Source organism: Jiangella aurantiaca, assembly GCF_004349105.1.
GTDB lineage: Bacteria > Actinomycetota > Actinomycetes > Jiangellales > Jiangellaceae > Jiangella > Jiangella aurantiaca.
Map to the genome: position 1 here is coordinate 1 of NZ_SMLB01000022.1, position 93619 is coordinate 93619.

Annotated in this window: 73 protein-coding genes and 2 pseudogenes; 24 read left to right on the forward strand and 51 right to left on the reverse strand. The window is 72.6% G+C overall.

Annotation, left to right across the window (positions count from 1 at the left end):
* Window positions 1-179: 179 nt before the first annotated feature.
* Genes E1262_RS16375 through E1262_RS16395 form a run of 5 tightly spaced genes read right to left on the reverse strand, consistent with a single transcriptional unit; the run spans window position 180 to window position 5286 of the window.
* Window positions 180-923, reverse strand: a complete 744-nt coding sequence (locus E1262_RS16375; protein ID WP_162605944.1) for a M50 family metallopeptidase — start codon at window positions 921-923, stop codon at window positions 180-182.
* Complete coding sequence (locus E1262_RS16380) at window positions 923-2377, reverse strand: hypothetical protein (protein ID WP_132104220.1); 1455 nt, start codon at window positions 2375-2377, stop codon at window positions 923-925. Before E1262_RS16380 ends, E1262_RS16375 begins: the two co-directional genes overlap by 1 nt.
* Window positions 2378-2387: 10 nt before the next feature.
* The gene (locus E1262_RS16385; RefSeq protein WP_132104221.1) at window positions 2388-3137 is read right to left on the reverse strand and encodes a sugar isomerase domain-containing protein; all 750 of its coding nucleotides are present in this window, start codon (window positions 3135-3137) and stop codon (window positions 2388-2390) included.
* Window positions 3134-4339, reverse strand: coding sequence for a hypothetical protein (locus tag E1262_RS16390; protein WP_132104222.1), 1206 nt, complete (start codon window positions 4337-4339; stop codon window positions 3134-3136). The genes E1262_RS16385 and E1262_RS16390 overlap by 4 nt, the downstream gene beginning before the upstream one ends.
* Window positions 4336-5286, reverse strand: a complete 951-nt coding sequence (locus E1262_RS16395; protein WP_132104223.1) for an N-acetylglucosamine kinase — start codon at window positions 5284-5286, stop codon at window positions 4336-4338. The genes E1262_RS16390 and E1262_RS16395 overlap by 4 nt, the downstream gene beginning before the upstream one ends.
* 112 nt (window positions 5287-5398) lie before the next feature.
* On the opposite strand from E1262_RS16395, the gene E1262_RS16400 reads away from it, so the two are divergent.
* The gene (locus E1262_RS16400; protein ID WP_132104224.1) at window positions 5399-6166 is read left to right on the forward strand and encodes a GntR family transcriptional regulator; all 768 of its coding nucleotides are present in this window, start codon (window positions 5399-5401) and stop codon (window positions 6164-6166) included.
* Window positions 6167-6171: 5 nt separating this feature from the next.
* Here the strand turns inward: E1262_RS16400 and gatB are convergent, their stop codons facing one another.
* From gatB to gatC, 4 genes are read right to left on the reverse strand one after another with little or no spacing between them, the layout of a single operon-like run.
* Window positions 6172-7680, reverse strand: a complete 1509-nt coding sequence (gatB, locus tag E1262_RS16405; RefSeq protein WP_132104225.1) for an Asp-tRNA(Asn)/Glu-tRNA(Gln) amidotransferase subunit GatB — start codon at window positions 7678-7680, stop codon at window positions 6172-6174.
* Window positions 7677-7898, reverse strand: a complete 222-nt coding sequence (locus E1262_RS16410) for a hypothetical protein (protein ID WP_132104226.1) — start codon at window positions 7896-7898, stop codon at window positions 7677-7679. The genes gatB and E1262_RS16410 overlap by 4 nt, the downstream gene beginning before the upstream one ends.
* Window positions 7895-9424 (reverse strand): Asp-tRNA(Asn)/Glu-tRNA(Gln) amidotransferase subunit GatA, encoded by a 1530-nt coding sequence (gatA, locus tag E1262_RS16415; RefSeq protein WP_132104227.1) that lies wholly within the window; start codon window positions 9422-9424, stop codon window positions 7895-7897. Before gatA ends, E1262_RS16410 begins: the two co-directional genes overlap by 4 nt.
* A 5-nt stretch (window positions 9425-9429) precedes the next feature.
* A complete protein-coding gene (gatC, locus tag E1262_RS16420) occupies window positions 9430-9729 on the reverse strand; it encodes an Asp-tRNA(Asn)/Glu-tRNA(Gln) amidotransferase subunit GatC (RefSeq protein ID WP_132104228.1) in 300 nt (99 codons plus the stop codon).
* Between the two features lie 256 nt (window positions 9730-9985).
* On the opposite strand from gatC, the gene E1262_RS16425 reads away from it, so the two are divergent.
* From E1262_RS16425 to E1262_RS16445, 5 genes are all read left to right on the forward strand, one after another.
* Entirely contained in the window at window positions 9986-10546 is a 561-nt protein-coding gene (locus E1262_RS16425) for a superoxide dismutase family protein (RefSeq protein ID WP_132104229.1), read from the forward strand.
* 285 nt (window positions 10547-10831) lie between these two features.
* On the forward strand, window positions 10832-11824 hold the full coding sequence (locus E1262_RS16430; RefSeq protein WP_132104230.1) for a GlxA family transcriptional regulator: 993 nt from the start codon (window positions 10832-10834) through the stop codon (window positions 11822-11824).
* Window positions 11825-11932: 108 nt separating this feature from the next.
* Window positions 11933-12898 (forward strand): hypothetical protein, encoded by a 966-nt coding sequence (locus E1262_RS16435; RefSeq protein WP_132104231.1) that lies wholly within the window; start codon window positions 11933-11935, stop codon window positions 12896-12898.
* A complete protein-coding gene (locus E1262_RS16440; RefSeq protein ID WP_132104232.1) occupies window positions 12895-14193 on the forward strand; it encodes a sensor histidine kinase in 1299 nt (432 codons plus the stop codon). The genes E1262_RS16435 and E1262_RS16440 overlap by 4 nt, the downstream gene beginning before the upstream one ends.
* Entirely contained in the window at window positions 14190-15401 is a 1212-nt protein-coding gene (locus tag E1262_RS16445; RefSeq protein ID WP_132104233.1) for a sensor histidine kinase, read from the forward strand. Before E1262_RS16440 ends, E1262_RS16445 begins: the two co-directional genes overlap by 4 nt.
* A gap of 147 nt (window positions 15402-15548) precedes the next feature.
* Here E1262_RS16445 and E1262_RS16450 read toward each other — a convergent pair whose 3' ends face one another.
* A complete protein-coding gene (locus E1262_RS16450) occupies window positions 15549-16106 on the reverse strand; it encodes a TetR/AcrR family transcriptional regulator (RefSeq protein ID WP_132104234.1) in 558 nt (185 codons plus the stop codon).
* 132 nt (window positions 16107-16238) lie between these two features.
* On the opposite strand from E1262_RS16450, the gene E1262_RS16455 reads away from it, so the two are divergent.
* The gene (locus E1262_RS16455) at window positions 16239-17699 is read left to right on the forward strand and encodes an MFS transporter (RefSeq protein ID WP_238992962.1); all 1461 of its coding nucleotides are present in this window, start codon (window positions 16239-16241) and stop codon (window positions 17697-17699) included.
* A 1-nt stretch (window position 17700) separates the two neighbouring features.
* Here E1262_RS16455 and E1262_RS16460 read toward each other — a convergent pair whose 3' ends face one another.
* From E1262_RS16460 to E1262_RS16475, 4 genes are all read right to left on the reverse strand, one after another.
* A complete protein-coding gene (locus E1262_RS16460) occupies window positions 17701-18819 on the reverse strand; it encodes a lysylphosphatidylglycerol synthase domain-containing protein (RefSeq protein WP_132104235.1) in 1119 nt (372 codons plus the stop codon).
* Window positions 18820-18928: 109 nt separating this feature from the next.
* A complete protein-coding gene (locus E1262_RS16465) occupies window positions 18929-20815 on the reverse strand; it encodes a LamG-like jellyroll fold domain-containing protein (protein WP_132104236.1) in 1887 nt (628 codons plus the stop codon).
* 254 nt (window positions 20816-21069) lie between these two features.
* A complete protein-coding gene (locus E1262_RS16470; protein WP_132104237.1) occupies window positions 21070-23871 on the reverse strand; it encodes an FtsX-like permease family protein in 2802 nt (933 codons plus the stop codon).
* Between the two features lie 2 nt (window positions 23872-23873).
* Window positions 23874-24662 carry an ABC transporter ATP-binding protein gene (locus E1262_RS16475; RefSeq protein ID WP_132104238.1) on the reverse strand — a complete coding sequence of 263 codons (789 nt, stop codon included), beginning with the start codon at window positions 24660-24662 and terminating at the stop codon, window positions 23874-23876.
* A 180-nt stretch (window positions 24663-24842) separates the two neighbouring features.
* Between E1262_RS16475 and E1262_RS16480 the strand changes: the two genes are divergently transcribed.
* From E1262_RS16480 to E1262_RS16490, 3 genes are all read left to right on the forward strand, one after another.
* The gene (locus E1262_RS16480) at window positions 24843-25439 is read left to right on the forward strand and encodes a PadR family transcriptional regulator (RefSeq protein WP_132104239.1); all 597 of its coding nucleotides are present in this window, start codon (window positions 24843-24845) and stop codon (window positions 25437-25439) included.
* A 60-nt stretch (window positions 25440-25499) separates the two neighbouring features.
* On the forward strand, window positions 25500-26147 hold the full coding sequence (locus E1262_RS16485; RefSeq protein ID WP_132104240.1) for a response regulator transcription factor: 648 nt from the start codon (window positions 25500-25502) through the stop codon (window positions 26145-26147).
* A 124-nt stretch (window positions 26148-26271) separates the two neighbouring features.
* Complete coding sequence (locus E1262_RS16490; protein ID WP_132104241.1) at window positions 26272-26961, forward strand: ACT domain-containing protein; 690 nt, start codon at window positions 26272-26274, stop codon at window positions 26959-26961.
* 48 nt (window positions 26962-27009) lie between these two features.
* Here the strand turns inward: E1262_RS16490 and E1262_RS16495 are convergent, their stop codons facing one another.
* From E1262_RS16495 to E1262_RS16520, 6 genes are all read right to left on the reverse strand, one after another.
* A complete protein-coding gene (locus E1262_RS16495; protein ID WP_132104242.1) occupies window positions 27010-29124 on the reverse strand; it encodes a RecQ family ATP-dependent DNA helicase in 2115 nt (704 codons plus the stop codon).
* Window positions 29125-29608: 484 nt separating this feature from the next.
* Complete coding sequence (locus E1262_RS16500; protein ID WP_132104243.1) at window positions 29609-32125, reverse strand: ThuA domain-containing protein; 2517 nt, start codon at window positions 32123-32125, stop codon at window positions 29609-29611.
* A gap of 130 nt (window positions 32126-32255) precedes the next feature.
* Complete coding sequence (locus tag E1262_RS16505; protein WP_132104244.1) at window positions 32256-33362, reverse strand: DUF1611 domain-containing protein; 1107 nt, start codon at window positions 33360-33362, stop codon at window positions 32256-32258.
* A 597-nt stretch (window positions 33363-33959) separates the two neighbouring features.
* Complete coding sequence (ligA, locus tag E1262_RS16510; RefSeq protein WP_203453937.1) at window positions 33960-36209, reverse strand: NAD-dependent DNA ligase LigA; 2250 nt, start codon at window positions 36207-36209, stop codon at window positions 33960-33962.
* Between the two features lie 92 nt (window positions 36210-36301).
* The gene (locus E1262_RS16515) at window positions 36302-37318 is read right to left on the reverse strand and encodes a methionine synthase (RefSeq protein WP_132104246.1); all 1017 of its coding nucleotides are present in this window, start codon (window positions 37316-37318) and stop codon (window positions 36302-36304) included.
* A gap of 12 nt (window positions 37319-37330) precedes the next feature.
* Entirely contained in the window at window positions 37331-37846 is a 516-nt protein-coding gene (locus tag E1262_RS16520; protein WP_132104247.1) for a LysR family substrate-binding domain-containing protein, read from the reverse strand.
* On the opposite strand from E1262_RS16520, the gene E1262_RS16525 reads away from it, so the two are divergent.
* Window positions 37819-38220, forward strand: a complete 402-nt coding sequence (locus E1262_RS16525) for a carbohydrate ABC transporter permease (RefSeq protein WP_162605945.1) — start codon at window positions 37819-37821, stop codon at window positions 38218-38220. The two genes, E1262_RS16520 and E1262_RS16525, sit on opposite strands and share 28 nt — an antisense overlap.
* A 6-nt stretch (window positions 38221-38226) precedes the next feature.
* Here E1262_RS16525 and E1262_RS16530 read toward each other — a convergent pair whose 3' ends face one another.
* Both E1262_RS16530 and E1262_RS16535 read right to left on the reverse strand, forming a co-directional pair.
* The gene (locus E1262_RS16530; protein ID WP_132104249.1) at window positions 38227-38949 is read right to left on the reverse strand and encodes a GAF and ANTAR domain-containing protein; all 723 of its coding nucleotides are present in this window, start codon (window positions 38947-38949) and stop codon (window positions 38227-38229) included.
* Window positions 38946-39749, reverse strand: coding sequence for an ANTAR domain-containing protein (locus E1262_RS16535; RefSeq protein WP_132104250.1), 804 nt, complete (start codon window positions 39747-39749; stop codon window positions 38946-38948). Before E1262_RS16535 ends, E1262_RS16530 begins: the two co-directional genes overlap by 4 nt.
* A 149-nt stretch (window positions 39750-39898) precedes the next feature.
* Between E1262_RS16535 and E1262_RS16540 the strand changes: the two are divergent.
* The 3 genes and pseudogenes from E1262_RS16540 (at window position 39899) to E1262_RS16550 (ending at window position 42183) form a co-directional block, all read left to right on the forward strand.
* Window positions 39899-40620, forward strand: a pseudogene (locus E1262_RS16540) (VIT1/CCC1 transporter family protein).
* A gap of 40 nt (window positions 40621-40660) precedes the next feature.
* The gene (locus E1262_RS16545; RefSeq protein ID WP_132104251.1) at window positions 40661-41266 is read left to right on the forward strand and encodes a TetR/AcrR family transcriptional regulator; all 606 of its coding nucleotides are present in this window, start codon (window positions 40661-40663) and stop codon (window positions 41264-41266) included.
* 35 nt (window positions 41267-41301) lie between these two features.
* Window positions 41302-42183 carry an alpha/beta fold hydrolase gene (locus E1262_RS16550; protein ID WP_132104252.1) on the forward strand — a complete coding sequence of 294 codons (882 nt, stop codon included), beginning with the start codon at window positions 41302-41304 and terminating at the stop codon, window positions 42181-42183.
* Between the two features lie 6 nt (window positions 42184-42189).
* On the opposite strand, the gene E1262_RS16555 is transcribed toward E1262_RS16550, so the two are convergent.
* The 5 genes from E1262_RS16555 to E1262_RS16575 all read right to left on the reverse strand — a co-directional run bounded on the left by E1262_RS16555 (window position 42190) and on the right by E1262_RS16575 (window position 47023).
* Complete coding sequence (locus E1262_RS16555) at window positions 42190-42867, reverse strand: arsenate reductase/protein-tyrosine-phosphatase family protein (protein ID WP_420810535.1); 678 nt, start codon at window positions 42865-42867, stop codon at window positions 42190-42192.
* A 39-nt stretch (window positions 42868-42906) separates the two neighbouring features.
* Complete coding sequence (mnmA, locus tag E1262_RS16560) at window positions 42907-44001, reverse strand: tRNA 2-thiouridine(34) synthase MnmA (protein WP_132104254.1); 1095 nt, start codon at window positions 43999-44001, stop codon at window positions 42907-42909.
* Between the two features lie 2 nt (window positions 44002-44003).
* Window positions 44004-45200, reverse strand: a complete 1197-nt coding sequence (locus tag E1262_RS16565; RefSeq protein ID WP_132104255.1) for a cysteine desulfurase family protein — start codon at window positions 45198-45200, stop codon at window positions 44004-44006.
* 67 nt (window positions 45201-45267) lie between these two features.
* Window positions 45268-46227, reverse strand: coding sequence for an electron transfer flavoprotein subunit alpha/FixB family protein (locus E1262_RS16570; protein WP_132104256.1), 960 nt, complete (start codon window positions 46225-46227; stop codon window positions 45268-45270).
* Between the two features lie 10 nt (window positions 46228-46237).
* A complete protein-coding gene (locus E1262_RS16575; protein WP_132104257.1) occupies window positions 46238-47023 on the reverse strand; it encodes an electron transfer flavoprotein subunit beta/FixA family protein in 786 nt (261 codons plus the stop codon).
* 237 nt (window positions 47024-47260) lie between these two features.
* On the opposite strand from E1262_RS16575, the gene E1262_RS16580 reads away from it, so the two are divergent.
* Entirely contained in the window at window positions 47261-48550 is a 1290-nt protein-coding gene (locus tag E1262_RS16580; RefSeq protein ID WP_132104258.1) for a glycosyltransferase family 4 protein, read from the forward strand.
* A gap of 164 nt (window positions 48551-48714) precedes the next feature.
* Window positions 48715-48759 (forward strand): annotated as a pseudogene (locus E1262_RS32135) (hypothetical protein); the annotation flags it as partial.
* A 549-nt stretch (window positions 48760-49308) separates the two neighbouring features.
* Here E1262_RS32135 and E1262_RS16590 read toward each other — a convergent pair.
* The 7 genes from E1262_RS16590 to E1262_RS16620 all read right to left on the reverse strand — a co-directional run bounded on the left by E1262_RS16590 (window position 49309) and on the right by E1262_RS16620 (window position 58421).
* Window positions 49309-50604, reverse strand: coding sequence for an HTTM domain-containing protein (locus E1262_RS16590; RefSeq protein WP_132104259.1), 1296 nt, complete (start codon window positions 50602-50604; stop codon window positions 49309-49311).
* Complete coding sequence (locus tag E1262_RS16595) at window positions 50601-51383, reverse strand: DUF5819 family protein (RefSeq protein WP_132104260.1); 783 nt, start codon at window positions 51381-51383, stop codon at window positions 50601-50603. Before E1262_RS16595 ends, E1262_RS16590 begins: the two co-directional genes overlap by 4 nt.
* A gap of 10 nt (window positions 51384-51393) precedes the next feature.
* On the reverse strand, window positions 51394-52515 hold the full coding sequence (locus tag E1262_RS16600) for an HTTM domain-containing protein (protein WP_132104261.1): 1122 nt from the start codon (window positions 52513-52515) through the stop codon (window positions 51394-51396).
* Complete coding sequence (locus E1262_RS16605) at window positions 52512-53285, reverse strand: DUF5819 family protein (RefSeq protein ID WP_132104262.1); 774 nt, start codon at window positions 53283-53285, stop codon at window positions 52512-52514. Before E1262_RS16605 ends, E1262_RS16600 begins: the two co-directional genes overlap by 4 nt.
* Window positions 53286-53431: 146 nt before the next feature.
* A complete protein-coding gene (locus tag E1262_RS16610; RefSeq protein ID WP_162605947.1) occupies window positions 53432-54859 on the reverse strand; it encodes a choice-of-anchor G family protein in 1428 nt (475 codons plus the stop codon).
* 718 nt (window positions 54860-55577) lie between these two features.
* Entirely contained in the window at window positions 55578-57524 is a 1947-nt protein-coding gene (locus E1262_RS16615; protein WP_132104264.1) for a choice-of-anchor G family protein, read from the reverse strand.
* Window positions 57525-57749: 225 nt separating this feature from the next.
* A complete protein-coding gene (locus E1262_RS16620) occupies window positions 57750-58421 on the reverse strand; it encodes an acyltransferase (RefSeq protein WP_203453941.1) in 672 nt (223 codons plus the stop codon).
* Window positions 58422-58515: 94 nt separating this feature from the next.
* Between E1262_RS16620 and E1262_RS16625 the strand changes: the two genes are divergently transcribed.
* A complete protein-coding gene (locus E1262_RS16625) occupies window positions 58516-59085 on the forward strand; it encodes a GNAT family N-acetyltransferase (protein WP_132104266.1) in 570 nt (189 codons plus the stop codon).
* Between the two features lie 13 nt (window positions 59086-59098).
* Here the strand turns inward: E1262_RS16625 and E1262_RS16630 are convergent, their stop codons facing one another.
* Together E1262_RS16630 and E1262_RS16635 are read right to left on the reverse strand one after the other, a co-directional pair.
* Window positions 59099-60046, reverse strand: a complete 948-nt coding sequence (locus E1262_RS16630; protein WP_132104267.1) for a class I SAM-dependent methyltransferase — start codon at window positions 60044-60046, stop codon at window positions 59099-59101.
* The gene (locus E1262_RS16635) at window positions 60046-60834 is read right to left on the reverse strand and encodes an enoyl-CoA hydratase/isomerase family protein (protein WP_132104268.1); all 789 of its coding nucleotides are present in this window, start codon (window positions 60832-60834) and stop codon (window positions 60046-60048) included. The genes E1262_RS16630 and E1262_RS16635 overlap by 1 nt, the downstream gene beginning before the upstream one ends.
* Before the next feature lie 67 nt (window positions 60835-60901).
* Here E1262_RS16635 and glgX point away from each other — a divergent pair, with 67 nt between their 5' ends.
* The gene (gene glgX, locus E1262_RS16640) at window positions 60902-63064 is read left to right on the forward strand and encodes a glycogen debranching protein GlgX (RefSeq protein WP_420810533.1); all 2163 of its coding nucleotides are present in this window, start codon (window positions 60902-60904) and stop codon (window positions 63062-63064) included.
* A gap of 225 nt (window positions 63065-63289) precedes the next feature.
* Window positions 63290-64252, forward strand: coding sequence for a hypothetical protein (locus E1262_RS16645; protein WP_132104270.1), 963 nt, complete (start codon window positions 63290-63292; stop codon window positions 64250-64252).
* A 39-nt stretch (window positions 64253-64291) separates the two neighbouring features.
* On the opposite strand, the gene glgP is transcribed toward E1262_RS16645, so the two are convergent.
* Window positions 64292-66841 carry an alpha-glucan family phosphorylase gene (gene glgP, locus E1262_RS16650; protein ID WP_132104271.1) on the reverse strand — a complete coding sequence of 850 codons (2550 nt, stop codon included), beginning with the start codon at window positions 66839-66841 and terminating at the stop codon, window positions 64292-64294.
* Window positions 66842-67064: 223 nt separating this feature from the next.
* A complete protein-coding gene (locus E1262_RS16655; RefSeq protein ID WP_132104272.1) occupies window positions 67065-68585 on the reverse strand; it encodes an LVIVD repeat-containing protein in 1521 nt (506 codons plus the stop codon).
* A gap of 193 nt (window positions 68586-68778) precedes the next feature.
* On the opposite strand from E1262_RS16655, the gene E1262_RS16660 reads away from it, so the two are divergent.
* From E1262_RS16660 to glgB, 4 genes are all read left to right on the forward strand, one after another.
* Complete coding sequence (locus tag E1262_RS16660) at window positions 68779-69444, forward strand: DUF305 domain-containing protein (RefSeq protein WP_132104273.1); 666 nt, start codon at window positions 68779-68781, stop codon at window positions 69442-69444.
* A gap of 461 nt (window positions 69445-69905) precedes the next feature.
* The gene (gene treS, locus E1262_RS16665; RefSeq protein WP_132104274.1) at window positions 69906-71630 is read left to right on the forward strand and encodes a maltose alpha-D-glucosyltransferase; all 1725 of its coding nucleotides are present in this window, start codon (window positions 69906-69908) and stop codon (window positions 71628-71630) included.
* Window positions 71627-73030 (forward strand): maltokinase N-terminal cap-like domain-containing protein, encoded by a 1404-nt coding sequence (locus E1262_RS16670; RefSeq protein ID WP_203453943.1) that lies wholly within the window; start codon window positions 71627-71629, stop codon window positions 73028-73030. The genes treS and E1262_RS16670 overlap by 4 nt, the downstream gene beginning before the upstream one ends.
* A gap of 23 nt (window positions 73031-73053) precedes the next feature.
* Window positions 73054-74931 carry a 1,4-alpha-glucan branching protein GlgB gene (gene glgB, locus E1262_RS16675; RefSeq protein WP_132104275.1) on the forward strand — a complete coding sequence of 626 codons (1878 nt, stop codon included), beginning with the start codon at window positions 73054-73056 and terminating at the stop codon, window positions 74929-74931.
* A 221-nt stretch (window positions 74932-75152) separates the two neighbouring features.
* Here glgB and E1262_RS31725 read toward each other — a convergent pair whose 3' ends face one another.
* Window positions 75153-77882, reverse strand: a complete 2730-nt coding sequence (locus E1262_RS31725) for a S8 family peptidase (protein ID WP_132104276.1) — start codon at window positions 77880-77882, stop codon at window positions 75153-75155.
* A gap of 286 nt (window positions 77883-78168) precedes the next feature.
* Here E1262_RS31725 and E1262_RS16685 point away from each other — a divergent pair, with 286 nt between their 5' ends.
* Window positions 78169-80715, forward strand: coding sequence for a M14 family zinc carboxypeptidase (locus tag E1262_RS16685; protein WP_132104277.1), 2547 nt, complete (start codon window positions 78169-78171; stop codon window positions 80713-80715).
* Between the two features lie 72 nt (window positions 80716-80787).
* On the opposite strand, the gene E1262_RS16690 is transcribed toward E1262_RS16685, so the two are convergent.
* The 12 genes from E1262_RS16690 to E1262_RS16745 form a co-directional block, all read right to left on the reverse strand.
* The gene (locus E1262_RS16690) at window positions 80788-81582 is read right to left on the reverse strand and encodes a putative protein N(5)-glutamine methyltransferase (protein WP_203453944.1); all 795 of its coding nucleotides are present in this window, start codon (window positions 81580-81582) and stop codon (window positions 80788-80790) included.
* A gap of 104 nt (window positions 81583-81686) precedes the next feature.
* Window positions 81687-82544: an HpcH/HpaI aldolase/citrate lyase family protein gene (locus E1262_RS16695; protein WP_132104278.1), complete on the reverse strand. Its 858-nt coding sequence runs from the start codon at window positions 82542-82544 to the stop codon at window positions 81687-81689.
* Window positions 82541-83728, reverse strand: a complete 1188-nt coding sequence (locus tag E1262_RS16700) for a CaiB/BaiF CoA transferase family protein (RefSeq protein WP_132104279.1) — start codon at window positions 83726-83728, stop codon at window positions 82541-82543. Before E1262_RS16700 ends, E1262_RS16695 begins: the two co-directional genes overlap by 4 nt.
* A gap of 118 nt (window positions 83729-83846) precedes the next feature.
* On the reverse strand, window positions 83847-84743 hold the full coding sequence (gene rbsK, locus E1262_RS16705) for a ribokinase (protein WP_132104280.1): 897 nt from the start codon (window positions 84741-84743) through the stop codon (window positions 83847-83849).
* Complete coding sequence (locus tag E1262_RS16710; RefSeq protein ID WP_132104281.1) at window positions 84740-86083, reverse strand: ADP-ribosylglycohydrolase family protein; 1344 nt, start codon at window positions 86081-86083, stop codon at window positions 84740-84742. Before E1262_RS16710 ends, rbsK begins: the two co-directional genes overlap by 4 nt.
* Entirely contained in the window at window positions 86083-87231 is a 1149-nt protein-coding gene (locus E1262_RS16715) for an ADP-ribosylglycohydrolase family protein (protein ID WP_420810534.1), read from the reverse strand. The genes E1262_RS16710 and E1262_RS16715 overlap by 1 nt, the downstream gene beginning before the upstream one ends.
* Window positions 87225-88337, reverse strand: coding sequence for an ADP-ribosylglycohydrolase family protein (locus E1262_RS16720; protein ID WP_132104283.1), 1113 nt, complete (start codon window positions 88335-88337; stop codon window positions 87225-87227). The genes E1262_RS16715 and E1262_RS16720 overlap by 7 nt, the downstream gene beginning before the upstream one ends.
* Window positions 88334-89299, reverse strand: a complete 966-nt coding sequence (locus E1262_RS16725) for an ADP-ribosylglycohydrolase family protein (protein ID WP_132104284.1) — start codon at window positions 89297-89299, stop codon at window positions 88334-88336. The genes E1262_RS16720 and E1262_RS16725 overlap by 4 nt, the downstream gene beginning before the upstream one ends.
* Before the next feature lie 49 nt (window positions 89300-89348).
* The gene (locus E1262_RS16730) at window positions 89349-90608 is read right to left on the reverse strand and encodes an ABC transporter substrate-binding protein (RefSeq protein ID WP_203453945.1); all 1260 of its coding nucleotides are present in this window, start codon (window positions 90606-90608) and stop codon (window positions 89349-89351) included.
* 71 nt (window positions 90609-90679) lie between these two features.
* The gene (locus E1262_RS16735) at window positions 90680-91516 is read right to left on the reverse strand and encodes a carbohydrate ABC transporter permease (protein ID WP_132104285.1); all 837 of its coding nucleotides are present in this window, start codon (window positions 91514-91516) and stop codon (window positions 90680-90682) included.
* A gap of 2 nt (window positions 91517-91518) precedes the next feature.
* Window positions 91519-92460 (reverse strand): carbohydrate ABC transporter permease, encoded by a 942-nt coding sequence (locus tag E1262_RS16740; protein ID WP_132104286.1) that lies wholly within the window; start codon window positions 92458-92460, stop codon window positions 91519-91521.
* Window positions 92457-93473: a LacI family DNA-binding transcriptional regulator gene (locus tag E1262_RS16745; protein ID WP_203453946.1), complete on the reverse strand. Its 1017-nt coding sequence runs from the start codon at window positions 93471-93473 to the stop codon at window positions 92457-92459. The genes E1262_RS16740 and E1262_RS16745 overlap by 4 nt, the downstream gene beginning before the upstream one ends.
* Window positions 93474-93619 lie beyond the last annotated feature (146 nt).

Here is a 93619-nt window from a genome sequence, read left to right on the forward strand (position 1 = left end):
CACATCGACACTTCGGATCAGCCACTTCCCGGACCCGCGAAACCGACGCTACAACCGAGCCCACCCTCCCGGAAGCCCGCAGCCAAGCAATCCCTCAAACGAGCCGGTTGACAACAGAGGGGAGCCGAAATGTCCGAAGAATTCCACGAAAACTCCAAGATCGACTTCGGTGGGCGGGGCTAAGCGAGGGCGTCGAGGACCGAGGCGACGTTGAACCAGGCGCACGCCCCTATGACGGTGGCGAAGGTGAGCAGCCAGACGCCGCCGGGCACGAACGATCGGCGGCCCATGAGGTAGGCGTCGGACTGCTGGACGCCGCGGCCGCTGGTGTGCGCCCGGACGACGGCCCACAGCCCGCGCACCGCGCCCACCGTCAGCAGCCAGGCGAACGCGTACACCACCACCGTGCACAGCCACGCCGACCCGTACCAGCCGACCAGCCCGAACGCGACCCCCGTCGTCAGCACCGCGGCCACCGTGAGCCAGCTGCGCGACAGCAGGAACACCAACGCGAGGCAGACCACCAGGATGCCCAGCGCCAGCCGCGCCCATCCGTGCGTGGCCGCCCACACCAGCGCCCACCCGACGACGGCCGGCGCGGGGTAGCCCCACCACATGGTCCACAACGTGCCCGGCGTGCTGTGCGACCAGAAGTTCGTCGCGCCGGAGAGGTCGCCGCGCACCGTCACGCCGCGCAGCCGGAACCCGGCCGTCAGCGCGGCGACGACGTGGCCCAGCTCGTGCACGATCGTCACCGGGTACCCGGCCAGCCGCCAGGCCGGCCCGTACACCGCCAGCACGACGCCGGCCAGGGCGAACCCCAGGACGACGGACGAGGGCATGGTCGCCAGTGTCTCGTCCACCCGGACGTTCGCGAACCAGTCGCGCACACCGTCAGTGACCCCGCTGCTCGTCTCCGCCATCACCGCCCGACCCTAACCGACCCGACCCCCTGCCAGACGTCGTCGAAGCCGTGGCACAGGTCCGGCCGGAAGGCCAGCAGCGCCGGCCGGAGCTGGTGCGCCGGCATCCGGACCGGCTCCCGCCCGTCGCCCAGCGGCCCGGTCCACAGCGCCCGGCCGCGCGCCTCCAAGTCCCGCCGGTAGGTCAGGCGCAGCCGGATCGCCGGATAGTGCACCACGCGCGCGGTGCCGACGGAGTCCGGCTGCGGGTGCCGGGTCGCCGTCACGTCGGCGCCCACCCCCGGGATCGGCGTCGGCAGCTCCGGGTTCTCGTACAGGTAGAGGTCGACGGATCGGTTCCGCTTGGCGGCCGTGTTGGCGACGTGGAACGCGTCCCGCACGAGGGCGGCCTGTACCCAGTCCCAACTGACGGCGGTCCGCACGAGCGCCCGCGGCCGCCACCGCCGCTTGCGCACGAACACCAGCCCGTCGGCCGAGACGAGGATGCCGACGCCAGCGGTGAACCGCGGCACCAGCCACAGCGTGATCGGCAGCGTCAGGCAGCAGAACAGGAACGGCACCAGCAGCACGAGCGCGATCAGCACGGACGGCACAGCCGGCAGGCCGAACGGGTTGTTCATCAGGTACCCGCCACCGCCCACGACCGCGGCTTGCACCAGGATCGCGGCGAGCACCCGGGGCCACGACTCGCCGTGCGCCAGCCAGACGGGCCCGGCCGGACGGGGCACGACCGGCGGCGGAGGCGCGGCCTCGTCGTCCTGGGCGAGGGGCTCCGGTGGCGGGTCGGCGCGTGCGGTGGCCAGGCGCGGCGGCGTGAACCACTGGTCGACCCGGATGCCTGCGTAGAACAGGTCCGGGCGCCGCTCGGCCACCGCCTCGGCCACCGCGGGAGCGGCGTCCGGATCGGCGAGGCCGCCGATCCGCAGCCGGTGGGCGGGGACGCGGACGCCCTCGATCTCGGTGTCCGCCTCGACCGCCACGTCCGTCGCGGCGAACGCGGGCAGGCCGGGCACCTCGCGGGTGAGGTACAGCTCGAGCAGCTGGCCGGGGCCGGTGCCGCGGGCCGGCGCGTTGACGACCTGGATGCCGTCCCAGCCGATACGCGCCCAGCCGCCCCGGTGCCACCATTTCGGGTGTTCGGTGACGAGCAGCCCGCCGGCATCGACGACGATCTCCCGGCGCGTGGTGTTGCGGGGCAGCCGGACCACGGTGACCACGATGCCGGCCACCAGCGCCAGCCCCAGCACGGTGGCGGCGATCGTCAGCGCCCGGTGGTCCGGGTCCCACAGGGCCTCGCCCAGCGCCACCCCGTCGCGGACGTCCGACCGGACCAGCATGATCAGAGGCGCGCCCATCGTCAGGCAGAAAACGGCCAGCAGCAGGAGCCAGCCGGCCCGGACGACGAGGCTGGGCGCGGTCCCGGCGACGCGCACCGTCCGGGCGGCGTCGCTCATGAAGCTCTCCTCAGGGCTCGATCGGGCGCACCCGCTCGCGGTAGCGCTCCAGGATCATACGGTTGTGCGCGTCGCCCGCCGCCAGGTTGGCCGAGACGTACACCGGCGGCCGCTCCCCCAGCTCCAGCAGCCGGCGGCAGACCAGCTCGGTGAGGATCTGCGCCACCAGCACCCCGGTCAGCGACGACGCCGCACCGATCCGCACGCCGGGCGTCAGCTCGATGGCGGCGTCGCCCTCCGGCGCGCAATTGTCGATGACGACGTCGGCGAGGTCGGCGAGACGCGGCCCCTCGGTGAGCCGGGCTGCGGCCGACCGGGTGTGCGCCAGCGACGTGATCGCGACGAGGCCGTGCCCGCGGTCGCGTGCCAGCTGAGCCATCTCGACGACGGCGGCGTTGATGCCCGAGTTCGACACGATGAGGAAGACGTCCTCCGGACGTGGCCGGGCCAGCGCGTAGATCCGCTCGGCCAGGCCGGACTCGCGCTCGTAGGTCGGGTCGAGGATCGCTGCGGGTTCCTCGCCCCCGAACATCACCAGGTCCTTCACGGCGAGCATGCCGACGGGCACCAGTCCGCCCGCTCGACCGGCCAGCTCGAGTGTGACGATCCGCGAGTGGCCGGTCCCGAACGCCTGCAGCACGCCGCCGCCGGTGATCGACCGCGCCACCAGCTCCGCGGCCTCCCGCATCGCCGGCAGCTGCGTCTCGACGACGTGCTCGACCAGCCCGGCGGCCCGGGCGGCGTACTCGGATGCGATCACGTGCTCTCCTCACCTGTGACGGACCCCGCGACCTGGACGGCGGCGTCGACGACCTGCTCGCCGCTGCCCGGCCGGACGGGGCTGACCAGCGTCTCGTACGTGGGCGGCGTGCTCCGGCTGGGCAGGTAGCCGAGGTATCCGTTGGCGTAGCCGAGCACGATGACCTCCGGGCCGGCGGCCGCGCGGATCGCCTCGCCCAGCTCCAGGAACAGCTCGCCGGGGATCGCCACCAGCGTGACGCCGCCGATCCGTACTGCCTGCACGTCGACGGCGTACGGCTCGCCGCGGCGGCGGGCGGCGAGGTCCCGCGCGATGCGCCGCCCCTGCTCGAACACCTGCCGGCTGCGCTCGTCGGCCGCCTCCGCGGCCGTCGCGCGCGTCGCGGCCGTCACCTCGGCCGCGGTCTTGGGCGCCAGCCGGACGGTCCGGGACCGCGGGAGCCGGACGGCGTCCGGCCCGGGCTCGTGCGACGGCTCCAGGCGCAGGTCGCCGGCCACCAGCGCGGCGAGGCGGTCGAGCTCCGCGGTGCTCCGGCCGCGGCGGGTGTGCCGGGTGCTGATGTCCCCCGCGGCGCCGGTCGCCGCGACTACCCAGCGCCCCGGCGCCGCGAGCGCGCGGCGGATCGCCCCGTTCAGGTCGGCGCTGACGTCGCGGTTGTCCGCCGGCAGCACGGTGGGGTGCACCGGCGACACCGTGACGACGCCGGCGACGCCCAGCGCTGTGGAGACCACGAGGGCGTCGACGGGGATGTCGACGGGGTCCGCGTCGCCGGAGGTGCGCCGACCGGCCAGGCCCGCAACGTCCGCCCGCGTGGTGGTCAGCCACGCATCCTGCTCGTCGACGATCGCCGCCTTCGCCGCCCCGACCGTCGCCGCGAGCAGCCGCCGCGCGACGTCCGCCGGGGTCGGCTCGCCGCCCGGCGTGCAGCCGGCCTCGGGGCTCGCGTGCGTGTGGGTGGCGGCGACCCAGCAGGAGTCGATCCGCAGCTCCCGCAGGGCGGCCCGGATCCGGCCGGCGGCGTCGGTGTTCACGCAGATCAAGTCCGCCACGACCAGCGCGAGCCGGTGCCGGCCGGCGAACGTGACGACGTGGACCTCCAGCGGGTCCAGGACGCCGCCGACGCCGTGCGACCGGTCGGCGTAGCCGCCCATCGGCTCGCCCGGCACCACCTCGAGGAGCTGAGATCCGTGTCCGACTCTCACCCGCCGCTCCCTGTCTCTCCGGCATGGCCCTGCTCGCGCAACCGCGCCAGCACCCGCATGTACGGCGCCGCGCCGCGCAGCAGCGTCAGGCCGCCGTCCAGCGGAGAACCGGCCGGCTCGACGAGCTCCAGCCCGCGCTCGCGCAGCCCATCGTCCAGCCGGCGACGGAGCAGCGCGCTGGAGTCGAGCAGCCGCCCGGACCAGGAGACGCGCCGGCCCGCGTCCGGCTGCCGGGCCACGGCGGCCGTCGCGAGCGCGACGAGGTCCGCCACCGCCGCGTCGCAGATCGCCAGCGCGACGGCGTCGTGGGCCGCCGCCTCGACGACGACCGGCGCGAAGCCGGCGATCCGCGCGACCTGTCCCGGGTCGCGGTAGAACCGCTGCAGACCGGCGAGGTCGGTGCCGCCGACGGCGTCCGGGAACGGCTCGGTGAGCGCGGTGCCGGGGCCGACGCCGTCGAGCGCAGCGGTCGCCGCCCGCAGACCGGCGAGGCCGATCGCGTACCCGCTGCCGCGGTCGCCGAGCGCCGGACCCCAGCCATCGACGGTGCTGTACGTGCCACCGGCCCCCATGGCCAGGACGTTCGTGCCGGTACCGATGCACAGTACGGTGCCCGGGCCGTTCAGCGCTCCGGCGTGGGCGAGGTGGACGTCCTCAGCCACCAGCGCCGGGCCGCCCAGCACCTCGCCGAGCCGCCGAGCGAGCTCCCGCCGCGGGCCGGGGTCGCCGGGGACCCCCGTCAGCCCGGCGATCACCCCGGCCACGCGGTCGGGCAGCTCGACCCCGGCGGCCGCCGTCCGGACCGCGCCGACGATGCGCTCGACCCCGTCCTCGCCGGGCCGATAGCTCATCCCCGTGCCGGACCCGGTCTGCCGCCGGTCGCCGGTGGCGACCAGCAGCCGCAGCGCCGACTTTCCCCCGTCGATGCTGATGAAGGTGTCCGTCACTGCGACGACCGTAATACCGGTCTAGACCGGTGTCAACGTCCTGCACGTTGACCTGCGCCGTCGCAGGCGGTCCGTAGGATGACGTCAACTGGTCGAGCAAGGGAGCCGCACCGTGCCGAGGCCGCGACATGAGCCGAACGACGTCGCGCCGGACGTGTTCACGACCGGAGACCGCGCGAAGGGCGCGCACATCAAGGACGTCCTGGCCGCGCTGGTGCAGCGGTCCCGCGACGGCTCACTGCTGCCGTCCGAGCGGGTGCTGGCGGAGCGGTTCGGGGTGGCCCGGATGACCGTGCGCGGTGCCATCAACGACCTCGAGGCGCGCGGCCTGGTCCGCCGCGTCTCCGGCCGCGGGACGTTCGTGCAGCGCCCGACCCTGACCCACTCGGAGATCTTCCGGTCGTTCAGCGAGGACATGCGCAACCGCGGGATGAACCCCGGCTCGCGCAGCTACCGGGCCCGGACCCGCCCGGCCACGCGCGACATCGCCGACCGGCTCGGCGTCGAGCCGGGCGCGCCGGTGCACTCCATCGAGCGCATCCGCACCGCCGACGGCGTCCCGATGGCCCTGGAACGGACCAACCTCTCCGGCGCGCGGTTCCCGAACCTGCTCACGGTGATGAACCGGGACGAGTCGCTGTACGACGTCCTGGCCAAGGCGTTCGGCGTGCGGCTCGAGTCGGCAGAACAGACGGTGTCCATCGCGCGGCTGAGCCCGGCCGAGGCCAAGCGGCTGGAGGTCCCGGAGTACGACCCCGCGTTCCTCATCGAGCGCGTCTCGGTCGACACCATGGGCAACGTCGTCGAGTTCGGCCGGTCGCTCTACCGCGGCGACCGCTACGCCATCCAGATGCACGTCAGCCGCCCGGCCGGCGGCTGACGGAGTCAGCCCTGCAGCCGCTCCAGGATGAGCTCGCGAGCCCGCTTGGCGTCGGCCTGACCCTTGGTCGACTTCATGATCGCGCCGATCAGCGCACCGACCGCGCCGAGGTTGCCGCCACGGATCTTCTCCGCGACGTCGGGCTGGGCGGCGATGGCGTCGTCGACGGCGGTGCCCAGCGCGGCGTCATCGTTGACGAGCACCAGGCCGCGCGCGGCCACGACCTCGTCGGGCGTGCCCTCACCGGCCAGTACGCCCTCCACCACCTGGCGGGCCAGCTTGTCGTTCAGCGACCCCTCGGCGATCAGCGCCTCGACCCGGGCGACGTCGCCAGGGGTGATGCCGGCGTCCTCCAGCGCGACGCCCCGCTCGTTGGCGACCCGGGCGACCTCGCCCAGCCACCACTTCTTGGCGCCGCCCGCGGACGCGCCCTCCGCCACCGTGTCGAACACCAGCGACAGCGCGCCGGCGTTGACGACGTCGCGCATCTCGAGGTCGGTGAAGCCCCACGCCTCCTGCAGCCGCGCCCGTCGGACGGATGGCGGCTCCGGCAGCGTGGCCCGCAGCTCCTCGACCCATTCGCGGGACGGCGCGATGGGGACGAGGTCGGGCTCCGGGAAGTACCGGTAGTCCTCGGCCTCCTCCTTGCGCCGCCCGGCGGTGGTCTCGCCGGTGTCCTCGTGCCAGTGCCTGGTCTCCTGGACGATGGTGCCGCCGGACGACAGCACCGCGGCCTGGCGGCGGATCTCGTAGGTGACCGCCCGCTCGACCGACCGCAGCGAGTTGACGTTCTTCGTCTCCGTCCGCGTGCCGTACGGGTCGCCGGGCAGCCGCAGCGACACGTTGGCGTCGCAGCGCAGCTGACCGAGCTCCATGCGCGCTTCCGAGACGCCGAGGGCGCGGATCAGCTCGCGCAGCTCAGTGACGTACGCCTTCGCGACGGCCGGCGCGACGGCGGCGGGCACCTCGATCGGCTTGGTGACGATCTCGATCAGCGGAATGCCGGAGCGGTTGTAGTCGAGCAGCGAGTGGCTGGCGCCGTGGATGCGCCCTGTGGCGCCGCCGACGTGCAGCGACTTGCCGGTGTCCTCCTCCATGTGCGCGCGCTCGATGCCGATCCTGAATGTCTCGGACGTCTCTCCGCCAAGGCTGACGTCGAGCCAGCCGTCGTACGCGATCGGCTCGTCGTACTGCGAAGTCTGGAAGTTCTTCGGCATGTCCGGATAGAAGTAGTTCTTCCGGGCGAACCGGCACCACTCGGCGATGCTGCAGTTCAGCGCCAGGCCGATGCGGATGGCCGACTCGACGGCGGTGCGGTTGACCACCGGCAGTGACCCGGGCAGCCCCAGGCAGACCGGGCACACCTGCGAGTTCGGCTCGCCGCCGAACGCCGTCGAGCAGCCGCAGAACATCTTCGTGGTGGTGCCGAGCTCGACGTGCACCTCCATGCCCATGACGGGCTCGTACGTCGCGATGGCCTCGTCGAACGAGGGCAGCGCAGTGGTGACCGTCATTCGCCGTCCTTCAACTCGACCAGCGGCTTGTTCTCGTCCCGCGACTCGCGGATCTCGCGCACGATGATCGCGATGGTGATGGCGACCGACAGGATGCTGAGGACGGCGTCGATCATCCGCAGTCCGTCCTTGTCGCGCCGGGCCTTGCTGAGGCTGCGCACCGCCGTGCCCGCACTCAGGGCCGAGCCGCCGAACTTGGCCAGGTACTTGACGTTCACTGTGCTGTCCCCTCCAACGCGGGTGCCTGTTCCAGCAACGTTCCCCCCCACTGCGCGGCGTATGCGCTCTCGACCGCGGCCCCGACGAGGTACAGGCGGTCGTCGGCCATGACCGGCGCCATGACGTGCAGGCCGACCGGCAGGCCGTCCTCGTCCGCCAGCCCGGCCGGGAACGACGCCGACGCGTTGCCGGCGAGGTTGCTCGGGATGGTGCACAGGTCGTTCATGTACATGGCCAGCGGGTCGTCGACCTTCTCGCCGATCGGGAACGCCGTCGTCGGCGTCGTCGGCGACACCAGCACGTCGACCTGCGCGAACGCGGCCTCGAAGTCGCGTGCGATGAGCGTGCGGACCTTCTGCGCCTGGCCGTAATAGGCGTCGTAGTAGCCCGACGACAGCGCGTACGTGCCGAGCATGATGCGCCGCTTGGCCTCTGCGCCGAAGCCCTGGCCGCGGGTCAGGTTCATGACCTCCTCGGCGCTGCGGGTGCCGTCGTCGCCGACGCGCAGGCCGTAGCGCATGGCGTCGAACCGGGCCAGGTTGGACGACACCTCGCTGGGCAGGATCAGGTAGTACGCCGCGAGGCCATACGTGAAGTGCGGGCAGGACACCTCGACGACCTCGGCGCCCAGCTTCGACAGCAGCGCGACGGCGTCGTTGAACCGCGCCTCGACGCCGGCCTGGTAGCCCTCGCCGCCCAGCTCTTTGACCACGCCGACCCGCAGGCCGGTGAGGTCGCCGTCGGCACCGCGCCGGGCCGCCGCGACGACGTCGGGCACCGCCTGGGCGATGCTGGTGGAGTCGAGTGGGTCGTGACCGGCGATGACGGTGTGCAGCAGCGCGGCGTCGAGCACCGTCCGGGCACACGGGCCGGCCTGGTCGAGGCTGGACGCGCAGGCGATGAGGCCGTAGCGGCTCACCCCGCCGTACGTGGGCTTCACGCCGACGGTGCCGGTGACGGCGGCCGGCTGGCGGATCGACCCGCCGGTGTCGGTGCCGATGGCCAGCGGCGCCTCGTACGCGGCCAGCGCCGCGGCGGACCCGCCGCCGGAGCCGCCCGGGATGCGGGTGAGGTCCCACGGGTTGCGGGTCGGGCCGAACGCCGAGTTCTCCGTCGACGAGCCCATCGCGAACTCGTCGAGGTTGGTCTTGCCGAGGATGACGATGCCGGCCTCGCGCAGGCGTTGCGCGACGGTGGCGTCGTACGGCGGCCGCCAGCCCTCGAGGATCTTGGAGCCGGCCGTCGTCGGCATGTCGGCGGTGGTGATGACGTCCTTGAGCGCCAGCGGTACGCCGGCCAGCGGGCTGAGTTCCTCGCCGGCCGCGCGCTTCTGGTCGACGACGGCGGCCGCGGCCAGCGCGCCGTCGGCGTCGACGTGCAGGAACGCATGCACGCCCGCCTCGGCGGTGCCGTCGACCTCGGCGATGCGGTCGAGGTGCGCCTGGGTGACCTCGACGGCGCTGACCTCGCCGTTCTTGATGGCTGTCGCCAGCTCGGAAGCTCTCGCGCGGGTGAGACTGCTCATGCCGGTCACTGCTCCTCCCCCAGGATCTGCGGCACCCGGAACCGGCCGTCCTCGGCGGCGGGCGCGGCGGCCAGGACGGCCTCGGCGGGCAGGCAGGCGCGCGGCTCGTCCTCGCGGAACACGTTGGTCAGCGGCAGCGCGTGCGAGGTCGGCGGGATGTCGTCGGCCGCGACCTCGGTGACCTGCGCGACCGCACCGAGGATCTGGTCGAGCTGGCCGGCCAGATGGTCCAGCTCGTCGGGGGCGAGGTCGAGGCGAGCGAGGTGCGCGAGGTGCGCGACCTCCTCGCGGCTGATCGAGGGCATGGCGAACTCCATGGTCGGGGAACGGGTCCGATCCTATGGCGACGAAGCACGCTCGCGCTTGCCAGGTTCGATGTTGACGCCTGGGCCGCACTCCGGCCGGTGATCCGGTCCACCGTTGCCCGCGCCATGGATTGGGTGTAGGCACATCCGCTGGTGTCCGCAGCGCCGACCGAACCGAGGTCAGGACATCGTCACGCCCCCCGAACCGATGGGATCCCGACCGCAGGTGCCATTGATCGAGGTGAATGGAGACGTCATGTGGGAGCGTACGAGAACGCCGGTGGTCCTTGGACTGGTGTCGCTGGCAGGAACGCTGGGCCTCGGCGCGTCGGCCGGGCAGGACCCGCCGGTGGCCGAGGTCCGGCTCCGCACGCAGGCGGGTGAGCCCGTGGGCGTGGTGATCTTCACGCAGGAGTCGGACGACAAGGTCCAGGTCCGGGCGACCGCGCACCATCTTCCGCCCGGCTTCCACGGCTTCCACGTCCACACGGTCGGCGTGTGCGTCCCGCCGTTCCTCTCGGCGGGTGGCCACTACAACCCGGACGGCGCGGGCCATCACGACCACGCTGGCGACATGCCGGTGCTGCTGGTGAAGGAGGACGGGACGGCCGAGCTGCGCTTCACCACCGACCGGTACACCGTGGCGGAGCTGACCGACGGCAACGGCAGCGCCGTCATCGTGCACGTCGGCCCGGACAACTACGCGAACGTCCCCCAGCGGTACCTGTCGCTCGCCGAGAACGTCCTCGGCGCGGACTCGTCCACTCTGGCCACGGGCGATGCCGGCGGGCGGCTGGCGTGCGGCGTGGTGCGGTAGCCGTCGCCAAGGTGTCCACAACCGAGGGGTTGTCGTCCGCCTGAGCGGGGCGCCAGGCAGGCCGGGACCGGGACGCTCGGGTCGAGAGCTCGAGCGTCCCAGCCCGAAGGAAGGCCCGGCATGCTTCGTCCACGAGAGACCCCCGCGTCGTCGACCCGTGTGCCGATGACCACGTTCGCGATCGCGTTCGGCTTGGCCGGCGTCGCGGGCGTGTGGTCACCAGCACCGTCTTCGTCGCCGCGATCGGTGTTCGCCGGCTGAGCGGCCACGCACCCGGCGCCCGGGATGGTTCGCCGGCGGCGCCTGGTTGTGGTGAGCGTGACAGCGGTGCACGAGGTGGGCCTGCTCGTCTTCGACGGCATGAAGATGCTCGACGTGGCGGGACCGGGCGAGGTCTTCGCCGAGGCGAACCTGATGGGCGCGAACTATCGCATCCAACTGGTCTCCGTCGACGGCAAGGACGTGCGGTCGTCCAGCGGCATGCGCGTCGCCGTCGACGGGGCGGACACCGATGCCGGGCGCTTGGACACCGTCGTCATCGCCGGCGGAGAAGAGCTGCCCACGCGGCCGATGGACGATGGTCTCCGTGACGCGGCGGCGCAGCTGGCCGGCCGGTCGGGCCGCATCTCGTCGGTCTGTACGGGTGCGTTCATCCTCGGCGCCGCCGGCCTGCTCGATGGCAAGCGGGCGACGACCCACTGGAAGTACACCCGTGACCTCGCGCTCCGGCATCCCTCCACGACTGTGGAGCCGGACGCGATCTTCGTCAAGGACGGGACCACTTACACCTCGGCGGGGGTGACGGCGGGGATCGATCTGGCACTGGCCCTGCTGGAGGAGGACCACGGTCCCGACCTCACCCGAGCGGTCGCGAAGTCGCTGGTGGTCTACATGCAGCGCGCCGGTGGTCAGTCCCAGTTCTCGGCCGCCGTTCTCGCTCCGGTCCCGCGCACGCCGGTGCTGAGGCGTGTGCTCGACGCCGTCACGGCGGATCCGGCCGCGCCGCACAGCCTCGATCGCATGGCCGAGATCGCCCGGGTCAGCCCCCGGCATCTGTCGCGACTGTTTCGCGAGGAACTGGACACGACACCCGCGAAGTACGTCGGCATGGTCCGGTTCGACGTCGCGAAGGCGCTGCTCGACGCCGGCCATAGCGTGACCCGTGCCGCACAGGTCGCCGGATACGGCACGCCCGAGTCGTTGCGGCGGGCCTTCATCAGCCAGCTGTCCATCTCGCCACTGCGCTACCAGCGGCGTTTCCTGTCCACGACGGCATAACCGGACGCCACCGCCGCCCGAGGGCCGCGTGGGGGTGGGGCTGTCCCCACCCCGGAGTGTGCAGAGAGCATCGCTGTGCCGGAGGCCGCCGGCGGCCAGGCTGGAACGGTGCCCTCCACCGCCCCACCGGCCCGGTTCGCCACGGTGCTCGGCCTGGCCGCGGTGGCGCTCGTCGTCGCCCTGCACTGGGTACTGCCGGTGACCGACCCGCAGACCGGCCGGGTGACGACGGCGTCCGCGGCGGCCGTCGTGCTCGCGGCGCCGCTCGCGCTGCTCGCGGCCGGCATCTCGGGGATCGGCGGGCTGCCGGTCCTCGCCCGCGCGGCGCTGCCGTTCGCCGTCGTCGCGGTGCCGCTGATCGACGGCGCGGCCCGGCTGCTGTGGCTGCCGGCGGCGCTGGCGGTGCTGACCGTCGCCCGGCGGACGCTGGTCCGGCTGCACGCGCGCTGGCGCGGCGCGGAGCTGGCGGCGACGGCCGCGGCGGCTATGCTCGCCGACCTCGTGGGGTCGCCGGTGGCCGCGGTCGCGGCGGTGTGGCTGGCCGCGTACCAGACCGGCGTCATGGTCCGGGCCGGCACGCTGGACCGGTTGCGCCCGCGCCACGCCCTGACAGTGGCCGTGGCGGGCGCGGCCGTCAGCGCGGCCGGGCTGCTGGCGTCGGCGCTGAGTGGCGCCGGCGCCGCCCCGCTCCCGTCCGGCGCCGTCCTGCTCGCGTGCGCGGCGGCGCAGCTGGGGCTGGCGTTGGCCGCTCGACCGCTGGCCGACCGGTGGACGGCGGGCGCGCCGGTGGCTCGCGGGCTGGCCTGGCTGGCGCCGCGGCTGGTCACCGTCTATCTGTGGCAGCTGCCCGCGGTGGCGCTGGTCGCCGCCGTCGCCGTCCGGGTCTCCGGGTACGTGCCGCCGACGGCGTTCGACCAGCGGTGGCGGTCGGACCTGCCCTGGTGGCTGCTCTGCTCGGCCGCCGCGCTGGCGGCGGCGGTGCACCTCATCGGCCAGGTGGGGACAGCCCCACCTCGGACTCACCGGGTGTCCGGCTCGTCTACCCTGCAATCACACGGAAGGCTGGAGGCATGAACACGCAGATCACCGACCGGCCGCGGGCCGGCTGGCGGCAGGTCCCCCGCGACCTCGGCTATCTGCTGCCGGGGCTTCCCATCGCCGTCGCCTCCTTCACCATCATGGTGACCGGGTTCGCCCTCGGCGCCGGACTGTTCGTGCTTGCCTTCCTCGGCCTGATCGTGTGGATCGCCATGCTCGGCGCCGCCCGCGGGTTCGCCGTCGCCGAGCGGGCCCGGGTCTCCGTCATGGAGGACCGCCCGGTCGGCCCCGCCTACCACCGTCCCGCCTCGGGCAAGGGCCTCGGCCGGCTGTTCAGCTACCTGCGCGACCCGCTGGCCTGGCGCGAGTGGGGCTTCGGCATCCTCATCCTGCCGATCCGCTGCTTCACGTGGAGCATGACCATCGCGTGGACGGCCGCGGCGTTCGGCGGCACCACGTACGCGCTCTGGGAGTGGTCGCTGCCGCGCGACAACGCCGACAACGAGACACTCGCCGAGCTGATAGGCCTCGGCGACGGCCGGCTCGCTGACGTCGCCCTGAACACCGGCATCGGCCTGGTCTTCCTTGCCACGCTGCCGTACTTGCTGCGTGCGTTCGCGCTCACGGAGTCGTCGCTGGTCTGGGCCATGCTGACGAACGAGAACGCGGCGCTGCGGGTCCGCGCCGACGAGCTGAGCCGCAGCCGTCAGGCGGTCGTGCAGGCCGAGGCCGACACGCTGCGCCGGGTCGAGCGCGACATCCACGACGGCCCGCAGCAGCGCCTCGTCCGTCTCACCATGGACCTCGAGTCGGCCCAGCGCCGCTTCGACGACGACCCGCAGGCCGCGCGGCCGCTGCTCGAGGGCGCCGTCACGCAGACCAAGGAGGCGCTGGCCGAGCTGCGCGCCGTCTCCCGGGGCATCGCCCCGCCGATCCTCACCGACCGTGGCCTGCCGGCCGCGCTGGCCGCCGCGACGGCTCGCTGTCCGGTGCCCACGACGTTGGACGTGGGCCCGGACCTCGCCGAGCGGCTGCCGCCGGCGATCGAGAACGCGGCGTACTTCGTGGTCACCGAGTCGCTGACGAACGTCGCCAAGCACTCGCAGGCGTCGCGGTGCGCGGTGTCCGTCGTCCGGGTCGGCGACGTGCTGCACGTCCAGGTCGCCGACGACGGCCGCGGCGGGGCGCATCTGGGCAAGGGCCACGGTCTCGCCGGGCTCGCGGACCGGCTGGCCGGCGTCGACGGCCGGCTCGACATCGTCAGCCCGCCCGCCGGCGGCACCACCGTCACCGCCGAACTGCCCATCCCGGCCACGAGCACCGCGCGATGAGCGACGACGCGACCCGCCCCCGGGTGACCTGGCGGCAGATCGGCCGTGACCTCGGCTATCTGCTGCCGGGTCTGCCCATCGCCATCGCCTCGTTCACGCTGATGGTCGTCGGCTTCGTCCTCGGCGTGGGCCTGGTGGTGCTGGCCTTCGTCGGGCTGTTCATCCTGATGACGACGTTGCTGACGGCGCGCGGGTTCGCCCGGATCGAGCGGGCCCGGGTTGGGGCGATGGAGCGGCGCGAGGTCGGGCCGGTGTACTACCCGCCGGCCCGCGAGCGCGGCCTGTCCCGCGTGCTGGAGGTCCTGCGCGACCGGCAGTCGTGGCGGGACTGGCTGTTCAACGTGCTGATCCTGCCGGTGCGGGTGTTCACGTGGTCGGTCACGATGGTCTGGCTGGGGCTGACCATCGGGCTGTCGCCGCTGATCGTGCTGGCCTGGGTGATCGCCGGTGGCGGCGGGTTCCGCGGGCTGCCGCTGGCGCTGGCGCACATCCTGCGTGGCGTCGCGGTGCTGGAGTCGTCGCTGGCGTGGGGCCTGCTGACGAACGAGACGGCGGCGCTGCGCGCACGCACCGAGGAGCTGAGCCGCAGCCGTCAGTCCGTCGTCGCCGCCGAGGCCGAGATGCTGCGCCGGGTCGAGCGCGACATCCACGACGGCCCGCAGCAGCGCCTCGTCCGTCTCACCATGGACCTCGAGTCGGCCCAGCGCCGCTTCGACGACGACCCGCAGGCCGCGCGGCCGCTGGTCGAGGAGGCGGTGCAGCAGACCAAGGAGGCGCTGGCCGAGCTGCGCGCGGTCTCCCGCGGCATCGCCCCGCCGATCCTCACCGACCGTGGCCTGCCCGCGGCGCTGGCGGCCGCGACCGCGCGTTGCCCGGTGCCGACCACGCTGGACATCGACCTCGCCGACGGCGAGCGGCTGCCGCCGGCGCTCGAGAACGCGGCGTACTTCGTGGTGACGGAGTCGCTGACCAACGTCGCCAAGCACGCCGACGCGTCGTCGTGTGCCGTGTCGGTGCTGCGGGCCGGGGACTCGTTGCACGTCCAGGTGATCGACGACGGCCGGGGTGGGGCGCATCTCGGCAAGGGCCACGGCCTCGCCGGCCTGGCCGACCGTCTGGCCGGCGTCGACGGCCGACTGGACGTCGCCAGCCCACCCGGCGCCGGCACGACCGTGTCCGCCGAGCTCCCCCTCCCCGTCCGCGACTGAGCCCGAGAGGGCACGTCACCACGTTTTCTGCAGCGTCACCACGCCTGCAATCGTGGTGAGGCTCCAGAAATCCTGGTGATGTAGGCGATCCTTGATGATCACGGCTGTCCACAGGCGCCAACTGTCGCATCCCTGGCGACGGCCCACTCAGGCAGGCCGCAACCCCGACACCGTCACCGACAGCAGCCGCTCGAACGAGTCCGGCGCGGCCTCGGCGGCGACACCAAGGCCGTGCCCCAGTAGCAGCAGGTCCCGCGGCTCCAGATCGTCCCGCACCTGCCCCGCCTCCTGTGCCCGCACCAGGACGACCGCCGCCGCCTCGCGCATCAGGCGCTTGCACAGGGCGTAGGTCTCCGAGTCCTGGTCGATCGCGGCCTTCAGCGCCGCGCCGAGCCCGCGGTTGGCGACGATGTACTGGACCTCCTCGCGCAGCCAAGCGGTCAGTGCGTCCAGCGGCGGCAGCTCCGCCGCCAGCTCGGCCGCCCGCTCGCCCAGGCGTTCGACGTCGGCGCGGTAGACGGCCTCGATGAGGGCCTCGCGGCCGGCGAAGTGGCGGTAGAGGGTGCCGGGGCCGACCTCGGCGCGGCGGGCGATGTCGTCGAGGGGCGCGCCGGGGCCGTGCTCGGTGAACGCCTCGCGCGCGGCCGTCACGATGCGCTCGTGGTTGCGGCGCGCGTCGGCGCGCATCGGCCGGGACGTCGTCATCGGCACCCCTCGGGACTCAAGCGGAGAATCTCTCCGGTTACCCTTGTCAAACCGGAGAAGGTCTCCATATGCTAGCTCGCGATAGGAGCGGAGACTCCGTCCGCTTATCGATCCGATCCCGGGAGCCTCTTCGTGCCTGGATCCACCCTGCTCTCCCCCAGCCCCGACGCAGCGCAGCAAAGCACGCGCCGGCACCGTCCCGGGCTGGTGCTCACCGCACTCTTGGCCTGCCAGTTGATGATCATCCTCGACGTCACGGTGATGAACGTGGCGCTCCCCCGCATCCGCGACGACCTCGGGTTCTCCGCCACCGGGCTGTCGTGGGTGATGAACTCCTACACGCTGGTCTTCGGCGGTCTGCTGCTGCTCGGCGGCCGGGCCGGCGACCTGCTCGGCCGGCGCCGTTTGCTGATCGCCGGGGTCACGCTGTTCACCGTCGCCTCGCTGGCGGGCGGGTTCGCGGACACGCCAGCGACACTGGTCGCCGCCCGCATCGCGCAGGGCCTGGGCGCCGCGATGGCCGGGCCGAGCACGCTCGCGCTGCTGACCACCACGTTCACCGAGCCACGCGCACGGATGCGGGCGCTCGCGCTGTTCTCCGGCATGGCCAGCGCCGGCTTCGCGATCGGGCTGATCGCCGGCGGGCTGCTCACCGAGTGGCTGTCGTGGCGGTCGGTGCTGTTCATCAACGTGCCGATCGGTGCGCTCATCAGCGTCCTGGCCATGCGCTACATCCACGAGCCGGAGCGGCACCCTGCTCGGCTCGACCTGCTCGGCGCGGCGACGGGGTCGGCCGGCGCCGCGGCGCTGGTCTACGGATTCATCCGCGCGGCCTCCGACGGCTGGCGTGACGGGTACACCGTCGGCTCGCTCGTGGCCGGCAGCGTCCTGCTGGGGACGTTCGTGCTGGTGGAGGCGCGGACGGCGCAACCGCTGCTCCCGCTGCGGCTGTTCGCCGACCGCAACCGGGCCGCGGCGTACCTGAACTTCTTCCTCGGTCCGATGGCCGGAATGTCGATGTTCTTCTTCCTCACCCAGTACCTGCAGGACGTGCACGGCTACCGCGCCCTGAGCACCGGGTTCGCCTTCCTGCCGATGGCGCTGATCCTGTTCGGGACGACGCGGCTCATCCCGGTGCTGCTGCCGCGGTTCGGCCCGAAGCCGATGGCGGTGTCCGGCGCGCTGCTGATGACCACCGGCGTCGCGCTGCTGACCCGGCTCGGGGTGGACACCGGCTACGCCGCCGGGCTGCTGCCGTCGATGCTGCTCATGGGCGTCGGCATGGGACTGGCGTTCGCGCCGCTCAACGTCGTCATCATGACCAGCGTCCCGCCCGCCGACGCCGGCGCCGCTGGTGGCGTGCTGCAGACGATGCAGCAGGCCGGAGCCACGCTCGGGCTGGCGATCCTGGTGACGGTGTTCGGCGCGGCTTCCCGGGACGCGGCGGCGGCGGGCGCCGCGCCGGACCACGTGCTGCTGGCCGGCATGACGGACGCGTTCACGGCGAGCGCACTGATCGCGGCGACGGCGGTGCTGGTGGCGCTGTCGTTCCGCCGCGAGCACGGAGCGGACGGAGGGACGGAGCCGGCCTGACTCAGGACGTGGCGGCGTCGGGGGCCGGGTCGGGCTCGATGGCCAGGACGACGGCGGGCAGTAGGGCGTGCGGCGTCCGCCCGGTGCGCCGCCGCGCCCGCGCCGCGGCCAGCAGCCGGATGACCACCCACGCCGCCGCCATGACGGCCGCTGCGAGGACCGGCGCGACAAGGATCACGGCGCGGAACAGGAACACCACCGGCAGCGCCTCGCCGAGGCCGGCGCCGGCCAGCATCAGGGCGCCGATCAGCGCGGTCTCGGCCGAGCCGATGCCGGCCGGGGTCGGGGTGGCGGCGGACAGCGCGGTGCCGGCGAGGTACGCGGCCATGCCGACGCCGATGCTGATCTCCACGCCGAAACCGACGGCGGCCAGCGCGAAGCCGGTCGCCAGGCAGGTCGCGGCGGCCAGCTGGGCGGCCAGCGCGGCCAGCGCCAGCACCGGCCGGGCCCGCACGGCGGCCACGACGTCGCGCGCCGTCGCCCGCAGGCGCTGCAGCTTGGTCTGCTGGATGGGCGACGTCGTCGCCGTCGCCGGAGCCGGGTCCGGCACCGGCCGGGCGGCGCGCCGGGCCGCCAGGCGGCGGACGAGCAGCCGCACCGCGACGACCAGCACCGTCGCCACCACGGCGACGGTGAGCAGCCCGCTCCACCCCTCGCGCAGCCAGGCGAAGCCGAGCAGCAGGCCGGAGCCGTGCGCCAGCCCGCCCGCCACCGCCCACAGCGCGACCACGCCCGCCGCCGCCGTGTGCGTGGCGCCGCCGCGGCACAGGGCCGCGACGAACACGCCGGCCGCGCCGACGCCCGCCGGGACGACCCGGTTGGCCACGGTGCCGCCGATGTGCGCCGTCGCGGCGCCCGACCACGTGAGGTGGCCGGCGGCGATGGCCCGTTTGCCCGCGATGGAGGCAGTCGTCGCGAGGATCCAGAACAGCGCCACCATCAGCGGGACGTACGGGTTGCTGCGCATGGCCGAGATCAGGTTGGGGAGCACGGAGGGCACGATGACCAGGCCCACGACCACCAGGATCGCGAGCACGGCCAGCAGACCGACGACCCGGCGAGTGCTGCAGAACATCGCACGCCGCCGGGCCTGTGTGGTGGTCCGTTCCTCGATCGCCACACCCCTATGGTGACGGACAGAAACGTCCGCAGTCTGTAGCCGAGGCGTACAACTGGCGTCGATCTGCCTTCTCACCTGCGCTCTTGACACGGAAAATTCTTCAGCGCCCTTACTCGAACGGCGTCATGAACTCCGATGGCACCAGCGCGCGCTTGCTGATGCGGACGTCGCCGAGGAAGCCGTAGAAGCCCTGGCCGAAGCCGAGGTCCCAGCCGGTGGCGCCGATGGTGAACGGCCGCCCCAGCGTCGCGATGCCGTGCGCAGGCTGCTTCGGGTTGCGGGTGATCGGCGAGCCCTCGACCCACACGACCGTCTGCCACCCGTCGTTGACGACCGCGACGTGGAACCAGCGGCCGACCGGGAGGGCGTGGCTCCACGACGTCGGGGAAGCGTCCTCGACGTGTGGGTAGAGGACGTACTGCAGGAACCGCTCGGGCGAGAGGTTGAGGCTGCAGGTCGGCTCGAGCGGCGAGTAACCGGCGGTCTTGCCCGCATCGCCGGCCCGGCCCTGCCAGCTGAAGATGCCCATCCACGCGTGGTTGCCCTCGAACGGCTCGGGCAGCTTGAGGAAGACCTCGATGGTGTAGCCGCCGAGGAACTTCTCCGAGTTGATCGGCGCGTTCGCCACGGCCTCGAGGATCGCGCCGCGGTTCGGCGACTGGCCGCCGTCGAAGCGGAGGCTGGCGTGGGCGGGCGCGCCGTCGTGATGGTCCAGCGACCGGGTGAGCAGGTCCGGCGCCGACGAGTGCAGCCGGCGCACGACGAGGTCATTGCCCTTGCGGGTGAGGTCCTGGGCGACGGCGCCGTCGGCGACCGCCATCCCCTCGTCCACCCGGCCGCGCAGACCGAGGGTGTCGAACCGCCAGTAGGCGACGGTGTCGCGCCCGACCACGCGGGTCGGCGGGCGGGACGGCGGCTTGGCCTCGGGCGCGAAGCCGGCGAACCGGGCCGCGAAGTCGACCGGCAGGCTGAACCGGTCGACGTCGCCGGTGAGCTCGATGACCTCCGAGCCCAGCGGCGGCCGCTCCCCCGACTCGCGCATGAGGAACCACGGTGCGAACGTCTCGACGTCGATGGTGTTGCGCACCAGGTCGAATTGGTAGAGCCGGATCATGCCGGCGCCGCCGTAGTAGCGGTCCTGATAGTTGGTGATGTGCACGTGGACGTCGTGGCCGGCGTCGTTGGTGAGGGCGGTGCGGCCGGGCGGCCAGTAGTGCCCGCCGAGCGCGAGGAAGATCTGGTCCTTGGCGCGGATCAGCCCGTCCCACAGCCGCCGGCCGTTGCTGGACAGCGACGCCGCGCCGTCCTGGTCGGCGTAGGCGAGGTCGTGCGTGGTGACGATCGCGGGCAGCTCGGAGTGCGCATCGACGACGCCGCGGGCCCAGGCCAGCCCGGCGTCTGAGACCCGCCAGTCCAGCGCGAGTACCAGCCACTCCCTGCCGGCGGCGCGGATGACGTGGAAGCTGTTGTAGCCGTCCGGCGACGAACCGCCGAACGTCTCGCTGCCGGCGAACCGCGACGGGCCGAACGCGCGCAGGTAGGGCGAGTCGCCGCGCTGGTCGTTGGTGTTGGAGCGGATGTCGTGGTTGCCGGCCAGCACGCTGAACGGCACGACGCCGTCGAGCGCCTCGAACGTCTGGTCGGCGAGGTCGATCTCGTCCTGCGTGCCGTGCTCGGTGATGTCGCCGAGGTGCGTCATGAACGCGACGTTGGCGAGGCCGCGCTGCTCGGTGAGGTAGCGGAACGTCGTGGCCAGCGGCTCGGGGTCGGAGCGGTCCTCGTCGAAGAGGTACTGCGTGTCCGGCAGGACGGCGAGCGCGAACCGCGGGCTGTCCGGGTCGAACCCGGCCGGGGTGGGCGGAACGACCGGCGCGGCGGCCGCGCTGCCGGCGCCGGCGGAGCCGACGAGGCCGGGGACGGCGAGCGCGGCGGGCGCCGCGATCGCGCCCTGGAGGAGACGGCGGCGGGCGACGCCGCCGGGACGGGTGTCGGACATCTGCGGGAACCTCCGATGGGGACACGTGATCCCGCATATCGGACCAATCGGAGATGGCGCGGACGTGTCCGCGCGCGATCGCCCGGACGAACCATGGCCGTCGCGCGCGTGCGGAAACCCACCGCCGACCCTCCGGGCTCAAGTTGATCTTGGAGTAACCGCGGTATCAAACGGGCAAATCGCCCAGCAACTCACCGGTTACTCCAAGATCGACTTTGGGTTGCGCCGGCGGCGGGCCCGTGGGGCGGGTGCGCTCAGGCGTCCCGGGTCAGCGTCGACGCGACGGTCATGCGGCGCAGCGCGGCGGCCGGGATCAGGCTGGCCAGCACCGGGATCAGCGTGCCGCCGGCCACCGTCGTCGCCGCGGCCACCAGCAGCTCCGCACGCAGCTCGCCGGCCAGCCCGGCCGCGACGGCCAGCCCGGCGAGCGTGCCGCAGACCGCGCCGGTGCAGCCGATCAGCGCCGCCTCGGCCAGCACGACCCGGCGCACCCGGCCGTCGCCCCAGCCGACCGCCTGCAGCACCGCGAATTCCGCGCGCCGGTCGCGCATGTTGAGGAAGACGACGTCGGCGACCGCGACGCTGGACAGCAGGATCGTCACCAGCACGGCGACGTAGTCGATCTCGCGGGCCCGGACGGAGACGGCGTCGCCCAGCACGGACCCGACGACGGCGCCGTTGAACGCCAGCGTGATGCCGAGCAGCGCGGTGAGCGCGGCGCACCCGAGCGCCACCGCGAGCACGCCGAGCCCGGTCCGCCCGGGCGAGCGGACCACGTTGGCCACCGCCAGCGACCGCACGCCGCGCACGACCGGCGACCGGACCAGGCGCGCCGGCGGCCTCCGCTGGCCGGGCACCGCCCGCGGCTGCGGCATGCCCGAGGCGGACGGCTTCGACGCCCGCCAGGCCGGCCACGCCGCGGCGACCAGCGCGACGAACACGGCCACCGGCACGGCGACGACGGCCCGCGTCAACGTCACCTCCAGGCCGGTGATCCACCCGATGGCCACCGCGACCAGCGCGCCGGCGATCCCCGCGGTGCCGCCGACCAGCAGGATCTCGGCCAGTAGCAGCCGCAGCAGGTGCCTGCGGCTCCAGCCGACCCGGCTCAACACCGCCAGCTCGCCGCGCCGGGACCGCGCCGACGCCGCCGAGACGTTCGCGACGAACAGCGTGCTCACGGCCAGGACCAGGACGAACAGCGCCACGCTCTTGTGGTCGACGGCCTGCATGACGGCGGCGACGACGCCCTGGCGCATCCAGGTCTCGGCCAGCGCCAGTTCCGGCCGGCCGTACGTGCCGGCAGGTAGCTCGACGGTCTGCTCGGTGGCGGCACTGCCGAGGACGATGTCGACGTCGAGGCCGGTGGCGGCGCGGATCTGGTCGGCCACCAGCCGGACCCGTTCGCGCTCGACCGGGCTGACGCCGTCGACCCCCTCGACCCGGACCCGGATCGCGCTGATCGGCGCCTCGGGGTCGGCCAGCTCGATGCCGGACCCGCTGAACGCGTCGAGGTCGGACAGCCGGATGAACGCCGTCGGCGGGCCGAGGTGGTAGGCGCCCGGGCTGCCGGACGGCAGCAGCGTCCGGCCGCCGAGCAGCGCCCGGCTGCGCGCGTCGGCCGCCGGCAGGCCGTGGGCGCCCTCGAACTCGGTCGCCTCGACCTCATGCGAGTCGAAGACGCCGACGATGCTCAGCAGCGGCGGCACGGTGCCCGTCTGCGCCACCGGCGCGCCGGGATGCGGGCGCACCGCCCGGAATCCGGTGTCGGCGACGACGGGCGGTACCGGTACGTAGCCCTCGATCCGCACCGACGACCGCCAGACGTCCTGCGGGTTGTCCACCGGGTGGGGCTTCAGCACGCCGCCGGCGCCGACGTCGTACGCGGTCGCTTCCGTGGTCCAGAAGCTGTCGACCAGGATGCTCTCCGGGTGCTCGGACGCCTCCCGGATGAGCTGCTGATAGGCCTGGTCCGCGGTGATCGTGTCCGTCGCCGCGACGAGCCCGGGCGTCGCGAGCAGCTCGCCGACCTCGTCCAGCGGCACGCCGGCCGCGAGCCGGTCGGCCGCCTCGTCGGGCAACCGCCGCACCGTCACCTCGGCCTGTGCGTCGATGTGGGGTTCGGCCGCGACGACGACTGGGACCGGGCGGTCGGTGGTGGCGGCAGCGGAGGCGGCCAGTGCCCGCAGCGTGGGCGGAACGGTGCCGCCGTCGGCCAGTGCGGCCTCCTGCGCCGGGTCGACCGCGGCCACCAGCACCGGGAACGACCACTCCAGCATGACGGTGCGGCGCGCCGGCGCCTGCAGGGTGCGCGTACCCGGGTCGCCGCCGGGCCGGGTCGTCCAGCACTTGCTGCTGCGCTCGCGGGTCGCGGTGGCCGGCGAGTCGGCGATGTCGCCGCCATAGGGCCTGGCCGGGCACACCAGCACGATGGAGCCGTCCGGCATGGTCTCGGCCACCCCGTGCGGCTCGCCGCTGTCGTTGAGCTGGCCGAGCACGGCGAGGGCGTTCGGGGTGACGTAGGAGAACGACGCGGACGGCTGCTCGATCGCGGTCAGCCCGCGGTCGCTGGTGTACACGACGTCGGCGACCAGCAGCTCGCGGCCGGCATCGGTACGCGGGCCGACGTCGATGGCGACCTGCGTCCCGTGGATGACGTAGCCGACCATCGCGACCGGCGCGGCCACCTCGACCCCGCCGACGGCGCGGATGGCGTCGTAGTCGTCCAGCGAGATGCCGCCGAACTGCCCGGACAGCTGATATGGCCGCACCAGCCCGTGCTCGGCCTCGAGGTCACTGCGGGTCCCGGGCGGGCGGACGAGGATGTGGTACGGGCTCGGCGCGGCGGCCACCTCACCGCGCAGCTCCAGCCGCTCGACCTCGGAGGCGCCAGTGAGCACGGTGAACACCGAGGTCGCCGCGACCACGCCAAGGCCGAGCGCCAGCGCCCGGCCCCAGTGGGCGCGCAGCTGGGCGCGGACCAGCGGGCCGACGCCGGCTCGGCCGCTCTCGGTGCGGCGACGACGGCGGCCGAGGGCGCGGCGCAGGCGACTCACGTTCAGCCGAGGCCGGTCGCCCGCCGCAGCGTCTCGTCCGGCTGCGGGTCCCAGAGCGCGTGATCGGCGACGACCGTACCGTCGCGGAGGCTGACCACGCGGGAGCACTGGGCCGCGACCGCCGCCTCGTGCGTCGCCAGGATCAGCGTCATGCCGTAGTCGGACTGCACCTGCGCCAGCAAGTCGAGGACCTCGTCGCCGGTGCGGGAGTCCAGCGCTCCGGTCGGTTCGTCGGCCAGCAGCAGCTTCGGCCGGGCGACCAGCGCGCGGGCGATCGCCACCCGCTGCTGCTCGCCGCCGGAGAGGTCGCCGACACGGGCCGCGTGCCGGGCGCCGAGCCCGACGGCGTCGAGCAGCTCGCGGGCCCGCTCGTACCGGTCGAAGCCGACCCGGATCGGCAGCAGCGGCACCACGACGTTGTCGAGCGCGCTCAGCTGCGGCAGCAGGTGGTAGTGCTGGAAGACGAAGCCGACGCCGCGCCGGAACGCCGCCGCCGCGCGTCGCGACAGCTGCTCGACCCGGGTGCCGCCGACCGTGACGGTGCCGTAGTCGGGCCGGTCCATGCCGCCGATGACGTGCAGCAGCGTCGACTTGCCCGAGCCCGACGGGCCGACGACGGCGACCGTCTCGCCGGCGCGGACGTCCAGCGTTACGTCGACGAGGGCGGGCACCTGGGCGCCGCCCTGCCGGTAGTGACGGGTGACGTTGTGCAGCGAGATGGGCGCCCCCGGGAAACGGTCGTGACCCCCCGGCCGGACGTCCGCAGCGTCGCTGGGACCCTGCCGTCTCATGTGATCATCATGACCTTCGGTTCAGCACGACATACGGCCAGGGCTGATTCTCTCATCCCCGCGCAACCCCCGCCTCGAAGCGCCTCGCGAACCTCGCACGGCGACATGACAGTCGCCACGACCACGGATCACGGGCCGTGAATGTCGTTGGAACGGCCGGTTCACCCTTACAGTGTGAGAGTGCCGCTTCAGCATGCCGTTCTCGCCCTGCTGGCCGACGGACCCAGCTACGGGTATGAGCTCAAGGCGAACTTCGAGAAAGCCGTCGGGCCCCAGTGGGGTGGGCTGAACATCGGCCACGTGTACCAGATCCTCGACCGGCTGCACCGCGACGGCATGGTCAGCTCGCACACCGTGCCGCAGGACTCCCGGCCCGACCGCACGGTCTACCTCATCACCTCGGCCGGCCGCAGCGACCTCGACGAGTGGCTGGCCACGCCGACCACGCGCACGTCGGGCTACCGCGACGACTTCATCCTCAAGGTGCTCGCCGCGGGGCGGCGCGGCCCCGACGCCATCCGCGAGGTCTGCCGCATCCAGCACGAAGCCCGCCTGGCCGAGCTGCAGACGCTGCGCACCAGCCGGCGCACCCACCAGCACGACGCGCTCGCGGCGCTCACCATCGAGGCGGCGATCCTGCACACCCAGGCCGACCTCAAGCTGATCGAGGCGGTCGAGTCGCGCGCCGACGAGCCGCTGACGCCGGCCGCGCAGGCCCCCGGCGCCCGGGCCAAGGACGCCGACGAGGACGACCGCAAGACGCGGCACGCCTCCTGACCCACCCGCCGTCCGGCACGCCGGGGTGGCGCCCGCAGGGTGACCTGGCATGCTGTGCGGGTGCGCGTCGTACTTGCCGAGGACTCCCTGCTGCTGCGTGAAGGACTAGTCCGCCTGCTGGGCGAGGCCGGCGCCGACGTCGTCGACGCCGTGGGCGACGGCGACACGCTGGTGAGGTCGGTGCAGGAGCACCGCCCCGACGTCGCGATCGTCGACGTCCGCATGCCACCGACCTTCACCGACGAGGGGTTGCGGGCGGCGCTGGCGGCCCGGTCGGCGGTGCCCGGGACCGGCGTGCTGGTGCTGTCGCAGTACGTCGAGGAGTCGTACGCCGGCGACCTGCTGGCCGACGGTGCCGGCGGCGTGGGCTACCTGCTGAAGGACCGGGTGTCGGCACTGGCCGACCTGTCCGACGCGCTGGAGCGGGTGGCGTCCGGCGGGACGGTGCTCGACCCCGAGGTGGTGGCGCAGCTGTTCGCCCGGCGCCGCCGCGACCCGCTGCAGACGCTGACGGCGCGGGAGCGCGAGGTGCTGGCGCTGATGGCGGAGGGCCGGACGAACGTGGCGATCGCCCGGCTGCTGGTCGTCACCCAGGGCGCGGTCGAGAAGCACATCTCGTCGATCCTCACCAAGCTCGACCTCCCGCCCTCCGACGACGACCACCGGCGGGTGCTGGCGGTGCTGGCCTGGTTACGGGCGGAGCACTAGCCAAGGCCGACCGCGAGGTCCCAGGTGGCGCCGAGTCCCGCAAGGGAAAGGGGACCAGCGGTCCGTCGCGGCCGCAACACGGTGGTGACAGGATCTGTGTCACTCTGTGCGGGTGTCGTTTCTCATGCGCGTGGTCGTACCGGACCGTCCCGGTTCGCTCGGAGCGGTCGCGACGGCGGTCGGCGCCGCCGGCGGTGACATCGTCGGCGTCGACGTCGTCGAGCACCGCGGCGACGGCTTCGTGGTCGACGACTTCCTGGTCGACCTGCCGGGTGGGCGGATGCCCGACTCGCTGGTGACGGCGTGCCGGACGGTGACCGACGTCACTGTGGAGTTCATCGGCCATTACAGCCCGGGCGCCAGCCTGCATCGCGACCTCGAGGCCGTCGAGGCGATGACCGACCAGCCCGAGCGGGCCGAGGAGATCCTGGTCGACCTCGTGCCCGGCATCTTCCGCTCCGGCTGGGCCCTGCTGCTGCCCTCGTCGGGGTCGACGCTGAAGGTACAGCGTGCCAGCGGCGGCGCCCCCGAGGACGACGGCTACGAGGCGCCCTGGCTGCCGCTCACCGAGCCGACCCGCATCGTGGTCGGCGATGATGAGCCGGAGCCGTGGCAGGACGTCGTCGCGGTCGGTGTGCCGATCGACGACACCGGCCAGGCCATCGTCTTCGGCCGCGACGGCGGGCCGCGCATCCTCGACTCGGAGCTGGCCCGGCTGGTGCACCTGGTGGCGCTGGCCCAGGTGATCCGCCGCACCGCCCGAGCCCCCGAGGCAGACGACGCGGGCGAGGCGAGCGACCCCGCGACCGCCTGACGCCCGCCGCCGCTGAGGCCCCCTCGTCGCCAGGGTCCTCCCACGCACTCACCCCACGCTGGCGAGGGCGAACGGCAATACCTGACCTGCTCCGGCGCGACGCACCTCCCTTCCGGCGACGGTGAGGGTCCAGCGCGAGTCCGTGAGGTCGTCGACCAGCAGGACGACCGGGTCGCGCCCGAGCGCCGCCAGGGCCTCACGAGCCGCCGGGCCGACCCGCCACGCGTTCCAGACCGAGGCCAGCCGGAAGGCGCTGTTGCCGCCGGGCTCCGTGCCTTCGGCGGCGCCGGCGCCGGTGGCCTCCAGTTCGCCGAGGTCGGCCAGCCGGCCCACCGACGCCAGATAGCGGCCGATCGAGCCGACGAGTTGCGGGCGCCGCCGCGACGGCACGGTCATGACGGCGTCGGGGCGGCGGTCCCAGCGCCACTCGCGCAGCACGTCGATGCACGCGGCCAGCAGCGACTCCGGAGCCGGGGCGTCGTCGGCGTCGAGCAGCGACCGCAGCCGCTGGCCCCAGCCGAGATCGGTGAGCCGAGCGACCACGCGACCGGGTTCGAGGCGTTCGTCGGGGCCGATCTTGCCCTTGACGTCGACGCCCAGCCGGCCCATGCCGGACGGCCACTGGACCCGGGGCTCCAGCAGGACGCCGGCCCGGGACAGCGTGGTGCGCGCCGCCGCCCGGGCGTCGGCGGGGACCTCGTCGGTGTACCAGGGACCGGCGCAGACGTCGCAGCGGCCGCACGGCGCCGCGCTCGGGTCGTCGAGAGCGGCCTGCAGGAACGCCATGCGGCACTGCTCGCCGCGCTGGTACGCCAGCATCGACCGGGCCTCGGCGTCGCGGGCGGCGGCGACCCGCTCGTACCGTTCGGCGTCGTAGACCCACTCCTGCCCGGTGGCCTGCCAGCCGCCGCGGACCCGCTGAACCGCGCCGTCGACGTCGAGCACCTTGAGCAGCAGCTCGAGCCGTGTGCGCCGGACGTCGACCACGGTCTCGAGCGCCGCCGTCGACATCGCGTCGCCGGTGGCCGACAGCGTCCGGATCACCGCCGCCGCCTGCTCCTGCCGCGGCATCGAGACCGTGGCGAAGTACTGCCAGATGGCCTGGTCCTCGGCGGCCGGGAGCAGCAGCACGTCGGCCCGCTCCGTCGCCCGGCCCGCCCGGCCGACCTGCTGGTAGTAGGCCACGGGCGAGGACGGCGCGCCGAGATGGACGACGAAGCCGAGGTCGGGCTTGTCGAATCCCATGCCCAGCGCACTGGTCGCCACCAGCGCCTTGACCTCGTTGTGCAGCAGCGCCCGCTCGGCCTCGACGCGGTCGGCGGGGTCCGTGCGGCCCGTGTAGGCGAGGACGTGGTGACCGGCCTCGCGCAGCAGCTCCGCGGTGTCCTCGGCCGCCGACACCGTCAGCGTGTAGACGATGCCGCTACCGGGCAGCTCGCCGAGGTGCGCGGACAGCCAGGCCAGCCGGTGCTCGGCGTCGTCGAGAGACAGCACGCCCAGCCGCAGGCTCTCGCGGGCCAGCGAGCCGCGGATGGTGGTGACCTCGGCTCCTCCGGCGCCCAGTTGCTCGGCGACGTCGGCCACGACGCGGGCGTTCGCCGTCGCCGTCGTCGCCAGCACCGGGGTGCCGGCCGGAAGGGTGCCGAGCAGGTCGCGGATGCGCCGGTAGTCGGGCCGGAAGTCGTGGCCCCAGTCGGAGATGCAGTGCGCCTCGTCGACCACGATGAGCCCGGCGCCGGCCGCCAGCGTGGGCAGCTGCTCGTCGCGGAACCGCGGGTTGTTCAGCCGCTCCGGACTGACCAGCAGGACGTCGACGGCGTCGTCGGCCAGCTGTTTGGCGACCTCGCCCCACTCGTCGGCGTTGGCGGAGTTGATGGTGACCGCTCGCACCCCGGCCCGGCCCGCCGCCGCGATCTGGTCGCGCATGAGCGCCAGGAGTGGTGACACGATGACGGTCGGCCCCGCGCCACGCGCTCGCTGCAGCCCCGTCGCGACGAAGTAGACCGCCGACTTGCCCCAGCCGGTGCGCTGCACGACCAGCACGCGACGCCGGTGTTCCACCAGGTCGCGCACGGCGTCCCACTGGCCGTCGCGGAACTGCGCCGCATCGTTGCCGACCAGCCGCCGCAGCAGCGCCTCTGCCTCGTCCTTCAGATCCACCATCACACCTCACGTGTCGGGCCACGCATGACCACACGAACGCTCAGCCGCCGCTCTCCGTGGACCGACGACTCGGGGAGCCTCCGGCCCCTGCTCGCCGCCGGTTTGCATGGCCCTCCACAGGCGACGCTAGCCGCCGGATCCGACAGGCCGCCACCGCGCTCGGGCCGATTGTGGACAACTCCGCGAACTCGCCGGGCCTGTGGACGACGCGAACGAGGACGGCCTGGGCGAGGCGCTACGCCAGGTCCATCGCCGACGCGTCCTCAGGTGCACCTCGATCTGCCCGGTCCGGTCCGCCTGGGAACCGCGCCCGCCCCGACCAGTTGATCTTGGAGTTGTTCGGCCATCTATCGGGTAAATCGGACCGGAAAGGCGAACAACTCCAAGATCAACGGGGATAGGGGCGGATTCGGGAATGACGCCAAGCAGAAGGCCCGCCGCCCTCGAAGGACGGCGGGCCTCCGCGTCGAACGAGCCGGCCGGATCAGCCGATGTCCGACGCCGCCGCGGTGCGGACGATCGTGCCCTTCTGCCGGTCGGTGATCAGGCCGCGCGCGACGAAGTAGTTCGCGGCCTCCTCGACGTGGCGGACGAACTCCCCGTGGTTGGGCCAGGAGTCCGGATCGTCGTCGATCAGCTGGTTGATCGAGCAGCTCGCCCCGCCGACCCGGTTGGGCACGCCCGTGTCGACCCCGCCGATCACGACGGTGCTGGCGCCGATGTCCCGTTCGTCGCACGTGGGGCCGCCGGTGTAGTCGACCCGATGGATGGTCGAGACGCCGGTCGTGCCGAACGTGTGGCCCCACTTGATGACGTAGAGGGCGCCGTCGGGCCCGAACACCATTTCGTGCGGCCGCGTCCACGGGTTGAGGACGCCGTGGAACAGCGGGTTGATCTCCTGGACCTGCTGGTCGTCGTCCAGGACGAACGTGTAGAGGTTGTTGCTGGTCCGACCCCACTCGCCGAAGAACGCCCGGCCGTCGTACGACTCCGGCCACTGACGGCTGGACAAGGACTCCAGCTCGGCGTCGTACCGGTAGACCGGCCCCGCCGTCGGCGCGCCGCCGGTCCCGATGTCCGGCACGTTGGCGCCACCGCCGGCGAACGGCAGCCGGCCGTACCAGACCTCGGGGTCGACGACCGGCGGCAGCTGCGTCATGCCGGTGTTGTTCGGCGACTCGTTGACCGGGTTGGCGCAGTCGAACGTCGCGCCGGCCGGCCCGCTCGGGAACGTCCAGTCGCGGTAGGCGCCGCCGGCGTGGCAGTACGGCCAGCCGTAGTTGCCGGGCTCGACGACGTTCCACTCGACCCGGCCCTCGGGACCGCGGTCGGCGTTCGGCCCGCCGGCGTCCGGCCCGTAGTCGGCCGCGTACAGTGCGCCCGTCTCCGGGTCGGTCTCGATCCGGAACGGGTTGCGGAAGCCCATCGCGTAGATCTCCGGCCGGGTCTGCGGTGTGCCCGGCGGGAACAGGTTGCCGGCCGGGACGGTGTACCCGCCGCTGTCGGTCGGGGTGATCCGCAGGATCTTGCCGCGCAGGTCGTCGGTGTTGGCCGACGTGCGCTGGGCGTCGAACGGCTGCCGTCCCGGCCGCTCGTCGATGGGCACGTAGCCCTGCGATTCGAACGGGTTGGTGTCGTCGCCGGTCGAGATGTAGAGGTTGCCGAAGCGGTCGAACTCCAGCGAGCCCGCCTCGTGGCAGCACTGCTCCCGCTGCACGGTGACGTCGAGCACGGCCTTCTCCTCGGTCAGCCCCTCCGCGGTGAGGGTGAACCGCGACAGCCGGTTGACGCCGCAGCTGCCGGCGGGGACGTCGGACGGCGGGCAGGTGACCGGCCCCGGCACGGAGCGGTACAGGTACAGCCAGTCGTTCGAGGCGAAGTCCGGGTCGAGGGCCAGGCCGAGCAGGCCGTCCTCCTGGGCGTTGCCGGTCGCGATCCCGGTGTAGACGTCGACGGTGTCGACGACGCTGGTCGTCTGCGTCGCCGGGTCGACGACCTTGAGGTTCGCCGGCGTCGACGCCTGGCTCCGCTCCCCCATCTCGATGAAGAAGACCCGGCCGTCGTCGGCGACGTCGAGCTCGCTCGGGAACCGGGTGTTGGCGTCCAGCGTGACCTTCTCGAAGTGCTCCCAGTCGGTCCCGCCGCAATCACCGCCGGCGGCGCCGGCCGCCCACTCGATGCCGCCGAGAATGTGCTGGAGGAAGGCCGGGTCTGCGTACGACTGGTTGGTGTGACCCAGCGCGGTGTACCAGGACCGGCCGCCTTCGAAGGTGTGGCACCAGGCCATCGGGTGGTCGGTCCCCATGGTGCCGCTGCCCGGGCTGTACGACCGCTCGTCGATGGTGAGCAGCACGTGGACATTGCCGCGTGGGTTGAGGTTGAAGTTGTACCACTCGTCGTTGCGGTTCCAGACCGTCTCCAGGTGCGCCGTCGACGGGTGCGCCCGGTCAGCGACGACGAGGCGGGCGCCCTGGATCGCCGGGTGGTTGACGAAGTAGGCGCCGACGAGCTGGCCGTACCACGGCCGGTTGTGCATGGTGTCCGTCGCCGCGTGGATGCCGGCGAAGCCGCCGCCGTTGCGGATGTAGCCCTGGAACGCCGCGAACTCGCTGTCGTTCAGCAGCGGCGGGTTGGCCGGGTTGTTGGTGCCGTCGACGGGCGACAGGAAGACGATGGCGTCGTACTGGGCCAGGTCCGCCGCCGACGTGAACGGGGTGCTGGGCAGGGTGCGGGTCGGCTGGGCCGGGTCCCAGACGTCGACGTCGAACCCGTTCTGCTCGCCGAGCTGGATGATCGCCGTAGTGCCCGGCACGATGCTGCCGTGCCGGAAGCCGAGGGTCCGGCCCACGACCAGGACGGAGTAGTCGTCGTCCTGCTGGGGCTCGGCCTCTTGCGCCGTCGAGGTGGTCGCCGCGACGACCGGGAGCGTCAAGGCTCCGGCCGCAACGAGCGCGACCGCGCGGGTGCGCGCGTCTCGCAGGCGCCAGGTGACGTGTTTCACCGCGCTGTCTCCTTCGTCGATCGGATGAACACGCGCTCCTGCCCCCGGGGCACCGGCCCCGGGGTCTCGGCCCAGTGTGGAGTTGTGTGGTGCTGAGGGATATACGGCGCAACCGGCCGCAGGGATTGCGTCAGGCCGCTTCGGAATCCAGCGACACCAGCGCCGCGGCGATGGACGGGTCCATCAGCTCGCTCGTGGTCACCACGGGGACGTCCACCAGGGCGGCCGCCTCGCGCGCGGCCAGCGGCGACGCCGTCACCATGCCCGTCACCGCGGCCACCCGCAGGTGCCACGACCGCAGCAGGTTCACTCCGGACAACGCTCCGAGCGCGTCACTGGCCGCGAACAGCACGCCGCTCAGCGTCGCCCGGACGGCGGGGTCGGCCAGCAGCCGTGCTGTCTCGACGTGCGCGACGCCGTCGGCGATCTCGATGACCACCATGTCCGGCTCGGACGCGGCGACCGCGGACAGCAGCCCGAAGTAGGTCGCGACGAGGTCCTCCGGCGACACCATGTGGGTCGACGGGAACCCGGCGTCGGTGAAGTCGAGCACCGGCGTGCCGCCGGCGTCGAGCAGGTGCCAGCGGTCGTTGCCGGCGCCGGTCCCGGTGACCTTCGCCGCGCCGACCTGCCGGCCGGACCGGGTGATGCCGCGCACCAGCGAGGCCGCGGACGTCGTCTTGCCCGCGTTCATCGACGTGCCGACGACGGCGACCACCGGCGGGTGCACGGGCGGCGGCACCGGCGTCAGCCCGATGGGCGCGCCGTCGCGCACCGTCAGCCCGCGGCCGTCGCGCCCGGCCAGCCGGCCGATCGGCACGATGCGCGTGGGCCCGGCGAACCCGGAGTACGCGCCGACGACCCGGCCGGCCATGCCGCCCGCCGCGACCAGGTCGCACGGCCCGAAATCGTCAGGGACGACGGCCTCGTAGGCGTCGGTGGCGTACCGGGCGCCGTACGCGACCACGATCTCGTCGCCGGCGAACAGCCGCGCCTTGCGGCCGTCGGGACGCTCGATCCAGTCGTGGGCGCCGATCGACTCCACCCGGGCCAGGATGACGTCACCGGCCGCCGGGATGGTCGCCGGCGCCAGCACGAGCTCGTCCCCCGACGGCACCAGGTCGATCACGTGCCGGGTGATGTACGAGGTCTTGGCGGCTCCGAGCCGGCGCGGCCAGGGCGCCGCGACCGGGAAGAGCTCCGCCGCTGGAGCCACATGCTCAGTGAAAGAGGTCATGGGAACCTCACTTCGGGGGACGGGCGCAGAGGTGGCACTGACGATGGCGTGACCACCGGGTGTTTCTGCGGCGAGACCTGCCTTGATGACGCAAGAATGCATGAGCGGACGCCTCCCGCGCCAGCCCTCGGCACGGACTTTTCTCGCCAACGTAAACGTGCAGGTAAAACGGGGTAAACGACGCATACCGACGATGCCCTTGACCGCACTCGGCGACGGAACGATCATGGAGGGACAACTGAACACTGGAGTCCCGCTCGGGGCACCGGCACATCGTCTGGTTCCCGAGCGGCCGTACGGCGGCTTTGCGGAACCTCGTAGTAGCGAGAGGACCCCCCATGAGTCGTCAGCACGGACGGAGACCCCTCAGCCGGCTGCGCGCCAGCCGGTACCTCGCCAGGTTGCGGCTGCAGGCCTACGCCGCGGTCGCGGGCCGGTTCTCGGCTCGGGCGTAGGGTCGCGAACCGCGCGACCCGAGGAACTCCGATCTCCGGTTCCACGGAGCAGCTCGTCCGGCGCCCTGCGGGCGGCGAGCGAGCCTTCTTGGACACGAAGGGTCTGGCTTCCGCCGGACCCTTCGCGCGTGTCGGCCCCGGCCTACTCCTGCGCCTCGCCACCGCCCTCGTCGCCGTCCCCGACCTGGGCGAGCCTCGCGGCCTCGTCCGGACCGGACTCGAGCAGCACCCGGAAGCCGGCCTCGTCGAGCACCGGCACCTTGAGCTCGATCGCCTTGTCGTGCTTGGAGCCGGCGTTCTCGCCCGCGACCACGAACGACGTCTTCTTCGACACCGAGCCGGACGCCTTGCCGCCGCGCGCCAGGATGGCCTCCTTGGCGTCGTCGCGGGAGAACCCCTGCAGCGACCCGGTGACCACGACCGTCAGGCCCTCGAGAGTCCGCGGCGTGGATGTGTCTGTCTCGTCGCGCATGTTCACGCCGGCGTCGCGCCACTTACGGACGATCTCCTGGTGCCAGTCGACGGCGAACCACCCCTTCACCGACGCGGCGATGGTGGGGCCGACGCCGTCGGTGCCCGCCAGCTGCTCCTCGCTCGCCTCGACTATGGCGTCCATGGAGCCCAGCGCGCCGGCCAGCGCCCGGGCCGCCGTCGGGCCGACGTGGCGGATGGACAGCGAGACGAGGACCCGCCAGAGCGGCTGCTGCTTGGCCTTCTCGAGGTTGTCCAGCAGCCGGCGGCCGTTGACCGTCAGCGCGCCGTCGGCGTTGGTGAACAGCGGCACCTGCTTGAGCCGGTCGGCGTCGAGCGCGAAGACGTCGCCCTCGTCCGTCACGACCCCGGCGTTGATCAGCGCGATGCCGGCCTCCCAGCCCATCGCCTCGATGTCGAACCCGCTCCGTCCGGCCAGGTAGAACAGTCGCTCGCGCAGCTGCGACGGGCAGGACCGGCTGTTCGGGCAGCGGATGTCGACGTCGCCCTCCTTGGCCGGGGCGAGCGGGGTGCCGCAGGCCGGGCATTCGGCAGGCATGACGAACTCGCGCTCGGTGCCGTCGCGCAGCTCGGCGACCGGGCCCAGGATTTCGGGGATGACGTCGCCGGCCTTGCGCAGTACGACGGTGTCGCCGATGAGCACGCCCTTGCGTTTGACCTCGGACGCGTTGTGCAGCGTCGCGTTCTCGACCGTCGAGCCGGCCACCTTCACCGGCTCCATGACGCCGTACGGGGTGACCCGGCCGGTGCGCCCGACATTGACGCGGATGTCGATGAGCTTGGTGGTGACCTCTTCGGGCGGGTACTTGAACGCGATGGCCCATCGCGGCGCCCGCGACGTGGAGCCGAGCTGGCGCTGCAGGTCGACCTGGTCGACCTTGACGACGACGCCGTCGATCTCGAACTCGACGTCGTGGCGGTGCTGGCCGTAATGGTCGATGTACTCCTGGACGGCCTCGAGGTCGGGTACGACCTTCGGGCGGTCGCTTGCCGGCAGTCCCCACGCCCGCAGCGCGTCGTACGCCTCGGACTGGAACCGGATGTCGAACCCGTCGCGCCGGCCGATGCCGTGGCAGACCAGGATCATGCGGTTGAGGTTGCGCTTGGCCCGCTCGTACTCCTCGAGCACCTTCTCGTACGACGCCTGCGCGCGGCCCTCGTTCCCCGCGGCGTCGGCCTTCGCCTTCGCGGCGTCGAGCTTCTCGCGGCGGCGGTCCATGCGCTGACGGAGCACGCCGGCACCGGAGTTGCGGGCGTTGGCGAACAGCGGCAGCCCGAGGTCGGCCCGCTCGGCGTTGACCGCCTCGAACTCCGCCGTCGGGAAGACCGCCTCGCCGCGGATCTCGACCACCGACGGGACGGGGTACTCGTCGCTGCCGGTCAGCTCGTCGGGGATGGCGTCGACGAACTTGGCGTTGTACGTGATGTCCTCGCCGGTGCGGCCGTCGCCGCGGGTGGCGAGCGTGGCCAGCTTGCCGTCGCGGTAGACGATGTCGACCGCCAGCCCGTCGACCTTCGGCTCGCACAGGTAGCGCGCGCCGGTGCCGACCTCGCGCTCGACCCGGGCGGCCCACTCGGCGATGTCGTCGGACGAGAACGCGTTGTCGAGGCTGAGCATGCGCTCGAGGTGCTCGACCGGCGGCCACGACGCCTCGACGCCGGCGCCCGGCTCGGCCACCGGCGCGCCCACCTTCTGCGTCGGCGAGTCGGGGGTGCGCAGCGATGTGTACTGGTCCTCGATGCCCTCCAGCTCGCGCATCAGCTGGTCGAACTCGGCGTCACTGATGGTGGGCGTGGCGAAGTAGTACCGCTGGCGGTGGTCCTCGATCTCCTGCGAGAGCGTGGCGTGGCGCTCGCGGATGTCCGCCGGGACGTCGTTGATGTCGGCTGGCTCGGTCACAGCACAGACGGTAGCGCCCACTACCGACGATGTGCCGGAACCGGCACGTCGGTGCTCCGCCTCGCGTGCGTACCTCGCTAGGCGATACGACTCTAGGAGGCCTCGGCCGTCAGGTCGGCGAAGGCGCGCGCCGTCGTGCGGGCGAGGGTGTAGGCGCGCCGGGCCCAGTCGGGGTCGGCGCCGGCCAGGCCGCAGGACGGGGTGACGACGGTGCGGGCGGCCATGGCCGCGGGATCCTGGTCGAGACGGCGCCAGAGCCCGACGATGCGCTGGGCCAGCTCGCGGTCCGACGGCGGCGTCGACGGGCGGAGCGAGGGCACGACGCCCGGCCAGACCGCCAGCCCGCCGTCCACGGCCTCGGCCAGCCGCTCCAGATCGTCGGACGACAGCAACGACACGTCCAAGGACACCGCGACCGCCCCGGCCGAGCTGACCACTTCAACAGGCACGGCGGGAGCGCAGCAGTGGACCACGACCGGCACCTCGCCGACGGACGACGCCATGGCGCCCAGCAGCGCCGACGCCTCCGGCGTGTGGACCGCGCGGAGCCGGCCGAAGCCACTCGTCGTCGGGATCGAGCCGGCAAGAACAGCGGGCAGCGACGGCTCGTCCAGCTGCAGCACCAAGGAAGCGCCCGGCGCCCGCCGGGCCACCTCCGCGACGAACCCGGCGACCCCCTCCGCCAGCGACGCCGCCAGGTCGCGCCGCGCCCCGCCGTCGCCGACCGCCGCGCCGCCGCGGTTGAGCTCGACCGACGCCGCCAGCGTCAGCGGCCCGGCGACCTGCACCTTCAGCGGGCCCTGATACCCGTACGCGGCGATCTCCAGCGCGTCGAGATCGGCGCCCAGGACCGACGACGCCCGCCGCTCATCCGCGCCCGGCCGGTCGACCAGCCGCCAGCCGGACGGCTGGAGGTCGACGTGCAGGTCGACGAGGAGCGACGCGGCCCGGCCGATCATGTCCGCGCCCGCGCCACGGGCCGGCAGCTCGGGCAGGTGCGGGAAGTCGGGCAGTTCGCCGACGACGATGCGCGCGGCCTCGTCGCGGTCCTCGAACGGCAGCGAGCCGATCCCGGTCGCCGTCGCCGGCCCCCACGCAAACCCGTCCACGAGAACGACACCCTATGCGATCGCCCGCAGCAGCTCGATGAACCGCCGCACCTGACGGTCCGGCGCCGGCCGGGTGACGGCGACGAGGTCGGCGGAGAGGCCGTGGACGGGGACGAAGGCGAGGCCGAAGTCGCCGGACTCGCGCGCCACCGCGGGCGCGAAGCACACCCCGCGCTCCGCCGCGACCAGGCTGAGCTGGGCCTTGAACCCGGTCGCCGCGCTGCGGACCCGCGGCAGGAACCCGGCCCGCTGGCAGGCCGCCACGAACCCCTGCCGCAGCACGAGGTCGGACGAGTCGACCGCCATCAGCCAGTCCTCGTCGGCCAGGTCGCTCAGCCGCAGGGCCGAGCTCGAGGCATACGGGTGCGACGGCGGCAGGGCGACCGTGAGCGGCTCGTTGCGGATCGGCGTCATCTCCAGGTCCGCCGGCGCCGGCGACCCGGGCAGCACCCACTGGATCCCGACGTCGACGCGCCCGTCGAGCAGCCTACGCCGGGCTGGTGCTGCCGCAGCTGGCGTCGTCGGCACTGGCCGTCTTCCTGCTGCGGCAGCAGCTCGCGGCGTTCCCGGCCGAACTGATCGAGTCGGCCCAGCTGGCCGGCGCTTCCGACCGGCTGATCCTGTGGCGCATCGTGGTCCCGAACCTGCGCCCGGTGCTGGTCGCCGTCGGCATCGTCGTGTTCATCCAGACGTGGAACGAGTACCTGTGGCCGCTGCTCGCGACCAGCGGGACGGAGCGCGCGACGGTGCAGGTCGGGCTGCGGATCTTCGAGACCGAGCAGGGCACGGCGTGGGGTCCGCTGATGGCGGCCGCCACGCTGGTGGCCGCGCCGCTGGTCGTGGCGTACGCGTTCGCCCAGCGCCGGGTGACCGACGCGTTCCTGCGCTCCGGCCTGGGGTAGGCGGGGTCAGGTGCGGCGGACGTCGGTGATCGTCCCGTCGACGACGGCGGCCGCGACGTCGCGCAGCTTGCTGTTGGTCGACCGGGCGTGGCCGCGGAGCAGCGCGAACGCGTCGTCGACGGAGATGGACAGCCGCTCGGCGAGGACGCCCTTGGCCTGCTCGACGAGGATCCGGCTGTCCAGGGCGGACTGCAGCTGCCCGGCGACAACCTCGTGCTGCCGAGCGGTGCGCTCGTGGAGGATCCCGATGGTCGCGACGTCGGCCAGTGCCTGGCCGAGCGCCAGCGACTCGTCCGCCAGCGGTCCAGGCTCCCGGCCGAACAGGTTCATCGCCCCGAGGACCGCGTCGCGCAGCCGCATCGGCAGCGCATAGACGGCGGCGAACCCGGCGCCGCGGGCGGCCGGCGCGAACCGCGGCCAGCGCTCGTCGCCGCCGGCCACCAGGTCGACCATGGACACCCGCCGGCCGGTGCCGAACGTGTCGAGGCACGGGCCCTCGGAGTTCTGCAGCTGCGACAGCTCCAGCATGCGCGTCTCCTCGCTGGAGGCGGCGACGAGGTTGAGCGTGCCGTGGTGGTCGATCAGCACCACGCCGCAGGCATCGACGTCGATCAGCTCCACCACCCGGTGCGCGAGCAGGTCGAGGAAGCCGAGCACGTCGTAGTCGTCGACGAGCGTGTCGGCCAGTTCGACGAAGGTCTCGCGGACGCGCCGGTCGGTGGTACTCATGCGCCGCCTTCCGGTCGGTCTTGGTCGCTGTTCGGGGGCGCGTCCATCATCTCGCTCCCTATGGCCGTGTCGTCCGTGCCGCGCCGGTCCGGTGCGAATCTCAGCCGCCGCGCCACCACCTCGGCCGCCACATCGGCCAGCCGCCGCTCGTGGACGTAGGCGTACGCCCGCAACCGGACCAGTGCCTCGCTGACCTCGACACCGAGCTGCACGCTCACCATGCCCGCAGCCTGGTGCACCTCGGCCAGCCGCTCCGGCAGGATCGCGTCGCGGCGGTGGTCCGGACCACCCGCGATCCCCCCGCTCTCGTCCAGCACCACGACGAGCACCGCGTCGGCGAACGCCAGCGCGGTCGCGAGTCGCACCGCGTCGAGAGCACCAGGGTCGCGGCGGTACACATCCAGCACGCCGACGCGGGCGGCGCCGGCGGCCACGGGGAACGCGAACAGCCCCCGCACGCCGCGGTCCGTCGCGGCGGGCGCGAACACCGGCCACCGCCGCACGGCGGACCCGGCGGCGAGGTCGGGGACCAGCACCACGCCGTCGCCGGCCGCCGCGTCGACGCCCGGACCCTGGCCGAGCGTGAACTGCAGCTCCTCCAGCTCGTCACAGTACTCGCCGACGGCCAGCACCGGCTCGCGGGCGCCTGTCGCGCCCACCATCGACAAGCCGCACCCCGCCGCGCCGACCGCGGCGGCGCAGGCGTGCAGCACGTGCCGGAGCGACGGGTCGGTCCCCTCGGCCCGCGCTCTTTCGACGATCGCCCCCCAGACGTGATCGGCCCGGTGCTCAGCGGACAACCGTACCCACCGATCCGCACGCCACTTCGATCGCTCCTCCCCACAGATTCGGGCCACTCTGGCAGCTCGGCTCGGGCCTGCGCCAGTGCCTATCGACGCTGTATGGCGATGCGCCGCGGCCTCTTGTCCGCCGTGGCTACGCTGGCGGCATGGCCGAGGCGATCGCGCCGCACGACGGCGAGCAGCACCAGCACGGCAGGCTGGCCGGCCGGCTGAACTGGCTGCGCGCCGGCATCCTGGGCGCCAACGACGGCATCATCTCGACCGCGGGCATCGTGGTGGGCGTCGCCGGCGCCACGACGGACCGCGACTGGCTGCTGCTGACCGGCGTGGCCGGCCTCGTGGCGGGCGCCTTCTCGATGGCCGGCGGCGAATACACCTCGGTCAGCGCCCAGCGCGACACCGAGCGGGCGGCGCTGGCCCGTGAACGGTGGGAACTGGAACACCTGCCCGGCGAGGAGTTGGCCGAGCTCACGCAGATCTACGAGCGGAAGGGACTCTCCCGCCCGCTGGCCGAGCAGGTCGCGCGGGAGCTGACCGCCGAAGACGCCCTCGCCGCGCACGCCGAGGCCGAACTGGGCCTCGACGCCGACGAGCAGACCAACCCGTGGTCGGCGGCGTTGTCGTCGTTCATCTCGTTCGCGCTGGGCGCGATGCTGCCGCTGCTGGCCATCGTCCTGCCGCCGCCGACGGCCCGGTCCCGGTCACGATGGCGACGGTGGTGCTCGCCCTGGCATTGACGGGGTACACCGGCGCGCGGCTGGGTGGCGGACGGCGCTCGCGGGCGGCGGCCCGCGCGGTGATCGTCGGCCTGCTCACCATGGCGGTCACGTACGCCGTCGGCTCGGCGCTCGACGTGAGCGTGTCGTAGGCCACTCTGGCAGCACGAACGGTCGTGCTATTTTGGTCCAGTGACGAAGGGCGCCGAGACCCGGCAGGCCATCCTCCGCAAGGGAGTCGAGACGGCCTACCGCGTCGGCCTGGGCGGGCTGACCATCGGGCACCTCGCCGCCGCCACCGGCATGTCGAAGAGCGGCCTGTTCGCGCACTTCCGGTCCAAGGAGCTCCTGCAGATGGAGGTCCTGCGCGAGGCGCGGACCGAGTTCATCGACACCGTCATCCGGCCGGCGCTGCTGGCGCCCCGCGGCGAGCCGCGGGTGCGTGAGCTGTTCGACCGCTGGGTCGAGTGCGGCCGCACCCGCATGCCGGGCGGCTGCCTGTTCGTCAAGGCCGCCGCCGAGCTGGACGAGCAGGACGGCCCGGTCCGCGACCAGCTGGTCCGCGATCACCTCGACCTCTACGACTCCTGCGCCCGCATGTTCTCCACCGGCATCGCCGAGGGCCACTTCCGCGAGGATGCCGATCCGCTGCAGTTCGCCGCCGACCTCGACGGCATCATGCTCGCCTTCTACCACGCCCACCGGCTGCTCGAGGACGAGCGGTCGGAGGCAAGGGCGCGGCACGCGTTCGAGCGGCTGCTCGCCGACGCCCGCGTCCGCGCCGGCACCTCCTCCTAGAACCCGCGCCTCCAGACCTCCCCGAAGGGATCGCCATGACAGTCACCTCGTCGCAGAATCGCACGATCGTTCGTGCTAGTGCCAAGCTGCGAGCGCTCCGGGTCGCGTTCGGCACGCTCGAGCGCGTCGCGCCCGGGATGGGCGCCCGTTGGGCCGCCGGGCTCTGGTGCACCCTGCCGAACACCGGCGGCCGCCGCCGCGACGAGCGGCCGCGGCCGGGCGAGCGCAGCACGCTGATCCTTCCCGACGGCCGCGAGGTCGCGGTGGAGAGCTGGGGGTTCGGCCCGCCGGTCTACCTGATGCACGGCTGGGGCGGCTGGCGCGGGCAGCTCGGCGCATTCGTCCAGCCGCTGGTCGAGGCCGGTCGGCGGGTGGTGGCGGTCGACGCGCCGAGCCACGGCGAGTCCGGGCCGGGGCAGCTCGGCCGCGGCCGGGCCACCGGCGTCGAGTTCACCGAGGCGCTGGCCGCCGCCGCGGGCAAGCACGGCAAGCCGGCCGCCGTCATCGCGCACTCGCTCGGCGGGGCGGCCACGGCGGTCGCCGTCCTGGACGGCCTGCCGGCGGCGAGGCTGGTGCTCATCGCGCCGAGCACGACGCTCAGCGACGGCCTCGCAGCGTTCCAGCGCACGGTCGGGTTCGGCGAGCGGACCCGCACCCGCATGCTGGCCCGGCTGGAGCGGCTGGCCGGCCGCCCGTTGGCCGACTTCGACGTCACCGGCCTGTCCCGGCGCACGGAGGTGCCGCCGACGCTGGTCGTGCACGACCGCAGGGACAAGGAGGTCCCGTATGACGACGGCGCCGCGCTCGCGGCGGCCTGGCCGGAGGCCGAGTTGGCCGGCACCGAGGGGCTCGGGCACCAGCGGATCCTGCGCGACCCGTCGGTGATCGCGATGGTGGTCGACTACGTCACGCGCTGACGCGCGTCACGCCTTGACGCCGACTCCGAGCCGGGCCAGCAGGTCGCGGACCCGCTGCTCGGACTCGTCGCGGATCGCCCGGACGGTGTCGAGGTCCTGGCCGCCCGGGTCCGGCAGGTCCCAGTGCTCGTACTGGCGGCCGGGCAGCTCCGGCGCCGTCACGCCGCCCATGGTGACGACGACGTCGGCGGCCTCGACGATCTCGTCGGTCCAGGGCTTCGGGAACTCGTCGGCGAGGTCGATGCCGCGCTCGCCCATGGCGGTCGCGACGCCCGCGTCGACGTCGGTCGCGGGGTCCGCGCCGCCGGACCAGGCGACGGCGCCGTCGCCGGCCAGCTCCTCGAACAGCCCGAGCGCCAGCAGCGACCGGCCGGCGTTGTCGGGGCACAGGAACAGCACGGTCGGTCTGTCCCGCGCGCCCTCGACCCGGGCCAGCGCGCGCAGCCGCTGCCGCGAGAACCGCTCGGCCATCAGCGGCAGGAACGTGGGGATGCGAGCACCCGCGGCGAAGTGCTCGTAGCTGGTCTCGAGGAAGCTCTCGATGGTCTCGGCGCCGATGCCGGTGAACTCCTTGCCCAGGCGCTCGGCGGCGGCGCGCATGGCGAGGCCGTGCTCGATCTCGAGAGCGGGGTCGCGCGGTCCGGTGACGGGGCTCTCGGGGACGGGTTCGGGGGACGACGGCATGCTCATGCCCGGTGCATACCCCGGGGCGGCGGGCTCGAATCAGGCGCGAACGGCGGAGCGGGTCTCGTCGATCGTCGCGGAGCCGACGACCCGGCTGCCGTCGTAGAGCACGATCGCCTGACCGGGCGCGACGCCCTCCTGCGGCTCGGCGAAGGCCACCGACACCGACCCTCCGGCCGACACCGTCGCGACCGCCACGGCCGGCGTCCCGTGGGCCCGGAACTGCGCCACGCAGTGCAGCTCCTCCCCGAGCACCGGCGGCGCGCCGCACCAGCGCGGCGCGACCCCGGTGAGGGCATCGACGGCGAGCGACTCGCGCGGGCCGACGGTGACCCGGCGGTCGACCGGCGAGATGTCGAGGACGTAGCGCGGCTTGCCGTCGGCGGCCGGGGTGCCGATGCGCAGCCCCTTGCGCTGCCCGATGGTGAACCCGTAGGTCCCCTCGTGCGTCCCGACGACGGCGCCGGCGGTGTCGACGACCTCGCCGGGGGCGTCGCCGAGGTGGCCGCGCAGGAAGCCGGCGGTGTCGCCGTCGGCGATGAAGCAGATGTCGTGGCTGTCGGGCTTGCGGGCGACGGCCAGTCCGCGCCGCTCCGCCTCGTCGCGCACGTCGGCCTTGACGGTGTCGCCGAGCGGGAAGATCGCGTGCTCGAGCTGCTCGGCCGTCAGCACGCCCAGCACGTAGGACTGGTCCTTCTCCGGGTCGGCGGCGCGGTGCAGCTCTCGGCCGGCCGGCCCGTCGGCGATGCGGGCGTAGTGGCCGGTGCCGACGGCGTCGAAGCCCAGCGCGAGTGCGCGGTCGAGCACCGCCGCGAACTTGATCTTCTCGTTGCAGCGCAGGCACGGGTTGGGCGTGCGGCCGGCGGCGTACTCGGCGACGAAGTCGTCGACGACGTCGGCACGGAACCGCTCGGCGAGGTCCCACACGTAGAACGGGATGCCGAGCACGTCGGCGGCGCGGCGGGCGTCGCGGGAGTCCTCGATGGTGCAGCAGCCGCGGGCGCCGGTGCGGAACGACTGCGGGTTCGACGACAGCGCGAGGTGCACGCCGGTGACGTCGTGGCCGGCCTCGACCAGCCGGGCCGCGGCGACCGCCGAATCCACTCCACCGGACATCGCGGCGAGGACACGCATGCTCAGTTCCCCCTGGTCGAGACGTTGACGATGCCGGCCGCGCGGGCCCGGTCGACGGCCGGGCCGATGGCCGCGACCAGTGCGTCGACGTCGGCCTCCGTGGACGAATGACCCAGCGAGAACCGCAGCGAGCCGCGGGCCCGCTCGTGCGGCGCGCCCATGGCCAGCAGCACGTGCGACGGCTCCGGCACGCCTGCCGTGCAGGCGCTGCCGGTCGAGCAGTCGATGCCGGCGGCGTCGAGCAGGAGCAGCAGCGCGTCGCCCTCGCAGCCGGGGAAGGAGAAGTGGGCGATGCCGGGCAGCGTGCGCTGCGGGTCGCCGTTCAGCACCGCGTCGGGGACCGCGCCGAGGACGCCGGAGACCAGGCGCTCACGCAGCGCGGCCAGCGCGGCGGCCCGGCCCGGTGCATCGGCCAGTGTCGCTCGGAGCGCGGCGGCCAGCCCGGCCACCGCGGGCGCGTCGAGGGTGCCGGAGCGGACGTCGCGCTCCTGGCCACCACCGTGCAGGACGGGCACGACGTCGGTCTCGCGCCGCAGCAGCAGTGCGCCGACGCCGACCGGGGCGCCCACCTTGTGCCCGGACACCGTCATGGCGTCCAGGCCGGAGTCGCCGAAGTGCAGCGGCAGGGCGCCGACCACCTGCACGGCGTCGGAGTGGACCGGGATGCCGTGCTCGTGCGCGACGGCGACCACCTCGCCGATCGGCTGCACCGTGCCGACCTCGTTGTTCGCCCACATGACGGTGATCAGCGCGACGGACTCGGGATCGGCCCGGACGACGCGGCGCAGCGCGTCGACGTCGAGCCGGCCGGCGGGGTCGACGGGCAACCACTCGACCTTGGCGTCCTGCTCCGCGACGAGCCAGTCGACGGAGTCGAGCACGGCGTGGTGCTCGACGGCGGAGGCGAGGATGCGGACGCGGCGCGGGTCGGCGCCGTGGCGGGACCAGAAGAGGCCCTTGACGGCGAGGTTGTCGGCCTCGGTGCCGCCGGAGGTGAACACCACCTCGCTGGGCCGGGCGCCGAGACCGGCGGCGACGGACTCGCGCGCCTCCTCGACCAGCTTGCGGGCGCGGCGGCCGGAGGCGTGCAGCGACGAGGGGTTGCCGAGGGTAGCCATGGCCCCGGCGACGACGTCGATCACTGCGGGGAGGACGGGGGTCGTCGCCGCGTGATCGAGATAGACGCGGCCGTCAGACATGTCCCGTCCAGTTTACGGCGTGGGGCGGCCGGCCCGCGCATCGCGAGCCGGCCGCTGCCGGGGCACCTCAGCCCTTGCGCTTCTGGATCTCCGCAGTCGCCTGCGGCAGGACGGTGTGCAGGTCGCCCACGACACCGAAGTCGGCCATCGCGAAGATGGGCGCCTCGGGGTCCTTGTTGACCACGACGATGGTCTTCGAGGTCTGCATGCCGGCCCGGTGCTGGATGGCGCCGGAGATGCCGCAGGCCAGGTAGAGCTGCGGCGACACCGTCTTGCCGGTCTGCCCGACCTGGTAGGCGTGCGGGTACCAGCCGGAGTCCACGGCCGCCCGCGACGCGCCGACAGCCGCGCCTAGCGCGTCGGCCAGCGCCTCGACGGGGGCGAAGTCGCCGCCGGTGCCCCGGCCGCCGGAGACGACGATGCTGGCCTCGGTCAGCTCGGGCCGGCCGGTGGCCGCGCGCGGCTTGCGGTCGACGATGCGCGCCTTCGTGGCGGCGTCGGAGAACGCGACCGCGACCTTCTCCTCCGCACCCACGGAGCCGCCGGTGGCTTCGGGCGTGACCGCGTTCGGCTTCACCGTGATGACCGGCGTGCCCCTGGTGACCTGCGCGGTCACGGTGTACCCGCCGGCGAACACCGACTGCGTCGTCACGATTTCGGAGGCCACGACAGTGATATCGATCGCGTCGGTGATGACACCTGAGCCGAGCTTGACCGCCAGCCGGGCGGCGATCTCCTTGCCCTCCGGGCTGGAGGTCAGCAGCACGCCGGCCGCGCCGGAGGACTGCGCGATCTGCGCCAGCGCCTCGGCCTTCGGCACCACGAGGTACTGCTCGAGCTCGGGCGCCTCGACGACGTACACCTTCGCCGCGCCGTACTCACCCAGCGTGTCGCGGGCGGCGTCGAAGCCGGTGCCGAGGAACACCGCGGCGGGCTCGCCCGCGCGTCGCGCGAGCGTCAGCAGCTCCAGCGTGGTCTTGCGGACCGCGCCGTCGACGTGGTCGACCAGGACCAGGATCTCAGCCATCGCTTCCCCCTCAGATGAACTTCTGGGCGGCCAGGAACTCGGCCAGCTTGACGCCGCCGTCGCCCTCGTCGGTCACGACGGTGCCGGCGGTGCGCTCCGGCCGCTTCGTCACCTCGCGCACGACAGAGAACGCGGCGTCCAGCCCGACCGCGCCGGCGTCGACACCGAGGTCGGCCAGCGTCCACGTCTCGACCGGCTTCTTCTTCGCGGCCATGATGCCCTTGAACGACGGGTAGCGCGGCTCGTTGATCTGGTCGGTCACCGACACGACGGCGGGCAGGTCCGCCTCGATCGTCTCCGACGCGACGTCGCCGTCGCGGCGCGCCGTCACCGTCGCGCCGGACACCGTCAGCTCACCCACGAACCCGACGTGCGCCAGCCCCAGGTGCTCGGCCAGCATCGCCGGCACCACACTCATGCTGCCGTCGGTCGAGGCCATACCAGTCAGGACCAGGTCGACGTCGCCGACCTTGGCGATCGCGGCCGCCAGCACCTGGGCGGTGGCCAGCGCGTCGGACCCGTGCAGGGCGTCGTCGACGACGTGCACACCGGAGTCCGCGCCCATCTGCAGCGCCTTCTTCAGGGCGGCGTCGGCGCCGTCGGGCCCCATCGTCAGGGCTACGATCTCGACGCCGTCTCCGGCCTCGGCGATCTTGAGCGCCTCCTCGACGGCGTACTCGTCCAGTTCGGACAGCAGGCCGTCGACACCAGCACGGTCAGTGGTGTTGTCGGCGGCGTTGAAGGTCCGGTCCGCGGTGGCGTCCGGAACGTGCTTGACCAGGGTGACGATCTTCATGGCCGGGTTGCGACCTCCTAGGCCGGGCGGGTTGCGGGACGCCGGCGCGGCGCCCATCGCGAGGCTAGCCCACGCCGGGGCGGCGGAGCCTTCGACCGTCCCGATGTTACCGACAGGTAACCAATGGTCCAAGTCCGGCTGACGTGCAACACGTCACAGTCCGGGACGGCCGCCGATACCCGTTTTCGCCGTCTTGACTCGGTCCCGATCTTGGGCCCGCTGTGAAATGATCGCGCGATGCGGATACTTGTCGTCTCGTGGGAGTACCCGCCCGTCATCTACGGCGGTCTCGGGCGCCACGTCCACCGCCTGACCGAGGGTCTGGTGGCCGACGGCCACGACGTCGCCGTCGTCACGCAGTCCGCCCCGGGGATGCCCGAGGAAGAGGACGACAAGGGCGTGCGCGTATTCCGGGCGCCGCCCGATCCGCCGGCCGGCGAGCGTGGCGAGGATCTCGTGCCGTGGGTGCTGGCGCTCAACACGAGTCTCATGCGTACCGCCCACCGGCTGACGCGCGAGTGGATGCCTGATGTCGTCCACGCACACGACTGGGTTGACGCGCACGCAGGCATCAACGTCGCCCGCGCCATCGACGCGCCGCTCGTCGCCACCATCCACGCGACCGAGGCGGGGTTGTGGGACGGCTGGTTGTCGACGCCGCTGTCGCGGGCCCGGCACGACATCGAGGCCTGGCTGGTCGCCGAGGCGACGCGGTCCATCGTCTGTTCCGAGGCCATGCGGGTCGAGGCCGCCGCCGCGTTCGACGTCCCGCCCGAGGACCTCACCGTCATCCGCAACGCCGTCGACCAGCCGGCCTGGCGGACGACGGCGGAGGCGCGGCGGGCGACCCGCGAGCGGTTCGGCATCCCGCCGAAGACGCCGCTGCTGGTGTTCGGCGGCCGGCTGGAGTGGGAGAAGGGCGTCGACGTCTGCGTCGAGGCGCTGTCGCTGGTCCGGCAGCGCCACCACGACGCCCGGCTGGTGCTGGCCGGCGCCGGGTCGCAGGAGGTCAACCTGCGGCGGCTGGCCCAGCGGCTGCAGATCGACCACGTCGTCCAGTTCGCCGGGCGCATGGACCAGCCCGACCTGGCCGCCTTGTTCGGCGCGGCGGACGTGGCGTTGGTGCCGTCGTCGTACGAGCCGTTCGGCATCGTGGCGCTCGAGGCGAGCGCGGCCGGCACGCCGGTCATCGCCGGCGACAGCGGCGGCCTGCGCGAGGTGATCGAGCACGACGTCACCGGCCTGCTGGTGCCGCCGCGCGACCCCGGCGACCTCGCCGCCGCAGCGATGCGGCTGCTCGAGGAGCCCGGGCTGCCGCAGCGGCTGGTCCGGTCCGCCCACCAGCGCATCGCCACGGAGTTCGTCTGGACGGCGGTCGCCCGCGAGACGGAGAAGGTCTACGCGGCCGCCGTCGCCGACCCCCGTCCGCCCCGCCCGCGGCCCGCGCCGGCGCCGGACGGCAACATCCTGGCCGACCGGCCGGCGCCGGTGCAGCAGGCCTGGCGCCGGGTTCGCGGCGAGGTCTGACGCCCTCCTCCCCGTGATCATCGGCGTTTGACCACACCCACGTGTGGTCAAACGCCGATGATCACGGTTGTCCACAGGGGGCAAATTGGGTCTGGCGCAGCGTGCCCGGCTCGCGCAGGCTGACTCGGGTGGACCTCGAGGAGCTCCTCGCCGGCCAGGCCGGTGTGGTCAGCCGTGCCCAGGCACACACGTGCGGCCTGACGGACCGGCAGGTGGAGTGGCGCGTCGAGTCCGGGCGCTGGCGCCGGATCCACCTCGGCGTCTATGCCACGTTCACCGGGCCGCTGCCGTTCGAAGCGCGCGTGTGGGCGGCGATCCTGCGCGCCGGGCACGGCGCCGTCGCCAGCCATCGCACGGCGGCGTTTCTCGACGGCCTGTGTGACGATCCAGGCCCGGCGGTGCACGTGACGGCTCCGGGCGAGCGGCACGTGCGCGGCAAGATCGACCGCGTGCGGGTGCACTACGCGTGGCGTCTGCCGCTCACCCGGCACCCGTCGAAGAGTCCGCCACGGACGCGGCTGGAAGAAACGGTCCTCGACCTCGTGGACGCCGCACCGCATCCACGTGACGCCGAGGGCTGGGTGACCGCCGCATGCCAGCGCCGGCTCACCACCCCGGAACGACTCGCCGATGCCCTGGCGCGGCGGAAGAAGATCCGCTGGCGGGCGATGGTCGAGGCGATGCTGGCCGACGTGGCGGAGGGAGCCCAGTCGCCGCTGGAGCTGCGCCACCTACGCCGCGTCGAACGCGCCCACGGACTACCGGCCGGCTGCCGGCAACGCCGCATCGCCGGTCACCGCGTCATCTGGATCGACGTCGACTACGACGAGTACGGCGTGCGCGTCGAGCTCGACGGCCGCATCGGGCACACCGGCGAAGGACGCTTCCGCGACCGCCACCGCGACAACCGCGCCACCGTCGACGGCCACGCCACCCTGCGCTACGGACACGCCGACATCTACGACGATCCCTGCGGCGTCGCCACCGAGCAGGCACGAGTCCTGAACGCCCGCGGCTGGATCGGACACCCACGGCCGTGCGGGCCGGCCTGCCGCGTCCGACTCCGTGATCATCGGCTCTGGCGGCCGGCGCTGGCGGGAGCGTCTGGCCCAGCGGATCAGCGCCCGGTAGGTGTCGTCGCGGACGAAGACCATGTCGGCGGCGATCATGGCCAGCGAGAACCATGGCAGCGCCATCGTCACGGCGATGCCGACGTGCATCGCGAAGATCGCCAGCAGCGCCAGCACCCGCGTCCCCCGCCGCAACAACAGCAGCGGGAACAGCACCTGCACGAACACCGTCGCATAGCTGCCGATGGTGACGAAGACGCCGTTGGTGTAGACGAGCTCGTTCAGCCCGGGCCACGGCGCGTACTGGCCGATGCGCAGCGGGTAGTAGAGGCCGACGCCCTCCTGCCACATGCTGCCCTGGACCTTCGACAGCCCGGAGGTCATGTAGATCATGAACACCTGCGTGGCGACGGCCATCAGGGCGACGTTGTGGAACAGCGTGCCCACCCACGGCGGCAGCGGGACCAGCGGGCGGTAGCCGGGACGGGCGCGGCGGCGGGCGTCCAGCGACCACCGCATCGAGGTGTCCGCGAAGCAGAGGAACAGCAGCATGATGCGGACGATGTTGTCGCCGGCGTCGTCGGCGAGCGGGTTGAGCCGCATCAGGCTGGCGATGCCGATCATCAGCAGCGGCGTGACGACGCGGGTGCGCCAGCCGAGCGTGAACGCGACGGCGAGCCCGGCCAGCAGCAGGTACTTGAGCGTGAAGACGGTGGTGCCGTCGTCCTGCGCGAACACCGAGGTGAACGGGAAGCCGTACTCGTCGACGGTGAGCCAGGGGGTGAGCCAGCGCGCGCCCGGCCCCCACACGTAGTGCCGGTACACGAAGTTGACGGTCAGCGACCCGAGGATCGCGCCGCCGAGCAGGATCCGCATCGCGGCCAGGCCGTACGTCGCCTTCTTGCCGTCGAACAGCCACTGCTCGCCGGTGTCGACGGTGCGCCCGATGGCCCGGGTGACGTAGCGGATCGCCTCGCCGATCACCGGTTGTCCTCCAGGTCCCGCAGGACGTCGGCGAACGCGGCCTCGTCCTGGTCCGGGTCGACGAGGGCCGGGCGCCAGCCGAACTCGCGGATGGTCTGCTGCGGGGTCTCCGGCGGCGGGTCGAACCGTTGGTGCCAGCGCGGCACCGGCGTGCGGACCAGCTGGAACTGGACGGCGACGACGTCCTCGCCCCAGATCGCCTTGGCGAACTGGGTCGCGTATCCGGTGGCGACGCGGTCGGCGCGGACCATGTTCGCCACCCGCGACGACGTCTCGCCGCCCTGCGCGGCGATGAGGTCGTCGGCGAGCGGCCGCCAGTCGGACATGTCCTGGTAGTCGGTGGCGACGATGTCCTGCTGCTCGTCGGTGAGCGCGCCCCAGGCGGTGTTGACCCGGCGGTGCAGGTTGGACGTCAGCCGGCTGGCCCGTGACGGCGCGGGGTCGTGGGTGATCAGCGTCCACTCGAGCCGGGTCGGGTCCTCCCAGTCGGTGGTGCGCAGCTCGCCGGTCTGCGGGTCCTCGACCTGCGCGCGGACCCGCAGCTCGTCCTCGGCGTTCACCGGGTTGGGTGCGAACAGGCTCCAGTTCTGCTGGAAGAAGGGGCGCATGTACCCGGACACCTGGCCGCCGACGGAGTCCTTGATCGGGTTGTCCGGGGCGTTCCACAGGAAGGTCGCCGCGAAGTGCAGCGCCACCACGCCGACCAGGAAGAACGCGACACCCTTGGCGATCGGCGGCACGTCTGGTCGCGACTGGGCCTCCCGGCTGTCGTTCGGCACGCGGGCCAGGCTACCTGGTGGGCACCGGCTCGGCCGGGGCCTCCTCGCGCACGGGTTCCGCGGCGGCCGGCCGGTCGTCCGCCGGTGGTGCATCCGGGCCGGGCTCCGCGGCGCCGGGCCGCCGTCGTCGTCCGTCCCACGCCGTCCGCACCTGGGCCGCGATCGCCTGGTAGGTGGCGTCGCGGATGAAGATCTGGTCGCCGGCCATGATGAACAGCGAGAAGAACGGCAGCCCCATGATCACGGCGATGCCGGCGTGCATGCCGAGGACGCCGAGCAGCGCGACCACCCGGGTGCCGCGGCGCAGCAGCATCAGCGGGAAGAACAGCTGGATGAAGACGGAGAAGTACGAGACGACCAGCACGCCGAACGGGTTCGCCGACAGCAGGTCGTTGAGCCACGGCCACGGCCGGTACTGCCCCACCTGCATCGGGTAGTAGACGGCGGTGCCGTCCTGCCAGTACTCCCCTTGCACCTTGTAGAGCGCCGAGGCGACGTAGATGACGCAGATCTGCGCGGCGACGGCGACGACGGCGAGGTTGTGGACGAGGATGCCGAGCCGGCCGGCGCCCCGGCGCAGGCCCTCGGGGGTGAACCGGCGCGGCCACAGCCGGCGGCTCAGGCCCTGCTCCTGCCGTGCCCGCCGCCGCGCGTCCAGCGACCACCGTCCGGACAGGTCGGCGAAGCACAAATAGATGAGCAGGATGCGGAAGATGTTGTCGCTCTGGTCGCCGTAGAGCGGGTTCGACTCGATCAGGCTGACCCAGCAGATCAGCAGCACCGGCGCGACGACGCGGGTGCGCCAGCCGAGCGTGAACGCGACTGCCAGTGCCAGGACGGCCAGCATCTTCACCGTCAGGACAGTGGGGTCGCTGCCGCCCTCGAACAGCGTGAACGGCCAGCCGAAGCCGCCGTTGCGCTCCAGCGGCGTCATCCACTGCGCGGCGTCGCCCCACAGATAGTGCCGGTTGCTGAAGTTGGCCAGCAGGAACCAGACGGCCGCGAGGCCGAAGATGATGCGGACGACGGCGAGGCCGTAGGTGGCGCGCTTGGCGCCCAGCAGCCACTCCTCGCCCTTGCCGACGGTGGCGGCGACGGCGTCCAGCGCGCGGTCGACGGCGGACCCGATCATGACCGGAACCTCCCGATGGCCTCGGCGAACGCCTCGCTGTCCTGGCCGTCGTACTGGTAGAGCGGGCGGCGGCCGAAGTCGCGGACCGTCGCCGACGGCTCGTCGCCGCGGTCGTCGAAGCGCGGCGCGCGGGTCTCCTGGATCTGGACCTCGACGTACTGGATGCCGGCGTCACGGCCCCACCAGGCCCACGCGAACTGCGTCGCGTATGCCGTCATGGCGCGGTCCAGGCGCAGCACGTAGGAGATGCGGGCGTCGGAGCTGGGGTCCGGTGTGGCCAGCATCGCCTCTTCCATGCGCGCCCACGCGTTCTCGTGGTAGCTGCCGGCCAGGATGCCCTGCTCCGCCGGCGTGATGAGGCGGTACTGCTTGCGCATGTTGCCGGCCAGCCGGCGGGTGACGATGCCCGCGCGCGACGGCGCCAGGCTGTGCAGGATGTTGCCCTCGACCTCGAGCTCGGTGACGTTCACCCATTCGGTCGAGGTGTCGGCGTCGTACCAGCCGCGCACCAGCATGGAGTACTCGACGCTGATCGGCGTCGGGGCGAACAGGCTCCACTCCTGCTGGAAGTACGGCTGCATGTAGCTGGTCAGCGTCGTACCCAAGGTCTCCTTGGCCGCGTTCGCCGGACCGACGAACACCGCCGTCGCGAGGAGGTGCGCGCACAGCACCGCGCCGAGCCCCCCGGCGACGACCTTGATCCACGTCGGCCGCGCCGACGTCGTCGTCGTCGTTTCTGTCTCCTGGTCGTGCATCGTGCCTGCCCTCATGTGTCGACCGCCCGGTTCGACCGACCCCGGAAACGCCGATCCGGTGGGTCCGCGCCCTGGCTTGGGAGCGGACCCACCGTGATCGCGCGGCGGAGTCGTGGTGCTACTCCTGTTCGTTGCTGGTGTTGCTCACGTGGTGCTGGGTGTCACTCGACGGTGAGGCCCCGGCGACGGCTGACCGCGTAGGCCGCGATGCCACCGGCGAACAGCAGGCCCAGGCCGAGGATCAGCAGCTGGCTGGAGCCGGCACCGGTGTCGGGCAGCTCGTCGCCGTCCTCGTTGCCGTCGGCGTCGGCGTCGGCCTCCGTCTCGGTCTCGGTGCCGTCGACCTCGGTCTCGGTGCCATCGACCTCAGTACCGTCCACCTCAGTACCGTCCACCTCGGTGCCATCGACCTCAGTACCGTCCACCTCGGTGCCATCGACCTCGGTGCCATCGACCTCGGTGCCATCGACCTCAGTACCGTCCACCTCGGTGCCATCGACCTCGGTGCCATCGACCTCGGTGCCGTCCACCTCGGTCTCCGTGCCGTCCACCTCGGTCTCCTCACCGTCGGACAGCGTGTTCGGGCCGACGTACGACCGAGCCAGCGTCACCGAGACGCCGTCCTCCTCGAGGCCGCCGAGCAGGGTGACCTGGACGGCCGCGACGCTGTACTCCTCCGAGGTGGAGGCCTTCTCGACGTTGCTCGCCGCACGCGCGGTTGTCGGCTTTGCCATGCCGGCGTCCGGCTGGTCCGGCTGGACGTTGACCTTGATCGACAGGATGTCGGTCAGTGCCTCGGCGAGGCCGTTGGTCAGGTCGTCGACGCCCAGGTCACCGAGCAGGTCGCCCAGGCCCTCGCCGAGGTCACCGAGCAGCTCGCCGAGCAGGTTCTCCAGGATGTCGAACAGGCCCGGGCCGATCAGCTCGCTGTTCGGCGGCAGGTCGTTCAGGTCCTCGAACAGCAGGTCGAGGTCGATGACGATGGTGCCGTTCTCGATCCAGACGGCGGCGTCGTCGCCGAGCGATGCGTCCAGCTGGCCCAGCAGCGGAACGGTGACCCGCAGCTCGCCACCGGCGATCTCGTAGTCGCGAGCGACCTCGAACTCGTCGCCGGACGGCTCGAGGTGCGCCTCGGACGAGACGGCGCCGAGCTCGAGCTCGACGTCGGCGATGGTGTCCGTCAGGCCCTCACCGAGCAGGTCGGTCAGGTCGAACGTGGCGTTGGCCGGGAAGCCGGCGTCGACGCCGGTGCCGATGGCGCCGTTGTCGGCGACCGCACCCGTGGCGGCGTGCGAGGTCGCGCCGTCCTCGGCGGTGGCCCACTGGTTGACCGCACCGAGCTTGATGATGTCGCTCAGCGGCAGCTGGACCCCGCCCTCGAGCGTGACGTTGATGGAGTCGAGCAGCGTGACGTCCAGCGGGTTGGCCTCGGTGACGGCCTCCGGGTCGCCCAGGTTCTCCACCTCGACGCCGGCGAGCTCGGCGATCTCGTCCAGGTCGGTGCCCAGGACGGTGCCGTCGAGGAACCGCGCGCCGGCGCGCGACTCGTCACCCTCGGCCGCTGCGGCGGGCGTCAGCCACGCACCCACAGCGAAAACCGGGGCAATACCAGCTGCGAGCAGCGTTGTCGCTGCGCGACGCCGGCGCATAACAGGTGTTGCAGGCATGCCTTCTCCTCTGGCATTTGCATTTCATGGCGGGCTCCTTCGCGGCCATCAGATGTGCCTTGGCCCGCGAAGCGTGATCATGAACCTACAACTGCGTCAGAGACGTGTCTCGTACTTGGCGAATCTGCCTCCGGGGACATCGACCGCCCATTCGCCGCGCGCCGGTCGCTATGCCTCGAAACGGTTGATCAAGGTCTTTACCTCGAAGCAGAGTAATCCTCACTGTTGGGACTTACGGTGCCATCCGGACATAACGGGACGGAGCGACGCGTTGAACTGGGGTGAATCGGGCGAAACACCCGGCATTCGCATGCGCAAACCGGGACCACTGGTCTAAACCGCGAGCATGTCGGCCGTGACCGAATCGTTATCGAAGGTCGACACGCGGGCCGGTTCCCGCGGGTTCGTTTTTCCGCCCAATGTCCTGGTCACAGCGCCATTGAGTGGAGTCCGACTCACCCATTCGGCTGATAGCGCCGTGCGTTGTGAATATGTCAGCCGGACGAATCCGGAATGGCGCTCGGGGCGGCCGCTCGCCGCAGTGGATTCGGCGGCCGGCCGGGAGAGGCCGATGGCCGCGGGTCCGGATCGCGGATCCGCGGCCATCGGTCGTATGTCGATCGCCTCGGCGACAGGTGCCTCAGCCCTGTCCGACCTCGGTGCCATCCACCTCGGTGCCGTCCACCTCGGTGCCGTCCACCTCGGTGCCGTCCACCTCGGTGCCGTCCACCTCGGTGCCGTCCACCTCGGTGCCGTCCACCTCGGTGCCGTCCACCTCGGTGCCGTCCACCTCGGTGCCGTCCACCTCGGTGCCGTCCACCTCGGTGCCGTCCACCTCGGTGCCGTCCACCTCGGTGCCGTCCACCTCGGTGCCGTCCACCTCGGTGCCGTCCACCTCGGTGCCGTCCACCTCGGTGCCATCGACCTCGGTGCCATCCACCTCGGTGCCATCCACCTCGGTGCCATCCACCTCGGTGCCATCCACCTCGGTGCCATCCACCTCGGTGCCGTCCACCTCGGTGCCATCGACCTCGGTCTCGCCACCGTCGTCGGCGACGGTGTTGGGGCCGACCGTGGACTCCGCCAGCGTCAGCACCGCGGCGGGCGAGTCGGGCAGCGCCGTCACCTCGAGGGCGGCCACGCTGTGCGGCCCGTCAGTAGCGCGGGCGAGCGCACCCGCCGGAGCCTCCGGCTGGACGTTGAGCTTGATCGAGAGGATCGACGCGAGCAGGTCGCCGACCGGGGTGAGCGCGTCGGTGAGCGGCGCGACGAGGCCCGCGACGGTCTCGCCCAGCGTCGTGAGCGGCCCGCCCTCGGCGAACAGCGCGTCCTCGACCACCCCGCCAACCGTGCCGACCAGTGTGTCGAGCACGGGCGCGATCAGCGACGAGATCAGCCCGACGACGACGCCGGTACTGTTGTTGACGAACGCGGCCTCACCGGTGAGCACGTCACCGAGCGAACCAGTGAGCTGCAGGTCCAGCGTGCCGGGCAGCAGCCCGCCGACCTCGGCGTAGATGCGCACGTCCAGCGTGGCCGCCCGCAGCGCGTTCTCCACCGTCGTCACCACGTCGGTGACCAGCGTGTCGAGCAGGTTGCCGATCGCCTCGGCGAGCTGGGAGACGACCTCGGGGCTCAGCAGCTCCGTGTTCGGCGCCTGGTCGTTCAGGCCGCCGAGCAGCGTGTCGAGGTCGACGATCAGCGTGCCCTCGGCCAGGTTCAGTTCGACCCCGGTGCCCTCGCCCAGTGGCGTGGCCAGCAGCTCCTCGATCGCGCCCGCCAGGTCGGTCTCGAGTGCGACCGTGATGTCCGGGTCCTCGACGCCGGCGACGGAGAGCAGGTTCAGCAGGCCCTCGACGGTCGAGAGCGTCGAGGCGATGGCGCCCTCGGGCCCGACCAGGCCGTTGACCGTCTCCTCGACGGTGCCGACGGCGTCCTGGACCTGCGGCAGGAGATCGGCGAGCAGGGGAACGGTCAGCCGCAGCTGACCACCGGCGATCTCGTAGTCACTGGTGAACTCGAACGCACCGTCCGTCGCCGCGAGGTGCGCCTCGGACGAGATCGCGCCGAGCTCCAGCTCGAGGTCCGCGATCAGGTCGGTGAGCGCCTCGCCGACCACGTCGGTGAGGTCGAACGTCGCGTTGCCGGGGAACCCGGCCTCGGTCCCGGTGCCGACGCCGCCGTTGTCGGCGACCGCGCCCGTCGCGGCGTGCGACGCGCCCCCGTCCTCCGCCGACGCCCACTGGTTGACGGCGCCCAGCTGGAGGAGGTCGCTCAGCGGCAGCTGCACCCCACCCGGGATCGACACGTTGAGGGTGTCGAGGACGGTGAGGTCGAGCGGGTTCGCCTCGGTGACCGGCTCAGCCTCGCCGAGGTTCTCGAGCTCGACGCCCGCGAGTTCGGCCACGGCGTCCAGATCAGTGCCGAGGATCTCTCCGCCCAGGAATCGTGCTGCCGCTCGGGATTCGTCACCTTCGGCTGCCGATGCGGGAACCAGCCATGCACCGACGGCGACTACCGGGGCCACTCCGGCCGCCAGGAGCGAAGCCGCTACCCGGCGCCGACGATGCCTTTCCAAGGAAGTCATCCTGCTCTCCTCGTGCTGCTAGGGGACGTTGCCTCCGCGCCGTCCGCGACGAATGTGCGGGGAATGGCGCGACCTAGGTCGCGGAACGGGCCAATGACAATGCGATGCTACTCAGCGACATGTCGATTGACCTCAAGAATTGATTATTTACTTGCTGCGGAGCGGGAAATATAAGTAAACGATTCGCAGCGGAGAAACGGGATGAATCATGACGACTAAACAGCATCAATCCCGGCGCTCCGGACAATAATCCTGGCCGCTTTCCGCTGATACCGCCGGATTCCCGCGGTGCTTGAGAATTCGCGCCGGAACTCCCCCGGCGACGGAGAGGTCGGGGATGGTTCCGCGGACGACGGCGTGCGCGGCGAGCACGCAGCCCCGCCCCACGACGGCGCCCCGGAGCACCGTCACCTTGACCCCGAGCCAGCAGTCGGGCCCGATGCGGACCGGCGACTTGACGATGCCCTGGTCCTTGATCGGCGTCGCGAGGTCGTCGAAGCGGTGGTCGAAGTCGGTGACGTAGACCCAGTCCGCCACCAGCGTCCGGGCGCCGATCTCGACGTCGAGGTAGCAGGTGACGGTGGTGTCGGACCCGAACACCGCCTTGTCGCCGACCCGCAGCGTCCCCTCGTGGGCGGTGAGCCGGGTGCCGTCGCCGATGTGCACCCACCGGCCGAGCACCACCCGGCCGTACCCGCGCCGTCCCTCGGCCCGGACCCGCCGGCCCAGGAACACCATGCCCTCGGTGACCACCTCGGGGTGCAGCAGCCGCAGCCGGAACAACCGCGCGTACCGGACCAGGTACCACCACGTCCACGCCCGGTGCCGGATCACCCAGCGCAACGACGACGGCGTCAGGTACCGCGCCTGCCGGGGGTCGCGACGGCGGAACACCACGGGCACACGTTAGCCCCACGGCCGCCCGCGGCCCTGATCAGCCCGTTACGACGTGGAGACCGCCCAGTAACAACGGCGGCGGAACCTGGAATCCATGAAGACGACGCGACTGGCCGAATCGGCACACCTGTTCTCCGGCTCGGGCGTCACGACACGACTCCGCGACGGGCGCTCGGTCACCATCCGGGCCGCCACGCCGCGCGACGCCGGTGACGTCAGCGCGATGCACGTACGGTGCTCCACCGAGACCGTCCGGCACCGCTATCACTCCGTCCCGTCCATGACTGGGCGGTTCCTCTCCCAGCTCGTCGGCACCGACATCGCCCTGGTGGCCGAGGCCCCCAACCGGGCGATCGTCGCGCTGGCCAACTTGGGCCGCGACGACGGCGACGCCGGCGAGCTGGCCGTCATCGTCGAGGACGCCTGGCAGCGGGCCGGCCTGGGCTCGGCCCTGCTGGACCACCTGATCAGCATGGCCCGGCTCGTCGGCTACCGCGAGGTCTACACCGTCGCGCTGCCCGGCAACCACTGGTTCCGCGGCACGCTGACGCGGTACGGGCAGGCGCGGCTGGAGCGGTCGGCCGGCTACGACTCGATGCGGCTGGCCCTGCGCCCGCCGCTGGCACGGCTGCCCGAGCAGCTGGGCGCGACGGCGGCAGCGTGAGGCGGCGGGGTGCCTACTCGGGCCGGACCGCCGTCACCGACACGTTGTAGAACAGCTCGCGCGGCACGACCCGGGCCAGCACCCGGTCGGCCGCCGACAGCCGCAGCCAGCTCTTGTACGCGAACATCGCCCAGCCCCAGCCCAGCCGGTCGGGGTTGACAGCGTGCTCGAACGTGCGCACCGGCCAGCCGAACCAGGCCGCCGTCAGCTCCTCCGTGACCGCCGTGGCATGGGTGAACCCGGCCCGGGTGACCAGCACGGTCAGCTCGCCGGGGTCGAACGTGTGCAGGTCGACGACGGACTCCAGCGCGGCCGCGCGCGACGACTCGTCCAGCTCCTCCCGCGACCGCGCCCAGCCCGACAACCCCGGCAGCCGCGTGGCGCGGGTCGTCGCCCACCAGGTGGCCCGCGACAGCGCCCGGGCGATCCTGTCGCCGTACTTCGTCGGCTCGCCGCAGATGACGACGCGCCCGCCGGGACGCAGCACCCGCAGCATCTCGCGGAACGCCTGCTCGACGTCCGGGAGGTGGTGGATGACGGCGTGCCCGACGACGACGTCGAACGTCTCGTCGGGGAACGGCAGCTTCTCGGCGTCGGCCACCTCGCCGGCGATCTCGAAGCCGAGCTGCCGGGCGTTGCGCCGGGCCGCCCCGACCATGCCGGGCGAGATGTCGGTGACGGTCACGTCGGACAGCGCGCCGGCCTGGCGCAGGTTGAGCGAGAAGAACCCCGTCCCGGCACCGATCTCCAGCGCGCGGCCGTACGGCCAGCCTTCAGAACCGGCGACGGCGGTGAAGCGGTCGCGCGCGTAGGAGATGCAGCGCTCGTCGAAGGAGATGGACCACTTGTCGTCGTAGGTCTGCGACTCCCAGTCGTGGTAAAGCACCTGGGCCAGCTTGGTGTCGTTCCAGGCTCGCTCGACGTCCTCGGCGGACGCGGACGGCCGCCGCTCCCCCGTCATCAGCGGCCCTCGAAGACGGCCTTGCCGGGGCCCTTCTCGATGAACGAGCGCATGCCGGTGGCGCGGTCCTCGGTGGCGAACAGCCCTGCGAACTGCTGTCGCTCGAGCTCGAGGCCGGTGTCGAGGTCGGTGGACAGGCCGCGGTCGATCGCCTCCTTGGCCGCCCGCAGCGCATAGGCCGGGCCCGTCGCGAACCGGGCCGCCCATTCGACCGCGACGGCGTAGACGTGGGCACCGGCGGGAACGACCCGGTCGACCAGCCCCATCGCCAGCGCCTCCTCGGCACCGACCATGCGGCCGGTGAAGATGAGGTCCTTCGCCTTGGACGGGCCGACCAGCCGCGCCAGCCGCTGGGTGCCGCCGGCGCCGGGGATCAGCCCCAGCAGGATCTCCGGCTGGCCGAGCTTGGCGTCGGACGCGGCGAACCGCAGGTCGCAGGCGAGCGCCAGCTCGCAGCCGCCGCCGAGCGCGTATCCGGTGATGGCCGCGACGGTCGGCTTCGGGATGCGCGCGACAGCCGTGAACGCGGCCTGCAGCCCCACCGACCGGTCGACCATGTCCGTGTACGACCAGCCGGCCATCTCCTTGATGTCCGCGCCGGCCGCGAAGACCTTCTCGCCGCCGTAGACGACGACGGCGCGGACGTCGCGCCGCTCGGTCGCCTCGGCGGCCAGCCTCAGCAGGCCATCCTGGAGGGCGGCGTCCAGGGCGTTCATCGGCGGCCGGTCCAGCCGGATGGTCCCGACGCCGTCCGCGACCTCCAGCCGCACCAGCTCTCGTTCGCTCATCTCGGCACCGTACCGTGACACCCTGCCTACCTGGACGAAGAGGTTCTTGTCGGCCGCATGAGCAACAATGCCCCGCGTGGATGTCGCGATGGAGCCATGGCCCGGTCACTGGACCCCGCTGGGAGCCACCTACGACCCCGAGGCCACGAACTTCGCCCTGTGGGCGCCGGAGGCCGAGCAGGTCGAGGTCTGCCTGTTCGACGAGGACGACACCGAGACCAGGCTGGTGCTACCCAACCGCACGTTCGACATCTGGCACGGCAGCGTCCCCGGAGTGCGGGCGGGCCAGCGCTACGGGTTCCGGGTGCACGGCCCCTGGGACCCTGAGAAAGGCCACCGCTTCAACCCCGCCAAGCTGCTCACCGACCCGTACGCCCTCGCCGTCGACGGCGCGCTGACGGCGCACGCCGCGATCTACGGCCACGTCCGCCCGTCCCTGGACACAGGCGGCGACCACCGCGTGCGCGACGACCGCGACTCCGCCCCGTACGTCCCCAAGTCGGTCGTCGTCGACGTCCACCCGTTCGACTGGCGCGGCGACGCACCGCCCCGGGTGCCGTGGGCCGAGACCGTCCTCTACGAGACGCACGTGCGCGGCTTCACCATGCGGCACCCGGACGTGCCCGAGGAGCTGCGCGGCACCTACGCCGGCCTCGCCCACCCGGCCGCCATCGAGTACCTCACCAGCCTCGGCATCACCACCGTCGAGCTGATGCCGGTGCACCAGTACGTCAGCGAGCCCGACTTCCTGCACCGCGGCTCGCTGAACTACTGGGGCTACAACACGCTGGCGTTCTTCGCGCCGCACAACGCGTACTCGTCGTCGGGCACGCGCGGCCAGCAGGTCGACGAGTTCAAGGCGATGGTGCGCGCGCTGCACCAGGCCGGGCTCGAGGTCATCCTCGACGTCGTCTACAACCACACCGCCGAGCAGGGCGACGGCGGCCCGACGCTGTCCTACCGCGGCATCGCGAACGAGGCGTACTACCACGTCGACCCGGCCGACCGGTCCCGCTACCTCGACTACACCGGCACCGGCAACACCTTCCGGGTCGCGCATCCGGCGGTGCTCGGCCTGGTCATGGACTCCCTGAGGTACTGGGTCAGCGAGATGCACGTCGACGGGTTCCGCTTCGACCTCGCCTCGGCCCTGGCCCGCTCGATGCACGACGTCGACATGCTCGGCTCGTTCATGACGGTCATCGGGCAGGACCCGGTGCTGCGCGAGGTGAAGCTGATCGCCGAGCCCTGGGACGTCGGCCCCGGCGGCTACCAGGTCGGCGAGTTCCCGCACCTGTGGACCGAGTGGAACGACCGCTACCGCGACTCCGTCCGCGACCACTGGCGCGGCGCCGCGGCCGGTGTCCGCGACCTCGCCTTCCGGCTGTCCGGCTCGTCCGACCTCTACGCCGACGACCGCCGCCGTCCGTACGCGTCCATCAACTACGTCACCGCGCACGACGGCTTCACCATGCGCGACCTCGTCTCCTACGACCGCAAGCACAACGAGGCCAATGGCGAGCAGAACCGCGACGGGACGAACGACAACCGCTCGTGGAACCACGGCATCGAAGGAATTGCGGGCGACGCCGATGAGGCGCTGCGCGAGCTGCGGGTGCGCCAGATCAAGAACATGCTGACGACGATGCTGCTGTCGACCGGCGTGCCCATGCTGCTCTCCGGCGACGAGCTGGGGCGCACGCAGCGCGGCAACAACAACGCGTACTGCCAGGACAACGAGATCAGCTGGATCGACTGGTCGCTGGCCGCCGACCATCCGGAGCTGCTCGAGCACGTCCGGCGGCTGCTGCGGTTCCGCCGCGCGCACCCCGTCGTCCGGCAGCGGCGGTTCTTCGAAGGCGTGCCCGTGGTCGACGGCGGCCGCAAGGACATCGCCTGGTTCGCCCCGTCCGGCGCGGAGATGACCGAGGCCGAGTGGCACGACGGCGCGCTGCGCACGCTCGGCATGTACCTCAACGGCGAGGGCATCCGGTCGCGCGGCGTGCGCGGCGAGCCGATCCTGGACGAGTCGTTCCTGCTCTACGTCCACGCCGGCGCCGAGGACGTCGACGTGCGCCTGCCGGGCCGGTTCTGGGCGAGGTCGTACGAGGTGGTGCTCGACACCGCGGACGCCGGCGCGGACGGCCGGCACCGTCCGGCTGCCCGGGTGCGACTGACCGGCCGCAGCTGCCTGCTGCTGCGCGTGATCGACAGACCCCGCGATGGGTGAGCGTCTGGTGTCGCCATAGCAACAGCAGACGCTCACCCATCGGTTGTCCACAGGTTGCGAACTCGCCCTTCCGCCGCGCGCCGCGGACGCGCAGGATCGCGTCGTGTCCCATCGACGTGCTTTCGCACTCGCCCGCGTCCAGGACGGTCTGCTCACCCGCCGGCAGGCCCCCGCCAGCGGCATGACCGCCGCTGCCGTGCGCCACGCCATCCGTACCGGCGGGCCGTGGCAGCGCGTCCTGCCCGGTGTATACGCGACCTTCAACGGACCGCTCAGCCGGCTGCACCGGCTGCGGGCCGCAGTGCTCTATGCGGGGAGGATGCGCTGGTCACCGGTCCGTCGACGTGCGACCTGCTCGGCCTCCGGTACGGCCCACCCGTCACCGACGACGTCCATGTCCTGGCCGGCTGCGCACGCGGCCAGCGCAGTCACGGGTTCGTCCGCGCCGTCCGCACCCGCCGGATGCCGAAGGGTCAGCGCTGGATCGACGACGAGCGGCTGGCCGCCCTTCACGGCGACGGGCCGCCGCTGGACGAGGTGCTCGACCCCCTCGCCCCGACGGCGTCTCCGGGCGTCGTGCCCATCGCCGCGGCCGCTCGCGCGGTCGTCGACACGGTGGTCCGGTGCACGCACCTGCCCGCGGACTGGCGGCCGCGCTGTTCTCGCACCGGCGGCTGTCCCGCCTGCTGGCGCGATCCCAGGCACCACCGCGAACTCGCGCTGCGCAACACCCGAGCGCTCATGTGCGAAGCCGTCCAACGCCGCCGCACCACCCTCACCGGCCTCCGTGCCGAGGTAGCGGCCGCCCCGCGCCGTGGCGGCGCGCTGGCCCGGCTCGCCATGCAGGACATCGACGCCGGGTGCCGGTCCGCGCCGGAGTGCGAGCTGCACGACCTCGTCCGCACCAGCCGGCTCCTTCCGGAACCACGCTGGAACCAGCCACTGCCCGGCCACCGCGGCATTCACCCCGACGCCTGCTGGCAGCACGCCCTGCTGGTGGTCGAGGTCGACTCACGCAGCTTCCACGGCTTCGGCGACGCGCCCGCGCGCACCGAGGAGCGGCGCGCTCGGTACCCCACACTCGGCTGGCGAGCGCTCCCGGTCTCGCCGGCCCGGCTGAGAGCCGAACCCGCCGCCGTTCTGCGTGAGATCGAGGCCGCCTACCTGGCCGGTCTCCGCGATGGTTGAGCGTCTGGTGTTGCCATAGCGACAGCAGACGCTCACCCATCACTCCGGGAGGGCGGCCAAACCCAACTCGCTGCCATCGGAGAGCAGCGGGTGGCGGGGGACGATGCGGACGGTGTAGCCGAACGCGCCGGTGCGGTCGAGCTGGACCTCGCCGTCGAAGCGGAAGGAGCCGTTCTCCAGCCGCTCGCTCATCGTCATCGGGGTGACCACGGGGTCGCGCAGGTTGTCGGCGTCGTCGACCGGGCCGTGGACGACCTGGACGTCGACGTCGTCGGGGGTCAGGGAGCCGAGCGTGACGAACGCGTGCAGCCGCAGCGTCTGGCCGCGCTCGAACGCGTCGACGGTGGTGGTCTCGACGTGGTCGACGCGGACGCGCGGCCAGGCGGCACGGACGTGCTCCTTCCAGTCCGCCAGCGACACCGCGCCGTCGAAGTCGGAGTTCAGCGAGCGGCTGGACTCCGCGGCCGGCGTGTAGAGGGTCTCGACGTAGTCGCGGACCATGCGGGTGGCCTGCACCTTCGGGCCGAGCGTGGTGAGCGTGTGGCGCAGCTGCTCGAGCCAGCGGCGTGGGACGTCCTCGCCGTCGACGTCGTAGAAGCGGGGCGCGATCTCGTTCTCCAGCAGCTCGTACAGCGCGGTCGCCTCCAGCGAGTCGCGGTACTCGGGGTCCCCGACGCCCTCGGCGGACGGGATGTCCCAGCCGTTGACGCCGTCGGACCACTCGTCCCACCAGCCGTCGCGGATCGAGAGATTCAGCCCGGCGTTGAGCGCCGCCTTCATGCCGGACGTGCCGCACGCCTCGTACGGGCGCAGCGGGTTGTTCAGCCACACGTCGCAGCCGGGGTACAGCGCCTGCGCCATGCCGATGCCGTAGTCGGGCAGGAACACGATGCGGTGCCGGATCTCCGGGTCGTCGGCGAAGCGCACCATCTCCTGGATCATCCGCTTGCCGCCGTCGTCGGCCGGGTGCGCCTTGCCGGCGATGACGAACTGGACCGGCCGATCCGGGTGCAGCAGCAGCGCCTTGAGCCGGGCGGGGTCGCGCAGCATCAGCGTGAGCCGCTTGTACGACGGCACCCGGCGGGCGAACCCGATGGTGAGGACCCCCGGGTCGAGGACGTCGTCGATCCAGCCCAGCTCGGCCTCGCTCGCGCCGCGGCCGCGCCACGAGTCGCGCAGCCGCCGCCGGGCCGACTCGACCAGCCGGGCCCGTAGCGCGCGCTTCGTCGACCACAGGTCGGCGTCGGAGACGGCGGCCGTGGCGTCCTTCCAGCCGCCGCCGGCGATGGCCTTCTCCTCCAGCCGCAGGATCTCCGGCGCCACCCACGTGGGCGCGTGCACTCCGTTGGTGATCGAGCCGATCGGCACCTCGCGCTCGTCGAACGACGGCCACAGCCCGGTGAACATGCCCCGGCTGACCTCGCCGTGCAGGGTGCTGACGCCGTTGGCCCGGGCCGCGAGCCGCAACCCCATGACGGCCATGTTGAACACGGACGGGTCGCCGCCCTCGTAGTCCTCGGCGCCCAGCGCGAGGATCTGCTCGACGCCCAGGCCCGGGCTGGCGTTGTCGCCGCCGAAGTGCTGCTTCACGAGGTCCATCGGGAACCGGTCGATGCCCGCGGGCACCGGCGTGTGCGTGGTGAAGACGGTGCCGGCGCGGGTGAACTCCAGCGCCGCCTCGTACGTCAGCCCGCGCTCCTCGACGAGCTCGCGGATGCGCTCCAGGCCGAGGAAGCCGGCGTGCCCCTCGTTGGTGTGGAACACCTCCGGCGCGGCGGTACCGGTGATCCGGCAGTACGCCCGCACCGCCCGCACACCGCCGATGCCGAGCAGCATCTCCTGCAGCAGCCGGTGCTCGCGGCTGCCGCCGTAGAGCCGGTCGGTGACCTCGCGCTCGGCCGGGCCGTTGTCGTCGATGTAGGAGTCGAGCAGCAGCAGCGGCACCCGGCCGACCTGCGCCACCCAGACGGCCGCGGTCAGGACCCGCCCGCCCGGCATGCCGATGGTGATCCGCGCCGGCGTGCCGTCGGGCTCGCGCAGCCGCACCAGCGGCATGTTGTCGGGGTCGACGACGGGGTAGCGCTCCTGCTGCCAGCCCTCGCGCGACAGCGACTGCACGAAGTACCCGTGCCGGTAGAGCAGCCCGACGCCGATGATCGGCACGCCGAGGTCGCTGGCCGCCTTGAGGTGGTCGCCGGCCAGGATGCCGAGGCCGCCGGAGTACTGCGGCAGCACGTGCGTGATGCCGAACTCCGGCGAGAAGTACGCGACGCCCCGCGGCGCCCGGCCGTCGTGGTCCTGGTACCAGCGGGCCTCGGTCAGGTACTGCCGCAGGTCGTCGTGGGCCGCGTGGACAAGGCCGAGGAACGCGGGATCGGCGGCCAGCTCGGCCAGTCGCTCCGGCCGGACCTCGCCGAGCAGCCGGACGGGGTCGTGGCCGACCTCCGACCACAGCTGCGGGTCGACGGCGGAGAACAGTTCCTGAGTCGGCTGATGCCACGACCACCTCAGGTTCGTGACGAGATCGCCGAGCGCGGCCAGCGGCTCGGGGAGGACGGTACGGACCATGAGTCGTCGGATCGCGCGCACGCGGCCAACGGTAGTCGGTGACTGTTACGCGAGCCTTACCGGCGGACGAGCGGACGGCGACCCAGGAGGGTCGGGCGAGGCCGGCGGCGAGACGGGGCCGGAGGTCCCATCGAGTCGTCGGCGCGAAACGCAGGCCAAGAGTGCCCGTGCCTGGGGCTCGCCCGACCCGACGAGCGGACGGCGACCAGTCGCCGTCCGCTCGTCTCGTCCGGTGCGTGATGCGCTAGTACACGGGCTGCGTCTGGACGTTGAACTCGTCGTACCGGACGCCCTTGGCGGGTGCCACCCGCTTGTCGCGCAGATCGAACACGTCGAAGCCGCGCTGGATCTCGTTGGAGTAGATGTAGCCGTTGTAGTAGTACGTCGACCACGCGCCGGCGATGGTGCCGGCGTCGTCCCACGTGCCGCGGTCGAACCAGGCGATCTCGGTCGGGTTGTACGGGTCGGTGAAGTCGAACACCGAGATGCCGCCCTGGTACCACGCCTGGACGAAGATGTCCTTGCCCGGCACCGGGATCAGCGAGCCGTTGTGCGCCACGCAGTTCTCCGTGTTCGCCTGCTCGCGCGGGATCTTGTAATACGACGCGAACTCCAGCGACGCGCCGTCCCACGTGTAGATGGCGTTGGCCCCGCGGTTCGGCCCGATCGTCGGGTTGCAGGTCGGCCCGCTGCCGCCGCCCAGCTCGTCGGTGAAGATGATCGACGTGCCGTCGTTGTTGAACGTCGCCGAGTGCCAGAACGCGAAGTTCGCGTCGCGCACCTGGTCGAGGATCACCGGGTTCAGCGGGTCGGTGATGTCCATGACGATGCCGTCACCCATGCACGCGCCGGCGGCCAGGCCGAGGTGCGGGTACGCGGTGATGTCGTGGCAGCCGGCGGTGTTGCGGCCCTGGTTGGCGGCGTCGGGGAACAACACCGGCTCGGCCGCGACGTGCGCGGCCTCCGGGTCGTCCAGCGGCACGTCGATGATCGAGATCTTGTCGTGCGGCGGCTGGCAGTCGGTCAGCCGGCTGTCCGGCCCGTAGGACGAGACGTAGATGTAGACGCTCTCTTCGCCCGGCACCAGCGTGTGCGTGTGCGAACCGCACTTGGTCTCGACGGCCGAGACGTACTGCGGGTTGCGCACGTCGCTGATGTCGAAGATCTTCATGCCCTCCCAGTAGTCCGGCAGCGCCGCCGTGTCCGGGACGTTGTACGGACCCTGCGCGCTGCACGAGTCGTCGCTCCAGCGCGAGTCGGTGGACAGGAAGAGCAGATCGCCGTAGACCGAGATGTCGTTCTGGGAGCCGGGGCAGAGCACCTGGGCCACCTGCACGGGCTTACGCGGGTTCTCGATGTTGTAGACCGTGAACCCGTTGTAGTTGCCGGCGAAGACGTACTTTCCCTGGAACGCCAGGTCGGAGTTCAACGCGTTCGTCGGCGCGAACGGGCCCTCCTTCGGCAGGTTCGTCACCAGGCTGATGTTCGGGCTGCTCGCCGTCTCGCCCGCAGGGAGGATGCCCGCCGCGCCGACGGACTCCTCGATCTCGGCGACCTCGGACTCCGTGAGGCAGTTGGCCTCGAAGTTGTCGCCCGTGCCCGCGATGGCGTCGGCGTTGGCGCACTCCTCGCTCGCCGTCGACTCCCGCAGCAGCTCGCCGTCGTCGGCGGCCGAGAGCCCGGCGGACCCGACGGCCAAGCCACCGCTCACCAGGGCGACAACAGCCAGGCCGGCCGCCCTCCTTCTCCAACGCTGTCTGATCATGCGCACCTCACCGGGGGTAAAGAAGGACGAGCCGATCAAGGTCAAGGCGCACAATAACGACAATCGACCAGGTTGGCCATACTTCTGTCACATTCCCGCGAAACATCGGCGTGTCCGGCTGATGACATACGTTCGACTTCGGCGGATTCGGCCGTACGCTGGCCCGATCCGCCCCCGGCCACCAGGAGGAACGATGCCGCGCGCGACCCCCGGCACGACGGCGGCGGCCGCCGCCGCGCTGGCCCTGCTCACGCTCGCCGGCTGCAGCGGCGGCGGCACCGACCGCGGCATCGCGGCCAGCACGACGACGGCGACCTCGGACACGCGCGTCATCGCGCCGGGCCGGCCGGGTGAGACCGCCGATGTGATCGAGCCCGGCGAGGAGATCGAGATCGTCGAGGGCGGCTACAGCGAGGTCGACATCCGGTTCGTCGAGCAGATGATCCCGCACCACCGGCAGGCGCTGGAGATGGCCGAACTGGCGGCCGACCGCGCCCAGGACGAGCGGGTCCTGTTGGTCGCCGACCGGATCACCGCCGCGCAGGGTCCGGAGATCACGGTCCTGGAGAACTGGCTGGAGCAGCGCGGGCTGCCCGTCCCGCCGGCCGACGCCACACACGACCACGGGCTGCCCGGCATGATCACGCCCCTGCAGCTGGAGCAGCTCACCAACGCCAGCGGCGCGGAGTTCGACGAGCTGTTCCTCACCTACATGAGCCAGCACCACGCCGGCGCGATCGAGATGGCGGCCGCCGCGCTGAGCGGTACGGACCAACTGGCGCTCGAACTGGCGACCGACGTGAGCGTCACTCAGGGTGTCGAGATCGACCGGATGCGGGAGATTCTCGACAGCCTCTGACCGGCCGCGCAAAAGCCCGGGACGAGGCGGTTTGCACCACGGCCCGGCGGCTATGAACAATGGGACGAAATCAGCCAACGGGCGTCCGCCGGGCGCCTTCGCCGAGAGCGAACCACCACGAGCCCATGAACACCATCTTCGCAGGTCAGAAGGGCGCGATCCGGCACCGTCGCCGACGCCGGGAGAGCCCGTCCGACGCGCCGGGCGCAGTGGTTGGACCACACCGCGGGCGGCCGAATAACATTCGCCGAGCACACCCCGCAACGAAACGTTCGCGTCACCTTCGCGTCACACCAATCGGCTCACGCGGCTGATCATTCCGCACCATTCCACGACATCCCGAACACGACGTCACGAGAGGTCATCGTGCGCACCGAACCGACCGCGCCGGGTCGCCGTCTGGCGCAAGCGGGCACTGGGGCCGCCGCCCCCGCCGCCCTTACCATCGAATGGTGCCGGCCATGAGCGAGACCCGGCCGCCGGTCCGCCAGGCCGAGCGGCAGGGCTTCGTGCTGCCCGCTCGGGGCACCGATCCCGAGTGGTTCAAGCGCGCCGTCTTCTACGAGGTCCTGGTGCGGTCGTTCTACGACTCCCAGGGCGACGGCATCGGCGATCTCAAGGGCCTCACGCAGAAGCTCGACTACCTGCAGTGGCTGGGCGTCGACTGCGTCTGGCTGCCGCCGTTCTTCCCGTCGCCACTGCGCGACGGCGGCTACGACGTCGCCGCGTACATGGACGTCGCGCCCGAGTTCGGCACGCTCGAGGACTTCTCGCACTTCGTCGCCGCCGCGCACACCCGCGGCATGCGGGTCATGACCGACCTCGTCATGAACCACACCAGCGACCAGCACCCGTGGTTCCAGGCCTCCCGCGAGGATCCCGACGGCCCGTACGGCGACTTCTACGTCTGGGCCGACGACGACACCGGCTACCCCGACGTCCGCATCATCTTCAGCGACACCGAGACGTCCAACTGGACGTACGACCCGGTGCGCAAGCAGTACTTCTGGCACCGGTTCTTCAGCCACCAGCCCGACCTCAACTTCGACAACCCGGCCGTTCACGAGGCGATGCTCGACGTCGTCCGGTTCTGGCTGCGGCTCGGGGTCGACGGCTTCCGGCTCGACGCCGTCACGTACCTCTACGAGAAAGAGGGCACCAACGGCGAGAGCCTGCCCGAGACGCACGCCTTCCTGAAGAAGGTGCGCAAGGTGATGGACGACGAGTTCCCCGACACCGTGCTGCTGTGCGAGGCCAACCAGTGGCCCAGCGAGATGGTCGAGTACTTCGGCGATCCCGACGTCGGCGGCGACGAGTGCCACATGGCGTTCAACTTCCCCGTCATGCCACGCATCTTCATGGCGGTGCGGCGCGAGTCGCGCTACCCGATCAGCGAGATCATGGCTCAGACACCCGAGATCCCGTCGGGCTGCCAGTGGGGCGTGTTCCTGCGCAACCACGACGAGCTGACGCTCGAGATGGTCACCGACGAAGAGCGCGACTACATGTGGACCGAGTACGCCAAAGACCCGCGGATGAAGGCCAACCTGGGCATCCGCCGGCGTCTGGCGCCGCTGCTCGAGAACGACATGAACCAGATGAAGCTGTTCAACGCGCTGCTGCTGTCGCTGCCAGGATCGCCGGTCCTGTACTACGGCGACGAGATCGGCATGGGCGACAACATCTGGCTGGGCGACCGCGACGCCGTCCGCACCCCGATGCAGTGGACGCCCGACCGCAACGCCGGCTTCTCCACCGCCGACCCCGGCCGGCTCGACCTCCCGGTCGTCATGGACGCCGTCTACGGCTACCAGGTCACCAACGTCGAGGCGCAACTGGCGAACAAGTCGTCGCTGCTGCACTGGACCCAGCGGATGATCGAGGTGCGCAAGCAGAACCCGGCGTTCGGGCTGGGCGACTTCGTCGACCTCGGCGGGTCCAACCCGACGGTGCTCACCTACGTGCGCACGTTCGGCGACGACATCGTGCTGTGCGTCAACAACCTGTCCCGGTTCCCGCAGCCGGTCGAGCTCGACCTGCGGCGGTACGAGGGCATGCAGCCGGTCGAGCTGCTCGGCAGCGTGCGGTTCCCCGCCATCGGCGAGCTCCCGTACCTGCTGACGCTCGGCTCGCACGGTTTCTACTGGTTCCGGCTCGCCAGGCTGCCGGAGGAGTCGATGCCGTGACCGTCGACCAGCGGTTGTCCGAGGCGGTGGCGCTGCTGCCCGAGTGGCTGCGCCATCAGCACTGGTTCACCGGCGGGCGCACCGGGTCGCTGGGCGTGCGCCCGGTGGCGGCCACGCTGCTGCACGACGGCGAGCCGCGGGTGTGGCACCTGCTGGCCGAGGTCACGCACGACGACGGCGTCGACGTCTACCAGATGCCGCTGTCGGTGCACAGCCAGCGTTCGGACCGCCTCGACCACGTGCACCTCGGCCACACCCACGACGGCCACGTCTACGACGCCCTGCACGACAAGGAGGCGACGGCGATCCTGCTGGACCACTTCGCCGACGACGCGCCGCGCGTCGACGGCCTGCGCTTCCACGTGAAGGCCGACGTCAAGGTGCCGTACGGCGAGCCGTCGCTGGTGCTGCCCGGCGAGCACCACAACACCAGCCTGGCCTACGGCGACGCCGCGCTGCTCAAGGTGTTCCGCCGCGTCCACCCGGGCCTGAACCCCGACGTCGAGCTGCACGAGGCGCTCAGCGAGGCCGGCTGCACGCTGGTCGCGCCGCTGCTGGGCTGGATCGACGGCGACTGGTCGGACGGCGACGACGACGGCACGGTGTCGGGCAGCCTGGCGATGCTGCGCGGCTTCCTGACGACGGCGTCCGACGGCTGGGCGCTGGCGACGGCGAGCGTCCGCGACCTGTACGCCGAGGGCGACCTGCACGCCGACGAGGTCGGCGGCGACTTCGCGGCCGAGTCGTACCGCCTGGGCATGGCCACGGCGCGGGTGCACGAGACGCTGGCCGAGGTGCTCCCCACCGGCACCATGGCCACGTCCGACCTGCACACCCTCGCCGACGCGATGACCGGCCGGCTCGAGAACGCCGTCGCGGCCGTGCCCGAGCTGGAGCCGTTCGCGGCCGGGCTGCGGGCGCACTACGACGTCCTTCGCGAGCGCCATGACCCCGTCACCGTCCAGCGCATCCACGGCAGCTACCACCTGGGGCAGGTGCTGCGCACCGTCCTGGGCTGGAAGCTGATCGACTTCGAGGGCGAGCTGATGGCGCCGGTCGCCGAGCGGCGGGCCATGCACTCCCCCGTCCGCGACGTCGCGCAGATGCTCCGCTCGTTCGACTACGCCGCCCGGCACCTGCTGGTCGCCGACCACCCGCCGGAGGATCCCGCGCACGACCAACTGGCCTACCGCGCGCAGGAGTGGTCGCAGCGCAACGGTGAGGCGTTCTGCAACGGCTACGCGTCGGCCTCGCAGCTGGACCCGCGCGACGAGCCTGACCTGCTGGCGGCGTACGAGACCGACACCGCGGTGTACGAGGTGGTCTTCGAGGCGCGCCGTCGGCCCAGCTGGCTGCCGATTCCTCTGGCGGCGGTCGAGCGGCTGGCGCAGCCGCGCTGATCCCGGGCCGATAGGCTCGATGGATGATCGACGCACAGCGACTCCTGGGCGAGGTCGACCTGCATCTCATCGGTGAGGGCCGGCACGAGCGTCTCTGGGACGTCCTCGGCGCCCGGATCATGACCATCGACGGCGTCGAGGGGACGGCCTTCACCGTCTGGGCGCCGAATGCCCGGCAGGTCCAGGTGGCCGGCGACTTCAACGGCTGGGACGGTGGCTGGCTCCCGATGACGCGCATCGGCGGCGGCGTGTGGGGCGTGTTCGCGCCGGGTGTCGGCGACGGCGCGCTGTACAAGTTCAAGGTGCACGGCGCCGACGGCCACTGGCGCGACAAGGCCGACCCGATGGCGTTCCGCACCGAGGTGCCGCCCGCGCAGGCGTCCATCGTCCATCGGTCGCGCTACGAGTGGAACGACGAGGTGTGGCTGGCCCGCCGGCCGGCGTCGGCGCACGCGCACCCGATGTCGGTGTACGAGGTGCACCTGGGGTCGTGGCGGCGCGGGAAATGCTACCGTGAGCTGGCCGTCGAGCTGGCGGAGTACGTCACGGAGATGGGGTTCACGCACGTCGAGTTCCTGCCGGTCGCGGAGCACCCGTTCGGCGGGTCGTGGGGCTACCAGGTCACGTCGTACTACGCCCCGACGGCGCGGTTCGGCCACCCCGACGACTTCAAGTTCCTGGTCGACACCCTGCACCAGGCCGGCATCGGGGTGCTGCTCGACTGGGTGCCGGCGCACTTCCCCCGCGACGACTGGGCGCTGGCCCGCTTCGACGGCACGCCGCTCTACGAGCACGCCGACCCGCGCCGCGGCGAGCATCCCGACTGGGGCACGTACGTCTTCGACTTCGGCCGGCCCGAGGTGCGCAACTTCCTGGTGGCCAACGCGCTGTACTGGCTCACGGAGTACCACGTCGACGGCCTGCGGGTCGACGCCGTCGCGTCGATGCTCTACCTCGACTACTCCCGGCCGGAGGGTGCCTGGCTGCCCAATGTGCACGGCGGCCGCGAGAACCTCGACGCGATCGCGTTCCTACAGGAGACCAACGCCACGGCGTACCGGTCGGTGCCGGGCATCGTCAGCGTCGCCGAGGAGTCGACCGCCTGGCCCGGCGTCACCCGTCCCACCCACCTCGGTGGCCTCGGGTTCGGGCTGAAGTGGAACATGGGCTGGATGCACGACTCGCTGGCCTACCTGTCCCGCGATCCGATCCACCGGCAGTACCACCACCATCAGATGACGTTCTCGATGATGTACGCGTTCAGCGAGAACTTCGTCCTCCCGCTCTCCCATGACGAGGTCGTGCACGGGAAGGGCTCGCTGCTGGGCAAGCTGCCCGGCGACCGGTGGCAGCAGCTGGCCACACTGCGCGCGTTCTACGCCTTCATGTGGGCGCATCCCGGCAAGCAGCTGCTGTTCATGGGCGGCGAGTTCGGCCAGGAGTCGGAGTGGGCCGAGTCGCGGGAGATCGAGTGGTGGCTGCTGGACCGGCCGGATCACGCGGGCGTGCGGCGGCTGGTCACCGACCTCAACCGGGCCTACCGAGCGGCGCCGGAGCTGTGGGCGCTCGACTCCGACCCGGCCGGCTTCGAGTGGATCGACGCCAACGACGCCACCGGCAACGTGTTCTCGTTCCTGCGCCACGGCCCGGACGGCGAGCTGCTGGTCTGCGTCGCGAACTTCAACGCGATGCCGCACGAGGGCTACCGGCTGGGCCTGCCGCACGCCGGCCCGTGGCAGGAGGTCCTCAACACCGACGCCGAGCTGTACGGCGGCTCCGGAGTCGGCAACCTCGGCCAGGTCGTCGCGGCCGACGAGCCCTGGCACGGCCGGCCCGCGTCCGTCCGGCTGCGGGTCCCTCCCCTCGGCACCATCTGGCTCCGCCCCGCCACCACCCGCTGATCGCACTCGGGGACGGCGTCGGCGCCGTCCCCGACGGCTGCGGTCGGCGTCGCCGACGGCTGCGGTCGGCGTCGCGTTGATCTTGGAGCAACCGGGTAGTTCCTGGGTGAAATGTCCGATGAATACCCCAGTTTCTCCAAGATCAACTTCAATGGGGCGGGCGGGACGGCGGAGGGCGCCGCCACCCCGGCGTGGGGTGACGGCGCACTTCGGGTCGTGCGTCAGTTCCGGTCGACCACGATGACCGGGGAGTCCCAGGTCTCGACGTGCGCCGGATCGGCCGGGTCGCCCAGCGGCTTGGTGGCCGTCAGCCGCAGGACGTAGCGGCCGTCGGGCACCGGGACCCGCCGGTCGGCGCCGCTCCCGCGCGGCCGGGTGCCGTCCCAGGTGTAGGCGTTGAACGCGGTCGCCGCGCTGCTCCGGCCGACGAAGTCCTCGGAGAGGACGGTGTTCAGCCGGCCGTACGGGCGGCCGGCCGTGCCGTCGGCCTTGGCGTGGAACAGCTGCAGCGACACGTTCTGCGCCGCGTGCTCCAGGTGCGCGATGACGACCGGGTAGTCGCCCTCGGTCATGGTGAACGTGGCGCCGTCGGGCAGCAGCCGGAACTGGCCGCCCATGGTGCAGTTGACGCCGATGTAGCGCTGGCACGCCGTGACGTCGCCCAGCTCCGGCAGCCCGGCGCCCGCGGGCGTCAGGATCGGCAGCTGCTGGTAGTCGCCGACGAACCCGGCGAACGGCACCCGCAGCGGCTGGCCCTCGGCCGGCGTCAGGACGACCCAGCCGCCGTACTGGCCGAGTGCCGGCTCGGCCGGTGCGGTCACCGTCACGTCGACGGTCGCCGAGCCGCCCGCGGGCACCGTGACCGACGGCGCGGAGAACGCCACCGTCGCACCGCCCTCGAAGAACGACGGGTTGTTCGGCGCGCCCGCTGTGGTGATGCCGTCGATGTGCGACAGCTCGTACGTCACCGGCGCATCGCCCTCGTTGGTCAGCGTCAGCGTCTGCGTCGACGGCCCGGCCTCGCTCTCACCGAGCGACAGCTTGCCCGGCGCGACCGTCGTCGTCGCGAGGATCGCGTCGTCGATGTCGAGCATGCCCGCGCCCTGCCGGTGCGCCGGCTCGACGTACCCGGCGTCCGGGAGGAGCGACCAGTCGGCCGGGTCGGCGCTGTTCTGCAGCGCGTCGCGGACCTCGCCCGGACTGAGCGACGGGTGCGCCTGCAGCAGCAGCGCGACCGCGCCGGCCACGTGCGGCGAGGACATCGACGTGCCGGAGACGACGGCGTACCCGTCCTCCTCCAGCGGGTACGTCGAGCGAATGAGCCCGCCCGGCGCGCCGAGGTCCGGCTTCAGCGTCAGGTCCGCGGCCATGCCGTAGGAGCTGAACGACGAGATCAGCCCGGCCGTCGTGTTCTCGATGGTGGTGGTCTCATCGGTCCAGGTCAGCGTCGTCGGGCCGGCCGCGATGCGGTTGTTCAGCTCGACGCCGTCGGCCTGCGGGACCGCGACGACGGGGATGGTGACCGGCGGGTCGGCCGGCGACGGCGGGGCCACCGTCGGCGAGAACGCGCCGGGCACGTTGTTGTAGAGGACGACGGCGGCGGCGCCGGCGTTCTGTGCGTTGCGGGCCTTCTCGTAGAACGGGCAGAAGCCGCGCTTGACCAGTGCGACCGTGCCGGTGAGGTCAGGCAGCGGCCCGGCCGCGGTGCAGGCGTCCTGGGTCGCGTTTGGGGTGCCGGTGCGCGACATCGGCACGTCGCCCGAGGTGGGTGCGCTAGGCGCGCCGGCCGCCTCGCCGTAGCCGAACTCCCGGCCGTCGGGGGTGACGGTGAACATCCGCGCGTCGTACTCGGTGTTGTCGAACGACGCCACGCCGATGACCTTCTCACCGACGCCGGGAGCGCCCGCGGACCAGGTGCCGGCCGTTCCGTTGTTGCCGATCGACGCGACCACGACCACACCCTCGTCGACGAGCGCGTCGCTCGCCGTCGCCGTCGGGTACTCCGGCCAGGTGATGAAGCCGGCGCCGAGGCTCATGTTGACGACGTCCATGCCGTCGGCGTGCGCACGCTCGAGCGCGGCGAGGATGATGTCCGACGTCGTCGAGCCGCCGCAGCCGAACACGCGGTACGCGCCGAACTCGACGTCCGGCGCCACGCCGAGCACGCCGTCGGCCGCGCTGTCGCCGTCGGCGCCCACGATGCCGGCGACGTGACTGCCGTGTCCATTGCAGTCGTCCGGGTTGTCGTCGGGGTGCGCGACCGGCTGGTAGGCGGCCGAGGTGTCGTCGGCGTTGTAGTCGTCGCCGACGAAGTCGTAGCCGGCCACGACGCGCTCGGTCGGGAGTGCGGTCCCGCCGGGCGTGCCGTCGCCACCGAGGTCGGGGTGGTCGAGGTCGATGCCGGTGTCGATGATGCCGACCTTGAGGCCGTCGCCGGTGAAGCCGAGCTCGCTCTGCGCGATGTCGGCGCCGGTCATGCCGAGCGCGGAGTCCATCGCCGGCTCCGTCGTGGCCGGGTCGGGCGCGTCGACCGCGACGACGGGGTAGACCGCGGCGACCTCGGCCGAGCCGGCCAGGCGGCTGATGTCGGTCTCGGACGCCGTCACCGACAGGCCGTTCCACAGCCGGTCGTAGGTGTAGCGGATGTCCAGGTCGGCGCCCAGCGCGTCCGCCTCGGCGAGGAAGCGGTCGTGCTGGCGCTGCGCCGCCGCGCGGGTGCCGCCGTCGGCGACCGGCTTCGCGGTGAGCTCGACGAACCACGCGCCGGTGGGCTCGTGGACCAGCTCGTCGGCCGGCTCCGGCAGCCCGGCCAGCTCCGCGAGCGTGCCTAGATAGCCGTCCTCAGTCGTCGCAGGCGCAGCGGAGCCGGCGGCGACGGTGCCGAGCGTCCCGGCCGCCAGGGCCACCGCAGCGGTGGCGGCGAGGCCGGCGCGCCGGGTAGCGGCTCGCATCCTCGGCGCTCTCGATGGTCGTGTCATCGGCGCTCCTCGTTCAGTCGTACGGCAAGACAAGACCCCGCCGGTCGGACGGGGTTGACCCGTAACCTATGGCCGAGTTCGCCTCGATTGGAAGACTTGACGGCAAGTCTGGCGGTCGAGTCACCATGAATCGGGCGAAATCACACCGCGACCGAAGCCGCATACCGGACGGATCTTGCTCGGCCGAACCCCTTGTCACCGCCGTCCCGAGACGACAGGATGACCAGACCTCAGCCCGCCCAGTCCCGGGGGTCGCCGTATGTGGACTCGCACGCTGCCCGCCGCCGGCCTCGCCGGAGTCCTACTGACGGTGTCCGCGGCGCTGTCCGCGCCGGCCGCTCCCGACGACGGCCCCGGCGTCGCGCCGGCGGTGCGTGAGCCCGAGGACCGGACGCAGCCGTCGTCGGTGACGCCGTCGGTCGATGCGCCAGCCGCCGCGTCGGCGCGGACGCCGTTCTCCATCACGACGGCCGCGAACCTCCCCGGCAAGCCGAGGAACGATGTCATCGCCGACGTGCCGGTGAACCCGAACGACGCGTCGATCCCGATGAACCTGACGCCGTACCACGCGATCCCGCCGGCGCTGCGGGCGCTGCAGGAGAGCGACCGCGTCAGCGTGGAGATCATCGGCCAGTCCGCGCTCGATCGCGACCTGCACCTCGTCGTCGTCACGTCGCCGATGTCCGACGCGCAGTGGGCCGAGTGGCAGCGGCTGGCCGACCTGCGCACCGAGGATCCCGAGGCCGCGATCGCCGCGCTCACGGCCGGCGAGTACGACGACTGGAAGTCGCCGCTGTTCGTGAACAGCAACATCCACGGCAACGAGTGGGAGGGCACCGACGCGACGCTGCAGGTGCTCGACGAGCTGGCGTTCTCGTCCGACCCAGAGGTCGTGGAGCTGCTGGACCAGCACGTCATCGCGATGGTCGTGACGAACAATCCGGACGGCCGCGTCGCCGGCACCCGCGCCAACGGCAACGGGTTCGACCTCAACCGCGACTACATCACCATCTCGCAGCCGGAGTCGCGCGCCGTCCGCGCCCAGCTCATCCGGTACGAGCCGCTGACCATGCTCGACGAGCACGGCTACACCGGGACCACGCTGATCGAGCCGACCACCGGCCCGCACGGCGAGAACTACGAGTACGACCTCTACATCCGGCAGGCGATCCGCAACGGGCTGGCCATGGAGCAGGCCGTGCTGGCGCTCGGCGAGCCCAGCGTCACCGCTGTCAACATCCCGTTCCGCAACCAGACCGACGGCTGGGACGACTGGCCGCCGATCTTCACCCCGATGTACGCGATGTACCACGGCGCCGTCGGGCACACCGTCGAGATCCCGCACAACCCGCGCGACCCACGCCTCACCCCGGCGCAGCGGCACGAATTCACCCGCATCAACACCGCCGTCGCCCGGGCCACCATCGAGGCGAACTTCGCCTGGGCGCGCGAGAACCGGATGAGCCTGCTCGCCGACCAGCTGGAACTCTTCCGGCGCGGCGAGGCCGGCGAGTCGTCCCGGCCGATCGACGACGAGCTCGCCCTGTCACTCGCTCTTGGCGATAACGGGAAGACGTTCCTGCAGGACTACCCGCGGGCCTACGTCATCCCGGCCGAGCGGCGCGGAGACGCGGCCGCCGCGCGACTGGCGCAGTTCCTCCTCGACAACGACGTCGAGGTGCACCAGGCGCGGCGGCCGTTCGCCGCCGGCGGGCAGCGGTACCCGGCCGGCTCGTACGTCGTCGACATGCTCCAGGCCAAGCGCGGCCTGGCGAACACGATCCTCGACGTCGGCCGCGACGTCACGACGAACTTCCCGACGATGTACGACATCTCGGCGTGGAGCCACGGACACCTGTGGGGCGCGTCGGTCGCGACGGTGCCCACGGGCGGGGCGCTGGAGACGCGGGCGCTGTCGGAGCTCGACGCGGTGGCGCCGACCGGCTGGGTCGCGCCGGACCCGGTCGCGCACTTCGGGTTCGAGGCGGACACGCTGGCCGGCATCCAGGCGGTGAACGCGCTGCTGGCCGACGGTGTCGTGGTGCGGCGGACGGCGTCAGGCGTCTTCACGGTGCCCGGCTCGGCGCGTCCGCAGGTCGAGGAGGCGGCCGCGACGTACGGCATCGCGTTCTCCGCGCTGTCGGCGGCCGCGGTCCGCGGGGCGGTGGCGGTGGACGTCACGCGCGTGGGGACGAGTGCCCCCGCCGACGAGCTGCACGCGCTGGCCCGCATGGGCTTCGCGACGACCAACGTGACGGCGGCCGGGTTCAACGCCGGCACCTACGCCTTCGCCGACTTCGACGCGCTGTACGTGTCCACCACCGGGTTCAACCCGTTGCAGCTGGATTCGACCCAGCAGGCGGCGTTCGCGGCCTGGCGGGCGGGCGGCGGGACGATCGTCGGGCGCGGCGCCGGCGGCCACACGTTCAACGACCGGGCCGGCCTCCTGGACGTCGGGCTGGTGAATCCGACCGACTGGAACATGGCCAACGGCATCGTCGCGGTCGAGAACGACCCGTCCTCGCCGGTCACCGGTGGCGCGTCGCCGTCGTCGTTCGTCAGCAACCCGCAGCACTTCAGCGAGCCGGGTCCGGGCGTCCGGGTCGACCAGCGGCTCGGCGGCGAGGCGTTCTTCCTGGCCGGCCACTGGATCGGGCACGAGGCCGCGGCCGGTCAGCCGGTCGTCGTCAGCGGGGTGGCCGGCGGCGCCGACGTCACGCTGTTCGCCACCGAGCCGCTGTACCGCTCGCATCCGGAAGGACTGTTCCCGCAGGTCGCCAACGCCCTCTGGCTCTCCGCCGGCTGACCGCGAGGTCGCGGGCGGCGGCGAGTCCCACAAGGGAAAGGGGAGCAGCGACCTGACACCGGCGGGGAGTCGTCATCCGCTGCGGAGGTGACGACTCTCCGTTTCTGCTGCTTCGGCGACGACCACGGTCGCCTCGCCCTCGTCGTCGTGCAGCGCGTGCGCGGCCAGTCCCGCGTCCTTCACGGCGTCGACGGCGGCAGCGGCCTGTGCCGCGCTCATCTCGATCAGCACGACGCCGTCACCGCTCAGCCATCTGGGGGCGCCGGCGGCGATGCGGCGGACGAGGGCCAGCCCGTCGCCGCCGCCGTCGAGGGCGGTGCGCGGCTCGTGGTCGCGGGCCTCGGGCGGCATCAGCGCGATCGCCTCCGTCGGCACGTACGGCGGGCTGGCCAGCAGCACGTCGACCCGGCCGCGCAGCTCCCCTGGCAACGCGTCGTACAGGTCGCCCTCGTGGAGGCGGCCGGCCGGCTCGACGTTGCGGCGCGCGCACGCGACCGCGACCGGGTCGACGTCGGCGGCATGCAGTTCGACGCCCTCCGTCGCGGCGACGACGGCGAGGCCGAGCGCCCCCGTCCCGCAGCACAGGTCGACGACCACCGACCCCGGCCGCACCCGCTGCCTCGCGAGGTCGACGAGCAGTTCGCTGCGGTGCCGCGGCACGAACACACCGGGCGCGACCGCGACCCGCAGCCCGGCGAACTCCGCCCAGCCGAGGACGTGCTCGAGCGGCTCCCCGGCGACCCGGCGGACGACCATCGCCTCGACGTCGGCCGGCGTGGTCGCGGTCTCGCGGATCAGCCTGGCCTCGTCCTCGGCGAACACGCACCCTGCCGCCCGCAACTGCGCGACGACCTCCCCGTCCACCACCCCGCCACCCTAGCCCGCTACGTTGATCTTGGAGTTGTTCGGCCATCTATCGGACATTTCACCCAGGAATAGCCGAACAACTCCAAGATCAACTTTGGCGTGAGTCAGATGACGGGCGTGGAGCGGGCGACGGCGGTGCGGTCGGCGAGAGCGAGGACCCGGCGGGCCTGGTCGACCATGGCGACGTCGAGGAAGCGGCCGCCGGGCAGGACGGCGGTGCCGTAGCCGGCCGCAGCGGCCGCCTCGACCGCCGCCACGACCTCCTCGGCCCGCGCGACCTCGTCCGGCGGGGGCCGGAACGCGGCCTCGATGACCGGCAGCTGCTTCGGGTGGATGGCGGCCCGGCCGACGAAACCCAGGCCGCGGCCGCGCACGCACGACGCGGCCAGCCCGTCGGTGTCGGCGAGGTCCGTCCACACCGCCATCGCCGGCGCCGGCAGCCCGGCCGCCCGCGCGGCGACCACGAGCCGCTGCCGGCACCACGCCAGCCCGTCCTCGACGCCGGGGCCGGACAACCCCAGGTCGGACGCGAGGTCGGCCTCGCCCAGCCCGATCGACGCGACGCCCGGCGCGGACGCGATGTCGAACGCCGCCTCGACGCCGGCCGCCGTCTCGAGCAGCACGTGCACCGGCCGGTCCCCCACCACCGACCGCACCGCGGCGACATCATCTGGAGAGGCCACCTTCGGCACCCGCACCGACACCGACGGCGGCAGCCCGGCGACCAGCGCGAGGTCGTCCGCACCCCACGGCGTGCCAGGTGCGTTCACCCGCACCTGCACGTCACGCCCGTCCACCACAGACAGCACCGACGCCGCCCCGGACCGCGCGGCGGCCTTCGCAGACGGCGCCACCGCGTCCTCGAGGTCGAGGATCACGACGTCGGCCGACGACGCCAGCGCCTTCTCGGCCCGGCCTGGCCGGTCGGCGGGCACGTACAAGAGGGTCAGCACCAGGCTCATACGACTCCTTCGGAGCGGAGCTCCACAATTTCATCCACCGAATATCCGAGTTCGGCTAGTAAATCAGACGTGTCGGCGCCGTGCGCCCGCCCGGTCCACCGCACCGCGCCCGGCGTCTCGGAGAGCCGGAACAGCACGTTCTGCATCGCGACCGCACCGAGGTCCTCGTCCTCGACCCGCAGCACCGTACCCAACGCGGCCAGCTGCGGGTCCGCGACCAGGTCCGACGCGTCGTACACCGGCGCCACCGCCGCCTCCGCCTTCTCGAACTCCGCCACCACCTCGTCGCGGGTCCGCGCCGCGACCCAGGCGCCGACGGCGGCGTCCAGCTCCTCGACATGCGCGGCCCTACCCGCGCCGGTCGCGAACCACGGCTCGTCGACGACGTCGGGCCGGCCGACGAGCCGCATGACCCGCTCGGCGATGCTCTGCGAGCTGGTCGACACCGCGACCCAGCGGCCGTCGGACGTGCGGTAGGTGTTGCGCGGCGCGTTGTTCGCCGACCGGTTGCCGGTGCGCGGCTGCACCGTCCCCAGCTGGTCCCACCGGGTGAGCTGCGGCCCGAGCACCGACAGCATCGGCTCGATGATCGCGAGGTCGATCACCTGCCCGCGCCCACTCGTCGCCCGCGCGGACAACGCGGCCGTCACCGCGAACGCCGTCGCGAGCGCCGTGATGCCGTCGGCCAGCCCGAACGGCGGTAGCGTCGGCGGGCCGTCCGGCTCGCCGGTCATCGAAGCGAACCCGCTCATCGCCTCGGCCAGCGTGCCGAATCCGGGGCGCCGCCGGTACGGGCCGACCTGCCCGAACCCGGTCACCCTCGCGAGGATCAGCCCCGGGTTCTCCGCCGCCAGCACGTCGTACCCGAGGTTCCACCGCTCCAGCGTGTCCGGCCGGAAGTTCTCGATGATGACGTCTGACTCGCGTGCCAGCCGCCGGAACACCTCCTGGCCGCGCTCGTGCGACAGGTCCAGCGTCATCGTCCGCTTGTTCCGGCCGAGCGTCTTCCACCACAGGTTCTGCCCGTCCTTCGCCGGGCCGTGCCCGCGGGACGGGTCCGGCCGGCGCGGGTGCTCGACCTTGACGACGTCAGCGCCCATGTCTCCCAGGTGCATCGCTGCGATCGGCCCCGCGAACAGCGTCGCGGCGTCGACGACGCGCAGCCCGCTCAACGGCCCCGTCACGAGGACCCCCTTCCCACCAGACCACTCCCGTTGATCTTGGAGTTGTTCGGCAATTGCGGGGCGATTCGTCCGATTGATACCCGAAGAACTCCAAGATCAACGGACGTTGGGAGGCCGGTCATGCGTCACCGGCCTCCGCCAGGAACGCGTCGATCTCGGCGCGGTGCGGCATGGACGACGACGCGCCCGGCCGCCGCACGGACAGCGCGGCCGCGGCCGACGCCCGCCGCAGCGCAGCGTCCCAGTCCAGCCCCGCGGCGAGGCCGACGGCGAGCACCCCGGCGAACGTGTCGCCGGCCGCCGTCGTGTCGACCGCGTCGACGGCGAACGCCTGCACCGCGGTCACGGCACCCGCCCGGACCCGCAGCGCGCCCCGCGCGCCCAGCGTGACGACAACGTCGCCGCCCGCCGCGGCCAGCGACCGGGCCGCGGCCACCGGATCGGCGACGCCGGCCAGCAGCGCCGCCTCGTGCTCGTTCGGCACCAGGACGTCCACGGCAGCCAGCAGCGCCGGCGGCAGCGGCACGGCCGGCGCCGGGGTCAGCATCACCCGGACGCCGCGTGATCGTGCGTACTCGGCCGCCGCCGTCACCAGGGGCAACGGCAGCTCCAGCTGCAGCAGCACGATCTCGGCCGCGTCCAGCGCGGCCCGGTGCGCGTCCGTCAGCGACGTCACGGTGCCGTTCGCGCCCGGCACCACGACGATCGAGTTGTCACCGGTGCCGTCGACGGTGATGTGCGCGGTCCCCGTGGGCTGGTCGCTCACGACGAGACCGGAGACGTCCACGCCATCGCCCGCGAGCAGCGCGGTGACGCGGCGGCCGAAGTCGTCGTCACCGACCGCGCCGAGGAACGCGACGTCGCCGCCTGCCCGGGCCGCCGCGAGCGCCTGGTTCGCGCCCTTGCCGCCGGGCACCGTGGTGAACTCGAGGCCGGTGACGGTCTCGCCGCGGCCGGGTGCGCGGTCGACGGTGACCACGAGGTCCATGTTGGCGCTGCCCAGGACGGCGATCATGTCAGCCCCTCCGCGACGGCGACCGTGCGGGCCGCGAGCGTGTCGAAGCCGATGCCGTCGAACCCGGCCAGAGTCGTGCTCACCCGGTTGCGCATCGGCGCGATCCACCGCGGCGGCAGCGCGGCGGCGCCGGTCAGTGCGCCTGCGATCGAGCCGACTGTCGCGCCGTTGGAGTCGGTGTCCCAGCCGCCGCTGACGACGGCGGTGACCGACCGCTCGTAGTCGCCGCCGCCGTGCACCATCGCGGCCACCACCAGCGCGGCGTTGTTCAGCACGTGCACCCAGTGCAGGTGCCCGTAGCGCGCCTCGACGGCGTCGACGACCGCCTCCCAGTCGCCGTGCTCGGCCGGGAGCGCTCGCGCGAACCGCACCGCCTCGGCGTACCGCGACGACGCCGGCACGACGGACAGCCCGGCGTCGATCACCTCGTCGACGGAGTCCGCGACCAGCGCGGACGCGCACGCCGCGGCCACGAACAGCTCGCCGTACACGCCGTTGCGGGTGTGGCTGAGGACGGCGTCGCGCCAAGCCAGCGCGGCGGCGCCGGCGGGTGCGCCGGGCCGGACCCAGCCGAACACGTCGCCGCGGATCTGGGCGCCGATCCAGTCGCGGAACGGGTTGCGCACCGTCGCGGTGGCCGGCGGCAGGTGGCCGAGCAGCAGGTTGCGGTAGGCGACCCGCTCGGCGGTGAACACCCGCCCGGCCGGCAGCGACGCCAGCCAGCTCTCGGCGACGTCCGACGTCGTGAAGTCCGCGCCGCGGGCCTCCAGCAGCGCGAGGTTGAGCATCGGGAAGTTGAGGTCGTCGTCCTCGGGCATGCCGTCGATGTTCTCGGCGAGGCTGGTCGTCGCGCTGCGCCGGTTCCAAGTCCAGCGAGCGGCGACGTCGTCGGGCAGGCCCACCGCGGTGAACCAGTCGTTCAGCGGCCAGCGGCCGGTCGCCTCGAGGATCTCCCGGATTCCGGCCCGCGGGATCTTCTCCACCGGCTTGCCCAGCAGGCAGCCGGCCGCCCGGCCGAGCCAGGCGCCGTGCACGCGGTCCAGCGACGGCGCCGGGGTCGACGGCGCCCGCGTCCACCCGGCCTCGATCGAGGCGAGGTCCGTCGGCTCCGACGCGTCGTACGGCGACGGCCGCGCGTCCACCTCGTCCAGCAGCTCGGCGGCCAGCGCCCGCAGCTGCGCCGTCGCGGGGACGTCCGACGCCCCGCTCCGCGCCGGCGCCGGATCGCCGCCGGCGTCCACCCAGCGCGCACGCAGGTCGGCGACGTCCACACCGTCCTCGGCCGCCTGGGCGAACGCGTGCCCGACCAGGTCCTCCGGCTGCACCCAGGTGAGCCGCATCAGGCCAGTCCGCCGAACGCGTCGTCGACGGCCGCGCGACGGGCGGCGTCGGCCGCCCGCACCCGCGCCGTCACCGCGGCCAGCCGTTCCGCCGGCCCGGTGAGGTCCACTCGGCTGGCCGCCGCGACCGCCGTCACCAGGTCCGCCGGCACCGCCGCACGGCCGCCCAGCGCCCCCGCGATCGCCCCGGCCATCGACGCGATCGAGTCGGAGTCGCGGCCGTAGTTGACCCCGCCGATGACGGCGTCGCGCCAGTCGCCGCCGGCGATGGCGAGGAAGCCCAGCGCGACCGGCAGCTCCTCGATGGTGTGCACCCGGCTCGGCCGCCGGGCGCCGAGACCCTGGTTGCGGTAGTCGTCACCGACGGTGTCGTACGCCGCGACGGCGGCGCGCAGCTTGCCGGACTCGACCGCCTCGGTCCAGTGCCCGATCGACGCCGCGGTGCCGAGCACCGCCTCGATGCCGGCCTTCGTCCCGTCCTTGGCCAGCCGGACCGCCGCGTCCAGCACGTCGTCGACGGTCGCGCCGGGCGCAGCGGCCGCGGCTACGCAAGCGGCCATGACGCCGGCCGCCTCACGGCCGTAGGAGGACTGGTGTGCGCCGGCGACGTCGACGGCCTCGGCGTACGCGGCGTCCGGATCGGCGGCGTTGACGATGCCGACCGGCGCGATGTACATCGCCGCGCCGCAGTTCACCGCGTTGCCGACGCCGGCCTCGCGCGGGTCGGCGTGCCCCCAGTGCAGCCGCAGCGCCATGAACTTCTCCGCGAGGAACACCCGCTGCAGCGGCAGCGCCTCCGCCTCCAGCTCGGGGATCCAGACCTTGCGGCCGATCATCAGCGGCACCAGCCGCTCGGCGACGTCGTACGCCGTCAGGTGGGCGCCGGCCTGCTCGTACACCTCGACCATGAGGTGCGTCATCAAGGTGTCGTCGGTGACGTGGCCGTCGCCCTTGTGATACGGCGCGATGGGCCGCGCGGTGCGCCAGTCCTCGTAGTAGGGCGGCACGATGCCCTCGACCCAGCCGCCCCACCGTTCCCGGATCTGCTGCGGCGACCAGCCCTCCGTCGCACCACCGAGCGCGTCGCCGACGGCGGCTCCCGTCAGGCACCCGACCGCGGTGTCGATGAGTGCGTCACTGGTCAACACTGATTCCCTTCTTTCCAGCGGGACTCGTCGCCGCCTGGGACCTCGCGGTCGGCCTCGGCGATCGCCCTCTCCTCGATGGAGCCCGCCAGCTCGACCAGGTCGAGGCCGGCCAGTTCGGCCGCGCAGCAGCCCGCGAGTCGCCGGCACCGCTCGGCCCAGGTCGTGGGCAACGCGCTCAGTCCGTGCGCCGCGCCGGTGAGCGCACCGGTCAGCGCGGGTGCGCTGTCGGCCAGCGCCGGCAGGCAAGCCGCCGCGGTGACGGCGGCGATCGGCCGCTCCCCGCCCCGCTCGGCGGCGTGCGCCAGCGCGACGGCGACCGGCAGGGTCTGTGCTGCGGCGACGCCGTAGCTGTAGACGTGGCCGGCCGGCTCGTCGAGCAGCGGCACGGCCTCGCCGGCACTCCCCGCGCCCGAGGTCGCCGCCAGCGCCCGGTCGACGGACGCCGCCAGCAGTCCGTCCGCGGGGAGCCCGGCGGCGGCCACGGCCCATGCATCGGCCAGCGGCTCGCCGCGGACCAGCCGGGCGACGGTTTCGGCGACCGCCCGCGCCGCTGCGAGGCCGTCGCCGGCGTTGGTGACCTCGGCATCCCAGCCGGCCAGCGTGGCGGCCGTGTCCGGGCCGTCCGCGACCAGGCCGGCGGCGACCGAGCGGACCGCGGCGGCGTCGTCGAAGTGGTGCGGATTGTCGTGCCCGGTGACCGGCGGGTCGAGATCGCGGCGCAGCGCGTCGGACGCGGCCGCGACGCTGATCCGGCCGCGCGGCAGGGTGCCGGCAGCGGCCGCCGAGCGCCAGTGCGCGTGCACGTCGTCGCGGCCGAGTGCGCCGGGCCGCGCCGCGGTGTCGAGCAGCCAGGTCAGGGTCCACGCCGCCCACTCCGCGTCGTCGCTCGGCCCGAGCCGCAGCGGGGCCGTCGGCTGATTGAGCGCGAACGGCACCGGCAGCGTCGTCACCTGCTCCATCTCGGCGAACGCGTCCAGCTCGCGGTGCAGCCGGCGGGTCCACGGCGGCAGCAGCTGGGCGCGGTGCCGGACGGCGGGCCAGCCGGCGGCGTCGCCGATGGCCAGCCCGAGCAGCGCCCCGGCGGTGTGGTCGTGCCGATCGCTCACGAGTCCGCCTCCAGGTGGTCGGCCAACTGGTCGGCGAGGTCGAGCGGATGCAGGCCCGCGACCACCTCGCCCAGGCAGCGGCCGGTGACCGGCCCGATCTGCGCGCGCCAGTCCGCCGGGACCGCGTCGAGGCCGCCGTGCGCCCCGGCCAGCGCGCCGGCGATGGCGGCGGTGGTGTCGGCGTCGCGGCCCATCGCGACCGCGCCGGTGACGGCCGGCGCGAACGCGCCGTCGGCCGCCAGAAACGCGCCGAACGCCAGCGCGACCGCCTCCGGCGCCAGGTCGGTCCATGGATAGGACCGGACGACGACGGCGTCCAGCAGCGCGGGCACGTCCCCGGCGTGGATGACGCCGGCCCGCAGCGACCGCGCCGTCCACGAGTCGTCCGGCACGGCGGCCAGCGCGGCGGCCGCGATGTCGTGCGGCGTCGTCGTCCCCGTCATCGCGACGGCGACCGCGGCGGCCACCGCGACCCCGGCGTGCACGCCCTCGCCGTCGTGGCTGACCGCGCCGTCGACGGCGGCCAGGCGGGCCGCCGTCCCCGGATCCCCCGCGGCGTAGACCCCGTGGACCGCGGCGCGCATGGCCAGTCCGTCGCTCCACGAGTGCAGGTGCCGCCCGCTGGCCGGCGGCCGCAGCCCGGCGCGCAGGTTCTCGATGGTGCCCAGCTCGCTGAACCCGGCGCCGGAGAACCCGCCCTCGCGGACAGTCAGGTGCCTGATCCACGCGTCGGCGACGTGGTCGCTGGTCAGCGCGGTGCCGTGCTCGAGCAACAGCAGCGCGCTGAACGCGGCGTACTCGGTGTCGTCGGTGCCCGACGGCCGATCGGTGAGAAACCCGGTGACCGTGCCCCAGCGGGCGGCGATCTCCTCGGCCGTCAGGTTCTCCGCGGGGGCGCCCATGGCGTCACCGACGGCGAGCCCGAGCAGGCATCCTCGCGCCCGTTGTCTGGTCACGGGCATGGTCCGCGCCTCCACCTCTCGCTCCGCTTCCCCCGCCTCCGACCGCGGCTCAGCGGTTGTAGCGCTCCAGGATCTCGTTGCCGTCCTCGGTCAGCCGGGTGCCGAGCTCGTCCAGCGAGATCGAGTTCGCGAAGTACTCCTCGATGGACGGGTTCGCGACCTTGTTCTTCCACTCCTCGTAGCCACGCACCCGCTGGAACGGCGCCTGCTCGAGGAACTCGCCCGAAGCGGCCGCGACGGGCCAGTCCGGGGTCTCGGTCAGGATCGGGTCCTGGGCCGCGGCGGAGCTCGCCGGAATCATCCAGTCGCCCTTGGCCAGCAGCGCCTGGTTCTCCGGGTTCAGCATGTACTCCAGGAAGGCCATCGCCTCCTCGGGGTGCTCGGACTCGGCGGCGATCGAGATCGTCTGCGGCGCCGCCGCCTGCGCCTGGGAGTCGCCCTTCAGCGCCGGGATGGTCACCCACTCGAAGCCCTCCGGGGCCTGGTCGATGATCTGCTGGCGGAACCAGATGCCCTTCGGCAGCATGGCGTACTGGCCGGCGAAGAAGCCCGGGAGCGGGTCCGACCCGCCCATGCCGATGGCATCCGTGGCGGCGCTCTTGTCCACGTAGAGCTGGTCGTAGATGCGCTGGAACGCCTCCTTCTCCCCGTCGCCGAAGACCACCGTGCTGGCGCCGTCGGACTCTTCGAAGAACCCGCCGCCGAAGTTGAGGGCCAGGTTGAGCATGCGGTTGGCCGGGTCCTTCAGCGTCCACGCCACCCCGAAGGTGTCGGCGTCGGTGAGCTGCTTGGAGGTCTCGGCGAACTCGTCCCACGTCCACGGGTCGTCCGGGGCCGGCACCGGGATGCCGGCGGCGTCGAGCAGCGTCTTGTTGGCGAAGATCACCTGAGCGTCCAGCAGGAACGGCACCGCATAGACGGCGTCGTCGAAGGTGACCGCCTCCCACGCGCCGCCCAGGATGTCGTCTCTCAACTCCGACGACACCATGTCGGTGATGTCGAGGATCCAGCCCCGGTCGGCGAAGTCCTGCAGGTAGGACGACTCGTAGTGGATCAGGTCAGGAGCGGTGCCACCCTCGAACGCCGTCACCAGCTGGTCCTGCACCGACGCCCAGTCACCCTGGAGGTACTCGACCTGGATGTCGGGGTTGTCGGCGTTCCACTGCTCGATGATCTGCTGGTTCGCGGCGATCGACTCCGGCTGGAACGCCAGGCTCTGGAACGTCAGCGTCACGGGGCCGTCCCCGCCGTCACCGGTGCCGGCGTCGTCGCCGGAGCCGCAGCCGGCCAGCACGAGGCCTGCGCTCAAGACGGTGGCCGATACGATCGTTGCTCTGCGCACGATCCCTCCTGGGGTGGTTTCGGTGGGTCTGGATGTGGTCACGACTTCACCGCGCCGCCGAGCATGCCCCCGACGAGACGGCGTTGGATGATGGCGAAGAAGACGAGGCTCGGGATGGTGGCGACCAGGGCGGCGGCCGCGAGCGGGCCCAGCCGGGCCACCCCTTCGGCGCCGATGAACTTCACCAGCGTCAGCGAGATGGTCTGCAGCTCGGGTGTGCGCAGCAGTACCAGGGCGAAGAGGAACTCGTTCCACGCCGAGACGAACGCGAACAGCGCCGCGGCGACCACGCCCGGGACCAGCAGTGGCGCCACGATGTCCCTGAGCGTGCGCAGCCTGCCGGCGCCGTCCATCGCCGCCGCCTCCTCCAACTCGGCCGGGATGCCGGCGACGTAGCTGCGCAGCATCCACAGCGCGAACGGCATGCTCCAGACGACGTAGACGATGATCAGGCCGATCTGCGTGTCGTAGAGGCCGGCATCGCGCAGGAGCAGGAACAGCGGGATGATCACCAAGATGAACGGGAACATCTGGCTGAGCAGCACCCACAGCGTCGTCATCCGGCTCACCACCGAGCGGTAGCGGGCCATCACGTACGCCGCCGGGATCGAGAGCAACACGGTGACCAGGGCCGAGACGCCCGCGATGATCAGCGTGTTGAGGAGGGCGCGCGCCAGCGGCTGCTGATCGAACGCGAGCCGGAAGTTCTCCAGCGTCGGGTTCTCCGGGATGATCGTCGGCTCGATCAGCGCCATCTCCTGCGGCGGCTTGAACGCCGTCGACACCAGCCAGAGCAGCGGGAAGGCCAGGAACACCAGGTAGGCGGCCAGGGCCAGGTACTTCGCCGGGGTCGCCAGCGTACGGGCGCCTCGCATGATCATCCCTCCTCCCGGTAGCGGCGGCGCAGGTAGAACACGACGAACACCGCGATCACCAGCACCATGGCGTTGCCCAGGGCAGCCGCGTAGCCGTAGTTGCCGTAGCGGAAGGCCTCTTCGTAGGCGAACAGCATCGGCAGCCGCGTCGAGCCGCCGGGCCCGCCTTCGGTGAGCACGTAGACGAGGCTGAACGAGTTGAAGTTCCAGATGAAGTCCAGCGTCGTCATGGCCGTCACGACCGGGCGCAGCGCCGGCCAGGTCACGTTGCGGAACCGCTGCCACGGGCCCGCGCCGTCCATCGCCGCGGCCTCCTTGAGCTCCTCGGAGACGCTCTGCAGACCGGCGAGCAGCACCACCGTCGTCTGCGGCATGCCGGACCACACGCCGACGACGATCACGGCGGGCAGCGCCAGCGACAACGAGCTGAGCCATTCGACGTTGGAGTCGATGATGCGCAGGTCCGTCAGGACGCTGTTCAGGATGCCCGCGTTGGGGTGGTACACCAGCCGCCACATGATCCCGACGACCACCGGCGGCATCGCCCACGGCACCAGCGCCAGTGTCCGCGCGAGCCAGCGCAGCCGCAGCTTCTGGTTCAGCAGCAGCGCCAGGCCGAGGCTGGCGAAGAACTGCAGGATCGTGACGCCGAACGCCCAGATGAGCCCGATGCGGAACGACTCCCAGAAGTACGAGTCGCCCAGCAGCTGGGTGTAGTTCTCGAACCCGGTGAACTCAGTCGCGGCGTTGCGCCCCGCCTGGGCGTCGGTGAAGCCCAGGTAGATGCCGCGCAGCAGCGGGTACAGGCTGAACAGCACGACGGGGATCAGCGCCGGGACGGCCAGCATCAGCCCGTCGCGGTCCAGGCCGAGGAAGGTCCGGCGCCTGCCCGGCTGCTTGGGCCGGGGCGTCGTCGGCGGCGGCGCGGTGACGGTGGCGCTCATCGGCTGCTCTCCCGGACGGTCAGCGACGGCGGGACGGTGACCCGCTCGGGCGGCGCGTCGTCGCCGTCGAGCCGGCGCAGCAGCAGCTCCGCGGCGATGCGGCCGCGGTCGGCCGAGCCGAGCGAGACGCTGGACAGCGGCGGGAAGCTCGTCGCGGCCAGCGGGGTGTCGTCCATGCCGACCACGCGCACGTCGCCGGGGACGTCGCGGCCCAGCTCGCGCAGCGCGTGCAGGACGCCCATCGCGATGAGGTCGTTCGCGCCCAGCACAGCGTCGACGTCCGGGTGCGCGGTGAGCAGCTCGCGCGCCGTCTGGCGGCCGGCCTCGAACTGGAAGTCGGTGAACCGGACCAGTTCGTCGGTCTGGTCGTCGGCAGCGGCCAGGCCGGCCGAGGCGAGGCCCCTGCGATAGCCGTCGTAGCGGGCCCGGCCGGGGACGGTGTCGAGCGGGCCGTCGATGAACGCGATGCGGCGGGCGCCGGCCTCGGCCAGGTGCTCGACCGCGAGCCGCGCGCCGACCCGCGAGTCGGCCCGGACGTTGTCGACCGGGACGTCGTCGGGCAGCAGGCCGATCACCACCACCGGGACTGCGGTCTGCCGCAGCGCCTCGACGTGCCGGTCGGTCACCCGCAGCGGGCACAGGATCAGCCCGTCGACGTAGTTCTGGCTCAGGCTCGCGAGCACGCCGAGCTCGTTTTCGACGTCGGCGCCGGTGCTGTGCAGCAGCAGCCGGTAGCCCTGGTCGCGCAGCGCCGGCTGGATGCGGCGCACCATCTCCAGGTAAGCGGCGTTGCCGATGTCCTCCATGGCGAACGCGACCTGCCCGGTGTGCCGCGTCTTCAGCGACTGCGCGACGACGCTCGGGACGTAGCCGACCTGCCGGACGGCGGCGTTGACCCGGGCGACCATGTCCGCGTTGGAGGTGTTGCCGTTGAGCGCCCGCGACACCGAGGAGATCGAGACCCCGGCGACCTTCGCGACCTCATGGATTGTCGGCCGACGGCGCTGCGTCACGTGCCTCCACCTCCTCGTGGTCGATCTGGAATCGTTTCCGAGCCGTGGTGCGGCAGGCAGCGGGAAACGTTTCCGGGGTGGCTCATTGCATCGCGCCCGTCCCGCTTCCGTCAAGTCGTCGATACGAACCCGTAACCCACCCACTC

Coding starts and splice junctions, on each gene's coding strand:
- E1262_RS16375 (WP_162605944.1), bottom strand. CDS start 923: ATGGCGGAGACGAGCAGCGGGGTCACTGACGGTGTGCGCGACTGGTTC.
- E1262_RS16380 (WP_132104220.1), bottom strand. CDS start 2,377: ATGAGCGACGCCGCCCGGACGGTGCGCGTCGCCGGGACCGCGCCCAGC.
- gatB (WP_132104225.1), bottom strand. CDS start 7,680: ATGACGGTCACCACTGCGCTGCCCTCGTTCGACGAGGCCATCGCGACG.
- gatA (WP_132104227.1), bottom strand. CDS start 9,424: ATGAGCAGTCTCACCCGCGCGAGAGCTTCCGAGCTGGCGACAGCCATC.
- gatC (WP_132104228.1), bottom strand. CDS start 9,729: ATGCCCTCGATCAGCCGCGAGGAGGTCGCGCACCTCGCGCACCTCGCT.
- E1262_RS16425 (WP_132104229.1), top strand. CDS start 9,986: ATGTGGGAGCGTACGAGAACGCCGGTGGTCCTTGGACTGGTGTCGCTG.
- E1262_RS16430 (WP_132104230.1), top strand. CDS start 10,832: ATGGTTCGCCGGCGGCGCCTGGTTGTGGTGAGCGTGACAGCGGTGCAC.
- E1262_RS16440 (WP_132104232.1), top strand. CDS start 12,895: ATGAACACGCAGATCACCGACCGGCCGCGGGCCGGCTGGCGGCAGGTC.
- E1262_RS16445 (WP_132104233.1), top strand. CDS start 14,190: ATGAGCGACGACGCGACCCGCCCCCGGGTGACCTGGCGGCAGATCGGC.
- E1262_RS16450 (WP_132104234.1), bottom strand. CDS start 16,106: ATGACGACGTCCCGGCCGATGCGCGCCGACGCGCGCCGCAACCACGAG.
- E1262_RS16465 (WP_132104236.1), bottom strand. CDS start 20,815: ATGTCCGACACCCGTCCCGGCGGCGTCGCCCGCCGCCGTCTCCTCCAG.
- E1262_RS16475 (WP_132104238.1), bottom strand. CDS start 24,662: ATGAGACGGCAGGGTCCCAGCGACGCTGCGGACGTCCGGCCGGGGGGT.
- E1262_RS16490 (WP_132104241.1), top strand. CDS start 26,272: ATGCGCGTGGTCGTACCGGACCGTCCCGGTTCGCTCGGAGCGGTCGCG.
- E1262_RS16495 (WP_132104242.1), bottom strand. CDS start 29,124: ATGGTGGATCTGAAGGACGAGGCAGAGGCGCTGCTGCGGCGGCTGGTC.
- E1262_RS16505 (WP_132104244.1), bottom strand. CDS start 33,362: ATGACCTCTTTCACTGAGCATGTGGCTCCAGCGGCGGAGCTCTTCCCG.
- E1262_RS16530 (WP_132104249.1), bottom strand. CDS start 38,949: ATGAGTACCACCGACCGGCGCGTCCGCGAGACCTTCGTCGAACTGGCC.
- E1262_RS16550 (WP_132104252.1), top strand. CDS start 41,302: ATGACAGTCACCTCGTCGCAGAATCGCACGATCGTTCGTGCTAGTGCC.
- E1262_RS16555 (WP_420810535.1), bottom strand. CDS start 42,867: ATGCCGTCGTCCCCCGAACCCGTCCCCGAGAGCCCCGTCACCGGACCG.
- mnmA (WP_132104254.1), bottom strand. CDS start 44,001: ATGCGTGTCCTCGCCGCGATGTCCGGTGGAGTGGATTCGGCGGTCGCC.
- E1262_RS16565 (WP_132104255.1), bottom strand. CDS start 45,200: ATGTCTGACGGCCGCGTCTATCTCGATCACGCGGCGACGACCCCCGTC.
- E1262_RS16570 (WP_132104256.1), bottom strand. CDS start 46,227: ATGGCTGAGATCCTGGTCCTGGTCGACCACGTCGACGGCGCGGTCCGC.
- E1262_RS16575 (WP_132104257.1), bottom strand. CDS start 47,023: ATGAAGATCGTCACCCTGGTCAAGCACGTTCCGGACGCCACCGCGGAC.
- E1262_RS16580 (WP_132104258.1), top strand. CDS start 47,261: ATGCGGATACTTGTCGTCTCGTGGGAGTACCCGCCCGTCATCTACGGC.
- E1262_RS16600 (WP_132104261.1), bottom strand. CDS start 52,515: ATGATCGGGTCCGCCGTCGACCGCGCGCTGGACGCCGTCGCCGCCACC.
- E1262_RS16605 (WP_132104262.1), bottom strand. CDS start 53,285: ATGAGGGCAGGCACGATGCACGACCAGGAGACAGAAACGACGACGACG.
- E1262_RS16615 (WP_132104264.1), bottom strand. CDS start 57,524: ATGACTTCCTTGGAAAGGCATCGTCGGCGCCGGGTAGCGGCTTCGCTC.
- E1262_RS16625 (WP_132104266.1), top strand. CDS start 58,516: ATGAAGACGACGCGACTGGCCGAATCGGCACACCTGTTCTCCGGCTCG.
- E1262_RS16630 (WP_132104267.1), bottom strand. CDS start 60,046: ATGACGGGGGAGCGGCGGCCGTCCGCGTCCGCCGAGGACGTCGAGCGA.
- E1262_RS16635 (WP_132104268.1), bottom strand. CDS start 60,834: ATGAGCGAACGAGAGCTGGTGCGGCTGGAGGTCGCGGACGGCGTCGGG.
- glgX (WP_420810533.1), top strand. CDS start 60,902: ATGCCCCGCGTGGATGTCGCGATGGAGCCATGGCCCGGTCACTGGACC.
- E1262_RS16655 (WP_132104272.1), bottom strand. CDS start 68,585: ATGATCAGACAGCGTTGGAGAAGGAGGGCGGCCGGCCTGGCTGTTGTC.
- E1262_RS16660 (WP_132104273.1), top strand. CDS start 68,779: ATGCCGCGCGCGACCCCCGGCACGACGGCGGCGGCCGCCGCCGCGCTG.
- treS (WP_132104274.1), top strand. CDS start 69,906: ATGAGCGAGACCCGGCCGCCGGTCCGCCAGGCCGAGCGGCAGGGCTTC.
- glgB (WP_132104275.1), top strand. CDS start 73,054: ATGATCGACGCACAGCGACTCCTGGGCGAGGTCGACCTGCATCTCATC.
- E1262_RS31725 (WP_132104276.1), bottom strand. CDS start 77,882: ATGCGAGCCGCTACCCGGCGCGCCGGCCTCGCCGCCACCGCTGCGGTG.
- E1262_RS16685 (WP_132104277.1), top strand. CDS start 78,169: ATGTGGACTCGCACGCTGCCCGCCGCCGGCCTCGCCGGAGTCCTACTG.
- E1262_RS16695 (WP_132104278.1), bottom strand. CDS start 82,544: ATGAGCCTGGTGCTGACCCTCTTGTACGTGCCCGCCGACCGGCCAGGC.
- rbsK (WP_132104280.1), bottom strand. CDS start 84,743: ATGATCGCCGTCCTGGGCAGCGCCAACATGGACCTCGTGGTCACCGTC.
- E1262_RS16710 (WP_132104281.1), bottom strand. CDS start 86,083: ATGCGGCTCACCTGGGTGCAGCCGGAGGACCTGGTCGGGCACGCGTTC.
- E1262_RS16725 (WP_132104284.1), bottom strand. CDS start 89,299: ATGCCCGTGACCAGACAACGGGCGCGAGGATGCCTGCTCGGGCTCGCC.
- E1262_RS16735 (WP_132104285.1), bottom strand. CDS start 91,516: ATGCGAGGCGCCCGTACGCTGGCGACCCCGGCGAAGTACCTGGCCCTG.
- E1262_RS16740 (WP_132104286.1), bottom strand. CDS start 92,460: ATGAGCGCCACCGTCACCGCGCCGCCGCCGACGACGCCCCGGCCCAAG.